This window comes from Streptococcus sp. 2021WUSS109 (genome assembly GCF_044427305.1).
GTDB lineage: Bacteria > Bacillota > Bacilli > Lactobacillales > Streptococcaceae > Streptococcus > Streptococcus suis.
This window is the reverse complement of the sequence record NZ_JAOTGF010000004.1, coordinates 1-115,343: the sequence shown is the minus strand read 5'-3', so window position 1 is coordinate 115,343 and position 115,343 is coordinate 1. Positions and strand designations below refer to the sequence as shown.

The 115,343-nt window shown below is 42.5% G+C and carries 99 protein-coding genes, 1 tRNA gene and 2 other RNA genes; 76 read left to right on the top strand and 26 right to left on the bottom strand.

Annotation, left to right across the window (positions count from 1 at the left end; translation table 11 throughout):
• Positions 1 to 53 precede the first annotated feature (53 nt).
• The 4 genes from ODU37_RS02620 to ODU37_RS02605 all read left to right on the top strand — a co-directional run bounded on the left by ODU37_RS02620 (position 54) and on the right by ODU37_RS02605 (position 4,539).
• Complete coding sequence (locus ODU37_RS02620; RefSeq protein ID WP_024400800.1) at positions 54 to 464, top strand: DUF1492 domain-containing protein; 411 nt, start codon at positions 54 to 56, stop codon at positions 462 to 464.
• Between the two features lie 361 nt (positions 465 to 825).
• Positions 826 to 1,275 (top strand): thiol reductase thioredoxin, encoded by a 450-nt coding sequence (locus tag ODU37_RS02615; RefSeq protein WP_002936148.1) that lies wholly within the window; start codon positions 826 to 828, stop codon positions 1,273 to 1,275.
• Positions 1,276 to 1,407: 132 nt separating this feature from the next.
• A complete protein-coding gene (locus ODU37_RS02610; protein ID WP_105159070.1) occupies positions 1,408 to 2,925 on the top strand; it encodes a flavocytochrome c in 1,518 nt (505 codons plus the stop codon).
• Positions 2,926 to 3,192: 267 nt separating this feature from the next.
• Positions 3,193 to 4,539 carry a metallophosphoesterase gene (locus tag ODU37_RS02605; protein WP_398580413.1) on the top strand — a complete coding sequence of 449 codons (1,347 nt, stop codon included), beginning with the start codon at positions 3,193 to 3,195 and terminating at the stop codon, positions 4,537 to 4,539.
• A 38-nt stretch (positions 4,540 to 4,577) separates the two neighbouring features.
• On the opposite strand, the gene ODU37_RS02600 is transcribed toward ODU37_RS02605, so the two are convergent.
• Together ODU37_RS02600 and ODU37_RS02595 are read right to left on the bottom strand one after the other, a co-directional pair.
• Positions 4,578 to 5,885 (bottom strand): sensor histidine kinase, encoded by a 1,308-nt coding sequence (locus ODU37_RS02600; RefSeq protein ID WP_105159068.1) that lies wholly within the window; start codon positions 5,883 to 5,885, stop codon positions 4,578 to 4,580.
• Positions 5,882 to 6,595 (bottom strand): LytTR family DNA-binding domain-containing protein, encoded by a 714-nt coding sequence (locus ODU37_RS02595; RefSeq protein ID WP_105159067.1) that lies wholly within the window; start codon positions 6,593 to 6,595, stop codon positions 5,882 to 5,884. Before ODU37_RS02595 ends, ODU37_RS02600 begins: the two co-directional genes overlap by 4 nt.
• Positions 6,596 to 6,833: 238 nt before the next feature.
• Here ODU37_RS02595 and ODU37_RS02590 point away from each other — a divergent pair, with 238 nt between their 5' ends.
• From ODU37_RS02590 to nrdI, 9 genes are all read left to right on the top strand, one after another.
• On the top strand, positions 6,834 to 9,725 hold the full coding sequence (locus ODU37_RS02590) for a glycoside hydrolase family 3 protein (RefSeq protein WP_105159066.1): 2,892 nt from the start codon (positions 6,834 to 6,836) through the stop codon (positions 9,723 to 9,725).
• A 55-nt stretch (positions 9,726 to 9,780) separates the two neighbouring features.
• On the top strand, positions 9,781 to 10,260 hold the full coding sequence (locus tag ODU37_RS02585; protein WP_249562315.1) for a GtrA family protein: 480 nt from the start codon (positions 9,781 to 9,783) through the stop codon (positions 10,258 to 10,260).
• 362 nt (positions 10,261 to 10,622) lie between these two features.
• Positions 10,623 to 13,022: a glycoside hydrolase family 3 C-terminal domain-containing protein gene (locus tag ODU37_RS02580; RefSeq protein WP_105159065.1), complete on the top strand. Its 2,400-nt coding sequence runs from the start codon at positions 10,623 to 10,625 to the stop codon at positions 13,020 to 13,022.
• A 44-nt stretch (positions 13,023 to 13,066) separates the two neighbouring features.
• Positions 13,067 to 14,080: a glycosyltransferase family 2 protein gene (locus ODU37_RS02575; RefSeq protein ID WP_029173768.1), complete on the top strand. Its 1,014-nt coding sequence runs from the start codon at positions 13,067 to 13,069 to the stop codon at positions 14,078 to 14,080.
• A gap of 69 nt (positions 14,081 to 14,149) precedes the next feature.
• The gene (locus tag ODU37_RS02570; protein WP_105202044.1) at positions 14,150 to 15,061 is read left to right on the top strand and encodes an aldo/keto reductase family oxidoreductase; all 912 of its coding nucleotides are present in this window, start codon (positions 14,150 to 14,152) and stop codon (positions 15,059 to 15,061) included.
• 9 nt (positions 15,062 to 15,070) lie between these two features.
• Positions 15,071 to 15,523: a GNAT family N-acetyltransferase gene (locus ODU37_RS02565; protein WP_105159063.1), complete on the top strand. Its 453-nt coding sequence runs from the start codon at positions 15,071 to 15,073 to the stop codon at positions 15,521 to 15,523.
• A gap of 94 nt (positions 15,524 to 15,617) precedes the next feature.
• The gene (aspS, locus tag ODU37_RS02560; RefSeq protein ID WP_249562314.1) at positions 15,618 to 17,369 is read left to right on the top strand and encodes an aspartate--tRNA ligase; all 1,752 of its coding nucleotides are present in this window, start codon (positions 15,618 to 15,620) and stop codon (positions 17,367 to 17,369) included.
• Complete coding sequence (locus tag ODU37_RS02555) at positions 17,356 to 18,294, top strand: YitT family protein (RefSeq protein WP_079396488.1); 939 nt, start codon at positions 17,356 to 17,358, stop codon at positions 18,292 to 18,294. The genes aspS and ODU37_RS02555 overlap by 14 nt, the downstream gene beginning before the upstream one ends.
• 75 nt (positions 18,295 to 18,369) lie before the next feature.
• Complete coding sequence (gene nrdI / locus ODU37_RS02550) at positions 18,370 to 18,822, top strand: class Ib ribonucleoside-diphosphate reductase assembly flavoprotein NrdI (protein ID WP_024407725.1); 453 nt, start codon at positions 18,370 to 18,372, stop codon at positions 18,820 to 18,822.
• Positions 18,823 to 18,973: 151 nt separating this feature from the next.
• Here nrdI and pulA read toward each other — a convergent pair whose 3' ends face one another.
• The 6 genes from pulA to ODU37_RS02520 form a co-directional block, all read right to left on the bottom strand.
• Positions 18,974 to 21,025: a type I pullulanase gene (gene pulA / locus ODU37_RS02545; protein ID WP_249562313.1), complete on the bottom strand. Its 2,052-nt coding sequence runs from the start codon at positions 21,023 to 21,025 to the stop codon at positions 18,974 to 18,976.
• Between the two features lie 23 nt (positions 21,026 to 21,048).
• Positions 21,049 to 22,032 (bottom strand): LacI family DNA-binding transcriptional regulator, encoded by a 984-nt coding sequence (locus tag ODU37_RS02540; RefSeq protein WP_002936122.1) that lies wholly within the window; start codon positions 22,030 to 22,032, stop codon positions 21,049 to 21,051.
• Between the two features lie 9 nt (positions 22,033 to 22,041).
• Positions 22,042 to 22,773 carry a hypothetical protein gene (locus ODU37_RS02535; RefSeq protein ID WP_249562312.1) on the bottom strand — a complete coding sequence of 244 codons (732 nt, stop codon included), beginning with the start codon at positions 22,771 to 22,773 and terminating at the stop codon, positions 22,042 to 22,044.
• A gap of 110 nt (positions 22,774 to 22,883) precedes the next feature.
• Positions 22,884 to 23,726: a sugar ABC transporter permease gene (locus ODU37_RS02530; protein ID WP_024407722.1), complete on the bottom strand. Its 843-nt coding sequence runs from the start codon at positions 23,724 to 23,726 to the stop codon at positions 22,884 to 22,886.
• A gap of 1 nt (position 23,727) precedes the next feature.
• Entirely contained in the window at positions 23,728 to 25,023 is a 1,296-nt protein-coding gene (locus ODU37_RS02525) for a sugar ABC transporter permease (protein ID WP_024376014.1), read from the bottom strand.
• Between the two features lie 212 nt (positions 25,024 to 25,235).
• The gene (locus ODU37_RS02520; RefSeq protein WP_105159059.1) at positions 25,236 to 26,495 is read right to left on the bottom strand and encodes an extracellular solute-binding protein; all 1,260 of its coding nucleotides are present in this window, start codon (positions 26,493 to 26,495) and stop codon (positions 25,236 to 25,238) included.
• Positions 26,496 to 26,797: 302 nt separating this feature from the next.
• Between ODU37_RS02520 and malQ the strand changes: the two genes are divergently transcribed.
• Entirely contained in the window at positions 26,798 to 28,315 is a 1,518-nt protein-coding gene (gene malQ, locus ODU37_RS02515; protein WP_105147620.1) for a 4-alpha-glucanotransferase, read from the top strand.
• A gap of 42 nt (positions 28,316 to 28,357) precedes the next feature.
• Here malQ and ODU37_RS02510 read toward each other — a convergent pair whose 3' ends face one another.
• On the bottom strand, positions 28,358 to 28,540 hold the full coding sequence (locus tag ODU37_RS02510; RefSeq protein WP_002937045.1) for a hypothetical protein: 183 nt from the start codon (positions 28,538 to 28,540) through the stop codon (positions 28,358 to 28,360).
• Positions 28,541 to 28,651: 111 nt separating this feature from the next.
• Here ODU37_RS02510 and ODU37_RS02505 point away from each other — a divergent pair, with 111 nt between their 5' ends.
• Entirely contained in the window at positions 28,652 to 29,176 is a 525-nt protein-coding gene (locus ODU37_RS02505) for a hypothetical protein (RefSeq protein ID WP_024381249.1), read from the top strand.
• 53 nt (positions 29,177 to 29,229) lie between these two features.
• On the opposite strand, the gene ODU37_RS02500 is transcribed toward ODU37_RS02505, so the two are convergent.
• Together ODU37_RS02500 and argS are read right to left on the bottom strand one after the other, a co-directional pair.
• Positions 29,230 to 30,144: an SH3 domain-containing protein gene (locus tag ODU37_RS02500; RefSeq protein WP_249562311.1), complete on the bottom strand. Its 915-nt coding sequence runs from the start codon at positions 30,142 to 30,144 to the stop codon at positions 29,230 to 29,232.
• A 179-nt stretch (positions 30,145 to 30,323) separates the two neighbouring features.
• A complete protein-coding gene (argS, locus tag ODU37_RS02495; RefSeq protein WP_249562310.1) occupies positions 30,324 to 32,012 on the bottom strand; it encodes an arginine--tRNA ligase in 1,689 nt (562 codons plus the stop codon).
• A gap of 106 nt (positions 32,013 to 32,118) precedes the next feature.
• Between argS and argR the strand changes: the two genes are divergently transcribed.
• The 11 genes from argR to nrdG all read left to right on the top strand — a co-directional run bounded on the left by argR (position 32,119) and on the right by nrdG (position 40,469).
• Positions 32,119 to 32,559 (top strand): arginine repressor, encoded by a 441-nt coding sequence (argR, locus tag ODU37_RS02490; protein ID WP_002937036.1) that lies wholly within the window; start codon positions 32,119 to 32,121, stop codon positions 32,557 to 32,559.
• Positions 32,560 to 32,573: 14 nt separating this feature from the next.
• Positions 32,574 to 35,114, top strand: coding sequence for a DNA mismatch repair protein MutS (gene mutS / locus ODU37_RS02485; protein WP_249562309.1), 2,541 nt, complete (start codon positions 32,574 to 32,576; stop codon positions 35,112 to 35,114).
• A 133-nt stretch (positions 35,115 to 35,247) separates the two neighbouring features.
• Entirely contained in the window at positions 35,248 to 35,691 is a 444-nt protein-coding gene (locus ODU37_RS02480) for a LytTR family DNA-binding domain-containing protein (protein ID WP_172026862.1), read from the top strand.
• Complete coding sequence (locus ODU37_RS02475; RefSeq protein WP_172030094.1) at positions 35,688 to 36,128, top strand: DUF3021 domain-containing protein; 441 nt, start codon at positions 35,688 to 35,690, stop codon at positions 36,126 to 36,128. Before ODU37_RS02480 ends, ODU37_RS02475 begins: the two co-directional genes overlap by 4 nt.
• A 33-nt stretch (positions 36,129 to 36,161) precedes the next feature.
• A complete protein-coding gene (locus ODU37_RS02470) occupies positions 36,162 to 36,335 on the top strand; it encodes a hypothetical protein (protein ID WP_169051013.1) in 174 nt (57 codons plus the stop codon).
• A 140-nt stretch (positions 36,336 to 36,475) separates the two neighbouring features.
• The gene (gene nrdD, locus ODU37_RS02465; RefSeq protein ID WP_044758467.1) at positions 36,476 to 38,647 is read left to right on the top strand and encodes an anaerobic ribonucleoside-triphosphate reductase; all 2,172 of its coding nucleotides are present in this window, start codon (positions 36,476 to 36,478) and stop codon (positions 38,645 to 38,647) included.
• 91 nt (positions 38,648 to 38,738) lie between these two features.
• Positions 38,739 to 38,873: a hypothetical protein gene (locus ODU37_RS02460; RefSeq protein ID WP_002939130.1), complete on the top strand. Its 135-nt coding sequence runs from the start codon at positions 38,739 to 38,741 to the stop codon at positions 38,871 to 38,873.
• 1 nt (position 38,874) lies between these two features.
• Complete coding sequence (locus ODU37_RS02455) at positions 38,875 to 39,048, top strand: hypothetical protein (RefSeq protein ID WP_153308821.1); 174 nt, start codon at positions 38,875 to 38,877, stop codon at positions 39,046 to 39,048.
• Positions 39,026 to 39,229 carry a hypothetical protein gene (locus tag ODU37_RS02450; protein WP_029752793.1) on the top strand — a complete coding sequence of 68 codons (204 nt, stop codon included), beginning with the start codon at positions 39,026 to 39,028 and terminating at the stop codon, positions 39,227 to 39,229. The genes ODU37_RS02455 and ODU37_RS02450 overlap by 23 nt, the downstream gene beginning before the upstream one ends.
• Before the next feature lies 1 nt (position 39,230).
• Entirely contained in the window at positions 39,231 to 39,725 is a 495-nt protein-coding gene (locus tag ODU37_RS02445) for a GNAT family N-acetyltransferase (RefSeq protein ID WP_029752794.1), read from the top strand.
• 186 nt (positions 39,726 to 39,911) lie between these two features.
• On the top strand, positions 39,912 to 40,469 hold the full coding sequence (nrdG, locus tag ODU37_RS02440) for an anaerobic ribonucleoside-triphosphate reductase activating protein (RefSeq protein ID WP_203200664.1): 558 nt from the start codon (positions 39,912 to 39,914) through the stop codon (positions 40,467 to 40,469).
• A gap of 104 nt (positions 40,470 to 40,573) precedes the next feature.
• On the opposite strand, the gene ODU37_RS02435 is transcribed toward nrdG, so the two are convergent.
• The 3 genes from ODU37_RS02435 to ODU37_RS02425 all read right to left on the bottom strand — a co-directional run bounded on the left by ODU37_RS02435 (position 40,574) and on the right by ODU37_RS02425 (position 42,236).
• Positions 40,574 to 40,646, bottom strand: a tRNA-Lys gene (locus tag ODU37_RS02435).
• A gap of 8 nt (positions 40,647 to 40,654) precedes the next feature.
• Positions 40,655 to 40,848, bottom strand: a non-coding RNA gene (gene ssrS, locus ODU37_RS02430) — 6S RNA.
• A gap of 101 nt (positions 40,849 to 40,949) precedes the next feature.
• A complete protein-coding gene (locus ODU37_RS02425) occupies positions 40,950 to 42,236 on the bottom strand; it encodes a replication-associated recombination protein A (protein ID WP_105159055.1) in 1,287 nt (428 codons plus the stop codon).
• Positions 42,237 to 42,305: 69 nt separating this feature from the next.
• Here ODU37_RS02425 and ODU37_RS02420 point away from each other — a divergent pair, with 69 nt between their 5' ends.
• Genes ODU37_RS02420 through ODU37_RS02410 form a run of 3 tightly spaced genes read left to right on the top strand, consistent with a single transcriptional unit; the run spans position 42,306 to position 43,468 of the window.
• Positions 42,306 to 42,641, top strand: coding sequence for a MazG nucleotide pyrophosphohydrolase domain-containing protein (locus tag ODU37_RS02420; protein ID WP_105159054.1), 336 nt, complete (start codon positions 42,306 to 42,308; stop codon positions 42,639 to 42,641).
• Position 42,642: 1 nt separating this feature from the next.
• Positions 42,643 to 43,113: a DUF3013 family protein gene (locus ODU37_RS02415; protein ID WP_044759244.1), complete on the top strand. Its 471-nt coding sequence runs from the start codon at positions 42,643 to 42,645 to the stop codon at positions 43,111 to 43,113.
• A 1-nt stretch (position 43,114) separates the two neighbouring features.
• A complete protein-coding gene (locus tag ODU37_RS02410; protein WP_044759240.1) occupies positions 43,115 to 43,468 on the top strand; it encodes an ASCH domain-containing protein in 354 nt (117 codons plus the stop codon).
• 152 nt (positions 43,469 to 43,620) lie between these two features.
• On the opposite strand, the gene ODU37_RS02405 is transcribed toward ODU37_RS02410, so the two are convergent.
• On the bottom strand, positions 43,621 to 43,725 hold the full coding sequence (locus ODU37_RS02405; protein WP_221737275.1) for a putative holin-like toxin: 105 nt from the start codon (positions 43,723 to 43,725) through the stop codon (positions 43,621 to 43,623).
• Between the two features lie 212 nt (positions 43,726 to 43,937).
• Here ODU37_RS02405 and prmA point away from each other — a divergent pair, with 212 nt between their 5' ends.
• The 9 genes from prmA (at position 43,938) to ODU37_RS02360 (ending at position 60,074) form a co-directional block, all read left to right on the top strand.
• Entirely contained in the window at positions 43,938 to 44,891 is a 954-nt protein-coding gene (gene prmA, locus ODU37_RS02400) for a 50S ribosomal protein L11 methyltransferase (protein ID WP_249562308.1), read from the top strand.
• A 1-nt stretch (position 44,892) separates the two neighbouring features.
• Positions 44,893 to 45,639: a 16S rRNA (uracil(1498)-N(3))-methyltransferase gene (locus tag ODU37_RS02395; protein WP_249562307.1), complete on the top strand. Its 747-nt coding sequence runs from the start codon at positions 44,893 to 44,895 to the stop codon at positions 45,637 to 45,639.
• A 3-nt stretch (positions 45,640 to 45,642) separates the two neighbouring features.
• Positions 45,643 to 45,765: a membrane protein gene (locus tag ODU37_RS02390; protein ID WP_044678450.1), complete on the top strand. Its 123-nt coding sequence runs from the start codon at positions 45,643 to 45,645 to the stop codon at positions 45,763 to 45,765.
• 1,295 nt (positions 45,766 to 47,060) lie between these two features.
• Positions 47,061 to 54,395: a SpaA isopeptide-forming pilin-related protein gene (locus ODU37_RS02385; RefSeq protein WP_249562306.1), complete on the top strand. Its 7,335-nt coding sequence runs from the start codon at positions 47,061 to 47,063 to the stop codon at positions 54,393 to 54,395.
• 44 nt (positions 54,396 to 54,439) lie between these two features.
• Complete coding sequence (locus ODU37_RS02380) at positions 54,440 to 56,380, top strand: isopeptide-forming domain-containing fimbrial protein (RefSeq protein ID WP_193441372.1); 1,941 nt, start codon at positions 54,440 to 54,442, stop codon at positions 56,378 to 56,380.
• Between the two features lie 23 nt (positions 56,381 to 56,403).
• Positions 56,404 to 57,258, top strand: a complete 855-nt coding sequence (locus ODU37_RS02375) for a prealbumin-like fold domain-containing protein (RefSeq protein WP_105243026.1) — start codon at positions 56,404 to 56,406, stop codon at positions 57,256 to 57,258.
• A gap of 272 nt (positions 57,259 to 57,530) precedes the next feature.
• Complete coding sequence (locus tag ODU37_RS02370; RefSeq protein WP_249562305.1) at positions 57,531 to 58,418, top strand: class C sortase; 888 nt, start codon at positions 57,531 to 57,533, stop codon at positions 58,416 to 58,418.
• Entirely contained in the window at positions 58,396 to 59,253 is an 858-nt protein-coding gene (locus tag ODU37_RS02365) for a class C sortase (RefSeq protein WP_044671427.1), read from the top strand. The genes ODU37_RS02370 and ODU37_RS02365 overlap by 23 nt, the downstream gene beginning before the upstream one ends.
• Positions 59,250 to 60,074 (top strand): class C sortase, encoded by an 825-nt coding sequence (locus ODU37_RS02360; protein WP_024386688.1) that lies wholly within the window; start codon positions 59,250 to 59,252, stop codon positions 60,072 to 60,074. The genes ODU37_RS02365 and ODU37_RS02360 overlap by 4 nt, the downstream gene beginning before the upstream one ends.
• A 723-nt stretch (positions 60,075 to 60,797) precedes the next feature.
• Here the strand turns inward: ODU37_RS02360 and sntA are convergent.
• Complete coding sequence (sntA, locus tag ODU37_RS02355; RefSeq protein WP_249562304.1) at positions 60,798 to 63,239, bottom strand: heme-binding protein SntA; 2,442 nt, start codon at positions 63,237 to 63,239, stop codon at positions 60,798 to 60,800.
• Positions 63,240 to 63,495: 256 nt separating this feature from the next.
• Here sntA and ODU37_RS02350 point away from each other — a divergent pair, with 256 nt between their 5' ends.
• The 4 genes from ODU37_RS02350 (at position 63,496) to ODU37_RS02335 (ending at position 66,785) form a co-directional block, all read left to right on the top strand.
• A complete protein-coding gene (locus ODU37_RS02350) occupies positions 63,496 to 65,697 on the top strand; it encodes a bifunctional (p)ppGpp synthetase/guanosine-3',5'-bis(diphosphate) 3'-pyrophosphohydrolase (protein ID WP_024414546.1) in 2,202 nt (733 codons plus the stop codon).
• A gap of 1 nt (position 65,698) precedes the next feature.
• Entirely contained in the window at positions 65,699 to 66,142 is a 444-nt protein-coding gene (gene dtd / locus ODU37_RS02345; protein ID WP_044772759.1) for a D-aminoacyl-tRNA deacylase, read from the top strand.
• Between the two features lie 76 nt (positions 66,143 to 66,218).
• Positions 66,219 to 66,404, top strand: a complete 186-nt coding sequence (locus ODU37_RS02340; RefSeq protein ID WP_024384320.1) for a hypothetical protein — start codon at positions 66,219 to 66,221, stop codon at positions 66,402 to 66,404.
• A gap of 105 nt (positions 66,405 to 66,509) precedes the next feature.
• The gene (locus ODU37_RS02335; protein ID WP_248041018.1) at positions 66,510 to 66,785 is read left to right on the top strand and encodes a hypothetical protein; all 276 of its coding nucleotides are present in this window, start codon (positions 66,510 to 66,512) and stop codon (positions 66,783 to 66,785) included.
• 35 nt (positions 66,786 to 66,820) lie between these two features.
• Here ODU37_RS02335 and ODU37_RS02330 read toward each other — a convergent pair whose 3' ends face one another.
• Positions 66,821 to 67,480, bottom strand: coding sequence for a metal-dependent transcriptional regulator (locus ODU37_RS02330; protein ID WP_105105628.1), 660 nt, complete (start codon positions 67,478 to 67,480; stop codon positions 66,821 to 66,823).
• A 125-nt stretch (positions 67,481 to 67,605) separates the two neighbouring features.
• On the opposite strand from ODU37_RS02330, the gene ODU37_RS02325 reads away from it, so the two are divergent.
• Complete coding sequence (locus tag ODU37_RS02325; RefSeq protein ID WP_013730650.1) at positions 67,606 to 68,529, top strand: metal ABC transporter solute-binding protein, Zn/Mn family; 924 nt, start codon at positions 67,606 to 67,608, stop codon at positions 68,527 to 68,529.
• A 356-nt stretch (positions 68,530 to 68,885) separates the two neighbouring features.
• Here the strand turns inward: ODU37_RS02325 and ODU37_RS02320 are convergent, their stop codons facing one another.
• On the bottom strand, positions 68,886 to 69,038 hold the full coding sequence (locus tag ODU37_RS02320) for a hypothetical protein (RefSeq protein WP_238143170.1): 153 nt from the start codon (positions 69,036 to 69,038) through the stop codon (positions 68,886 to 68,888).
• 43 nt (positions 69,039 to 69,081) lie between these two features.
• Here ODU37_RS02320 and ODU37_RS02315 point away from each other — a divergent pair, with 43 nt between their 5' ends.
• The 30 genes from ODU37_RS02315 (at position 69,082) to ODU37_RS02170 (ending at position 105,020) form a co-directional block, all read left to right on the top strand.
• A complete protein-coding gene (locus ODU37_RS02315) occupies positions 69,082 to 69,852 on the top strand; it encodes a metal ABC transporter ATP-binding protein (protein WP_105159053.1) in 771 nt (256 codons plus the stop codon).
• On the top strand, positions 69,845 to 70,705 hold the full coding sequence (locus ODU37_RS02310) for a metal ABC transporter permease (protein WP_105159052.1): 861 nt from the start codon (positions 69,845 to 69,847) through the stop codon (positions 70,703 to 70,705). The genes ODU37_RS02315 and ODU37_RS02310 overlap by 8 nt, the downstream gene beginning before the upstream one ends.
• Positions 70,698 to 71,537 carry a metal ABC transporter permease gene (locus ODU37_RS02305; protein ID WP_202846618.1) on the top strand — a complete coding sequence of 280 codons (840 nt, stop codon included), beginning with the start codon at positions 70,698 to 70,700 and terminating at the stop codon, positions 71,535 to 71,537. The genes ODU37_RS02310 and ODU37_RS02305 overlap by 8 nt, the downstream gene beginning before the upstream one ends.
• Positions 71,538 to 71,592: 55 nt before the next feature.
• A complete protein-coding gene (locus tag ODU37_RS02300) occupies positions 71,593 to 73,485 on the top strand; it encodes a M13 family metallopeptidase (RefSeq protein WP_249562303.1) in 1,893 nt (630 codons plus the stop codon).
• A gap of 102 nt (positions 73,486 to 73,587) precedes the next feature.
• The gene (gene leuS / locus ODU37_RS02295) at positions 73,588 to 76,089 is read left to right on the top strand and encodes a leucine--tRNA ligase (RefSeq protein ID WP_249562302.1); all 2,502 of its coding nucleotides are present in this window, start codon (positions 73,588 to 73,590) and stop codon (positions 76,087 to 76,089) included.
• A 275-nt stretch (positions 76,090 to 76,364) separates the two neighbouring features.
• On the top strand, positions 76,365 to 76,973 hold the full coding sequence (locus tag ODU37_RS02290) for a CHAP domain-containing protein (RefSeq protein WP_249562301.1): 609 nt from the start codon (positions 76,365 to 76,367) through the stop codon (positions 76,971 to 76,973).
• A gap of 167 nt (positions 76,974 to 77,140) precedes the next feature.
• Complete coding sequence (locus ODU37_RS02285) at positions 77,141 to 77,929, top strand: amino acid ABC transporter substrate-binding protein (protein ID WP_023371758.1); 789 nt, start codon at positions 77,141 to 77,143, stop codon at positions 77,927 to 77,929.
• 12 nt (positions 77,930 to 77,941) lie between these two features.
• Positions 77,942 to 78,601: an amino acid ABC transporter permease gene (locus tag ODU37_RS02280; RefSeq protein ID WP_012027947.1), complete on the top strand. Its 660-nt coding sequence runs from the start codon at positions 77,942 to 77,944 to the stop codon at positions 78,599 to 78,601.
• 9 nt (positions 78,602 to 78,610) lie between these two features.
• Positions 78,611 to 79,357 carry an amino acid ABC transporter ATP-binding protein gene (locus ODU37_RS02275; RefSeq protein WP_024414562.1) on the top strand — a complete coding sequence of 249 codons (747 nt, stop codon included), beginning with the start codon at positions 78,611 to 78,613 and terminating at the stop codon, positions 79,355 to 79,357.
• 365 nt (positions 79,358 to 79,722) lie between these two features.
• Entirely contained in the window at positions 79,723 to 80,664 is a 942-nt protein-coding gene (locus ODU37_RS02270) for a LacI family DNA-binding transcriptional regulator (protein WP_249562300.1), read from the top strand.
• 180 nt (positions 80,665 to 80,844) lie between these two features.
• Positions 80,845 to 87,222, top strand: a complete 6,378-nt coding sequence (locus tag ODU37_RS02265) for a pullulanase (protein ID WP_398580412.1) — start codon at positions 80,845 to 80,847, stop codon at positions 87,220 to 87,222.
• Positions 87,223 to 87,566: 344 nt separating this feature from the next.
• Positions 87,567 to 89,015: a PTS ascorbate transporter subunit IIC gene (locus ODU37_RS02260; protein ID WP_024388503.1), complete on the top strand. Its 1,449-nt coding sequence runs from the start codon at positions 87,567 to 87,569 to the stop codon at positions 89,013 to 89,015.
• Positions 89,016 to 89,073: 58 nt separating this feature from the next.
• Positions 89,074 to 89,352 carry a PTS sugar transporter subunit IIB gene (locus ODU37_RS02255; RefSeq protein WP_009910950.1) on the top strand — a complete coding sequence of 93 codons (279 nt, stop codon included), beginning with the start codon at positions 89,074 to 89,076 and terminating at the stop codon, positions 89,350 to 89,352.
• A gap of 209 nt (positions 89,353 to 89,561) precedes the next feature.
• Complete coding sequence (locus ODU37_RS02250; protein ID WP_004194423.1) at positions 89,562 to 90,047, top strand: PTS sugar transporter subunit IIA; 486 nt, start codon at positions 89,562 to 89,564, stop codon at positions 90,045 to 90,047.
• 10 nt (positions 90,048 to 90,057) lie between these two features.
• A complete protein-coding gene (locus ODU37_RS02245; protein WP_024388504.1) occupies positions 90,058 to 90,720 on the top strand; it encodes a 3-keto-L-gulonate-6-phosphate decarboxylase UlaD in 663 nt (220 codons plus the stop codon).
• A gap of 5 nt (positions 90,721 to 90,725) precedes the next feature.
• Positions 90,726 to 91,589 (top strand): L-ribulose-5-phosphate 3-epimerase, encoded by an 864-nt coding sequence (locus tag ODU37_RS02240; protein WP_249562298.1) that lies wholly within the window; start codon positions 90,726 to 90,728, stop codon positions 91,587 to 91,589.
• Positions 91,589 to 92,305: an L-ribulose-5-phosphate 4-epimerase gene (locus tag ODU37_RS02235; RefSeq protein WP_029187127.1), complete on the top strand. Its 717-nt coding sequence runs from the start codon at positions 91,589 to 91,591 to the stop codon at positions 92,303 to 92,305. The genes ODU37_RS02240 and ODU37_RS02235 overlap by 1 nt, the downstream gene beginning before the upstream one ends.
• 85 nt (positions 92,306 to 92,390) lie before the next feature.
• Complete coding sequence (locus ODU37_RS02230) at positions 92,391 to 93,008, top strand: hypothetical protein (RefSeq protein WP_012775380.1); 618 nt, start codon at positions 92,391 to 92,393, stop codon at positions 93,006 to 93,008.
• Positions 93,009 to 93,132: 124 nt separating this feature from the next.
• Positions 93,133 to 94,821, top strand: a complete 1,689-nt coding sequence (locus ODU37_RS02225) for a transcription antiterminator (RefSeq protein WP_024405421.1) — start codon at positions 93,133 to 93,135, stop codon at positions 94,819 to 94,821.
• A 109-nt stretch (positions 94,822 to 94,930) separates the two neighbouring features.
• Positions 94,931 to 96,022, top strand: a complete 1,092-nt coding sequence (gene ulaG, locus ODU37_RS02220; protein ID WP_002938500.1) for an L-ascorbate 6-phosphate lactonase — start codon at positions 94,931 to 94,933, stop codon at positions 96,020 to 96,022.
• A gap of 211 nt (positions 96,023 to 96,233) precedes the next feature.
• Positions 96,234 to 98,204: a transketolase gene (gene tkt, locus ODU37_RS02215; protein WP_249562297.1), complete on the top strand. Its 1,971-nt coding sequence runs from the start codon at positions 96,234 to 96,236 to the stop codon at positions 98,202 to 98,204.
• A gap of 51 nt (positions 98,205 to 98,255) precedes the next feature.
• Positions 98,256 to 98,777: a tRNA adenosine(34) deaminase TadA gene (tadA, locus tag ODU37_RS02210; RefSeq protein WP_249562296.1), complete on the top strand. Its 522-nt coding sequence runs from the start codon at positions 98,256 to 98,258 to the stop codon at positions 98,775 to 98,777.
• 42 nt (positions 98,778 to 98,819) lie between these two features.
• Positions 98,820 to 98,909: signal recognition particle sRNA small type (ffs, locus tag ODU37_RS02205), an RNA gene on the top strand.
• Between the two features lie 138 nt (positions 98,910 to 99,047).
• The gene (locus ODU37_RS02200; protein ID WP_024417145.1) at positions 99,048 to 99,590 is read left to right on the top strand and encodes a hypothetical protein; all 543 of its coding nucleotides are present in this window, start codon (positions 99,048 to 99,050) and stop codon (positions 99,588 to 99,590) included.
• 81 nt (positions 99,591 to 99,671) lie between these two features.
• A complete protein-coding gene (locus ODU37_RS02195; RefSeq protein WP_002939907.1) occupies positions 99,672 to 101,021 on the top strand; it encodes a glucose-6-phosphate isomerase in 1,350 nt (449 codons plus the stop codon).
• Positions 101,022 to 101,086: 65 nt separating this feature from the next.
• Positions 101,087 to 101,827: a metallophosphoesterase family protein gene (locus ODU37_RS02190; protein ID WP_105106321.1), complete on the top strand. Its 741-nt coding sequence runs from the start codon at positions 101,087 to 101,089 to the stop codon at positions 101,825 to 101,827.
• A gap of 113 nt (positions 101,828 to 101,940) precedes the next feature.
• Positions 101,941 to 102,639: a 2,3,4,5-tetrahydropyridine-2,6-dicarboxylate N-acetyltransferase gene (gene dapD / locus ODU37_RS02185; RefSeq protein ID WP_105106320.1), complete on the top strand. Its 699-nt coding sequence runs from the start codon at positions 101,941 to 101,943 to the stop codon at positions 102,637 to 102,639.
• Between the two features lie 9 nt (positions 102,640 to 102,648).
• A complete protein-coding gene (locus ODU37_RS02180) occupies positions 102,649 to 103,776 on the top strand; it encodes an N-acetyldiaminopimelate deacetylase (RefSeq protein WP_249562295.1) in 1,128 nt (375 codons plus the stop codon).
• Between the two features lie 40 nt (positions 103,777 to 103,816).
• Positions 103,817 to 104,359, top strand: a complete 543-nt coding sequence (locus ODU37_RS02175) for a 5-formyltetrahydrofolate cyclo-ligase (RefSeq protein ID WP_249562294.1) — start codon at positions 103,817 to 103,819, stop codon at positions 104,357 to 104,359.
• Positions 104,343 to 105,020, top strand: a complete 678-nt coding sequence (locus ODU37_RS02170) for a rhomboid family intramembrane serine protease (protein ID WP_249562293.1) — start codon at positions 104,343 to 104,345, stop codon at positions 105,018 to 105,020. The genes ODU37_RS02175 and ODU37_RS02170 overlap by 17 nt, the downstream gene beginning before the upstream one ends.
• A gap of 17 nt (positions 105,021 to 105,037) precedes the next feature.
• On the opposite strand, the gene galU is transcribed toward ODU37_RS02170, so the two are convergent.
• Together galU and ODU37_RS02160 are read right to left on the bottom strand one after the other, a co-directional pair.
• Positions 105,038 to 105,940: a UTP--glucose-1-phosphate uridylyltransferase GalU gene (gene galU, locus ODU37_RS02165; protein ID WP_023371721.1), complete on the bottom strand. Its 903-nt coding sequence runs from the start codon at positions 105,938 to 105,940 to the stop codon at positions 105,038 to 105,040.
• A gap of 15 nt (positions 105,941 to 105,955) precedes the next feature.
• Complete coding sequence (locus ODU37_RS02160; RefSeq protein ID WP_105159042.1) at positions 105,956 to 106,972, bottom strand: NAD(P)H-dependent glycerol-3-phosphate dehydrogenase; 1,017 nt, start codon at positions 106,970 to 106,972, stop codon at positions 105,956 to 105,958.
• A gap of 221 nt (positions 106,973 to 107,193) precedes the next feature.
• On the opposite strand from ODU37_RS02160, the gene ODU37_RS02155 reads away from it, so the two are divergent.
• Genes ODU37_RS02155 through ODU37_RS02145 form a run of 3 tightly spaced genes read left to right on the top strand, consistent with a single transcriptional unit; the run spans position 107,194 to position 111,127 of the window.
• Positions 107,194 to 107,643, top strand: coding sequence for a MarR family winged helix-turn-helix transcriptional regulator (locus ODU37_RS02155; protein WP_105159041.1), 450 nt, complete (start codon positions 107,194 to 107,196; stop codon positions 107,641 to 107,643).
• Positions 107,636 to 109,342 carry an ABC transporter ATP-binding protein gene (locus ODU37_RS02150; RefSeq protein WP_105159040.1) on the top strand — a complete coding sequence of 569 codons (1,707 nt, stop codon included), beginning with the start codon at positions 107,636 to 107,638 and terminating at the stop codon, positions 109,340 to 109,342. Before ODU37_RS02155 ends, ODU37_RS02150 begins: the two co-directional genes overlap by 8 nt.
• Complete coding sequence (locus ODU37_RS02145) at positions 109,343 to 111,127, top strand: ABC transporter ATP-binding protein (protein ID WP_105159039.1); 1,785 nt, start codon at positions 109,343 to 109,345, stop codon at positions 111,125 to 111,127.
• An 858-nt stretch (positions 111,128 to 111,985) separates the two neighbouring features.
• Here ODU37_RS02145 and ODU37_RS02140 read toward each other — a convergent pair.
• From ODU37_RS02140 to ODU37_RS02115, 6 genes are all read right to left on the bottom strand, one after another.
• Positions 111,986 to 112,360 carry a DUF1492 domain-containing protein gene (locus tag ODU37_RS02140; RefSeq protein WP_249562291.1) on the bottom strand — a complete coding sequence of 125 codons (375 nt, stop codon included), beginning with the start codon at positions 112,358 to 112,360 and terminating at the stop codon, positions 111,986 to 111,988.
• A 658-nt stretch (positions 112,361 to 113,018) separates the two neighbouring features.
• A complete protein-coding gene (locus ODU37_RS02135) occupies positions 113,019 to 113,510 on the bottom strand; it encodes a hypothetical protein (protein ID WP_249562290.1) in 492 nt (163 codons plus the stop codon).
• A gap of 41 nt (positions 113,511 to 113,551) precedes the next feature.
• Positions 113,552 to 113,953, bottom strand: coding sequence for a hypothetical protein (locus tag ODU37_RS02130; RefSeq protein WP_172001138.1), 402 nt, complete (start codon positions 113,951 to 113,953; stop codon positions 113,552 to 113,554).
• Between the two features lie 64 nt (positions 113,954 to 114,017).
• Positions 114,018 to 114,542: a hypothetical protein gene (locus ODU37_RS02125; RefSeq protein ID WP_249562289.1), complete on the bottom strand. Its 525-nt coding sequence runs from the start codon at positions 114,540 to 114,542 to the stop codon at positions 114,018 to 114,020.
• 20 nt (positions 114,543 to 114,562) lie between these two features.
• Positions 114,563 to 114,736 carry a hypothetical protein gene (locus ODU37_RS02120; RefSeq protein WP_249562288.1) on the bottom strand — a complete coding sequence of 58 codons (174 nt, stop codon included), beginning with the start codon at positions 114,734 to 114,736 and terminating at the stop codon, positions 114,563 to 114,565.
• Positions 114,737 to 115,030: 294 nt separating this feature from the next.
• Positions 115,031 to 115,343, bottom strand: a 313-nt coding sequence (locus tag ODU37_RS02115) for a primase-like DNA-binding domain-containing protein (RefSeq protein WP_398580411.1), incomplete at its 5' end; no start/stop codon positions are given.

The window sequence follows — 115,343 nt, the reverse complement described above, 5'->3', positions numbered from 1 at the left end:
GACCCCGTTTGAAATAGAATTGTTATTTATATTATAACAAACGGAGGTAAATTATGGATGTAAAAGAGTTAAAAAGGCAACTGAAAAAAATCAGAGGTTTGGATTTTGAAATTAAGCAATTAAACTTTGAACTTCAATACATTGAGGAAGGTTTATTCCAGCGTTCAAGTTTCGCAAATACCAAGGTTCAAGTATCAAAAGTGAATAATATGGCTAACAATATTATTAATACAGTCGAACTTAAAGATGAGCTTACCAAGAAATTAAAAGCTAGAGTGGAGGAACGGAATAGATTAACTAAACTAATTGATATATTGGATGATCCAATGCAAAGAACGGCACTTCGTTGCTACTATGTATTACACTATGAAATTTATAAAATCAGTGATGAATTACAATGTTCAGAAAGTGCTTGTTATAGAATAATACGAACAGCTTTGGTAGAGTTGGCCAACCAATTGTGAAGATAACCGAATATAAGCCCGTGCTTTCATGGTATAATACACTTATCAGCAATCAAAAAAAGCGTAGCTGATCACTACGCTAGTCCTGCCTGCTGAACTCATAATTTGAACTGTTTGGGTTATTTTTTGGGGGTACTTTGGTAGCTTTTTTGCTCCCCTTTTGGCGAACTTTTAAGGAGTTTCAAAGACTGTAAAAAGTCATGCTATTTTTTATAAAACCTTATTATAACAAGCGTTTAGGAGCTTTAAAGACATATAAAGTTAAGCGGTTTTTACTATACAACAAAATGCTCTAAGATTTGTATCGATATTTTAAAAGCCCTATTTACAAGGGCTTTTTGTCTGTATTTGAGGAGGGATTATGTGGCGTAAGTATTTTTTACTAGTGCTATTAGCTATTTTGGTCGTAGGTGGGGCCTTCTTTCTATCTCAATCAGCGGCTACGCCAAATGAATCAGACTATGTGAAGGCTGTAAAGAGTTACCAGGCTATTTCGATAGATGAAGTGGAGCAAAAGGTCCAAGACGAGGAAGAATTTATATTATACATAGGTCGTGAGACATGCCCTTATTGTCGTGATTTTGTTCCGAAATTAACAGAGGCAGTAGAGCGATCACGTGCGACTATCTACTATTTGGATAGCGAGTCGGATCCGAATGGAAAAATACAACAATTTCGACAGAGTCAAGGTCTTGCTACGGTTCCTAGCTTAACCTACTATAAATCAGGTAAATTATCTGGAATACTCCGTAAAGGGAGCCAAGCAACGCTATCCGAAATAGAGAATTTTTTAGCTCTTCAAGGGCAGTAAATAGTTTTAAGAATGTATGAAGCGGATATCATACATTTTTTTGTTCATGTTTGTGAAAATATTTCAAAACAAATTGAAAAACATTTCACAATCTTGTATAATACTAATATCAGATAAAAATTGGAGGTTTATATGAAAAAGAAAGCTTGGTTAGGCTTGTTGATGAGTCTACTTGCTGTTTTGTTTTTAGTGGCGTGTGGAGGTAAGTCTGAAAAGACAGCTACGTCTTCATCATCTACGACTTCTTCTTCATCAGAAGAAGCTGTTTCAGGTGCATCTGAGAAAGTTTATACAGATCCATCTGAGTTGAAAGATAGCTATGATGTTATCGTAGTTGGTTCAGGTGGTGCAGGGATGTCGGCAGCTATATCAGCTAAAGATGCTGGCGCTAGTGTTGCTCTCTTGGAAAAAATGCCTGTTATCGGTGGTAATACGGCTAAATCATCAGCTGGTATGAATGCTTCACAGACTAAATTCCAAGAAGCGGAAGGTATTGCTGATACAAACGATAAGTTCTATGAAGAAACACTTAAAGGCGGTAAGGGAACAAATAGTCCTGAATTACTTCGTTATCTTGTAGATAACTCTGCTAGTGCAATTGACTGGTTGGATGGAATGGGAATTACTCTTAGCAACCTTACTACAACTGGTGGTATGAGTGAGAAACGTACCCACCGTCCAGCAGATGGTTCAGCTGTTGGTGGCTACTTAGTAAATGGTCTTTACCACAATCTTGTTGAACGTAAAGTACCAATTTTTGTCAATGCAGATGTTAAAAAACTCCAAGACAAGGATGGGGCTGTGACAGGTGTTGAAGTGAAGATTGCTGGTGAAACTAAGAAAATCTCAGCTAAAGCAGTTGTATTGGCGACTGGTGGTTTCGGTGCTGATTTGGAAATGGTTGCTAAATTAAACCCAGCATTGAAAGGTTATGTTACAACTAACCAAGAAGGTTCAACAGGTGACGGTATTGCACTTGCTGAATCAGAAGGTGCAGCAACTGTTGATATGGAACAAATCCAAATTCACCCAAGTGTTGAGCAAGAAACTTCTTACTTGATTACAGAAGCAGTTCGTGGCGAAGGTGCTATCCTTGTCAACTCAAAAGGTGAGCGTTTTGTTAACGAATTGGAAACTCGTGATAAAGTTTCTGCGGCTATCAATAGTTTGGATCCAAACTATGCTTATGTTATCTTTGATGATGCCTTGAAAGATCGTGTGAAAGCTATTGCTCAATACGAAGAAAAAGGTCTTGTAAAAACGGGTGCTACACTTGCAGATTTGGCTAAAGAAATTGACCTACCTGCGGATACACTTCAAACAACGTTTGATACTTGGAACAAGGCTGTAGCAGATAAGAATGATGCGGCATTTGGTCGTACATCAGGTATGGACCATGCTTTGAATACTGGTTCTTACCACGCGATTAAAGTTGCACCTGGTGTTCACCATACAATGGGTGGTGTGAAAATCAATACCAATACTGAAGTATTGAAAACAGATGGTTCAGCAATTTCTGGTCTTTATGCTGCTGGTGAAGTAACTGGTGGTGTTCATGGTCAAAACCGTATTGGTGGTAATGCTGTAGCAGACATCATCGTATTTGGTCGTCAGGCTGGTGAACAAGCAGCTGGATTTGCTAAGAAATAAATTTTAATATGAGGGGTTGGCTACAGTCTAACTCCTCTTTTTGTATTGTCGTCATTCATCTAATACTCAATAAAAATCAAAAATAGCAAGTCTAAGCTACTTATAACATGTGAAACCTTAATTTATAAGTTTGAGTTGAGGATTGTGGATTTCAAGTAGCTGTTTTCTTCTAAAAAAATAACAAAATCGAAACGCTCCATATCCACTTTGAGTGGTAGGTGGATATTTTTGATTTTAAATGAGTATAAGATGATATACTTTTAAGGTATGAAGAAGAAAATAGTATTATTGTTAGGAGCTATTGCAGCCATTGTTTTGATTTGGTCTGCTATTACTGGCCAGCGTCAGCAATCCTATGTCGAGGCTGAATTAAGAGACCAAGATAAAATTTGGATTATCACAGATTTGCATTATTTATCACAGGATTTATTTGATGATGGAGAGGCTTTTTCTTATATCGAAAAAACAGCTGCTGGCAAGGATTTACGTTATGGAAAAGAGCGGATGGAGGCCTTGGTTGAGCAGGTTGAGCGTGAGCAACCATCCTTGTTACTAGTCAGTGGGGATTTGACTCTCAATGGTGAAAAGCAGAGCATGGTTGACTTGGCGCAGTATTTTACCCAGATTGAAGAAAAAGGAACGGAGGTTTTGGTCATTACTGGCAACCATGATATTGCCAGTGGCTGGGCTAGGGTCTTTAAGGGAGACCAGCAGATAGTGACGGATCAGGTCACCGCCCAGCAATTTTCAGATATATTTGACAATCATGGCTATCAACAAGCCAGCAGTCGTGATCAAGCCTCATTGAGCTATCTGGGCAAGCCATTTTCCAATGCTTGGTTTCTGATGATAGATAGCAACATCTACTCTGACGGCTACGGCAAAGGAGCTCCTCCAACCAATGGACGTATCAAAAAAGAGACCTTGGATTGGATAAATGTACAGCTTCAGGCAGCCAAGGAAGCTGGAGTGAGCTTGATACCTGTTGTCCATCACAATGTCTTGCAACAGCATGCCATGCTCTCAAAAGGCTATACTTTGGATAATGCTGCCGATTTGAAGGCCTTGTTCAATCAATATGGCATTCAATTTGGTTTTTCGGGACACACTCATTCTCAGAATATTGTTGAAGAAGACTTGGGGCAAGTCAGCTATACTGAAGTGGTCAATGGAGCATTTTCTATTTACCCAGCTGTTATCGGCCAATTGAGCCTTGATGATACAAGCATTCGCTATCAAAAAACTCAACTTGATATGGCTTCGTGGGCAGAAGAGCACCAACCTAGTGATCCAAATTTGCAGAATCACGTAAAGTACTTACAAACCGTCTTTGACAATATCAGTGACATCATGGTCCACAATGTGTTGAACGATGAACGGTGGTATGATGGCGAGACAGCGGATGCTATTTCACACTTTATCATGCCAGCCAATCGTGCTTATTTTTCAGGAGAAAAATTGAATCAGACTTGGCTTGATGAGACGGTATTTCCAAGCCAAGCCTATCAGACCTTGCAAGCGGCATCACCGAGAAGTTTCTTGGCTGATTATCTTGATGTGATTATAAAACGGAGTCAAAGTCGAGATGTGGAGCAAGTGACGGTTTCTAAATGACGAATAGAAAGAAAATCCCGCCTTTAAACGGGATTTTTCTATGCTTGTAAAGGGAGAATGATTTTTAGTTGAACCCAATTATCTTCCTTGCTAAGTGTGAGACTGCCACCGTATTTATTGGCAACATACTCCATACTCTTAAGACCGAATCCATGGTAGTCCTTGTTTGTTTTTGAGGTTTCAGGGAGCTGTCCTGTGGATAAGTCTAGTGAAGAAGTATCGTAGTTGTCTAATCGAATGATGAGAAATTGCTGATGGCTGGCAACCTTTAAAGTAATCAAGCGTTGTTCAGGGTTATCTATTTTTTCAACAGCCTCGATGGCATTGTCAATGGCATTTCCAAACAGAGCTGAAATATCCATTACATCCATAAAATGAAGGGGCTCTCCCTGAACAATACAGGTAAAGTTGATTCCATTTTGCAAACAGTAATAATTTTTCTGGCTGAGAATGGTATCTAGAACGGGATTTCCTGTTTCAATCTTGGCATCAAGGGTCTGGATCACCTCGCTCATTTCCTCCAGGTATTGCTCCTTTTTTGTTTTATCCGATTCTTGCTGAATGATGGTCAGTTGATGCTTTAAATCATGGACCTTACGGTCAAGAATCTCACTGTTTTCACGATAGGCTTGATATTGCTTGTATTGAAGTTGGAACATATTATTGATAGAAGTCAATTCCTGTCGTAAATAGCGATCGTATTGTTGAGATTCTTGGGTGAATAGGAGCAGAAGACCAGAGAGATTGACGGTTGTCCTAAGAATGAAAATGCTGGTCGAGTCTTGAAATTGGCGCGTGCCTGAGAGGATAAAACCAATATTACTAAGAACAAATATAGATAAGGTTGTAAAGACGGCTACCGTCACATCTCGCTGCTCAATGAATTTATCCAATTCTTCTAAGTGAACCTTTTTATCTTGTAGATAGATGAGCCAGTAAGAAAGTAGAGAAGTTATCAACAGAAATAACCCCTGTGTCCACAAGTTATCCACAGGCTGGTGATAAATCGTCAAACAGTAGAGATGCCAAGTAATGGAGGCTACTAATTCGGCAATGATAAAGGCTTTTGCTGTCAAATAGAGACTAGTCCTCTTGTGGATAACTCCAAGAAATCGAATGGAAACAAGCATCCAAGCGATATTGATGCCCATTCCCACAGTCCAAAAGAGCAAGGGGAGTTTGCCAGCCGCTAGTTGAAGTAAGATTTGTATGAGGAAAATCAGGAGGATGCGGAACTGTTTGCGTGACCATTTTTCAGACAAAACAAGTGAGGAACATACCAGTAGGCAGGCCAAGCTTTCTGTTAGTGCAGTATAGAAACGTGGAATATCAGGGAAATTGATCATAGTAGGCTATCTCCGATGAAGTTGGTTAGAGCTGTCATAAATTCTTTTTTCCTTGGGCGGCTAATCGGCAAGGCTGTATTTGTGACGTAAACTAGGCTACCTTCCACTTTTTGAACGTGGGAAAGATTGATGATATAAGCTGAATGGGCTCGTACAAACACTTTACTGTCTAACATGGCTTCGAGATTCTTGAGACTATTATGGGTAATCGTTAGGCCACCGTCAACTGTGTAGATGTAAACCTGATGTCCTTGACTTTCTAGGTAAACAATATCTTCTTGATAGAGTTTTACGGTGGACTGCTTGCTTTTAATATATAAACTTTGTTTCTCTTCGCTATCGGGTAATTTTCTAAGAATTTTTTTAAAATGTTCCTCAAAGACAAAAGAACTCAGTGGCTTGAGCAGAAAATCAATAGCTTCAACTGAATACCCTTGAATCGCTACGTGAGAATGATTGGTCACAAATACTAATAGAACCTCTTTGTCCACAGACCGAATTTTTTGAGCGGTGGTCATCCCGTCCATAATTTCCATCTCAACATCTAGGTAAATCAGGTCAAATTGTTTTTGATAGTCACTAGTGATATGGAGACCGTCATTAAAACAGCTGATTTCCACTGCAATCCCAGCTTTTTGGCAGTAGGTTTTGATGTAGTTGGACAATCTATCTTGCTCAATTTTTTGATCTTCTACAATCGCGATTTTCATAAAGCACCCCTTTTATTTTCTATCAGTATATCAAAATTAAAATGAAATTGTTAGCTATATTTTAGAAAATCAAACGATAAAATAGCAAGAGTAGGATTATTCTTGTCAATTTACAAATTATGAAGGTTAAATGACAGATTATGAAGAAAGGGTTTTCATTAAGTATGTTAATTGATATAGTGGACTCAAGAAAAAGAAAAGGCTTACATGAAAGCCGAAACGTTTAGGAGGAAGTCTTATGAAGACTTGGAAAAAGAAAGGGGCTCTCTTGAGCCTAGCAGGAGCTCTGCTATCAGGAAAAATAGTCTATGCAGATAGCTATCCAAGTAGCTATCAATCATGGGATGCGGTCGGGATTGCAAAAACAGTATTTATCTGTTCTGCTGTAGTTGTCCTTGGCTTATTGGGATTTGCGATTTATCGCGTAGTGAAGGAAAAATCCCTCTCTAGCAAGAAGAAAAAGTTGGGCTTTGGCCTCTTGGCTCTCTTGAGTATCATTATCGTTGGAGCTAACTATGCTGTCAATATGTTTGTCAATGTGATCGACACCTATTTTGCGCCGTCTTATGCAGATGCTGCTAAAATTGCTGATGCAGAAGAAGTTTCTAAGTCCTTGGTAACGACCATTCAAGAAGAAGGCACTGTCTTGCTTGAAAACAAGAATAAGACCCTACCACTTGAAAAATCATCCAAGGTCAATGTCTTTGGCATTTCTTCTGTAGCCATTACTTACGGAGGATCTGGTTCAGGTGCTGCAGATGAGTCCAAAAACATCAATCTGCAACAAGGTCTTGAAAATGCAGGTTTTGAAGTCAACAGCGAACTGACGGATTTCTACACAGAAAACCTTCCAGAAAAAGAAGGGACGAATATTTTCTCTCTCAATGGTGGAGATTACAATATCTACGAGCCAACTCAAGACAAATACTCAGAGGAACTGCTAACAAACGCGAAGAACTTTTCAGATACAGCCTTGGTAGTCATTTCTCGTAATGGTGGTGAAGGTGCAGACCTTCCACAAAACATGGCAGAATACCAACAAGGTGACAAGGACAAGCACTACCTTGAACTTCAAGAAGTTGAAAAAGCCATGTTGAAAACTGTAACCGAAAACTTTGATAAGGTTGTTGTCTTAGTCAACTCTTCAAATGCTATGGAGCTTGGATTTTTGGAAGATGCAGGTGTCGATGCAGCTCTATGGATTGGTGGTCCTGGCTCAACCGGCTTGACTGGTGTAGCCAATATCTTGGCAGGGGAGGTCAACCCATCTGGTCGCTTGGTCGATACCTACGCCTACGACTTGGAAAGCAACCCAACCTACTGGAATACAGGTGACTTCTCTTATTCCAATATCACCTATGAAAAAACTCCATGGGGAGCAAAAGAGCCACAAATCTTCAATTACAAATTCGTCAACTACCAAGAAGGCATTTACTTGGGCTACCGCTATTATGAAACACGTTTTGTTGACAATGCGACTGGTCAAGTGGATGAATCGGCCTATGACAAGGTTGTTCAATACCCATTTGGTTACGGTTTGAGCTATACTAACTTTGACCAAGAAATCACTAGCATGAAAGAAAAGGGTGACAAGATTGAGGTCAATGTCAAGGTAACCAACACTGGAGATGTGGCTGGTAAAGAAGTAGCACAAATCTATTACACAGCTCCATATACGGAAGGTGGTGTTGAAAAATCTCACGTGGTCTTGGCTGGTTTTGATAAGACAGAAGTGCTTGAACCAGGTAAGAGCGAAGAATTAACCATTTCCTTCGACCGTGATGATATGGCATCTTACGACGAAAAGACAGAAAAAGCCTATGTCTTGGATAAAGGTGACTATGAAATCAAACTCATGAACAATGCGCATGATGTCTTGGATTCAGAAACCTACACAGTTGATAGCAAAGAAGTCTTGAAACAACGTTCATCTGATAAGGCTGAAGTAACCAACGCCTTTGAATATGCTGTGGGCGATATCAACTATGTAACCCGTGCGGATTGGGACGGTACTTTGCCAACCGAACGCACAAAAGACAAAGAAGCAAGTGAGCAAATTGCTACAGAAATTAACAACGCAAACTTCCGCATTGACGAATCATCTGAAACACCAATTGACACTGTGACAACAGAAGGCAATGGACTTCGTTTGGTTGATTTGATTGGTGCAGACTATGATGATGAGCGTTGGGAACAACTAGTTGCTCAAATGTCTGTTGATGAAATGGTCAACTTGGTTGGCTTTGGTGGTTATGCAACAGGAGCAGTCAAATCAATCGATAAACCAGCTGTTGTTGACTTGGACGGACCTGCTGGTATCAACGGTATCTTCCAAGGTATCAAAGGTATTCAATACAACTCAGAGGTTGTCGTTGCTTCTACTTGGAACACAGACTTGGCAGAAGAAATGGGTGATGCTTTTGCTAAAGAGGCATTGGCACACGGTATTGTTGGTCTATATGCCCCTGCAGTGAACATCCACCGCTCACCATTCTCAGGCCGTAACTTCGAGTACTATTCAGAAGACCCACTGATTTCAGGTAAAATGGCAAGCTCACTGGTAGCAAAAGCTCTTGAAAATGGTGTCTATACTTTTACCAAACACTTTGCCCTCAATGACCAAGAAGATAACCGAGAAGGTGTTGCAACATGGTCAAATGAACAAGCAATACGTGAAATCTATCTGAAAGCCTTTGAAATTCCTGTCAAAGAAGGTGGAGCGACTGCTATTATGTCATCCTTTAACCGTATCGGCACCCTTTGGGCAGGCGGTAACGGAGACCTCTTGAATACAGTTCTTCGTGACGAGTGGGGCTTCCGCGGTATGGTTATCACAGACTATGATGGTCAAGACTACATGAGTCCAGACCAAGCTATCCGTAACGGTGGCGACCTCATGTTGACACCAGTAGGGGATGTACCAACAGCATCCTCAACAGGTACTGAAGAAGGTGTTGCAGCACTTCGTCAAGCAAGTAAGAACATCTTGTACACCGTTGCTCATTCTGCAGCCTTTGACATCTACAAACCAAAAACTAAATGGTGGATTGTTGTATTGGTAGCAAGTAATATTGCCCTTATCGGCTTGACAGGTCTTGGACTCGTTAAGTTGACAGGTAAGAAAAAATAAGAAAAAGAAGTAGCATAACAAGGGGGCTTTTCCCATTGTCTTTCAAGGAGACCGTATGCAAGAATGGATTGTCAAACACCCAGATTTGTGGGAGTTTATCAAGTTTAATGTGTTATCAAACATTGCAACCATTACAAACTTCTGTGTCCTTTGGTTGTCAACTAATTTCCTCTTTACAGCCCTGTCAAGTCAGCCATTTGATTGGTTTATCTTTCATTATTCCGTAGAAAATGGCGGTTTGAACGGCTTTCTCTCCTTCCTCTTGGCTTATATAGCAGCGCAGGTTGTCAACTATATCGTCCAAAGGAAGTTGGTCTTTGGAGCAGAAAATGATATTTCCAAAACCCTCCATTGGTATATCTTGACTGTTGTCGTTGCAGGAATTTTGTCCATCGTGCTGCCGCCTTACACCACTCAACTCTTTACATCTTGGGGCTTGAGCTTGGGCTGGGCACAGACAGCGGCCAACTGGGTCAATATTTTCGTTCAAGTGGCTGTCAACTATCCAATGATGAAGTTTGTAATCATGAAATAATACTCTTCGAAAATCAAACTCAGCCGTTGTTGACTTGATTTGATGAGTGGAAAGCTCCAGTGGAGGTTTCCAGCCTGTCGCTTGACAATAATAAAGCGACAGAGTTCTATCTGCTCATATCGAAACGAACTAGGTTCGTCCTATCTCCCACCTCCAACAGCCTATTCTCAGACTGTTGGAGCTAGCCTGATTTTGATTTTCATTGAGTATAAGAAGTAATAGGAGCAATCTCCCTAGTATTTTCTGGGGAGATGTTTTCATAGCAGATTATGTCCAAAATCATACAGATTATGAAGAAAGCGTTTTAATTGCTTGTGTAGTCTGATATGATAGTGATAAAGAAATAGAATGAGGAAAAGATGATGAAGCATCAGGAGATTATTAATCGTTTAACGTTGGAAGAAAAAGCTGCACTCATGTCTGGAAAATCTGTTTGGGAAACTAAGGATTACCCTGAAAAAGGAATTCCATCTATCTTTTTGTCTGATGGACCACATGGTATTCGCAAGCAAGAAGGCGAAGGAGATCACTTAGGGCTGAACGCTTCTGTTCCTGCCACCTGCTTCCCGACAGCTGCTACCTTAGCAAATTCTTGGGATGTGGAACTGGTTGAACGGGTCGGACAAGGTCTTGGCGCAGAAGCAAATAGCTTGGGTGTCAATGTCATTTTGGGGCCGGGGCTTAATATTAAGCGCAGTCCCTTATGTGGTCGAAACTTTGAGTATTATTCAGAAGATCCATATCAAGCGGGAAAACTGGCGGCCGCAATGATTCGGGGGATGCAGTCGCAAGGTGTTGCGGCAACGCCTAAGCATTTAGCTGTAAACAGTCAGGAATTGCGCCGTATGGCTTCAGACTCCATTGTAGATGAGCGTACACTGAGAGAGCTATATCTGACAGGATTTGAGATTGCGGTGCGTGAAGGAAATCCAAAGGCAATCATGTCTGCCTATAACAAAATAAACGGCGTCTATGCTAATGAAGACAAGCGCCTCTTGCGTGACATTCTACGTGATGAATGGGGCTTTACAGGTTTTGTCGTATCGGATTGGGGAGGTTCTAATGACCATGTTCTCGGTGTTGAAAATGGTAGTCATTTGGAAATGCCAGGTACTAAAAAGGTCGGTCAAAAGGAAATTATTGACGCTATTCAGTCAGGTCGTCTGTCCGAGCAGGTATTGAATGAGCGCGTGGATGAGCTGATTGATGTAGTTTTAGAGTTAGCTCATGCTGAAAAACGATCTGTAGATTATTCTGAACAACATGAATTGGCCCGTCAGGCTGCCACTGAGAGCATTGTGCTATTAAAAAATAAGGATCAGATCTTGCCCTTATCTAGTGAGACAAAAATAGCTCTCATCGGAGAATTTGCCCAAAATCCTCGCTATCAGGGAGCAGGTTCTTCTTTAATCAATACAAGACAATTAGATAAAACAGTGGATTGCATCGCAGATTATCCATTAAATGTCATTGGTTACGAACAAGGCTATCAACGTGTAGATAAAGAAGACAGGGTGTTAGTTGACAGGGCTGTCAATCTTGCAAACCAAGCGGAACTTGTTCTTTACTATATGGGGCTAGATGAAATGAGTGAAAGTGAGGGCTTGGATCGTCATCATATAAGTCTCCCTAAAAACCAGTTATCCTTACTGAATGCCTTGGTAGGGACAGGTAAAAAAATCGTTGTTGTCCTATCAGCAGGCTCAGTTGTGGATATGAATTGGGATGTGGATGTAGATGCGGTTCTTCACGGCTATCTATCAGGAGAAGCTGGTGCCAGAGCCATGTTAGATACCTTGACAGGACGTGTCAATCCATCAGGAAAACTAAGCGAAACCTATCTTATTAATCTTGCAGATGTTCCATCTTCGGATGACTATCCAGCGGAAGGCGATTTTGCCCTCTATAAGGAAGCTCTCTATGTAGGCTACCGTTACTTTACAAGCCTTGACAAGGCTGTCAAGTATCCCTTTGGTTATGGATTGTCCTACACAGACTTTTCTTACAGTCAATTGGATGTGACCGAATTAGGAGTCACAGTCACTATTACAAATACTGGTCTGGTTGATGGTGCTGAAATTGTCCAATTGTACGTAGGCAAAGAAGATAGTCAGATTTACCGCCCTGCAAAGGAGTTAAAAGGCTTTAAAAAAGTATATGTAAAAGCAGGCGAGTCCAAACAGATTTTTATTCCTTTTGAGGACTATACGTTCCGTTATTTTAATAAAGAGACAGGCCAATTTGAAGTAGAGGCTGGAAATTATCTCTTGTATGTAGGTGCAAGTAGTCAGGATATTCGCTTAGTTGGCGAGATTACCCGAGAAGGCACTGTAGACCAATTTCCTGCTTCAGAACAGATTCCGACTTATCTGACAGCCCAAGTGCAGGCTGTCTCATCGCAGGATTTTGAACAATTGCTTGGACGTCCAGTTCCAGAAGAAGCCTGGAAAATTGGTCAAGAACTGAGCCTGAACGACCCAGTTTTGAAACTCCAATTTGCGAAGAGTGGGTTGGCACGTGGCGTGCATAAACTATTGGCTGGCTTACTGAAAAAAGCAGAGCAGAAAGGGACTCCTGATTTGAACCTGTTATTCCTTTATAATATGCCATTTAGGGCTATAGCTAAGATGACAGGAGACATGCTCGATTTACCGATGGTGGAAGGGATTCTAATCATTGTCAATGGTCATTTTTTCAAGGGCTTAGGCCAACTATGGAGAGCCTATCAAGCAAAAAGAAAATATCAAAAGCAACTTTCCTGAAAATGTGATAAAATAGTAACAAATTGTGTCAAATGGAGAGAAAGATGACCTTACTAAGCATTGCCATACCGAGCTATAATTCGGAAGCCTACCTTCATTACTGTGTTCATTCCCTTGTAATGGGTGGGGACAAGGTTGAAATTCTGATTATTAACGATGGTTCGACTGATCGGACTCAGGAAATTGCAGAGGAACTTGCTAATCAATTTTCGAATGTACGAGCTATTTATCAAGAGAATAAGGGTCATGGCGGAGCGGTTAATACAGGGATACGTGAGGCTAAGGGTAAGTACTTTAAAGTTGTAGATTCAGATGACTGGGTCGATACTAGGGCCTATTTGAAGATCCTAGAGAGTTTGCAGGCTTTAGAAGATGAAAATACGCCAGTTGATGCCTTTATCTCCAACTTTGTTTATGAAAAAGAGGGGCAATCTCGTAAAAAATCCATGTCTTATCAGGATGTTTTACCAGAAAATCGGATTTTTGGCTGGGAGGATGTAGGTGCCTTTTCTAAGGGTCAATACATGATGATGCATTCCTTGATTTACAGGACAGATTTGTTAAGGGAGGTTGGTCTCGTTCTACCAGAGCATACTTTTTATGTGGATAATATTTTCGTATTTACTCCTTTGCAGGCTGTGAAAACTATGTTCTATCTGCCAGTAGATTTTTATCGTTACTTTATTGGGCGAAATGACCAGTCTGTCAATGAATCCGTCATGATTAAGCGCATTGACCAGCAGTTAAAAGTCAATCGAATCTTGGTAGATAATTTAGACTTGGAGGCCATTGACAATCCTGATTTACGAAGTTATTTGCTCAACCATGTGGAGATTACGACCATTATCTCCTGTGCTCTTCTCAATCGTGCTGGAACAGCTGAACACATGATGAAAAAGCAGGAACTCTGGCACTATATTCGGGATAATAATCCAGCTCTATTTAAAATCGTTCGAAAAGGGTTACTCGGGCAATTAACCAACCTTTACGGTTACCCAGGTCGAAAAATTTCCAATGCCGTCTATAAAATCGCGAAAAGAATTTATGGTTTTAACTAAAACTCAGTTTCGGCTGAGTTTTTCTGTTATAATAAGGAATATGAAAAGCGTTTACAAGGGAGAAAATAAATGCAAAGATTAGGACAAACAGGTCTAGAAGCTTCACGAATTGCTTTAGGCTGTATGCGAATGGCAAGTTTGAGTGGGCAGGAAACAGCTAAAGTGTTAGATACAGTTGTTGGACAGGGAATTAACTTTTTTGATCATGCGGATATTTATGGTGGTGGTGAGTCAGAAATCCGTTTTGCTCAGGGGGCAAAATTGGCGGGATTGAAACGTGAGGACCTGCTTCTCCAATCAAAATGTGGCATTCGTAAAGGTTATTTTGATTTCTCAAAAGAGTATATTTTGGAATCTGTGGATGGGATTTTGAAGCGCTTGGATACGGAATATTTAGATGTTCTCGCCTTACACCGTCCGGATGCTCTCATGGAAGCAGAGGAAGTGGCAGAAGCCTTTTATCTCTTGAAAAAAGCAGGGAAGGTTCATCATTTTGGCGTCAGCAACCAAAACATTTACCAAATGGAGTTATTACAATCCTATCTCGATCAACCGCTTGCAGTTAATCAATTACAGCTATCTCCTGCTCATACGCCTTTGATTGATGCTGGATTACATGTCAATATGAAAGATGCTGCTGCGACTATGCGTGATGGTGGGCTGATTGATTATTGCCAGCTTAAAAAAATCACTATCCAAGCCTGGTCTCCTTTCTTGATTGATTTGCAACGAGGTATTTTTGCCAACCATCCTGACTATGCTCTTTTAAATCAGACCATTGGGGAAATAGCAGAGCGATACAATGTTTCACATGAAACAATTGTCGTAGCTTGGATTTTGCGTCATCCAGCAAAGATTCAAACGATTGTGGGTTCTATGAATCCAGAACGCTTGACAAAGATTGCTCAAGCGAGCCAGATTACCTTAACCAGACCAGAATGGTACGAGATTTACAAAAGTGCAGGCAACATTCTGCCCTAGGAGGAATGTATGAAGTGGGAAATAAAAACATTTGAACAACTTAGTTTACATGAACTTTACAATAGCTTGACACTTCGGACCGATGTCTTTGTTGTAGAACAAGCTTGCCCCTATCCAGAAATAGATGGAAAGGATCCAAACTGTCTTCATCTTTTAGGAACAGACAATGGGGAGTTAGTGGCTTATTTGAGAATATTGCCGGCTGGTCTAAGTTATGATGAAGTTTCCATCGGACGTGTGGTCATCAAGCCAAGTCATCGTGGCAAAGGTTTAGGTAGGCCAATGATGGAGCAGGCTATCCATTACATTACAACCGAATGGGAGGAAAGTCAGATTAAAATCGGGGCCCAAGCCTATTTGGAAAAATTCTATCAATCGCTTGGCTTCGAACCTATTTCTGAAGTATATTTGGAGGATGATATCCCACATTTGGATATGTTATACCGTAAACCAGTCAACTAGGGCTGGTTTTTCGATTTTTCTCGGCAATTTCCCCCAAAAATCAGCCAGTTTATGGTAGAATGAATAGGTATAAAATCAGTAAAAGAGGAAGAAAATGAAACGTTCTATGTACGCTGGACGTGTTCGTAAGGAACATGTCGGACAGGAAATTACTTTGAAAGGCTGGGTTGGCCGTCGTCGTGACTTGGGGGGTCTGATTTTCATTGACTTGCGTGACCGTGAAGGCATTATGCAATTGGTGATTAACCCTGAGTCAGTTGAAGCTGAAGTGATGGCAAAAGCGGAGAGTCTTCGTTCCGAGTTTGTTATCGAAGTAACAGGAACGGTTGTGGAGCGTGAACAAGCTAACGACAATATCCCGACAGGAGCTGTTGAACTGCAAGTAACCAGCTTGACAGTGTTGAACACGGCTAAGACAACTCCGTTTGAGATCAAGGACGGCATTGAAGCCAGTGATGATACCCGTCTTCGTTACCGTTATTTGGATCTTCGCCGTCCAGAAATGCTCAACAACTTCAAATTACGTGCAGCTGTAACCCACAGCATTCGCAATTATCTGGATGACTTGGAATTTATTGATGTGGAGACACCAATGTTGACTAAGTCAACACCAGAAGGTGCACGCGACTACTTGGTACCATCTCGTGTGTCAAAAGGTCATTTCTATGCCCTGCCACAAAGTCCACAGATTACTAAGCAGCTGTTAATGAACGCTGGTTTTGACCGTTACTACCAAATCGTTAAGTGTTTCCGTGATGAGGACTTGCGTGGGGACCGTCAACCTGAGTTTACACAGGTGGATTTAGAAACCTCATTCTTGAATGAAGTTGAAATCCAAGACATCGTAGAAGGCTTGATTGCTAAGGTCTTGAAAGATACCAAAGGAATCGATGTGACCTTGCCATTCCCTCGTATGGCCTATGACCATGCTATGAACTTCTATGGTTCAGATAAACCAGATACTCGTTTTGAGATGCTTTTGCAAGACTTGACAGAACTTGTCAAGGAAGTTGACTTCAAAGTCTTCTCAGAAGCACCAGTTGTCAAAGCCATTGTGGTCAAGGGTGCGGCGGATAGCTACTCACGTAAAGACATTGACAAATTAACAGAATACGCCAAACAATTTGGTGCCAAAGGACTTGCTTGGGTGAAAGTTGATACGGGAGAATTAGCGGGCCCAGTTGCTAAGTTCTTGACAAGTATTACAGATAAGTTGACAGCAAGTTTACAACTTGAGGACAAGGACCTGGTCCTCTTTGTGGCGGATGAATTGGAAGTAGCCAACAATACCCTGGGAGCTTTGCGTAACCGCTTAGCAAAAGAGCAAGGTTTGATTGACGAAAGCAAATTCAACTTCCTCTGGATTGTAGACTGGCCAATGTTTGAGTGGTCGGAAGAAGAAGGCCGCTACATGAGTGCCCATCACCCATTCACCTTGCCGACAGAAGAAACAGCTCATCATTTGGATGGTGATTTGGCAGAGGTATGTGCAGTTGCCTACGATATTGTTTTGAATGGTTATGAATTGGGTGGCGGTAGCCTTCGTATCAACCAAAAAGACATGCAAGAACGGATGTTCAAGGCTCTTGGTTTCTCAGCTGAAGATGCGCATGAGCAGTTTGGTTTCTTGCTTGAAGCTATGGACTACGGCTTCCCACCACATGGTGGATTGGCTATCGGTTTGGACCGCTTTGTCATGTTATTGGCTGGTGAGGATAACATTCGTGAAGTTATCGCCTTTCCGAAGAATAACAAGGCATCTGATCCGATGACGCAGGCACCAAGTACGGTTGCCTCAGCACAATTAGAGGAATTGGCTTTAGACATTACACTTGAAAATGAATAAATTTTTCAGAAAACAGCGTGTACGCTTTTTAAGAAAGGCCAGAAAGAATAAGTTTTGGTCGGTCATTTTGGGAATTTCTCAGGAAAAATATGCTGAACGGATATCGGGGTCCATTATTTATGGACTCCTATCTAGTATTGCAGTCAATTTTTTCTTTAGACCAGGGAATGTCTATTCGTCTGGAGTTACTGGTCTTGCACAGATTGTTTCTGCTCTGGCAGCTTCTTACACTGGTTGGAATGTACCGATTGCGGTGGTCTACTACGGTCTGAACATCCCCTTACTTATCTTAGCTTGGTATAAAATTGGTTATAAATTTACTATCTTTACCTTTATTACAGTATCCTTCAGTTCTTTCTTTATCCAATTTATGCCGCCAGTTACCCTGACGACGGATCCGTTAGTCAATGCTATTTTCGGTGGTCTCATGCTGGGAACTGGGATTGGCTTTGCGCTTAGGAACAATGTATCCAGTGGTGGTACTGATATTGTCTCTATTATTATTCGCAAGAAGACGGGACGTCAAGTTGGCTCCATTTCCTTGATTGTCAACATTATGATTATGTTGATTGCAGGGATGACCTTTGGCTGGCAATATGCCCTGTATTCAATGGTTGCGCTGTTTATCTCCAGTCGCATGACAGATGCGATTTTCGTGAAACAAAAACGGATGCAGGCCATGATTATCACCAATCATCCTGAACGAGTCATTAAGAAAATCCATAAGAAGCTCAATCGCGGTGTGACCATTATCAACGGTGCTGAGGGTGCTTATAACCATGAGCAAAAGACGATTCTCATTACCATCATCACTCGTGCAGAGTTCAATGATTTCAAGCATATTATGAAAAAGGCAGACCCCAAAGCCTTTGTATCGGTAGCTGACAACGTTAATATTATTGGTCGGTTTGTGGAAAGTGACTGATTGACAAACACTACATGTAGGAGTAAAATAGTATTTACAGTCTACATGTAGTGTTTTTATATAAAGAGGAAATGTATGAAGAAGAAAATATATTTGGTTTACATCAGTTTGAGTGGCAATACAGAAAGTTTTGTGAAACGCCTAAAGTCCTTTTTCCAATTTCAAACTGACTGGGAGGTTGAACTGGTCCATGTCAAAGATTTGGTCAAGCAGGATATTCCTTTCTATCAGCTAGATGCACCCTTTGTCGCCTTTTTACCAACCTACTTAGAAGGTGGAAATGGAGTGGACAACGGAGATGTGGAAATTCTGACCAATCCTCTCGGAGATTTTATCGCTTTGGGGACCAATGCAGAGCTCTGTCTGGGTGTCGTTGGCTCAGGCAATCGAAATTTCAACAACCAATATTGTCTGACTGCTAAGCAATATGCTGAGCGATTTAATTTTCCTGTTATAGACACCTTTGAACTTAGAGGGATGCAGAATGACATTGAACGCATTGGTCGGAAGATAATGGAATTGATGTAAAGAGCCTCAACTCAGTTTTATGCTGGGTTGTTTTTTTGACACACAAAAAAACTCACCAGTGTGACTAGTGAGTTTTAAGGAGATTATGAAAAATATTTAGGATTGACTATAGTATACCTCAGACTATATCGTGTTTCATCGGTCTAAAGTCCTATTTGTCTTCTAAAATGCAAATACTCTGTCCTGCAATCGTGATTTCTTGCTGATCACGCTCTTCGACTGGAGGATAGTTGTAGAGAACTGTCTTATCTTTTTCACGTTCATAGGTAAAGTCGCTATCCGCAAAGTTGATGATAAATTGAATGGTCTTTTCTTCACTTGTCACTTGATAGCGAAGAACATATTCAGTTAACCAGTAGAAATCACAAGTTTCTTGGATACTTTCGTAGTTATCCTGGCTGAGTATTGGATTATTTTTGCGGAAGGTAATTAATTCCTGAATGAATTCGATATGTTCCTTATAGCGAATAGCTCGTGTCCAGTCCAGACGGTTGATACGGTCAGGGACATTGTAAGTATTATCTATTTCATCTTTTGTACGGAAAAATTCCTGTCCGCTGTGAATGAAGGCCATACCCTGAGAGATTAAGATGAGCTGGAGACCAAAACTTGCAGCACGTTTCTGCTGTTGAGGTGTCCAGTTTGGATTCTCAATATGGAAATAGTCAAATGCTGTAGCATTATCATGGCATTCGATGTAGTTGAGGGACTGTTGAGGCGTTAAGAAATGGCTTAATCGGCTACCAGTCAGGAGATGTTGTACTTTTTCGTGCAATTGCTTATCTACTAGACGGTTTGGATTGAGCAAGAGTTTCTTAAAGGTATCACGGTAATCGTCATTGAAGAAGCTGATTTCAGGTAACTGCTCTGCATTGTACTGATGAGCCAGCTTTTCAAATTCGAGGCCTGTTGCCATTTTCCATCCTTCACCATAGAGGTAGACATTTGGGTGAATGGCAGATAATTCAGTTTGAATCTGATTGATTGTTTCGCTATCTAAAATACCCATAAGGTCGAAACGGAAGCCATCAAAACCATAGAGTTCTAGCCATTGGCGAAGGGATTGTTTGATGTAGTTGCGGACCATACTGCGCTCGCTGGCAACGTCGTTACCGCAGAATGTCCCGTCTGTTCGCATGCCGTGGTCATCATAGCGATAGAAGTAGCCTGGAACGATGAGCTCAAATGCGTACTTTTCAGCATGATAGACGTGGTTGTAAACAACGTCCATAATAACGGAAATATCTGCATCATGGTAGGCCTGAATAGCTTCTTGTAGCTCTAGAATACGTGCGTAAGGATCATTTGGTTGGCTAGAATAGGAACCTTCTGGCAGATTGTATTGCATAGGGTCGTAGCCCCAGTTGTAAACAGCTTGGGGTTTATTTTCATCCACACTGCCAAAATCATAAACAGGCAATAATTGAATATGGGTAACGCCTAGTTCTCTGATGTAATCCATTCCTAGCTTCATTCCATCCATGGTAGGAGACTCTGTCAATCCGAGAAATTGACTGCGATGCTTGAAACCAGCTTCTTTTTGCCATGAGAAATCACGGACGCTCATTTCATAGATAATGGCCTGAGAGATAGGTCGTTGGGTCTTAGCACGACGGATTTTATGAAGTTTATCTGGATTGATAACGTAGCTGTCACCTGAGTTGGCTGTGGAAGACAGGGCGTAGGGATCGTGAACGGAAATCCATTCACCGTTTACTTTGTGGAGATAGTGATAGCTGTGGGCTTCTAGGTCTCCTTCAACAGTAATTTCCCAAACTCCTTTTGCTCCCTTAGTCATTGCACGTGGGTTTCCTTCTAGAACAAGAAAAACTTGCTTAGAAATAGGTGCCCATAACTTAAAGGTTGTTGCCTCTGGTCGATAGGTTGCTCCCAAGTCTTGCCCATTGTATGTATAACTTTGTTCAAAAAGTGTAGAGCGAACGATATGACCATAGCCGAGTTCAGCTTTATTACGGTCCTGGTCGTAGATGGTATAGTCCTTGTCCAATGTCAATGCATGGAGGCTGGTTAGATAATAGATAACGAGATTGTCTACTTCTAGACAGGAATGGATAAAAAGTTGAGACGTAGCATCATTTGATTCGAGTGAAAAGCTCATATGTTCGGAGTCGAATCGTTTTTCCATGACCAAGCGAATAGTTGCTACATCATCAAGGAATGCTTGGAATTGTCGTAATGCCATGAGCCAAAAGGCTCCTTTCTAAGTTAGAGTTCGGTAATGGTATGTGGAATGACACGTCGGTAGCAGACTTGCTTGTCTTCCTTGTTGTCATTGATGATTTGGTGGAGGGTGTTGAATGCGACACGTCCTAGTTTAATAGCGTGGACGTCAACGTAGGCTTCAATATCTAGTTTTGGCTTGACGGAGTCGAAAGAAATGATAGGAAGTTTGACTCCGACTTCGTTGAGATATTTGACAACACCTTCGGCAACGGAAGTGTCGGTTGTGACGATTGCATCCAGGTCTTGTTTGAGTAATTTCTTAGAAATTTTATAGGCACTGTCTTCGAGAAGGAAGCCAGACACAAACTTGACCTTGTTTTCATCCAGGGGAATATTATGCGATTTAAGGGCGTTCTTGTAACCTGTATAACGGTCTTGAGATACGACCAACTCTTTGTTACCAGCGACGAAGGCAATGTTTTTGTAACCTTTATTGATGAAGTAGTTGGTAGCTTCAAAGCCGGCCTGGATATTATCATTATCAACTAGTGATATGAATGGAGAATCCGCCTTACCAAGAATGAGGAAGGGGAATTTGTGTTGGATAGCCAATTGTACCAATGGATCGTCGGGCTTGGAATAGAGGAAGATGAGGCCGTCCACTCGTTTGCCGTAGACCATCTGAGAAATCGCTTCTAGACGTTGTTCTTCATTCTTTCCTGTTGAGATTTGGATGGCATAATTATGATCTGCCGCAACTTGAGAAATTCCACGTAAGGCAGTAGGGAAGAAGGGGTTTTGATAGAAAACATCCGAGTCATCTGGCAAAACCAGTCCGATAACCTGTGTATAGCTAGAAACTAGGCTTCGAGCATTGAGGTTTGGATGGTAGTTGAGATCCGCCATGGCTTTCCGCACCAAGTCTTTCGTTTTTTGGCTAATGGCAGAGCTATTTTGAATGACACGAGTAACTGTAGATGGCGAGACACCAGCTAATTTGGCCACATCTTTGATGGTAGCACGCATATAGACCTCCTAGATTTCATCTCTGAATTTTGTTTTGAAAAATACCCATAACAAGCATAGTACAAATAGGATATTTTGTATGGTTAGAAGGGTAGTCACAGGTTGACCAAATAGTCCGATTAGACAGGCTATAAGAGTAGGCAGCCCCAGACAGTTGAGAGCAAAATTATAGCACTCTGCAAACGTTTCAAAATGGAAGAAACGAGACTTTTTAGTCAAAAAGAGGAAGAAGCTGGCTCCTAGTAGGATGAAGAGTAGGTTTGTTGTTAAAATAAAGGTCGAAATAAGAGTGATGGACAGTCCGACAGCTGCTCGGTTGGCTTGATACCATTTTTTAGAGATGGTTGTAGTCAAGGTGTCCTTACTAGCAAAATCGTCAGTATTCAAACCTTCATAAGTCAATTCGCTTAGAATATCACTTCCTTTACGAATAGTCAGAGACTGATTGGCGAATTGATAAGTAAAGTCAGAACTAGAGCTAACGGTATCACCAAATGTCACTTGCTCCCAGTTAGTATTTCCAGTATAGGTTAGGTGGTTGTTTTCGATGACTGCATGTTGACGGAGGTCATCTACGACCTGATCTGTCAGAGGTGCATAGATACCTTCTACGAAATTTTCTAAAGGATAGGTTTCGAGATTGACAGTCTGTAGGGAGCTCGGAATGAGCAAGAGCGCCACTAAAAAAAGCGTTGTAAACAACCGTTGCCAAAGGTTCGTTAGTCTACGATTGGCAAACATATTTCTTGGAGAGAAGATACTAGAAAAATAGGAAAAAGGATATGGGAGCATTCGTTGGACCTTTCATAAATATCAATGTTTCCCCTAAAAAGGGAAAAGGTGGGACAGGGTTATCCCTTGTCGCCACCGCTTGTTAAACCAGATACAAAGTTCTTTTGTAGGAAGAAGAATAGGATACTGATAGGGAGGGCAATAAGAATGGCACCTGCCGCAAAGTAGGCAATCTTCATATTTTTCACATCACTGATGAAGGTTTGAAGTCCGACAGCTACAGTATAGAATTCTTTTTCACGAAGCAAGAATTTGGATAGGATGTAATCTCCAAAAGGTCCCATGAAGGCCCAGAGCGCTTGTACAGCAATCATTGGACGAACGAGTGGGAGGACGATTTGCCAGAAACGTCTGAAGTGACCGGCACCGTCTAGTTTTGCAGATTCATCAAGTGAGATTGGCACCGTATCGAAGTAGCCTTTCATGAGCCAAGCGTTCATTGGGATACCACCACCGACATAAAGGAAGATGAGGAACCAGCTTTGGTTGAGCGCATTGAGCATGAGGGCCATAACGAAGAAGGCGGTAAGAGCAGCCATGGTTGGTACCATTTGGATAATCAAGAAGAAGACCAAACTCTGCTTACGAGCGATGAAGTTATAGCGACTATAAGCGTAACCCGCTAGTACCACTATACTTGTTTGAATAACCATTGTCAAGAGAGCAATGATAAGCGTATTGAGGTACCAGGTTCCGTATAGAGTCTCGCTAAAGAGCTTGCTGAAATTGTCTAGTGTAAAGTTGATATTGCTATCCAATTTGAAGGCAACCACGTTACCAGACTTGAAGGCAGACATGATTGTAATCAAGAGAGGATAGATGATGATAACAGACAGAACAATCAGATAGAGATAGGTTAAGGTCTGATTGATTCTACGTCTAAATTTTACAGATAATTTCATCTTATACATCCTCCATTTCAAAAGCATTTAGTTTTTTGAAGGCAATCATGGAAATACTGATGACAATCATTGAGATAATCAATGTAACTGCTGCCGCCATTGAGTATTGAGGTGATGTACCTGTGGTTAATTTATAAATCCATGAAATCAAGATGTCAGTTGAACCTGCTCCACCACCGACGCTACCAGGACCACCATTGTTGAAGAGGTAGATGATAGAGAAGTTGTTGAAGTTGAAGGTGTATTGGCTGATTAGTGTTGGAGCTGCTACTGCTAAAATCATCGGAAGGGTGATGTTACGGAATTTTTGAATGGCACTTGCACCATCAATGTAAGCAGCTTCATACAAGTCGTTTGGAATGGATTGCAAAATACCTAAGGTCAAAACATAGATATAAGGGAAACCAAGCCAAGCCTGCATCATAATGAGGGCAACTTTAGTCCAGAATGGGTCGGTCTTCCAAGGGATAAGGAAATTATCGATGAATGGTAGGAATTTGCTCAAGAATGGCAATACCTGTGTGTTAATAGCGCCGACACTATCGTTGAACATGTTACTAAAAGTCAAGATAGTTACGAAGGCAGGAACAGCCCATGGGAGCAAGAAGATAACACCGAAGATACGTTTTCCTTTGATGAATGGTTGATTTGCGATGATGGCTGTCAAGATACCGATAACAATTTGAGCTGTTGAAGCGCAGAGTGCCCAGATAATTGTCCAGCCAAGTACAGAACCAAATGCGGTACGGAATGTGCTTAGTTTCCAGATGTTTGTAAAGTTGGTAATACCAATCCAATCCAACAATGCGCCTGGTGGCAGGTGTTTGAAGTCGTAGTTTGTAAAGGCGATAAACAATGTAACGACAACTGGGAAGATGATAGCAAAGGTCATCGCAATATATGATGGGATAATCAAGAGATATGGGAAACCATTCTCATAGATACCTTTTACCATTTCTTTTAATGTGGTAGCCACTGGCATCCCTGAATTCCATCGTTTCGCAGTATCACGTGCGTCTTTTAGGTTGAGTGCATAGAAAGCGAGATAGACAACTGTGATAATTAAGTGGAAAGAACCACGAATCAGCATGAATAGCGAATTATCTTGTCCACGAACACTACCGAGGGTAATCAAGTTGCCTAATTCACCAGCTGCAATAGCAATAAAATAAACAAGGAAGGCAAGCGTAACACCTAAAAAGATGTATCCTTTGGCTTTTTGTTTATTGTAGATTTGTCCGAGACCAGGGATCAGGGACAAAAGGAGTGCCTTACCTGGATTTTGTTTCATAGTCATAGTCTCCTTATATAGCTTCTGAATAGATGGTGGATGTTATCGTCATTTAGTTTTTCTTTTATTACTTCATTAACTCGCCTTGCCTAACTTCAGTTATGCCTGCGGCTCATTGCCTCGTACTAAAAGTAAACTAAAAGACTATATCTATTCAGTTTATCGTTAAGTAATAAAGTAGACTGGGAAGAGAACTCCCAGTCCAACTTTAAACTTGACTAGTTGCTGTGTTTTTGAGCAATTTCGTCTGCAATAGCTTTCACAGCGTCTGTTGCAGCAGTCTTAGCGTCTTTTGAACCACTTGCAGCTTCGAAGAGCATGTTACCAGCTGGTGTCCAAACTGAACCCATTTCTGAGATGTTTGGCATTGGTTGAGCTGAAGCAAACTGGTTGATAACTGCAGTTGTCAATTCGTCTTTTTTGCTTACAGCATATTCACGAGCTTCAGTGTTAGCTGGAACTTCGTTTGTAGCGTCGTAAAGTGCTTTTTGTTGGTCTGTAGCAGTCAAGAAGTCAACAAACTTTTGAGCCATTTCTTGGTTTTTAGCACCTGCTGGAACAACCCATGCTTTACCACCACCGAATGCTGAGTAGTTTTTGCCGTTTACAAGAGTTGGTATTGTTGCTACACCATAGTTTACACCAGCTTCTTTATATGAAGCTGCTTTCCAAGGACCTTCGATGATAGCAGCTGCTTTACCGTCTGTAAATTGAGTGTTAATCAAGTTGTTTGCAGCAGTACCGTCTTGAAGACCTTGAGGCCATTTTTCGTACCAAGTTTTAGCGTATTCAATTGCTTTGATGGCGCCTTCATTAGCAAGTCCGATGTCTTTTGGATTTGTACCATTTTCACCGAATACATAGCCGCCGTAACCAGAAAGAAGTCCGTATGTATAGTAGAAATTCGTCCAGTCAGCTAGGAATGCTGAAGTTTTACCCTCTTCACCAGCAAATGCGTATTTACTGTCTTTAGCAAGTGTTTCAAGTTCTGCAAATGTTTTAGGAGCTTCAGTCAACAAGTCTTTGTTGTAGTAAAGAACAAGTGTTTCGATAACCGCAGGTGAACCGTAAACTTTACCACCGTTTGTTACAAGAGCAGTTGTTGTGTCATCTGCTTTGCTATCATCTGCAAGAGTCAATTCAGATAGTTGACCTTCAGAACCAAGGCTACCTACACGGTCGTATGGTGCCATCATAACGTCTGGGGCTGAACCTGATTGGTTATCCAATGATAAGTTATCCAAACCAGTTAAAGCATCACCAGTTTTAACGGTAACAGATACACCATTTTCTTTTTCGAAGCCAGCTTTGACATCGTTGATGTAAGATTCATAACCTTGGTCAACGTAGACAGTCAATTCTTTGCTACCTTCAGCAGACTTAGATACCTCTGTTGATGAACCTGAGTTTGAGCATGCAGCTAAAACAGCAGTTGATGCAGCAAGAAGAGCAACGCTCTTAAGGAGATTGTGTTTCATTTTCTTCCCTCCGAAGATAAATAGTTTTGTGTGACGCTTGCTTTGCGCAAACGTTTTCCTAAGTTGACTTCATTATACACTAGATTGAATCCGTTTGCAAGCGTTTTTATAAAAATTTTAAAAAATTTTTTTGAGTGTAAAAAAATATAAGAATTTTTTTGCACATATTAATGAAAAGAAATATGGAATGGCATGTGAACTAATAGAATTAAATGGAAATTCCTTGATTTGTTACCGTTTTCAGTATATAATAAAAAAGAGAAAACGTTTGCGTTATGCAAGCGGATTAGATAGGAGAACTTATGAAAGTAAGACAGAGTGGTGTGCTGATGCACATTTCATCATTACCAGGGAAATATGGAATTGGTTCCATGGGACAATCGGCTTATGAATTTGTTGATTTTTTGGTAAGAACTAAGCAACGCTATTGGCAAATCTTACCTTTGGGAACAACCAGTTATGGAGATTCTCCTTACCAGTCATTTTCAGCTTTTGCAGGGAATACTCATTTTATTGATTTCGATATATTGATTGATAAAGGCTGGCTAGCAGCAGAGGATTTACACGGTGTTGACTTTGGGCAGAATCCTACAGAGGTAGATTACGCAGCCATTTTTTATGCTCGCCGTCCATTACTGGAGAAGGTAGTTGCCAACATGAAGGCACAAGGCTTGCCAGAAGATTACTGGATGTTCTTAGGGGAGAATGACTTTTGGATTCATACCTTTGCGGAGTATATGGCTATAAAAGAGCATTTTGACCTCAAACCTTGGACAGAGTGGGAAGATCAAGGGGCGCGCTTACGTTACCACGATACCTTGGAATATTATCGTCACTTGTTGGCAGATCGAATTGATTATCACCGCATTACACAATATTTATTCTTTTCACAATGGAAGGCCTTAAAGGCTTATGCCAATGCCAAAGGTGTTGAGTTTGTTGGGGATATGCCGATTTATATCGCGGCTGATTCTGCCGATATGTGGGCTAATCCACATTTCTTTAAAACGGATGAAGAAGGCAAGCCGAGTGTGGTTGCAGGATGCCCACCAGATGCCTTTTCGGAAATTGGTCAGCTTTGGGGCAATCCGATTTATGATTGGGAAGCGATGAAGCATGATGGATTTACTTGGTGGGTTGCTCGTTTACGTGAATCATTTAAGATATACGATATGGTACGTATCGACCACTTTATCGGCTTTGCCTCCTTCTGGGAAATTCCAGCGGGTGAAGAAACAGCTGTAAATGGCTATCGTGTCGAAGCACCAGGTTTTGAATTATTTGATACAATCAAACGTGAACTCGGAGACTTAAATATCATAGCTGAGGATTTGGGCTCTGTGACAGACAAGGTCATCCAATTACGTGATACAACAGGTTTTCCTGGTATGAAAGTCTTGCAATTTGCCTTTGATCCTGAGGGCGACAGCATTGAAATGCCACATAACCATCCTAATAATGTGGTGGCATATACGGGAACCCATGACAATGATACGATTCTTGGCTGGTACGAAAATGAAACAACGAAAGAATCGCGTGCATTCTTAGATAAGTACAGCAATCGTCATGAGGGCGAAACGGTCAGTCATGCTCTTTTCCGCTTGCTCTTTGGTTCACCTGCCTTTATGGCGGTGGCTACTATGCAGGACCTACTTGGTTTGGATGGTTCAGCTCGCATGAACTTGCCAAATACGCTTGGTGGTAACTGGACTTGGAGAATGACGGCGGATCAATTGACACCAGAGATTGAAGCGGAATTGCTAGACCTTACAGAAACCTATCGTCGGGTTAATGTGCATTTGGTTGATGAAAAGTCATAATAAAATGAACTCCTCTAAGCAGCTAACTTAGAGGAGTCTTTGTTATCTCTGTTGTCGGACATAGAGCCAGTAGCGAATCCAGTAGTAGATGGTGTAGAGTAGGCAGGCTACGATAGTCCAAATGAAAAATGTATTCAGCACTTTAGCAAGACTTGGCAATAACCAGTTAATCAGTAGAGTGACTACAAAAATAATCACTCCGATATAGGTGGGCAATTTCTTCATGAGTTTTCCTCCTTTGAACTTAGTATAACAAAATTATATTTGCAGTCAAATGAAATATATGATTGACAATATAAAAATATGAGTATAAAATATAGAAAAAAGGAGGCTATTATGAAAAGACCAATTCATTTGTATATCTTTGTTGTGCTGTCATCTATTGCGAGCGTATTGCGTGTCTTTAATGTGTTTTTTGCGAAGTACGATGAGGCAGCTGTGCGTCAATTGTTGCAGAATTTTAATGTAGAGGGGCTTGATGAGGTATATTTTACCTATATGAGAGAGTCTGTCAATTTCCAAACGAATCTTGTCAATAAGGCATTTGCAGTTGTGTTATTACTTGCTGTGATTGCGACGATTGTACTGCTTTTCCTCAAGAAAAATGAGCAGGCTTCTTATACCTACCTGGGTTATCTTTTTGTAACTCTCTTATTTTCGACCTATGCTTTTATTGGTGAGAAAGGGTTGAGTCAAATTTATACTGATTCAGTTATGCGTCAGTCAGTAGAGGCGCAGGCAATGATGAATTATATTATTCGAGTTGTCCTATTTGCTATCTATTTTGGGGTAACTATTTTCTTCCATCTGCGTAAACCGAAAGAAAAACCGAGCACAGCTATTAATTCGACAGATATTTAATGAAAAAGCACAGTCTAAAAAGATTGTGCTTTTAAATATTGTCTTTTTTGTGATCAGGAGATGGCGATGTAGCGTCGGGCACCTGAGTAACTGATATAGCTAATCCATGTGCGACCTTCGGCAGTAATAACTTTATCATAGCGAACGACTGAGCCAGCTCCGTAGAAGGTGATTTCAGGACTGGACAGACTTGGATTGTTGCGGACACTAGAGTAGGACTGGATGGTGTAGCTTCCTGATGCTGGTAGGCTATTGTTTATAGATTGAGTAATGGTAGGTTGGATAGCGATATAGCGCCGAGCTCCAGAATAGCTGATATAGCTAATCCATTGTTGTCCGTCGGCTTCAAGAACCTTGTCGTAGCGGACGCTTTCGCCAGCATAATAGTAATCGAGGGTAGGGCTAGATAGACTAGCTTGAGATTTGATGGCCAGTTGGCTGGTAAAAGTATAGGTGCCGCTTGGGGCTAAGGCGGGTTGAGAGTTGGTTGTTCCCGCTCCGAGGTCTTTAAAATGAATGTAGCCGCTAACGGCATTTTTGGGGATAACTCGCCTTCCGTAGGTATAGCGAACGCCGTAGTTGTATTCCTCAATCTCTACGGTATCTCCATTTACTGCAGAAACCCATGCGACATGCATGGGAGTTTCCCACCAGGCAACGGCGCCGACAGTAGGTGTCATGTTAACTTGATAACCTTCTTGTTTGGCACGATGGCCCCAAACATTGGCATCACCATAGGCAGGTGGTAATGTAAAACCGTTAACAGTGCTAAGTCGAAAGGCTACAAAGGAGGTGCACTGGCGTGTGTAGAGTCTCCATGGATCGACTGCATCAACTGCTGTGTAGGGATAGTCATCTCCTCGTGCATTGGCTGAGGCTGAAGGTGGGGATTGTAAATTGATACCGACAATGAAAATGGCAGCTAGAAGCTGACAGGCGATTTCTTTTCTTCTCAAGAATGTTTTCATTATTTCTCCTTGTGTAATAGATGTAGAGGCATCACTTGTGCCTCCCATCTATGTATTCGTAATTGAAATGAATCTTTTTGATTTTCATTTGGGATAAGGAGTTGTTGTGATAAGGAATCGGAAACGAGAGTAGGCAATGTGGTAGAAAAAAAGCCTCGGCTGATGGCCGAGGGCTTTGATTACATTTTTTCTGGTGCTTTTACGCCGAGAAGACGTAGAGCTTCTTTGAGGACAAGTCCTGTTGCGTAGGCAAGTGCTAGACGGCTGTCACGCTCTGGGCTTTTATCCAAGATACGAGTGTGTGCGTAGTACTTGTTGAAGGCTTGCGCCAGGTTGATAGCATATTTAGCAATGAGGGATGGGTCAAATTTGTCACCAGCACGTTCGACAACGTTTGAGAAGTTTTGGATGTGCTTGATGATGTCCCAGCTTTCTGCATCAGCCAGTTTGTAGTCATTCTCTGCGCTTGGTACAAAGTTTGCCTTGCGTAGGATAGATTGGATGCGGGCGTATGCGTATTGTACATAAGGACCTGTTTCACCCTCGAAGGAAACCATAGCTTCTAGGTCGAAGTCGTAGCCGTTGTCACGGTCGGTTTTGAGGTCGTAGAACTTCACAGCGCCGACCCCAACTGCGTGTGCTACTTCTTCCTTGTTTTCAAGGTCAGGGTTTTTAGCTTCGATTTGAGTAAGGGCGCGTGAAATAGCTTCATCTAGAGTTGGCTCGAGTAGGATGATATTTCCTTTACGAGTGGATAGCTTTTTCTTGTCCTTGGTAACCAGACCGAAGGTGATATGGGTCATATCGTCGCTCCAGTCGAAATCCATTTCTTTCAAGACAGCCTTGAGTTGTTTGAAGTGGTTGATTTGCTCCTGACCAACGACATAGATGCTTTTCACAAAGTCGTAAGTGCGTTTGCGGTACATAGCTGTTGCCATGTCACGTGTGATATAAAGTGTTGCACCGTCTGTTTTCATGATGAGGGCTGGTGGAAGATTGTAGCTTTCAAGGTCAACGATTCTCGCACCTTTAGATTCTTGAAGAAGTCCTTTTTCTTCTAAGATTTGGATGCCTTCGTCCATCTTATCGTTGTAGAAAGCTTCGCCATTATAGCTGTCGAAAGTTACATCGAGTTTGTCGTAAATGCGGTTGAATTCGACCAAGCTTTCATCACGGAACCATTGCCATAGCTCGTGTGCTTCTGGATCGCCATCTTCCAATTTTTTGAACCATTGACGTGCTTCGTCGTCCAACTCAGGCTTTTCTTCCGCTTCAGCGTTGATACGCACATAGAGTTTGAGGAGTTCTGAAATTGGGTCTGCTTCGACCGCAGCCTTGTCACCCCAAAGTTTGTAGGCAACAATCAACATACCAAATTGTTTACCCCAGTCACCCAAGTGGTTGATGCGGATTGGCTTGTAGCCAAGCTTTTCGTGGATGTTAGCAAGGGCATCACCGATAACGGTTGAGCGCAAATGTCCAACTGAGAATGGTTTAGCAATGTTTGGGCTAGACATGTCGATGGTTACATTGCGTCCTTGACCAATGTTGAGTTTACCGTATTGGTCTTTTTCAGTAATAACATCTGTCAAGACTTGGTGGGAAATCGCAGCCTTGTCCAAGAAGAAGTTGACGTAAGGACCAGTTGCAACAACGTTCTCAAAGCCAGTTGTATCGAGTTTTTCAACGATGTCCGTTGCGATAGCCTGTGGAGCCTTGCGTTCCACTTTAGCGAGTGAGAAGGCTGGGAAGGCAATATCGCCCATTTCTGATGATTTTGGTTTTTCTAGCAGATTGTAGATAGCTTCCACTTCCAAACTCGGAAGGATGGCAGCCAATCTTTCTGCAATCACTTGTTTTTGATTCATATAGGATTTCCTCCAAAGTTATTGATTCTATTTTAACACATTTCTAGGCTAATAGCGGGGAAAAGTGTTATAATATTTCTATAAATATACATTTTGAGGTAAAATGATGAATAAAGCAGGACGACATGATTTAATAAAGGCCATGATTCGTCAAGAAAAAATAGGGCGACAAACGGATATTCAGCAAGGTTTAGAGGCTCGAGGGGTAGTGGTAACCCAGACAACCTTGTCTCGTGATTTACGTGAGTTGGGAGTGATAAAAATTCATGAAAATGGGCGTTCATTTTATTCTTTGGCTATCGAAGAAGAGCGCGTGAATTTTATCCAATTATTGGCACAATATGCGTATAAAGTAGATCGGGCTAGTTTTATTCTGGTCCTTCATTCAGAACTGGGAGAAGCGGCCTTGATGGCCAATATCATTGATGCAGAAAAGCCAGAGACTATTTTGGGAACGCTGGCGGGAGCTAATACACTTTTAGTTATTTGTCGAGATGATGTAGCGGCTCAGCAAGTTGAAGCGGAGATTAACTACTATTTGAATTAGAACAGGGAGAGATGATGGCAACAGAAAAAATTTCTCCGGGAATGCAGCAGTATCTGGATATAAAAGCACAGTATCCAGATGCTTTTTTGCTTTTCCGTATGGGAGACTTTTATGAGTTATTTTATGAAGATGCGGTAGAAGCGGCACAGATTTTGGAATTGTCCTTGACCAGTCGGAATAAGAATGCGGAGAATCCGATTCCTATGGCGGGGGTACCGTATCACGCGGCACAACAGTATATCGACACACTTGTTGAACTGGGGTATAAGGTCGCTATTGCTGAGCAGATGGAAGATCCTAAGCAGGCAGTCGGCGTGGTCAAGCGGGAAGTAGTGCAGGTCATTACTCCTGGTACGGTAACAGATTCGTCCAAAATGGGAGCCGACAGTAACTATTTGGTTGCGATTGACCGTCAGGGAGTGCAGTTCGCACTTTCTTATATGGATGTGTCAACAGGTCAGTTTTTTGTGACTAGTCTAGATGATTTTACCAGTCTTTGCGGTGAAATCCGCAATTTACGGGCACGTGAATTGGTCATCGGCTATGCTCTGTCGGAGGAAGAGGAGCAGGTTTTCTCGAATCAGATGAACTTGTTGCTGTCTTTTGAGGATGAGGTGACGGAGGATGTTCAGCTGATTGACAACTCGCTGACGGATTTGGAAAAGGCTGCGGCAGGTAAACTCCTCAGCTACCTTCATCGGACTCAGATGCGAGATCTGAGCCACTTGCAAAAGGTGGTCCATTATGAAATCAAGGACTATCTGCAAATGGACTATGCAACCAAGTCCAGTCTAGACCTGCTTGAAAACGGTCGGACAGGCAAGAAGCATGGTAGTTTGTACTGGTTGCTAGACGAAACCAAGACAGCCATGGGTATGCGACTATTGCGGACATGGATTGATCGTCCCTTGATTGACCTTGAGCGAATTGAGAATCGTCAGGCTGTCGTTCAGGTTTTTCTGGATTACTTCTTTGAACGGAGTGACTTGGTCGAGGCTTTAAAAGGTGTTTATGACATCGAACGCTTGGCCAGTCGGGTGTCTTTTGGAAAAACCATGCCCAAGGATCTCTTGCAACTCTCCCAGACTTTGGGAAATATCCCAGCAATCAAGAATATCTTGCTACAAATCAATGAGCCTGCTCTAGGAAATCTAGTAGCTGGATTGGACCCAATTCCAGAACTGCATGCTCTCATCAGCTCTGCTATTGACCCAGAAGCCCAAGGGACCATCACAGATGGAAACATCATCCGTACGGGTTTTGACGAAACGCTGGATCAGTACCGCCTGGTCATGCGTGAGGGAGCGGGTTGGATTGCGGAGATTGAGGCCAAGGAGCGTGAAGCGTCTGGTATCAACAATCTTAAGATTGATTATAATAAAAAAGACGGCTACTATTTTCATGTGACCAATTCCAATCTGGGCAATGTGCCGGACCATTTTTTCCGCAAGGCGACTTTGAAAAATTCGGAACGCTATGGTACGGAAGAACTGGCTAAAATTGAAGGGCAGATGTTGGAGGCGCGTGATAAGTCGGCTAACCTAGAGTACGAGATTTTTATGCGGATTCGTCAGGAGGTTGAAAAGTACATCAGCCGCTTGCAGAAGTTAGCTCGGACCATTGCAACCATTGATGTTTTGCAGGCCTTTGCAGTTGTGGCGGAGCAGCAACATTTGGTTTGTCCACGCTTTACAGATCAAAGAGAATTGACCATTGACCGTGGACGTCATGCGGTGGTGGAGAAGGTCATGGGCAAGCAGACCTACATTCCTAACTCTATTCACCTGAATACCGATACGCATATGCAACTAATTACAGGTCCAAACATGAGTGGTAAGTCTACCTATATGCGACAGTTGGCGGTTATCGTCATCATGGCACAGATGGGTTCCTATGTGCCTGCGGATCAGGCTGAATTACCGATTTTCGATGCTATTTTCACCCGAATTGGGGCGGCAGACGACTTGGTTAGTGGTCAATCGACCTTCATGGTCGAAATGATGGAGGCCAATAAGGCAGTCCGTCTGGCGACAGATCGTTCGCTCATCCTCTTTGATGAGTTGGGACGGGGAACGGCCACCTATGACGGTATGGCCCTGGCTCAGTCTATCATCGAGTACATCCATGACAAGATTGGTGCCAAGACTCTTTTTGCCACCCACTACCATGAGTTGACAGACCTTAGCCAGACCTTGGAACACTTAGAGAATGTCCATGTATCGACCTTGGAGAAGGACGGCCAAGTCACCTTCCTCCACAAGATTGCCCAAGGTCCAGCTGACAAGTCCTACGGGATTCATGTGGCTAAGATTGCAGGAATGCCAGAGGAGTTATTGGAGCGAGCGGATAGGATTTTGCAGACACTTGAAAACCAAGCCCCTACTGCACCAGCTACCCCAGCTCCGTCAGTAGTGGAAGAGCCGTCTGGTCAAATCGACCTCTTCGCAGACACGCCTTCTCACCCAGTCCTCGATGAACTGGAAAAACTAGACATCTACAATATGACCCCAATGGAAGTCATGATGGCAGTTGCGGAGTTGAAGAAGAAATTATAAGACAATGAAAGTCAGGACAGCTGTTCTGGCTTTTTTTGCCGTTTAGTGCGGGAAAATGACCACATAGTCAAAAGCCCTTGAAACCAGTAAAGAAATGGTGTTTAATAGGGTCAGAAAGAAAAAAGGAGAAAAGATGAAAGTAAAACTAGCGATTTCACCAGATATTTTGGAAGACTTAGTGACCATTGAGGCTCAAGCTATGTCTGAGCAGATTACACAGTTGGTGGCCTATGTTCAAAATCTAGACAAGCAGACATCTAGGCTGACAGTCAAAAAAGGAGAGCAGGTCTATCTTTTGGAACATGATGAGATTGTCAGGCTCTACTTGGAAGACAAGGTTTTACAGGTGGAAACGGTGGGAGATTCCTTTACTTCCAACCTACGCTTGTATCAGGTTAAGGAGGAACTGCCTGCTAACTTTTTGCAGATTTCCCAGTCGGAAATCATTCACATCAAGCAATTGGAACACCTCAAGTTGACAGCCAATGGTCTGGTCAAACTAGTCATGAAAAATGGCTCTGTCACCTACTCGTCCCGTCGTTATCTCAAAGTTATCAAAGAAAGGTTAGGATTATGAAAAAATACATCTTATCAGCCAGTTTAGGCGTTACAATCGGCAGTTTGATTTCAATCGTCATGGCGGGTTTCTTTAGCGAAGGCTATTATTTGCCAGTTAATCCACATTCAACCATGGGGGCTTATTACCTAAGCAATTTTAATCAGGTAACCGTCATGCTTATCTGTGTACTGATTTGGGCAGCAATCGGTTTCTTGTTTCAGCTGGCAGACAAGATTTTTGAACAGGATTGGAGCCTTTTGAGAATGACGGCAACGCATTTTTGCATCACAGCTTTAGGCTTCACACCGCTGAGCATTTTGGCTGGCTGGTTTCCCGTGAAACTAGGTACCCTCCTCTTCTTCTGGTTTATCTTTGTCTTGGTCTATGCTTCTCTCTTTTTCCTAAACTATCGGAAAATGGAGCGGCAGATTCAGGACATCAACGGTCGTTTGTAGTATAATAGCACTATCATTTAATTGGAGTGTCTTATGAAAATTATTTTGACGATTGTCTATAGTTTAGGGGTAGTGTGGAATACTCTCTATATTGCCTATAATGTCGGTAAACTTCCTTTGTTAAGTTTGCTTTGGCCTGCTGTGATTTTAGTGGCCTGTGCTATTAACCTGTACTTTTTATGGACTAGAAAACAAGAGTCAGAATAGGCTCTTGTTTTTAGTTATTTTAGAATATGAACTATATATTGTGTAAAAAAAAGAAAATTAACTTTTTGTATACTAGATATTGATTTTTATTTTGTGAAGTGCTACACTAATAGAAGTGAAGAATTTTGGAGGTTTGTCAGATGAATGTGCAAGAAAATGTCTTACCGAGTATAGAATTATTGGTTTTGAAACGTGATGGACGGACAGTATCCTTTGATCAGGATAAGATTTTTTCTGCTCTTCGGCGGGCAAACCAAGAATTAGAACATCCTGTTTCAGAGGCAGGGTTAAAAATTGTATTAGAAGCTGTTTTGGCTGAAATTGGTCGCCGATTTGAGAAAGATGTTCAAATTTACGAAATTCAAACGGTCGTTGAACAGGAATTGTTAAAGGCTCATTTATATGATTTGGCGGAGCTTTATATTCAATACCGAACACGCCGTGATTTTCGCCGTCATCAGGCTACCGATATTAATTTTGAGATCCATAAGCTGTTGAGCAAGGATCAGTCTGTGGTCAATGAAAATGCCAATAAAGATGCGGATGTGTTCAACACTCAACGGGACCTGACAGCAGGAATTGTCGGTAAGTCAATCGGTCTCAAATTATTGCCAGCTCATGTGGCTAATGCCCATCAAAAGGGGGACATCCATTATCACGACTTGGATTACAGCCCTTATACACCAATGACGAACTGTTGTTTGATTGATTTTAAAGGGATGTTAGCACAAGGCTTCAAGATAGGAAATGCGGATGTAGAAAGTCCAAAATCAATTCAAACAGCTACGGCTCAGATTTCACAAATCATTGCCAATGTGGCCTCTAGTCAATATGGTGGTTGCTCAGCTGACCGTATCGATGAAGTTTTGGCGCCCTATGCGGAACTCAATTACCAAAAGCATTTGAAAGACGCCAAGGATTGGGTGTTAGCAGACAAGCAAGAAGAATATGCGCGTGCTAAAACGCAAAAAGACATCTATGACGCTATGCAGTCTTTGGAGTATGAAATCAATACCCTTTTTACTTCCAATGGACAAACCCCCTTTACCTCACTCGGTTTCGGGCTAGGGACATCGTGGTTTGAGAGAGAAATTCAAAAAGCGATTTTGAACATTCGTATCAAGGGTCTGGGGCGCGAAGGTCGGACAGCTATCTTTCCTAAGCTGATTTTCACAGTTAAGCGTGGCTTGAACTTGGAGCCAGATTCTCCAAACTATGACATCAAACAATTAGCGATTGAATGTGCAACCAAGCGTATGTATCCAGATATGCTTTCTTATGACAAGATCGTTGAGTTGACAGGTTCCTTCAAGGTGCCAATGGGCTGTCGCTCCTTCCTTCAAGGTTGGAAGGATGAAAATGGCCAAGATGTGACATCTGGTCGTATGAACCTCGGTGTCGTAACCGTCAACTTGCCACGGATTGCCATGGAGTCTGCTGGAGACAAGGATAAGTTCTGGGAAATCTTTGCAGAACGCATGGCCATTGCCAAGGATGCTCTAGTCTATCGTGTGGAACGAGTGAAGGAAGCAACCCCGGCCAATGCTCCAATTCTCTATCAATATGGGGCATTCGGCAAACGCTTGGCTAAGACAGACGCTGTAGATGAAGTCTTTAAAAATCGTCGAGCAACCGTATCTTTGGGCTACATTGGTTTGTATGAAGTCGCAACAGTATTTTACGGTGGTCAATGGGAGACCAACCCAGAGGCAAAAGATTTCACGGTGGATATTATCAAGAAAATGAAAAACTTGGTTGAAGATTGGTCGGATGAATATGGTTATCATTTCTCAGTTTATTCGACACCATCTGAAAGCCTGACAGACCGCTTCTGCCGTATGGATACAGAGAAATTTGGCATTGTTAAGGACATTACGGATAAAGAGTATTACACTAACAGTTTCCATTATGATGTACGCAAAAATCCAACACCGTTTGAAAAATTGGATTTTGAGAAAATTTATCCTGCTGTAGGTGCTAGTGGTGGCTTTATCCATTACTGTGAATACCCTGTACTGCAACAAAATCCAAAGGCCTTGGAGGCTGTTTGGGACTATGCCTATGACCGTGTGGGCTATCTGGGGACCAATACTCCGATTGACCATTGTTACGCTTGCGATTTTGAGGGCGATTTTGAGCCTACGGAGCGTGGCTTCAAGTGTCCAAGTTGCGGGAATAGTGATCCTAAATTGGTAGATGTGGTTAAACGAACTTGTGGTTATCTAGGCAATCCACAGGCCCGTCCGATGGTAAAAGGACGTCACAAGGAAATTTCGGCGCGTGTGAAACACATGAATGGGTCGAGCTTATAAGTAATAAACAGACTATGTAGAGCTTCCACAGTTCCAGTTAGCTGTGGAAGTTTATTATAAACGAACAAGAGATAAAAAAGAGGAGAAAACAATGGGAAAATACCAATTAGACGATAAGGGGAAGGCCCTGGTGACACGCTATCATGAGAAGAATTCTAATGTGAAGCAGGATAAAAAAGCGCGTGTGCAGGAATTGCTCAAACAAGCAAAAAACAAGAAAAAATAGTATGGACTATACAGATATTAGTATTCTCCATACCAATGATATGTATTCCTACATGGGGAATTTTCCTAAGAAGGCACAGCTGATTGCGGATATTCGGGATGGTAATGAGAAAAAGGGGATTCTGAGCTATAGACAGGTCTCCACCCTCAGATGTGGGCATTACCCCAGGCGGTGAGGGTTTTATGGTCAATGGCAGAGCAGTCAAGCTAGACAAGGTTTATCAGATTGTAACTAATTCTTTTGTCTGGAGCGGCAAGGACAACTATGATGATTTCCACAAGGCAGAAATTATACAGGACTTGGGACTGGATATTGACATCATCAGCGAATTTTTCAAGAGACAATATGGAGGCTAGAATGGAATTAAGAAGACCAACTGTGGTGGATAAGAAAACGATTTTGGATATGTTGGCAGAGTTTGAAGCAGCAGGTTCTGCTATGGATGGAGGTTTTATCTCTAGGGATGTAAACTTTGAGGAGTGGTTAGAGAAGCTAAAACTGGCTGAGCTAGGGATTGGAGTGTCAGAAGGATTTGTTCCGTATGTTCAGTATGTATCGTTTGACCCGACAGGTCGAGCTATCGGCTTTCTTAATCTACGCCTCCGACTCAACGATTTCCTGCTCAATAAAGGCGGTCACATCGGATATTCCATTCGTCCGACCGAGCGTGGGAAGGGTTACGCCAAGGAGCAACTGCGACTTGGTTTGCAGGAAGCCGCAACCAAAAATATTTCCCAGGTCCTTGTGACCTGCTCGGCAGACAATCAAGCCAGTCGCCGCACGATTGTGGCTTGTGGTGGCGTTTTGGAAGATGTTCGAGATGGGGTAGAAAGATACTGGATTGAGGATTAATGGGAGTGACAAACTACTGAATCAAAACAGGAAAGGAATTGAGATTGGTTCCGCACTAAGCTTGCTGGGATCAATCCGAGCTAAAGCATTGGAAGTACCATTTATGGACAAAAACAGTCTGTGTACTGGTAAAACAGAATTCATCCAAACGATCAGATTTCATTTGCTTATGCTCAGGTATTTGAAATGAATAATCCTAAACCACAAGAATGGAAGAGCGAGGAACTTAGCCAAGGGCGAATAATGGACTACAAAGCCTTTAACTTTGTGGATGGAGAAGGAGTCCGTTGCTCTCTATATGTTAGTGGCTGTCTGTTTCACTGCGAGGGCTGCTACAATGTTGCAACCTGGTCTTTTAAAGCTGGGATTCCCTATACCAAGGAGCTTGAAGACCGCATTTTAGCAGACTTGGGCCAGCCCTATGTGCAGGGCCTAACCCTCTTGGGTGGCGAGCCTTTTCTGAACACAGGCACGGTCCTCCCACTCGTAAAGCGAATTCGGAAAGAACTGCCAGAAAAGGACATTTGGTCTTGGACAGGCTACACATGGGAAGAAATGATGTTAGAAACTCCGGATAAGTTAGAGTTACTATCCTATTTAGATATTCTAGTTGACGGTCGCTATGACCGTACCAAGCGCAATCTTATGCTGCAATTTCGAGGCTCATCGAATCAACGCATCATCAATGTACAGAAATCATTGCAGGAAAAACGAGTTGTCCTGTGGGATAAGTTAAAAAAATAGCCCTTCACAATGTGAAAGGGTTCTTTTTGACCAAATTTTGACCAAATTCACTCAAAAAACGAGAAAAAGCCTTGATAAATCAAGACTTTCCTCATATCAACCAATCCTCCCTGTAGGGATCGAACCTACGACCCACGGATTAAGAGTCCGCTGCTCTGCCAGCTGAGCTAAGGAAGGTAAAAAATAAAAATGCTGTATTGGTACCGGTTATCCATGGATTGTATTGATCCCGCACGCTAAAAGCAGGTGGGTGACGCGTTTCTAACTTAGTTGCTTCTGGGTGTGCCAGCTTGCATACTGTCAGAGGATCTTTGTCTCCCTAGTAATACAAAAATAGTCGGTCAACACATAGGTATGAATTCGTATACCACAGCAGTTCTTATTTATGATTTAATAATACCACTTTTTTTTGAAAAATCAAGAGAAAAATGGTAAAAGTGTAAGCGGTATCAAATTGTGTGTGCCCAAAAACCAGTTCTATCAAGGATTTTGGCGTCTATTTTTTTTCAAATTTTTTATCTTTTCTTGGGTCATACCCAAGGCACGCTCGTATTTACCGGTGTCGTTGGCGGTAAAGTAGTCCGCATGAAGTAACTTATCGGGCAGGTATTGTTGGTCCACCCATTTTTCAGGATAGGCATGCGGATACTGGTAGCCAATAGCATTTCCCAGCTCCTTACTACCAGCATAATGGCCGTCACGCAGGTGATTTGGAATAGGCAGATGACCATTTTTCTGCAAATCAGCTAGAGCTGCATCCATAGCCTGATAGGCAGAATTGGACTTGGGCGAGAGAGCCAAATCGACTACTACATTGGCAATCAAAATCCGTGCTTCTGGAAAACCAATTTTCTGAGCCGCTTCAAGGGCAGTCACCGTATGAATCTGTGCCTCTGGATTGGCCAAGCCGATGTCTTCATAGGCAATGACCGTCAAGCGACGAGCCAGACTAGGCAGGTCTTCCGCCTCAATCAAACGGGCGGCGTAGTGGAGGCTGGCATTGACGTCGCTGCCCCGAATGGATTTTTGCAGGGCTGAGAGAATGTCGTAGTGGGCATCGCCGTTCTTGTCCATGCTGATGTAGGACTTTTGCAGGCTATTTTCCACGGCGTCTAGATCAATGTGGCGGCTACCGTCGTCGCTTTCCTTGGTCGAAAGCACAGCCAGTTCTAGCGAATTATAGGCGGCACGCAGGTCACCGTTGGTAGCATTGGCTAGAAAGTCCAGAGCCTCAGGCTCAATGGTAATGGGGAAGTCAAAACCGCGTTCGCTGTCTGTCAGAGCCAGTTCCAAGGCCTGTCGGATGTGGCTGGTTTGCAAAGGATACAATTCAAAAATCTGCACCCGACTGCGAATGGCAGGCAGAATTGAGAAGAAGGGATTTTCCGTCGTTGCCCCAATCATGATGATATTTCCATTTTCCAAAAGAGGAAGCAGAAAGTCCTGTTTGGTCTTGTTGAGGCGGTGGATTTCATCGAGCATGAGGACCAGACCACCAGAAAACTTGGCTTCTTCAGCGATTTCCTGCAGGCGTTTTTGGTTGTCGGTCGTGGCATTAAAGGTCCGAAAGGCATACTTGGTCGTGCCAGCAATGGCGGACGCAATCGAGGTCTTGCCAATCCCCGGCGGACCGTAGAGAATCATGGACGACAGCATATTGGCATCAATCATGCGATGGATAATCTTTCCAGGACCGACCAGGTGTTCCTGACCGATGACATCATCAATGGATTTGGGCCGCATACGAAGGGCGAGATTGGCTGGCATAGGCTTCCTTTCAGTGCATTTATGGTATAATCATTATACTACAATTTTAGGATTTGGAGAAAAACGAAGATGACGGAGTTGACGGTGGGTGTTTTGGAAGAATACTTGCGTGACCACTATGGGACGACATTTCCAGAGCAAAGTCTCTTTATGAAATTAGTGGAAGAAATTGGTGAAGTGGCAGAGCTACCGAATCAGCGTGCAGGCCGCAAGATGATGGATGGCGAAGACGATAGCTCTGCTCGTCTAGCAGAAGAATTAGCTGATGTTATTCACTATGCTGTAGCCTTGGTAGCGGTGAATCAACTAGATTTAACCAAGTCCATTTTGGAGAAAGATAAGCAGGCCTCCGTCAAATATGGTCGAGAAATAAATTTATTGGAATTTATAGAAAAGAGGAAATAGAATGGCAAAACATGGCTTTTTAGATGTGCTGGAAGCGGCACTGGACAAACATTTTACTTACGATTATGAGCTTAACTGGGACAAGAAAAACCACGCAGTTGAGCTGGCTTTCATCTTGGAAGCACAAAATGCGGCTGGGATTGAAACGGTGGACGACGAAGGCAATGCCTCTGCGGAGGATATTTTCCTAGAGGAGTATGTCCTTTTCTACAACCAGGACAAGTCTCGCTTTGACGAGGAAGACTATCTGGTCGCTCTGCCATTTGACGCCAAGAAGGGCTTTTCAGCGGAGTTTCTGACCTATTTCGCAGGTTTTCTCAAGGACACCGCCGACCAAGGTCTAGATGACCTCATGGACTTTTTGGCGGACCCAGAAGCCCAAGAATTTGCGATTTCTTGGGACGGTGAGGCCTTTGAAAAAGGCAGAGCAGAATTGGTGGAGGGGGAGTTTTACCCATATCCGAGGTATTGAGATGGTTCATGAAATGTTACTGGCTCCAAAACCGTTTGAAATGATGAAGTCTGGTCAGAAGACCATTGAGCTACGACTTTACGATGAGAAGCGCAAGCATATACAAATTGGAGATCGCATCCGTTTTTATTGTACAGAGAATCAGACGCAAACGATCGAGGTGCAAGTATTAGATCTTCACATATTTGATAATTTTGCTCAGTTATACAAAGAACTGGATTTATTATCTTGTGGGTATACGCAAAGCAGTATCAGAGAGGCGAAACCAGAAGATATGGAAGTTTACTATTCGCGAGAACAGTTAGAACAGTACGGTGTAGTTGGTATAGAATTGCGGGTAATAGATTCTATTTGACATTCCGTTTTCTCTCTTGCTTGACTGTGGGTGAAACTTTTGCTATTATAAAAATAGAAAAGCGCTGAGTTCCAGCTCAACGCCCTGACAGGACCATAACGATGGTTCAGCTTTTGGACAAAATAGACCGCCAGCTTGAAATCTTGGGCGGTCTATTTTTTATCTAGCATGGTTACGATGATTGTAATGATCAAACCAAGCATATTTACAAGTAAGCTTGCAAAAGCTATGATGACCATTAGTTCATCTGCTGACAAATCAGGTTCTCCTTTCCGTTGGATTTTGTGTCTATTTGCATAGGCACCACCACCTTTCAGAAATCAGAACCACCGCTCAGATTTTCCTGTCATTTCATTTGTTCGAAAATTATTTTGATTTTACTTACCTAATAGCAGTAACTTGTAAAATAGGCTAGAAATCGGTACAATAATACAGTGATTGACGCATAGAAAAGAAAAGGAAAACAAACATGAACTCATGGCAAGAATTAACCATTCACGTGCATCGTGATGCAGAGGAAGCAGTTTCAAATCTGATGATTGAAACGGGCAGTCAGGGGGTGGCGATTAGCGACTCGGCTGACTATGTGGGACAGGAGGACCGTTTCGGCGAACTCTATCCCGAGGTGGAGCAGTCAGATATGATTGCGATTACGGCCTATTATCCCGATACTGTGGATATTGAGGAAGTTAAGGCAGACTTGGCGGCTCGCTTGGCGGATTTGACAGGCTTTGGCTTGGAAACGGGTCAGGTCAGCCTAGAAAGTCAGGAACTGGCGGAGGAAGACTGGGCGGACAACTGGAAGAAATACTATGAGCCAGCCCGCATTACCCACGATTTGACCATTGTGCCGTCTTGGACCGACTATGAGGCGACTGCTGGTGAGAAGATTATCCGCCTGGACCCAGGCATGGCTTTCGGGACGGGAACTCACCCGACGACCAAGATGAGCCTTTTTGCTCTTTCGCAGGTTCTGCGTGGTGGTGAAACGGTCATCGACGTTGGCACAGGCTCAGGCGTCCTCTCCATTGCCAGCTCCCTCCTAGGTGCCAAGGAGATTTACGCCTATGATTTGGACGAGGTGGCGGTGCGTGTAGCTCAGGAAAATATTGACCTTAACGCTAATACTAGCAATATTCATGTCGCGGCGGGCGATCTCCTTCGTGGCGTTGACATTAAAGCAGAAGTCATCGTTGCCAACATCTTGGCGGACATTCTCATCCATCTGACCGAGGATGCCTACCGTCTGGTCAAGGACGAGGGCTACCTAATTATGAGCGGCATCATCGCGGACAAGTGGGACATGGTGCGAGCATCTGCGGAGACGGCTGGCTTCTTCCTTGAGACTCACATGATGCAGGGCGAGTGGAATTGCTGCGTCTTCAAGAAAACCGCTGACCGCTCAGGTGTGATTGGAGGCTAGGATGCAGCAGTATTTTGTCAATGGCAGAGCACCGCAGGGCGTGTTCCCGATTAGCGATAAGGACACCGCCAAGCATATGTTTTCTGTCATGCGATTGCAGGCAGATGACCAGATTGTCCTCGTCTTTGACGATGGTATCAAACGCTTGGCGCGCGTGGTAGATAGCCAGAACCAATCTGTTGAAATCATCGAAGAACTGACAGATAATGTCGAATTACCTGTTTCCGTCACTATAGCCATGGGCTTTCCCAAGGGAGATAAGCTCGAATTTGTCGCCCAAAAGGCAACGGAATTAGGCATGGCAGCCCTCTGGGCCTTTCCAGCGGACTGGTCAGTGGTCAAATGGGACGGTAAAAAACTGGCAAAAAAAGCAGAAAAGTTAGAAAAAATTGCCCAAGGCGCAGCCGAGCAAAGCAAACGCAATCGCATTCCGGCTGTTCGCTTGTTTGAGAAAAAATCGGATTTCCTAGCTCAACTAGCAGGCTTTGACCAGATTATCTTAGCCTACGAAGAGGCTGCAAAAGAAGGTGAACAAGCCAATCTAGTGAAAATCTTGTCTGGCTTAGAAATCGGCCAATCAGTCCTTGTCATCGTCGGTCCAGAAGGTGGCGTGTCGCCTGAGGAAGTAGCTGCTTTCGAAGGAGCAGGAGCGGTCAAGACAGGCCTAGGTCCTCGCATTCTCCGGGCGGAAACAGCTCCGCTTTATGCTCTTTCGACCATTAGTTATGCGACGGAATTGTTGAGGTAGTCCATGTTTGCCTTAGGGACGATTATAAATACCTTGGCCATTGCCCTAGCAGGTTTGCTAGGATCTTGGTTTGGCCATTTACTGAAAGAACGGCATCGGTCGGGACTGACGATGGGGAATGTTTGAGTCTTTCTTGAACCTGTTAGAATCCTTTGATTATTGGGGTATAGATAGTTAAATGGTGATTGGTTTCAATAATGGAATTAAGAACCAGGCAAGGATGAGAAGACGACTATTCCTAGTAGAGTCCGTCTTCTCATTCTTACATAGCTGATTAGGGTAGATTTGGAGTGTATCGTTATTTAGTTTTTCTTTTATTACTTCGTTAACTCGCCTTGCCTAACTTCAGTTATGCCTGCGGCTCATTGCCTCGTACTAAAAGTAAATTAAAAGACTATAAAATACGAATTGCTGTGATTTTTTTTACAAATCCTATATCCAACTTTTTTACCTCACTTTTGATTTCTAGGGTCAGGCTGAAACAGTTTCTTGGGCTGTCTCGGCACAAACTTTGTTTGTTCAATTTCTAACCTCAAGCAATTCTCTCAGATTGCTAGAGCAATCAACTACTGCACTGAGATATTGACACTAACTTAAAGAAGTGGCGTTGTACTTTTTACCTAGCTGCGCTATTATTTGTGCTAGATTGCCCGTGAGTAATTTTTTCTTCATGCATATTAGGCTAAAAAGGTAAAAAGTCCTTTTTAAGTAGTTCGGGAATTCTTTATCAAGAAAAACAATTTAGGACAGACTTATATATAATAGCTCACAAATCCGAGTTTTTGGCAACAGAAATAGCGTCGCCGAAATATTTAAGCTACATCTTTTATTCAATCGAATCTAAAATTAGTCTATTAATGATTTTGAGAAAAATTAAAAATTTGTATATAAAAACGAACAAAATTAGTTTTAAGGTATCTAGAAACTAGTATTGTTCGTTTTTTGTTTTGTTTATCAATCGGTAGAATGACCAGATGAGGTATTTCAAAAAAACAAATCTTTTTGTCCTAGACTCATTAGAGAGTCAGTGTTTGAAATGTAATATGGTGTGATGCATATTTTTTGAAATATGGTCATTTTTATATTAAGGTGACTTTTGTCATTTCCAGATGTTCTTTTTCTATTTTTTCTGTGTTTATTGCTGAATGTCGCTTGATTTTAGAGGGAAATCAAGTAAGATTGTATATGGAAAAAATCTGTGTAAGTGTTATTGTAAAAAGTGAAAACTAGAGGAAGATTGCAGGGAACTTACGGCGATTGCTATTTATATTATAGTGCATTGAAATAATGGTATTTGAACTATCAATTTCATGTAAGCTTAATAAGTATTAAAGTTGATTTTGTTTATATTTAGAACCGAAAAAGATAATGTCCCTGTATCTCAACTTTAGCAGATTTAGACACAAACCAAGGAGTACGAGATGATAGAATTTAGAAAGAAAGCAGTTCAATTAGCTAGTTTAATGTCAGTTTTTTTTCTATGCACGTATAGTTTTACAGATGCGATGTATATCATGGCAGAAAGTTTGTCGACCGATGGTGCTTCAACAATAAGACGCACCTATATCGAAGACAAAAAGGAGGACAAAGATAGATTAAATATTGAGTTAGTAGAATCGTTGTCTAGTCCAAAGACTATAGGTCAAAAAATTACAATAGATAAGCAGAGTTTAGCTACACAGAATTTTAACGAAAAAGGTATAGTAGTTATCACTCAAAAAGGGCTAGAGTTAAAGAAAAATGATTTAGAAAAAGGTTGGAAACTAGATGAGTCATATAACGAGAAGGACCTAGCTATAACAAAGAGTGAGACAGAAAAACGCTCTCTTTCAAATGAATTAGATGTATTGTCAAAGACTGTAGAAGAACTTCCAGTGTATGGAGAAAACTACCATTCCTATAGACTGCTGCCAACAACAGAATTGGATTATTCGGCAGATAATGTAAGTCTGACTTTAAGTTTTACCAAGGTCAGTGAGGTTATTAAGGGGGAGTTAGTAGCGGTAGTAGATGCGGAACATATCGCATATTTTAAAGCTGAACCGAGTGTCTTTAAGGAGTATTCTCAAGTTAATGAAAAGCCTTCATCTACTGAGGATGTCAATGTAGTAAGTCCTTCTCAAGACCCACCTGTCTCTGAAACAAAAGAAAATGTACCTGACAATCCAGAATCACAAGGAAGTTCAACAGTTCCAGAGTCAGAGCAAGCGGTGGATGCTTTGGTCGAACAACGAGGAGTTATCTGTATCAAATTAACAAAATCTAGTTCTGAACAAGAAGAGGGCATTGAGGATGCTGAAAATGAAGCTATCGAAGGTGCTACATTTGAGGTGCGTAATGTAGAAAGTGAAAATCTTGTTTATACTGGTCATACAGATAAAGATGGTCTCCTAACGATTTCAAATCTTCCGTTGGGAAACTATGCGATAATTCAAAAATCTACCATAGATGGTTATGAGATTTCTGCCACAAAAGAAGTAGTGGAGTTAACAGTAGCTCAATCAAGACAAAATGTCTCAATTAGCAACTTCCCTAAAAATCCTTTAGAAGGACTTATGCTGAACTCAATATTGGATTCATCTTTGATGCCGCGTTCAGCGAGAGTAGCACGTTCGCTACTTGATACTTCATTATTTGATAATCCTACTGTGACAGGAAATGCAAATGCCACTACAACGACCACCGTATTCGGGAATAAAACAACAACCATCACGCGTGAAGAGTCAAACATAAAATACATTTTTAAACCTATTACAATTTCAATTCCAGGTGTTTATCAAAGCTATTCACAAGATGGTGTCTTGAAGAAGAAAGAGGTAGTGGTTGACCCAACTACCAATACCACAAAAATCATTTGGGAATACACTACTACGGTAGGCGGTGCCAATAGCAATATCACCTCCATTAGAAATGCCTTCTCAACAACAACTGACTCTGGTTTGGGTGAACCTAAAATTACTTCTATCATGAAGGATGGAGTTGCAATAACGCCCAATACGACTTACTACGGAAATTTCGACAATTTTAAGTCAGCTACCGATAATTTACCAGTTGGAAACGGAACGTATGTCTATACGATTGAGACTCCTGTGGTGATTCCAAGTGATAACTATAGTTTGGATTATCGGTCGGAAGTAACTGTTAATGCTCCAAAGGGTAGCAAGCTTACCTATAATGGCACATCAGTTACCTTAACTCAGACGGAAACACGTACCTTATCAACAGCAGACACCATTACGCTTCCAGCTAAAAATGATGGTGGTCCTCTAGGGGACTTAAAAGTAGATACGGTCAATACTTCCAATACCAATCGTACAATTGGTAAGTATCGTGATAATGACGATAAGGTCATCGAATGGACTAGTTCACAACTAAATGATACGTCGACAACCCAAAGTTTTACATTTGATGTTGCTTTGGACAATTCACAGGCAGTTCATAATTATACAGTTTACATTTATACGCCGACTACAACAGGTAGCTACACGGAAAGTTCTGCAACTATTGTATCACCGACAAATAATCAAATTACAGTTACGGATGTTCCGGCAGGTGCGGTCGCTTTGGTTAAGACAGTGACAAATGTGAAAGACGAAAAAGTTAATCACACCATTTCAGGAGCACAACTGGAGGCGTTGAAAGGTGATATAAAAATCCAGAAGAATTGGGTGAACGAAGCTACACCAGTGACTACTACCTTTAAAATAACTGGTGGAACAATCAATCAAACCCAAACACTGTCTGCAGATCAGTCAGCCATTACGGTAAATGATGTTCCTAAATTTTCAGGGACAGGTTCGACAGCGACGAAGAAGCGGATTCCTTACGAAGTAAATGAGGTTGTACCAGATGGTTACATCCTAACATCTGCTATATTTGATCTCGAAAGCCTGACTTATCTTTTTAATAACAAGAAAGACGAGTCTTCAACTATCCAGCCAGATTCCTCGGGGCTTCCTACCAATTATGGGATTACCTCTGTTGAGCCAATTGATATTAACTACATTAAGTACAGAAGTGGTAGTACTGTTTGGGGGGGATTTAGTGGATCGTTGAAACTTGGGTTTAAAATCCCACCTTTTGCTCAAGAAGGTGATAGCTTTACAGTTGAAATTCCAGAAGAACTAAAATTGGATCACCCAGCCAATCCAAATCGAGAGTGGACACCAGTCTATGATAAGAACGGTCGAGAGATTGCGAAGGTCTATCATACGAAGGAAAGAGAACTTAAGTTTGTCTTGACGAAGAATGCTTACTCTGTTTCAGAATATAGCGGTTGGTATACAATCGGAAGTCAACCAAGTAACATCATTCAAAAAAATAATGATACTTCTTTCAGAGGTCCTTATCTTATAGGTGCTAACCCTGTTTTGCCAAAGTGGTATGAGAGGGAAAATCTCCGCTCAACTATATTAAATAAGCAATTGACTTTTACAGGAAGTTATTCAGGCAGTTCTTTTTCTTATAGTGATAAGACAGTCACGACGACTGGTACGCTCAATGCTACAAATAATGGAACTCGTCAAGGAGATCTTCACCAATTTGATGGTGTAAACAAGTATGAGTACGAACAAGGGCAGGACTATATCAAGTGGGACTTGATTTATAATGCAGGTGGAAATCATACATCATCAGGTAGGAAGTTTTGGGATTTTATCCATCCACAGATGAGTTTATATACCTATGGGAATACTGACCAGAGTGTAGGGAAGGATATTGAGTTTTATGTTGCAGATGCGACCGCAGCAGCTTCCTACACTAATCCGGTGAAAATGACCTTTAAAGGAACTTCTACCAAAAACGGACATACTCAGTATCACTACGAAGTTCCAGGCACATCAATTGGTGTAGCAGTTTACATTAAGCAAGAGAGTACGTCTGATTTATCGTTTGATGGTTTTACTTCTACTCATACACTTGAGTTTTACTATGAAAATCTTCAAAATAAGGCACTTGTTGCCCGTATCAAGATGCGAAAAGGTAGCGCGACCAATGGTGGTTATTACTACAATGCTGCTCAAAAGGCATACTTTAGTGGAACTACGGGCTCTCAAAAGATTTACCGTCGTGCGGCAGAAACTACGGCACGTGGTGGCGCCTATCCGACAGACTGGTACAGTTTAAAGCTGAAAAAAGTTGCGTATGAAAATGGTCAAAAGAAAGCCCTTGAAGGTGCAGTTTTCACCATATACGATGCTAATAAGAGACCTTATCAAACAGTTCGAAGTAGTGCCAATGGTGAGTTCACCTTCTCAGAACTCTTAGCTGGTACTTACACCTTTAAAGAAACTAGTGCACCACCTGGCTATATCTTAGATCCGACAGAGCACACTATTGTTGTAACCGATAATCAAAATATTACCATTGATGGGAAAAAATACGATGTCAATAAGCCAACAGAAGTTGTTAATACTAAATCAACTACACTTCAAATCAATAAATTTGAATTTGGTGAAAGTAAGCCATTGAAAGGGGCTGTCTTTAGACTGCAGAGTAAAAATGGTGGAAATTATGATGTCACAATAGGAGATGTTCTTCCCGCAAGTCAGTTTATTTTCTCTAACCTCGCAAAAGGCATGTATACTTTGACGGAGACAAAAGCTCCTGCGGGTTATAAAACGATTCCTCCTCTTGATATTGAGGTTTATGAGGAAAATGGAGAGTTAAAAGTACGTAAATTAACAGACACTTCCAATACACAGACGGGAGCGGTAGAAGTTGTCAACGGAAACTTTAGTATAAATGTTGTTGACGAGGACTTTAGTACTGAGTTCACCAAGGTAAATGAGCAAGGTCAGCCACTCGCAGATGCAGTGTTTGAGCTTCGTCAGATAACCCAAACAGGCTACAAACGAGTTCTAACAGGCTTAACTTCAAATAGTCAAGGCAAGCTCCGTGTGGACCACTTGCAAGGTGGTATAACCTATGAACTTTGGGAAACTAGTGCGCCAGCAGGTTATAGTAAGTTAACAACAGTTGCGGCACGATTTATGGTATCTGAGACTGGAACTATCAGTTTTGAATCTGGTACTAGTGAGCGTATTATTAACCGCCCTCCAACTTATAAAGTTAAAGTGCAGAAAATTGATGCACTGACTGGACAGAAAGTAACTGTGCAGACACGTATTGGTATTACGGATAGCCAAGGGAATGTAATTGATGGGCAAATTGCAAACTTTGACAATGGAGAGTTCAGCTTCCCTAAAAACTTTGCCCCAGGAACTTACTATATCAAAGAAGAAAAAACTCCATCGGGTTATATCGGCTTATCAGGTTTGGTACCATTCACTATTCGGGCAGATGGTATAGTAGAAGTGAATAGTGATTATCTTGAAGGTATTGATGTGACGACAAGCTCGCCAGATACGATTACGATAAAAGTCAAGAACTATCCACTCGGTAAATTCAAAGTTAGCAAGCGTGTTAAAGGGATTAGTGATTTGACCAACCTTATCACTGGACAAATGACCTTTACTTTGACAAAGAATGACGATCCGACCATCACCATTGTCAAACAGCAAGCTGCAAACCAAGACTTTGTTTTTGAAAACCTCCAGCCTGGGGTCTATACTCTGACAGAAACACAAGCCCCATCTGGCTATATCAAATCGACAGAAAACTACACGATTTATGTTAATAGGGATGGCAGTGTCCGTTTCTACTCTGACTCGGATATAAGTAGTCACATAGCAAGTGGTTTGCATGTGATAAAATCTGCAGAGATTGCTATGGCCTCTACCTATGGCTATAGTACAGAAGATAAGGCGCTGGACAGTGATTTGACAACCGGTGCCTTGTACCAACTCTCAAGTTCGACTTTGAATGAAGGACAATGGTGGGGAGTGAACTTAGGTTCGTCTCAGCGCGTAACGCAAATTCGCTTTGCTCAAGGTAAAAATACCACAAACGGTAGTGACCATGACAAAATGGATAGCTATGCCCTTGAGTATTCACCGGATGGTATCACCTATCAATCAATTGGTAATTTCACCGAGACCGACCTTACTCAGACTGTAGATATCTATGCTCAATACATTCGTGTACGGAATCTACAGACGGGAATGAATAGATGGTTGGGAATCCGAGAATTGCAGGTAAGTGTTCGAGATGCTACCCAAACGATTGAAGCAGGTAGAAGTGATGCTGCCGCTAATGTTATTAAAATCGGTAACATCGAAAATCCAGAGTTCAAAATCGAGAAAGTAGATGCGAATAACAAGCAAATCTCAAAACCTGTTACCTTTAAGCTCTATAAAGTTGACGATAGTACAACAGAGGCAACTGTATCAAGTACCTCTCTTGACGATACCAATCTCGTACAAACCTTAACATTTACAGGTCAAAGCAGTTTGACACGATTAACTGCGACAGCGCTTGGCAAATATGTTCTTGTAGAGACACAAGCACCAGAAGGTTATGACGGTTTGAGTGCACCGGTATTGTTGGAGTTATACGAAACAACGCAAGCTTATGCGGTAACGCAACAGAAAGCTGTGACACGTTTTAGAGTTTTAAGTCAAACTAATTCGGTTAGTGTAACAGATTTACCTGGTGTTAGTGGTGCTCTTGCAAATGCGATTAGCATTAAAGTGAAAAATAACGAGCGTAGGTACAATCTTAAAATCAAAAAACGTGATTATCACCATCCGACTCTTGGTTTAAATGCGCACTTTGAACTTGTTACAGAGGCTGGTCATCCAGTTGTAATTGATGGTGTTAATATGAAGGGGGATACAAATAGCGCTGACAACAGTATCACCTTCTCGAACTTGCCAGTTGGCGTCTATATTTTGAAAGAGACAGTTGTTCCTACGGGAGGCTATCGCCCTGTTAATCAATTACAAGATACCAAATTTGAAATCCGACCAGATGGTAGCTTACAAATTTTAGAGTCAGATTCGAATATGGTGACAGTTGATACGTCACAAGGTGCTACCTTTGAGATCACCATCAAGAACTTCAAGCAATTTAAGTTCAGACTCCAAAAAACAGATAATCGTGACGAGAATCACCTTCTAAATGGTGCAACATTTAAAATTTACAGCGATCCAAACAACGATGGTGTTGAGGATACCGAAGTTGCTAGTGGTGTGACGAAAAATGGTCTCTTTGAAACATCTTTGAGTTTTGGTTACTACATTTTGGAAGAAACTGTTGCGCCAACGGGATATCAATTAAATCCTAAGAAATACCGTTTCCAGATAAACCATGATGGAACGACCAAACTTCATAATGGAGATAATCAGGTTACCTTAGCTGAAAGGGTAGATGGTGACAATGTTATTCTCTTTAACATGAAGAATACAAAACAAACAACCCACATCAAACTTGCTAAACGGTCTTATAGCGATCCTACGCAACGTCTTGTAGCAACGTTTGAACTAAGAGAAAGTGACAATCCTCAAGCGACAGCAGTTGTAAAAACAACGACTACAACAGGGGATGAAGTCCTCTTTGACAATTTAGCAGTAGGGAAAACCTATATCTTGAAAGAGATAGTAGCCCCTGACGGTTATCAAAAGATTGAGAAAGAATTCCATATTAATATTGGTGCAGATGGGGCTATCTCTATCCAAGATGGAGAGGACCTCGTCAGTCTAGACAATATGGACAATCACCTGATTATTGTGAAAAACCTCCGCAAAGGAGAATATCCGAAAACAGGTGGTATGGGTATCATTCCATATATTGCATTAGGGGGGGTGATGATGTTCATTGCTTTTGCCGTTGAGCAACGTCGGAAATATACTAGATAGTTCCTAATGTAAATAAAATAAGAAACAAAAAATAGGAGTATACAATGAAAAAATTGACGAAATTATTTTCAGTGTTTACTGTGTTCCTAACGGTGCTCGGTTCACTGATAAATATTAAACACTTAGTCCATGCCGAAGATACGGCTAGCACAACCGTTATTGTTCACAAAATCGTAATGAATAATGACGATTTCAATAAATTTACTTATGAAGAAAATTTATCCAAATATAATGGTAATTCAATCGGAGATTTGAAGAATTATTTTGGTAATTCTGCTGTGGAAGTTGCGGGAGTAAACTTCAAAGTATGGCAAAAAGTCGAGACAAAATCCGATGGTACTAAGACAGGTGTTGAACTTGGTATTGCTGGTGATAATGATAACTACAAACTTGCTACAAACTATTCTAACGGTGTTGAAACAACAGCTAATGGTGCAACATTCACTCTAGCTAATGGGATTTATATCTTCACTGAAGATAAAGAAAAGTCACCATACTACAACCAAAATGGTAGTGAATTAACTGGTATGAAGGCTGTACCATTCAAGCTTGAATTGCCACAGGCTAAAACAGATGGTTCTGGATACTTTGATACCAAAACTCCTCTTCATGTGTATCCAAAGAATACTGAAAACAAACCTGAAATCACAAAAGCGTTCACTGATAAGGCAAATATTGGAGATAATGGTGTAAAAAATGTTGAAATCGGTCAAGAAATTGGTTACACTATTACAACAAAAGTTCCTAAGGACGCAGCATATAAGACATTTGCTTGGGAAGATACCATGCTTAAAGGTCTTGACTTCAAGCTAGACTCATTACAAATCGCAGATGATAAAGGTCTTAACCTTCAAAAAATTACAGACTACACTTTGACACAAACTGTACGTGGGTTCATGGTGCAATTGAATCCTGATGGCCTTGCGAGATTGGAAGAAAAAGCAAAGGAAGGTGAAGTGAACTTTACCTTGACTTACAAGGCTACTTTAAATGACTCAGCTAAAGTTGATTCTGGAATCCCTAACAAGGTTAAATTGATCTACGGTAACCGTCCAAGCGAGTTCTCTGAACCAAAATCAACAACACCAAAAGATGGCGAAATCACTGTTGAAAAAACTTGGGAAGGCATAAATAAAACGAAAGTTATATTCGGTGTCTATGAAGAAGATACTGGTGTACGTGTTGGTCAAATTGAGCTTACAGAAAATGTTACCTCAGGGAAATTAGGTAATCTTGATAATAATAAAAAATATATCGTTGTCGAGGAAACAAGTGTTTTAGGTTCACTTCCTATTTATGAAAATGGAGTTGCTGGAACTATTAATGTAAAAAATAAGAAAAACCCGAACCCAACTCCGCTTGAGCCAGAAGAGCCAAAAGTTATCACATATGGTAAGCGTTTTGTGAAGACTGATGATAAGGAATTGAATGCTAGTACGAAACTGCTCGGCGCAGAGTTTATTGTTCGTAAAGAGGGCGAAGAGAAATACCTTGCTTTGAAAGCGACTGCTACAAAAGATGCAGAAGTTTCAGATTATACCCAAAAAGAAGCTGCCTATATTGCAGCCGTCAAAGAAAAAGCTACTGATATTGATCAGAAAAAAGCTTTGCGCGATGCAGCGTACGAAGCAATGAACATGCAATGGACTTGGGTAGATAGTAAAGATGGTGCTTTTAAATTCGTATCATCAACAGATGGTAAGTTTGAAGTCAAAGGTCTTGTGGCTGGTCAATATGAACTTATTGAAACAAAAGCCCCAGAAGGATATGCGCTTCTTACTACAACTGTGAAATTTATTGTAGGTCCAAATACATGGGGGCAAACAGATGATATTACTGCTCAAAACTTCCAACAAGTGAAAAACAAAAAAGTAACCATTCCACAAACGGGTGGTATCGGTACACTTGTTTTCACAATTGTAGGTTTGAGTACTATGGTATTTGCCTTTATCGCGATGAAAAAGCGTCAATCTGAAGAAGCTTAATTATTACTAGAAAGGAGGGGCAGATGAAAACAGTAAGACAAATAATATGTTGCCTTGTCGCTATAATGTGTGTATTATCATTGCCCTCGCTTTCACTCCAAGCACAAGATTCTTTTGATGTTCAGGTTCATATTCCTTTCCCTAATGGAATAGATGCCAGTCAAGTTTCGACGGGTTTGGAGGCTTGGTACATCGCTTCAGAAGAACCCGTTTCTTCTGAACAGTTGGCAGATTCTTTATACCAAAAAAGTCGGTCTGAGTTGACCAGTCTCTATGGTGAGCCAATTTCTTCTCAAGCTCTTTCTCCAGAAGGTCAAGTCACTTTTCGAGGATTGACCAAGGGATGGTATTATGTTCGGCAAGTAGGAAAGCCTACGAGTCTAGAAGTTATCCCATTCTTGATGAATGTAGGTAGAGGTGTTACAAAGATTGAGGCTAAGGTTAGGAGACCTAGCGAAGAAAAGGGTAGTAAGCCATTTTTAAAGGTATCAACCAGCACCGCCCCTTTATCTGGGGCAGAATTTGCGGTTCTTGAGGAAGTAGGCGGAGAATTGAAGGAAGTGATAGTCGACGGCAATTCTTATCACGTCACTTCAAGTTCGAATGGTCAGTTTGTGGTAGGTCCTCTTCCTTATGGTACTTACTACTTAAAAGAGGTCAAGGCCCCTACTGGCTACATTTTATCTCAAGATACGATTCCTTTTGAAATAACCTCGGATTCACATGTGTCCGAGATCATTAAGATTAAGAATAAACCTGTTACACCTCCTGGAATTGAAATTCCATATACAGGAAATGTGGTGGTGATTGCAGTTTTATCTACCGGTATTTTGCTCTTCTTGCTAGGTTATCGCTTGGTAACTTATACTAAGCGATAACGTTTGACAGACTAGAATAGAGGGAAAATCCCATTGTCAGGTTGAATCTGGGGCAATGGGATTTTTCGTTTTAAAGTTGGATTATGGTATAATAAAAGCAAGAATGTAGGGGATTCTATACTCTTCGAAAATCAAAATTATCCGTTGTCAACTAGCCTTGATGAACTCTAGTTCTGTTTTCGGCTTCGTTTCTCAGGCTACTTTTGGTTTTCATTGAGTATTAGCTTTGCAATGCAGTAGAAAGACAATGGAAGAATAATGAAGTTCGGATTATGATACAGAAAAAATCGGGAAAAACTACAAAGAAAAAAAAGAAAAGTAATATCCCCTTTTACTTGGTATTTTTGATTGGATTTGGGATTTTACTTTATCCTCATGTTTCTAATTTTTATTATCGATATGAATCGGATCAGCTGACTAATTCTTTCGACCAAGAAAAGAAGACCTTAGCTTCTGAGGAGGTTAAGGAACGAATGGATTTGGCTCAAGCTTTTAATGAGAGTTTGAATAATGTGGTTTCGGAGGATCCGTATATCAAATCACGACATGAAGCTGGACGGGTAGAGTATGCACGGATGCTGGAATTGCATGAAAAGATAGGTTATGTTGAAATTCCAAAAATTGAGGTCAAGCTTCCTGTTTATGCAGGAACTTCTGAGACCGTTCTTCAAAAAGGTGTAGGGCATTTGGAAGGAACATCCTTACCGATTGGGGGGAGCGATACCCATACTGTCTTAACGGCTCATACAGGTTTACCCAAAGCTCGATTATTCACAGACTTAACGAAGGTAAAAATCGGTGATACTTTCTACATTCACAATATCGTAGAAACATTAGCGTATGAAGTAGATCAAATAGTGGTTGCTGAACCAACTCAATTTGAGGAATTGCTGGTCAAGCCTGGGCAGGACTATGCAACCTTGCTAACCTGTACGCCTTACATGGTGAATACGCACCGTTTATTGGTACGCGGTCATCGTATTCCTTATGTTGCAGAAGAGCATCTCAAAGCGTCTGAAAATGCAGAGAAGCGTATTCTTATTCGTTATCTTCTTTATGCGCTCGGAATGTTTGTCGGTATTTTACTGATTTTCTTATTAACAAAAAGACGGAAAAATAAAAAGAAAGTGACGAGTAATGATGAAACGTTCACAACTTAGAAAGGGAATATCTAAACAGTCCATACTCTTGAAGCTTTTATTTCTCTTTGGTTTTGTAGTGACGCTGTATCCGTGGATTTCTCAATATTATTATCGTTATGACTCTGATTATAAAATCCAATCATTTTATGAACAAGCACAACAGTTACCGAGTGAAGAAGTTCTGAAAAGGTTGGAGCATGCTAGGGCCTACAACCAGACCTTGGAACCTCACAAATTGCAAGATCCTTACACAGAAGAAGAGAAGGCTGGGGTAGTGGAATACGCTCGTATGCTTGAGGTGAAGGAGAAAATTGGTTTTGTAGAAATTCCGAAAATCAACGAGAGAATTCCTATATACGCTGGGACAACTGAGGAAGTATTACAAAAAGGAGCGGGGCATTTGGAAGGTTCCTCCTTGCCAGTTGGTGGAGAAAGTACTCATACTGTGATTACGGCGCATCGTGGTCTTCCTAATGCTTCGCTATTTACCAACCTCGATCATTTAAAAGTCGGGGATCAATTCTACATTCATAATATAGCTGAGGTATTGGCTTATGAGGTGGACCAGATTTTAGTTGTTGAACCGAATAATTTTGATCCTGTTATAGTTCAAAACGGAAAAGACTATGCAACCTTGCTAACCTGTACTCCTTATATGATTAACAGCCATCGTTTGTTGGTACGTGGACATCGCGTTCCTTATGAGCCGAAAGTTGCCATCAAGCAAAAACCGGCATTCTTTTTGGATATGCTAACGCTATCCTACTTGGTAGCCCTATTAATCATAGTAGTGATTGTTATTATCCTCTATCTTCTCCGTAGGAAGAAGTATCAAAAGGGGGAAATGAAATGATGAAAAGAATAGGATATATTTTCATGTTGGTTGGTTTGTTGCTTCCTTTAGTGTTACTGACAAATATGTCAGTGCAGGAGTTTCAAGTTTTCCAACAGTATCAGTCTTATCGTAGGAATTCTAAATTCTTTTCGACAGAGCAACTCGAAGAAATTAAGGCTTATGGGGAACAGGTTAGTGGTGGTGACTTACCCACAGTTGATCCCTTTGCAGAGAAAAATGATTCAAATAGTACCGATGTGTTATTTTCTGAATTAATGGATGAGGCAATTGGTTATTTGAGTATTCCAAAAATTGAAATTCGACAACCTATTTATGTTGGAGCAACCAGTGAACATTTAAATGATGGAGTTGCTTCTGTTATAGGAACAGCTTTACCTATAGGTGGAATAGGTCGACGAAGTGTCATTGCCGGTCACCGTAGTTGGTACAATGATCTCAGATTTTTCCGATTGTCAGAGTTGAGAGAAGGCGATAAGATTTTTATTGAGGTTGGTGGGAGGACGCTGACGTATTTGGTAAAAAATACAGAAGTGATAAAAGCAACAGATTGGCAAAAGTTATTACCTGTTGAGAGTCAAGATATGATAACCTTGTTGACATGTGATCCACTAGTTCCTCCTTTTGATTATCGCTTGTTAGTCAACGCTTATCGCGAATCAGATGTAATAGAGGAAGCTGATGAAGTGAGCCAGACCAGTCAACGTGAAATAAAGCAGTTTCAGCAATATTCATTCAGTCTTGTATTTTACCTGACGATATTTGGTTGGGTCTTGTTGCTTTATATCCTTTACCGTTTTATTAGAACCTGTATTTGGTAGGATGAAGGGTGTTTTTGGCGTACGCAGAGGTCAAAAGGGGATTGAAACAAAGATAGGATTCCTCCTAGTGAGGCTGGGCAGAAAGTCCAGCCTCGCTTCTCAGAGTTCGTGTCAACATCTCAGCGCAGTGGTTGATTGGCAGATTTGTTCGTGTTTCACACTCCAAATCTGACCTAATCAACTGTGCGGGGGTGGGAAGACGAACTCTTTTTAAACTGGTCGAGTTCTTTCCCACTCCCTTCGAAAATCAAAAGCAGACGTTGTTAACTTGATTTGATGAACTTCAGTTCTATCTGCATCTGCGTCGCCTAGTCTGATTTTTATTTTCATTGAGTATTAACGAAAATTGGTTAAGAAATTAGTCCAAAACAATGGGAGCAAAAGAAAAACACAGACAGCTTAGCTGGATTTCATCAAAATCAGCTTGAGTCTATCTGTGTTTTTTTATTGAATGCAAAAGGGTATTGGTATAGTGGCAAGTCGTACGAACGCCTCTTTATACTCTTCGAAAATCAAAATTATCCGTTGTCAAGAGCCTTGATGAGTGAAAAGCTCCAGTGGAGGTTTTCAGCCTGTTACCTTGAAATAAGATAGTAACAGAGTTCTATCTTCGACTTCGTTTCCTAGGCTACTTTTGATTTTCATTGAGTATTAAGAGGTTCGTGACGAGTCAAAAGCAATGAGGCTTGAACAAGGACTAGTTTTTGCTCAGTCTCGTCTATTTTAATGTTCTTTTTTCTTAGTCCATGCGCCGACAAAACCAATCAAAGTGAGACCAAGCAGACTAAGCATAGAGGTAGCTTCTCCTGTTGCAGGGAGTGTCTTGGTGCTCGCTTGTGAATGTGGACTAGCCAATTTATGTTGTGGAGCAGGAGCTGGTGGATTTACCGCTGGAAGAGTAATTCGTTGACCAGATTCGAGTACAATATCTTGACCTGTATTACCTTGATCTGACTGCTGTTCATCTGGAGTCACTACTTTAGGTTCAGTGTAGACGAATTTGAATTCACCGAACCCTTCGCTGGAAGTTGAAGCCTGTAGGTAGACAATACCTTCTTGGTCAGCAACTAGAGCTTTCGCACGATCTGCTGTCAAGAAGCGGAGGTCGAGTCCCTTGATACTATCTGTAAAGGTCCAGTTATTGTCTGCTGTAGGATTAATAACTTTTTCAGCGATAATATAATTGATGATGGCTTGGCGGTTTTCCAGGTTCAATAAGCGGTTGATAGAAGCTTCGCGAACCCCAGGGAAAGTACCGTTTGCACGGTAGTTGTTGGTCACAACGATGAATTCTTGATCAGCTGTCACATCTCGTCCATTGTATTGCAGATTCCGAACTCTGCTGGCAGTTTCGTTGACTACCTTACCATCACGATCGTATTTATTTGGTTGCGTAATATCGTACTGATAGGTTACTCCATCAATAACGTCAAAATTGTAAGTGCGGAAATCTGTGTTGACTAGATTTTGTGGCTCTGTTGAGCTAGGGTCAACTTGCTTGAATTGACCTGCGGACATTTCCAACCATTCTTTGAGTTGGGCACCGTTGACTTTCAAGATGGCTACAACGTTGTCGTAGAGGTAAAGGTCTGCTACGTTCTTGATGGCGATTGGGCCAGCAGGAATGTCTGTATAGGCTGAAGCATCGCCTCGAGTACCAGCCTTAAATGGTGCAGCCGCAGATAGGATTGGTAGATTAGCTTCTGGAGTCCCCACCAACTGTTGTTTTGCATACCAAATCTGTGCATTGTTAACAATCTGTACAGAAGGATCATCTTGAACAAGGGCAAAGAAGCTGTTGATAGGAGCAGTTGTTTCACCGACTTGTTGACGAACATATTTGATGGTTTCGTTATGAGCTTCTTTAGCAAGGTCGATGATGCGACCATCTGCTACAGATGATTTTGTATCAATTTTACGAATAGCCGCTTTGCTAGAAGTAGTTGTCCATTTGCCATCTTTAAAGACCAGATTGAGGTCGATGACGCCGAGGTGATCACCGTATTTACCCGCCATGGTGACAGGAGTACCGTTGATTTTACCATTTGTATCATCCACGCCAGAATATTTAGCGTAGAAGCTTGGTTTTTCGGCAGTTCCTGGGAATTCTGCGTGGGAGTGACCTGTGATAACCGCATCAACTCCTTTTAGGCTGGCGATTTGGTAACCGACATTTTCCTCGCCGACTTCATATTGGTCATCGCCGATACCTGAGTGGGAAAGGACCAGAACGATGTCTGCGCCATTTTCTCGCATGGTTGGGATAATATCGCGAACGGCTTCAACTGCATCACGGACAAACACTTTTCCTTCTAGATAAGCTTTGTCCCAGTTGAGAATTTGAGGGGGAACAATCCCTGTAACACCGACATTTAGTGTAACCTTTTTACCCTCGGTGTCTGTGAATGTCTTTTTCACAATGGTATAAGGGGTGTAGAGAAAGTCTTTTGTAGTCGGATCGAGGACATTGGCATTGACTAGAGGCATGTTGGCTGTACGAATTACTTTTTCGAGGTAGGCAAGGCCGTAGTTAAATTCGTGGTTGCCAAGTGTGCCGACGTCAAATCCCAGCGTCTCTAAGGCGGCGTACATAGGATGTTGTTCGCCTTCTTCAATAGGATCAACGATAGACTTGTAATTTCCAAGAGGAGTACCTTGAATGGTGTCTCCATTATCTACCAATACAACATTTGGATTTTCTTTTTTTGCCTCTTCGATAAGAACAGCTGTTTTTGCCAGACCCAGCGTTTCCACTGGTTTATCTTGGTAATAGTCATAGTTGACCAAGTTCGTATGGAGGTCAGTTGTTGCGAGAATGCGAACATCAACAGTTTGTCCTTCAACAGGCTGACTGGTTTCAGTTGCAGCAGGAGTGACCGTGCGTGCTTCTGAAGCAGTTGTGTCAGTTGTCTCGCTCGTAGGATCACTAGTTTCAGCTGTCTCGGAAGAGCTTGGATTTTCAGCTTCGGTAGTGGCTGGAGCAGGAGATTCTGTATTATCAGCTTTCTCTGTGGTGTCAGTTTCAACTGGTACAGCCTGACTTGCTTCTGTTGAAGAAGCTGGAGTTGTATTGAGAATCTCTTCGGCTTGAGCTAATTTTGGATTGCTTGCAGCTAAGAGAGCTAGTGTGAGTGCTACGGCACACTTACTGAAACGAAAATTCATAAGAATCCTCCATTTTCTTTTTTATAATAATCTTCTACAATCATTATACAGCTAAGAAATATAAAATTCAAGACTAATTCTGAACGTTTGATTGAAAAATAAGTGAAAATAGTAAGAAAAACAATGAAAAAAGGAACGTTCGTTGAATCTGAGTCTGGGTTAGATTGTTTGTAATTAGTAGTCTTATGTTAGATTCCTTTTTCTTTTTTCGTGAAAATGGTAGAATAGTAGGAAATATAAGAGGAAGAGTAGAGATATGAAAGAAATTAACTACACTGGGGAGGAAGTGGTTGCCTTGACAGCCACCTATTTACCGGAAGAAGATGTTATATTTGTCAAGAAAGCTTTAGATTTTGCGACAGAGGCACACAAGTCCCAATTTCGTAAATCGGGCGAGCCCTATATTGTACACCCGATCCAGGTAGCAGGTATTTTAGCAGGACTCAAGCTGGATGCTGTGACGGTTGCCTGTGGTTTCTTACATGATGTGGTTGAAGATACGGATGTAACCTTGGATGATATGGAGGCTGAATTTGGTCCAGAGGTTCGCCATATTGTCGGCGGTGTTACCAAACTGGGTAAGGTTGAGTATAAGTCTCATGAGGAGCAGTTGGCTGAAAACCACCGAAATATGCTGATTGCTATGTCTCAAGATATGCGGGTAATTCTGGTCAAATTAGCCGACCGTTTGCACAACATGCGGACTCTTAAGCACTTGCGCAAGGACAAGCAGGAACGTATTTCACGTGAAACAATGGAAATCTATGCACCACTTGCCCACCGTCTAGGTATTTCTTCAATCAAGTGGGAATTGGAAGACATGTCTTTCCGCTATCTCAATGAAGTTGAGTTCTACAAGATTACGCGCATGATGAATGAGAAGCGCCGTGAACGGGAAGAGTTGGTCAATGAAGTTGTTGATAAGCTAAGAGAGTATACCGAGGAGCGCCATCTACATGGTCAGATTTACGGTAGACCCAAGCACATTTACTCTATCTATCGCAAAATGCACGATAAGAAAAAGCGGTTTGATCAACTCTATGACTTGATTGCCATTCGTTGTATCATGGATACTCCGAGCGATGTCTATGCTATGTTAGGGTATATTCATGAATTGTGGAAACCTATGCCAGGTCGCTTCAAGGACTACATTGCCAACCAAAAAGCTAACGGCTACCAGTCTATTCATACCACGGTTTACGGACCGAGAGGTCCAATCGAGTTCCAAATTCGGACCATGGAAATGCATCAGGTGGCGGAATACGGGGTGGCAGCTCACTGGGCTTACAAGCGTGGTGGCAAGGCAACTGCCAGCGAAAAAGAGTTGCGCTGGATTAACAACTTGATTGAACTCCAAGAAGGAGCTGGGGATGCGCAAACCTTTGTAAATTCTGTCAAGGACGATATTTTTACAGAGCGTATTTACGTTTTCACGCCAGATGGTGCTGTGCGTGAACTGCCTAAGGACTCCGTACCGATTGACTTCGCCTATGAAATTCATACCAAGGTCGGCGAGCGGGCGACAGGTGCCAAGGTCAACGGCCGTATGGTTCCTCTGACGACCAAGCTTAAGACAGGCGATCAGGTGGAAATCATCACCTCTGCCAACTCTTTCGGTCCAAGTCGTGACTGGGTCAACTTGGTTAAAACTCACAAGGCTCGCAATAAAATCAAGCAGTTCTTCAAGAATCAGGACAAGGAATTGTCTGTTTCAAAAGGGCGTGAGATGCTTCAGAACCTACTCCAAGAAAACGGCTACGTTCCCAACCAATACCTGGACCGTCGCCACATGGATGAGGTCCTGCAAAAGACCAGCTATAAGACCGATGAATCCCTTTTTGCGGCAGTTGGTTTTGGAGAAGTTTCTGCTATATCAATCTTTAACCGTCTGACAGAAAAAGAGCGTCGCGAAGCTGAGCGGGCTAAGGCCAAAGCTGTCGCGGATGAATTGGTCAACGGTGGCGAAGTCAAACACGACAACAAAGATAGTCTGAAAATCCGTCACGAAGGTGGTGTGGTCATTGAGGGGGCGTCAGGCTTGCTGATACGGATTGCCAAATGTTGTAATCCAGTACCTGGCGATGAAATTGTCGGCTACATCACCAAGGGGCGTGGGGTGGCTGTTCACCGTGTGGACTGTATGAACCTCAAGAGTCAGGAAAACTATGATGTCCGCCTGATTGATGTGGACTGGGAGGATGAGAATTCGACCAAGGAATACATGGCAAACATTGACATCTACGGTCTCAACCGCTCAGGTCTTCTCAACGATGTTCTCAAGGTTTTGACCAATGCCAGCAAGAACATTTCTTCGGTCAATGCCCAGCCAACAAAGGATATGAAGTTTGCGACCATCCATGTTTCCTTTGGTATTTCCAACCTGGCAACCTTGACCAGTCTGGTGGACAAGATCAAGTCGGTGCCAGAAGTTTACTCAGTGAAAAGGACCAACGGATAAGATGAAAATTGTATTACAACGTGTATCACAGGCCAGTGTGACCATCGACGGAAGTATCCATGGGCAAATTGAACAAGGGCTCTTGCTCCTAGTCGGTGTGGGACCAGATGACAGCCAGGAAGACCTGGACTATGCTGTTCGAAAAATCGTCAATATGCGGATTTTTTCAGATGAGGCAGGTAAGATGAACAAGTCCGTTCAAGATATAGGGGGCAAGATTTTATCCATTTCCCAGTTTACCCTTTTTGCGGACACCAAAAAGGGCAATCGCCCTGCTTTTACAGGAGCGGCAGCTCCTGCCCTAGCCAGCCAACTCTATGATGCCTTTAACCAAGCCCTGTCAGCCTTTGTGCCTGTTGAAGTGGGCGTTTTTGGGGCGGATATGGCGGTCAGTCTGGTCAATGATGGGCCGGTGACCATTGTTTTGGATACGAAAAATAAGTAAAACTTTTGGCAATGGTATGTACTCTAGTTGTGTATTTTGATATACTAATATTGAAAAAATAGGTATGGAGGCTGCTATGAAAAAATTGCTCAAAAATCATTTCTTTTATTTGACGACTGCGTTTCTTTTGATTTTAGTGATTTACTTTAGTGGAATAGATAAACGTTGGATTATTTTGGCAAGTTTTCTTTATTTCATTCCATCGCAGATTTTATACCGTCGTCGCCTAAAAGAGCGACTCCAAGAAAACCAGCCCAAGTAGGTTGGTTTTTTCGACAGTATTGGTTATTTGAAAACAATGTGCTATAATAATATTGTCACAAAGTGGTAGTTTATGCTTTGAAGTTAGGATGAGGTGAGCGAGAATATGAGAAAAATTTTTCAAGACCTTAATCAAGAGTATCTGGAAACCAGAAGTTCAGTTGGAGAAGATTGGCTGGAGTGGATTATCCAGAGAAAGATGACCTGGGGTATGCGGTGGGGGTTGGTAGGGATTCTCATGTTTGTCTTGCAGCCTTTAACCTATAACCCTCATTTTCTATTGGGCTGTTTTTATATAGGTTTCCTACTTGGGTTAGTGTATGTATGTGGGCAACTATTTTTTGCAGCCAGATCTATTTTCCGTAATTTGAAAAAGAGGTAACTATTAATTTTAGAAGAAAAAATCGCTCAGCTTGTTTAGGCTGGGCGATTGCTTTTTTCGATGAATAATTGTTGAGCGATGGCTGTTGGGACGGCGAGCTCTTTGTCCTTGTACTGGATGGTGATGGTTTGGGCAAAGTGGTCGAAGTCTGTGACGGTTAGTAAATCACCGACAGCTAATTCATGTTGTTCCAAGTACTGAAGGAGTTGATAGAAGTCATGGATGCGGACAAGCCGGTAGTTCCCTGTCTCAGTTAGCTGTGACAGCCGTGTCTGGTAGCGTTCGATGAGCGGTTGTCCTGCTTGAGGAATGCTTCCCCCGTGAGGACAAGTTTGGGGCTGTTCCAGTAGCAGGTCTAGGCGATTGATAAAGTGATCTGAAACGGTGTGTTCTAAAATTTCAGCCTCTTCATGTACTTCTTCTGGGGAGTAGCCAAGTTGCTCAACTAAGAATACTTCAATCAAGCGGTGTTTGCGATAGAGGCTAGCTACCATTTCGAGGGCGGTTTGGCTGAGGAGATAACCTGCCTTGGCATCCTTAAAAATGAGTTCTTCGGCTACCATTTTTTTGAGCATTTCAGAAACGGCTGGTGCGGAGAAGGCCATCTTCTCTGCAATGAGTTTATTGGTAATTTTTTGGTCTAATTGACCCAGTTCATAAATACATTTTAGGTAATCTTCTTTGTTTGGTGTCATGAGAACTCGCTTTCTACTGAGACTATTATATCAAAAAATTTAAAAATCAGTTGACAAAATGATTTTTTTAGATTAATCTAATTATAAAGTTAGGTATGCTTAATAAAAATAAAAGGAGAACCTATATGAAGAAAATATTGTTCAGTTTTGCTCTGCTATTGTCCCTAATAGGACTAGGAGCTTGTCGTCCATCGCAAACCACAGAAGGCTCTAGTAAGCCAAGGGTGGCTGTGACTACTTCCTTCCTCAATGACATGGTCTATCAGTTGGCGGGCGATGAGGTGGAACGTGATTTGCTGATTCCAGCAGGAGAAGACCCTCATTTGTACGTAGCCAAATCTAGTGATTTATCAAAATTACAAAAGGCTGACCTTGTTCTCTACCACGGTTTGCACTTTGAAGGTAAAATGGTTGAAGCTTTGGAGAAGACCGGAGTAGCTGTTTCTAAAAACTTTAATGCAAAAGACTTGAATACGATGGATGAGGATGGAGAAGAGATTGTCGATCCGCACTTCTGGTTTTCAATTCCCTTGTACAAGTCAGCTGTAGCTGTAGCTTCAGAGGAACTACAAAAACTCTTACCTGCTAAAGCTGAGATGATTCAGAAAAATGCAGAAAAATACCAAGCGCAGCTAGATGATTTGCATGCCTGGGTAGAAAAAGAATTAAGTGTGATTCCAAAAGAAAGTCGCTATTTGGTAACACCACATGATGCCTTTAATTACTTTGCTGCTAGTTATGACTTCACTCTTTATGCTCCTCAAGGCGTGAGCACCGACTCAGAAGTGGCTAACAGTGACATGATTGAGACAGTTAACCTAATCATCGACCATAATATCAAGGCTATCTTTACAGAGTCTACAACCAATCCAGAACGCATGAAGAAATTGCAAGAGGCAGTAAAAGCCAAAGGTGGTCAGGTTGAAGTTGTTACTGGCGAAGGTAAGGAGTTGTTCTCAGATTCCTTGGCACCAGAAGGCGAGGAAGGGGATACCTTTATCGACATGTACAAACATAATGTTAAACTGATGGTTAAATATCTGAAATAGTACAGGTCGAACGGACTTGCTATTCAATGAAGACTAGAGATATTACCAAAGATAGAGTTGATAGGTACAATATGAGGGACAATCAATTGTTTCGAGCACAAGCGGTATAGGGCTCTTTCTATTGGAGGTGGTAACGCTTGGGGGAGGATAGGCGTTAGTAGCAAATCACACCAGTTATTGAGGTCCTTGACTAGAAATACCGCTTGTAGACCTCGATGATCTTGGTTCACAGCGGGACTTTATATATCAGTAGTCTGTGCGTGAATAGAGATTTCAAATGAGTAGTAAAAAGGACTCGGTCTAGGTCGAGTTCTTTCCGTTTTTGGACCATTTTTAACAGATTTATAAACATACGATTAAAGGAAGCATTGGTGCTCTGCGAAAATCAAATTCATGTACTGATGTGTTGAAATAAGCGATGTATAGGGTTTGCCAGCAATTTGTTGGTACGGTATCTTAATCTTATCGACTTTCTCAGCTTGGTAGGTTGGTCTGGTTTTGATTTTCATTGAGTATGAATGAGGCATATCATTTTTAAAAATAGGAGGAAATATGTCAGCAATCATTGAATTAAAAGATGTCAATTTAGCATATTCAGCCAGCCAGACCATGGCTTTAGAAGATGTCAATTTGGTGATTCCCAGAGGGAGTCGGACGGCTATTGTTGGGCCGAATGGTGCTGGGAAGTCCAGTCTATTCAAGGTCATTTTGGGGTTGGAAAAACCTATCACAGGACAGGTTCGCTTGCTTGGTCAGGAGGCAGGTCTAGAGAGGTTGATTGCTCAAAAAGTAGCCTATATTCCCCAATCCAGTCAAGTAAACTGGCAATTTCCTGCAACAGTTTTTGAAATTGTTCTGATGGGACGCTTCGCTCATAGTAAGGGGATGTTTAGAAGACCGACTAAGGCTGATAGACAGATTGTTGAGCAGGCTCTAGAGCGGTTAAAAATTGCGGATTTACGCCATCGTCAGATTGATCAGCTTTCAGGTGGGCAGCGTCAGCGGGTATTTTTAGCCAGAGCCCTGGCACAGGAAGCAGAATTGTATCTTATGGATGAGCCTCTGGCAGGGATTGATCAGGCAACAGAAATCATGATCATGGATATGCTCAAGGAGTTCCAATGTGAAGGGAAAACTTCCATTGTCATTCATCATGACTTAACGACGCTGGATGCCTACTTTGATCACCTTGTCTGGCTTCATAAGCATGTGATTGATTTTGGTCCGATGGATGAGACTTTGACAAGCGAGAATTATCAGGCGACCTACGGTATAGGAAATGGGCTGTTTCTAGGAAATGCCAAAGGAGGCAGTCATGTTTGAGGTTTTCAAAGAGTATTCTTTCTGGACAGTTGCTTTAGGGACCGTTAGCCTAGCTGTGGCAGCCAGTACTATCGGAAGTATATCTGTTCTTACTAAACAGAGTTTGCTTGGGGATGCTCTTGGGCATGCTTCTTATCCTGGAGTGATTGTCTCTTTCATGGTTTTTCAGTCGCGACATCCTCTCTACTTGCTGTTAGGAGCAGTGTTGTCAGGCTACCTTTCTTATGCACTTGTCCATTGGCTGTGTCGAAAAGGTGGTCACAGTCTAGTCAATGCCCTTTCATTGGTGTCTGCTTCTTTCTTTGGTTTGGGAATGGTCTTGAAAAATGCTATTCAGGGAAATGAAGCCTTTGCAGGGTCTTCCCAGGCTGGATTGCAAACCTATCTATTTGGACAGGCAGCCTTTATTCAGCTGGATGATGTGATACTCATCGGAATTATTTCTCTATTGGCTTTGGCATTGTTTACTTTCTTTTATCAAGACTATAAGCTGTATCTGTTTGATCAAACTTTTGCAAGGGTTATTGGTGTTCGTGTAAAGTACTTACAGCAGTTGACGATGTTTTTGATGATTTGCCTAATTGCAGTAGGATTAAAGTTAGTCGGAGCTATTTTGATGAGTAGTTTTTTGATTGCGCCAGCTGTCTTTGGCTTGATGCTGGGAAAATCGTATCACAAGAGTCTGTTACTGGCAGGAATCGTTGCAATTGGGTCGGCTTTTGTAGGGACCTGGATTAGCTCTAGTGTATCTGGCTTGTCGACCGGACCGACTATTATCGTCTGTCTGACAGGTCTGACCCTATCTGCATTTGTGTATGTTACCTATGTCAGAAAGGAGAATGGTCGTGTTTGAAGTATTACTCATTTTGATGGTTATTGCTAGTTCTTGTGGCTTGCTCGGCTCGATACTGGTTGTAAAAAATCAATCGATGTTGGCAGATGCGCTATCGCATTCTGTCTTGCTTGGGATTGTTCTGGGATTTTTTATTAGTCATAGTTTGGATTCGCCGTTGCTAATAGTTGGTGCCAGTCTGTTTGGGTTATTATCGGTTCTTGCCATTGACCGTCTGCATAGTCGAAAGATAGCGCATGATGCCGCAACAGGTCTAGTTTTTTCTTTCTTTTTTGCGGTGGCGGTTTTACTTATTTCTCTTTTTGCTCGCAATGTTCATTTGGATGTGGATCTGGTTTTGCAGGGGGAAGTACTTTTTGCTCCGCTCCATCGTATGGATGTTCTAGCCTGGTCACTCCCTGTTAGTCTGGTCAAGTCGAGTTTGGCTTGGTTGGTTATTGTTCTATTTTTTGCGTGGGCTTACCATCGTTTACAAGTGTACCTATTTGACAGCAACCATGCTCGTTTGTCTGGCTTACGAACAAGGATGTTAGAAATGGTTATTTTGATTCTAGTTTCCTTAACTACTGTTCTGGCCTTTGAAGCGATTGGCTCGATGACTGTTATTGTTTTCTTGGTGGCACCAAGTATGGCTGCCCTACGTTGGGTCAAATCCTTTTGGCAATTGCTTCTTTTAGGGCAAGGTATCGCTATTTTAACGGTTGTGCTAGGTTTTTTAGTGGCCAATCAACTGGATTTAACCATGTCAGGGACCTGTGCCGTTGTCAGCCTTCTTGTGGTTTGCTCGAGTATTATTTTAAAAAATACTTGGTCACGGTCATCTGATAAGTGAAATTATCAGAATTTTTTGTTATTATAGTCATTAAGAAAGCCAAAGGAGAAAATCAATGACACGTTTACAAGATGATTTTTACGAATACGTCAATGGTGAATGGGCAAAAACAGCCGTGATTCCAGATGACAAGCCAAGAACAGGTGGTTTCTCAGACCTGGCGGACGAGATTGAAAAGCTCATGATTGACACGACCAATGCTTGGTTGGCGGGAGAAAACGTCCCAGAAGATAGCGTTTTGCAAAACTTTGTGGCCTTTCACAAACAAGTAGCCGACTATGCAACCCGTGACCGTTTGGGAGCAGAACCAGCACAAGCCTTAATTGCAGAGTACAAGGCTCTCAACTCTTTCGAAGAATTTACCAGCAAGCTGGCAGAATATGAGTTGGCAGGCAAGCCAAACCTCATGCCTTTTGGTGTGGCACCTGACTTTATGGATGCCCAAACCAATGTTCTGTGGGCTTATGGCATAGCGACCATCTTACCAGATACGACCTACTATGAAGAAGGTCATGAAAAAGGAGCAGAATTACTCAAGACTTGGCGGGAGTGTCAGGAGACTCTCTTGCCTAAATTTGGCTTTAGCGATGAGGAAATTGCAGAGCTCTTGGACAAGGTTTTGGCCTTGGATGCAATTGTTGCTAAGTATGTTCTGTCCAATGAAGAGGGGTCAGAGTATGCCAAACTCTATCATCCTTACCAATGGGAAGACTTTGCAGCCTTGGCACCAAACTTGCCACTGACTGCTTTCTTTGAGGAGATTTTAGGACAGGTGCCAGACAAGATTATTGTGCCTGAGGAACGCTTCTGGCAGGCTGCTAAGGAAATTTACAGTGCGGATAATTGGGAGCTTTTGAAGGCGACCTTGATTTTGAAAGCGGCAGGAGCCTATACAGCCTTCCTGTCGGATGAAATCCGTATTCTAGCAGGAGCCTACAGCCGTGCCCTTTCTGGTACACCGCAGGCTCAAAACCAAGAAAAAGCAGCCTACAACTTGGCACAAGGCTACTTTAACCAAGCTCTCGGTCTTTGGTATGCTGGCGAAAAATTCTCACCAGAAGCCAAGGCCGATGTGGAAGCCAAAGTTGCCAAGATGATTGAGGTCTACAAATCTCGTTTGGAAACGGCAGGCTGGTTGGCTCAGGAAACGCGTGACAAGGCCATTGTCAAACTCAATGTTATCAAGCCTTACATTGGTTACCCAGATGCCTTGCCAGAGCGTTATTATAAGAAGATTGTTGACCCAAGCAAGTCCTTGGTGGAAAATGCTGTTGAATTGATTAAGGTGGATATTCGCTATACTTGGAGCAAGTGGAACAAGCCTGTGGACGTTAAGGAATGGGGCATGCCAGCTCACATGGTCAACGCCTACTACAATCCACAGAAGAACTTGATTGTCTTCCCAGCGGCCATTTTGCAGGCGCCTTTCTACTCTCTGGAGCAGTCTTCATCAGCTAACTACGGCGGTATCGGTGCGGTTATTGCCCACGAGATTTCCCATGCCTTTGACTCAAACGGTGCTTCCTTTGATGAGCATGGTAGCCTTAATAACTGGTGGACAGAAGAAGACTATGCAGCTTTTGAAGCTCGTACTCAGCAGGTTATCGACCAGTTTGAAGGTCAGGATTCTTACGGTGCCAAAATCAATGGTAAGTTGACCGTGTCAGAAAACATTGCTGACCTTGGTGGGATTGCAGCGGCCTTGGAAGCAGCCAAGTCAGAAGATGACTTCTCCGCAGAGGAATTCTTCACTAACTTTGCTCGCATCTGGCGAATGAAGGCCCGTCCTGAGTTCATGCAGATGTTGGCTAGTGTCGATGTCCATGCACCAGGTCACCTACGCACCAACATCCAGTTGCCAAACTTCGATGAATTCCATGAAACATTTGGCGTTCAAGAAGGCGACGGCATGTGGCGTGCAAAAGAAGACCGCGTGATTATTTGGTAAAAATGCGAAAACAGCTAGTGAAAACTGGCTGTTTTTGTCTTTCCCAATTCCCCCAAAACGTGATATAATAGTAAAGATAATTTATTGACATGGAGAAATGACATGAGCTTCTACAATCACAAGGAAATCGAGCCCAAATGGCAGGAATTTTGGGCAAAAAATCATACTTTTAAGACGGGAACAGATGCGGACAAGCCAAACTTTTATGCCCTAGATATGTTCCCTTATCCGTCTGGTGCGGGCTTGCACGTTGGTCACCCTGAGGGCTATACGGCGACGGACATTCTCAGCCGTTACAAGCGTGCCCAAGGCTACAATGTTCTTCACCCAATGGGTTGGGATGCCTTTGGTCTGCCAGCTGAGCAATACGCTATGGACACGGGAAATGACCCAGCTGACTTTACGGCGGAAAATATTGCCAACTTCAAACGTCAGATTAACGCCCTTGGCTTTTCTTACGACTGGGACCGCGAGGTTAATACGACTGACCCTAACTACTACAAGTGGACCCAGTGGATTTTCACCAAGTTGTATGAAAAAGGCCTAGCCTATGAGGCAGAAGTGCCTGTTAACTGGGTAGAGGAATTAGGAACAGCTATCGCCAACGAAGAGGTCCTTCCTGACGGAACGTCTGAACGTGGTGGTTATCCAGTTGTCCGCAAGCCAATGCGCCAATGGATGTTGAAAATCACGGCCTATGCAGAGCGTTTGCTTAATGACTTAGAAGAAGTTGATTGGCCAGAGTCTATCAAAGACATGCAACGCAACTGGATTGGTAAGTCAACTGGTGCCAATGTGACTTTCAAGATTAAGGACACAGACAAGGACTTCACAGTTTTTACTACCCGTCCAGATACTCTTTTTGGTGCGACCTACGCAGTCCTTGCCCCTGAGCATGACTTGGTAGATAGTATCACATCAGCTGAACAAGCAGAAGCTGTTGCAGAATACAAACGCCAAGCCTCTCTCAAATCAGACCTGGCTCGTACTGACCTGGCTAAAGACAAGACCGGTGTTTGGACTGGTGCCTACGCCATTAACCCTGTAAACGGCAAAGAAATCCCAATCTGGATTTCAGACTACGTGCTGGTTAGCTACGGAACAGGTGCTATCATGGCTGTTCCTGCCCATGATGAGCGTGACTGGGAATTTGCCAAGCAGTTTAACTTGGACATCATTCCTGTGCTGGAAGGTGGCAATGTAGAAGAAGCTCCTTACACAGAAGACGGTGCCCACATTAACTCGGATTTCCTAGATGGTCTTAACAAGGAAGAAGCTATTGCCAAAATGGTGGCTTGGTTGGAAGAAAATGGTTTCGGTCAGGAGAAAATTTCTTACCGCCTCCGTGACTGGCTCTTCAGCCGTCAGCGTTATTGGGGTGAGCCAATTCCAATCATCCACTGGGAAGACGGCACTTCCACAGCAGTACCAGAAAATGAGTTACCTCTGGTATTGCCAAAAACCTCAGACATCAAGCCTTCAGGTACAGGGGAGTCACCTCTTGCTAACTTGACAGACTGGTTGGAAGTGGTGCGGGAAGACGGCGTTAAAGGTCGCCGTGAAACCAACACTATGCCACAATGGGCGGGTTCTAGCTGGTACTACCTCCGCTATATCGACCCGCACAATGATGAGAAGTTGGCAGACGAGGATCTTCTCAAAGCTTGGTTGCCAGTGGACATCTACATCGGTGGTGCCGAGCACGCAGTCCTTCACTTGCTTTATGCTCGCTTCTGGCACAAGTTCCTCTATGACCTTGGCGTTGTGCCGACTAAAGAGCCTTTCCAAAAACTATTTAACCAGGGTATGATTTTGGGAACTAGCTACCGTGACAGCCGTGGTGCCCTTGTTGCGACAGATAAAGTTGAAAAACGTGATGGTTCTTTCTTCAACATCGAAACTGGTGAGGAGTTGGAGCAGGCACCTGCTAAGATGTCCAAGTCCCTTAAAAACGTGGTCAATCCAGACGATGTGGTCGAGCAGTTCGGTGCGGATACCCTCCGTGTTTACGAGATGTTCATGGGCCCACTTGATGCGTCAATCGCCTGGTCAGAAGAAGGTCTCGAGGGCAGCCGTAAGTTCCTTGACCGTGTTTATCGCCTCTTGACGACCAAGGAGCTTGCGGCGGAAAATAGCGGAGCGCTTGATAAAGTTTACAATGAAACTGTGAAGACGGTGACAGAGCATATTGAAGACCTGAAATTCAACACGGCTATCGCCCAGCTCATGATTTTTGTCAACGCAGCCAACAAAGAAGACAAGCTCTATGTCGAATACGCCAAAGGCTTTGTCCAATTGATTGCCCCATTTGCGCCACACTTGGCAGAAGAACTCTGGCAAGGTCTGACAAATACAGGTCAGTCAATCAGCTATGTCGCATGGCCAACATATGACGAAAGCAAGCTGGTAGAAAGCGAAGTGGAAATCGTTGTCCAAATCAAGGGCAAGGTAAAAGCCCGCTTGACCGTAGCCAAAGACCTAGCACCAGCAGAGCTTGAAAAAGTTGCCCTTGCGGACGAAAAAGTCCAAGCTGAAATTGCTGGGCAGACAGTGGTGAAGGTGATTACGGTTCCAAACAAACTTGTCAATATCGTTACCAAGTAACGATTGCCTCGTTTGTTTGTCTATTTCCAACCTCCAACAGTCTATCCGCAGACTGTTGGAGCCAACTAAACTTGTTAATATTGTTGTGAAATAAATGTAAATAATAAGAAGACGACTTCCGTATTGGAGGTCGTTTTTTTGACAAAAAGTCCGAACACTGTGATTGTTAAGAGATTGCAAGTTATCTGTAATATTTGTTACATTTCTTTAAGCTCTCTGCAAGGATTATCCCTTAGGATAGATAGGGCAGAAAAAACACGAAGGAATCAAATATTATGAGTTATCAAATGATAAAAAAACAATTCAAATTGGGACTGTTTACAGCCCTCATAGGAAATCTTTTATGGTTGGGAATGGTGAATGTCAGTGCAGATGACACAGTTATAAGCGATAGTCCGACAGTATCAGCGTTAACAAAAAAGGTTGAAGCTGCAAAAATAGTAGCCAAAGCTGCTGCAGAAAAAATTGTGGCTGAGAAAGCTGCTGCCGCTGCAAAGGCTGCTTTGGCTACCAATATGGTGTCAGAGGTTGCTGTGGAATATACGGCTAATACCTATCCAGCTGGTCAGTGTACTTGGGGTGCCAAAGAAATGGCTCCTTGGGTTGGAAACTATTGGGGTAATGGTGGAGATTGGGCAGCTAGTGCGGCAGCGCTTGGATATGAAGTGGGAACTACTCCAAAAGTTGGCGCTATTGCTGTATGGACAGATGGAGGCTACGGTCATGTTGCCTATGTAACAGATGTGGCAGCTAACGGTCACATTCAAGTTAAGGAATCAAACTATGGTGGAGTATACTACCCAAGTAATGTCCGAGGTTTCTTTGATCCAACAACAACTAGTGAAGGAACAGTCAGCTATATTTACCCACCAGCTGGAGTATAATTAATATGAGATATAAAGACCGAGTAGGTCTTTTTTTTATGCTCCGATACTTGATTAAAATTTTTAATGTCCTTGATAGAAAAAATATATTGGCTGGAAATTGTTATTCATGATACTATTGTAAAATCTGAAAAAGAAAGTGTGTTTTAATTATGAAGAAAATAGCTATGTTTACAAGTTTATTGTTTGCGGGTATCGTGTTAGCAGCCTGCAATTCATCTGCAGGTACATCGAATAGTACAGACCAAACCCTCTTGGCACAAATTAAGGAAGAAGGCGTTATTCAAATCGGTACTGAAGGTGCCTATGCTCCTTACTCTTACCACGATGAGAGCGGAAAATTGGTCGGTTATGATGTAGAAGTAGCCGAAGCCGTTGCTGAGAAATTGGGTGTTAAGGTGGAATTTGTTGAAACAGAATGGGATTCCATGATTGCAGGTTTGGATGCGGCCCGTTTTGATACCATCGCTAACCAAGTCGGTATTACAGATGAGCGTAAGGCAAAATACGATTTTTCAACACCATATACATACATCTATGGAGCCTTGGTAACACAGAAGGATAATACTGACATTACAAGCTTTGCAGATTTATCTGGTAAAAAATCTGCCAACAGCTTGACAAGTAACTGGGCAGATTTGGCGCGTGAAAATGGTGCAGAAGTTGTAGGTGTGGATGGATTCTCTCAGGCAGTTGAATTGTTGAACACAGGGCGTGTGGATGCTACCATCAATGACAACTTGGTGTACTTGGATTATGTGAAACAACATGCTGATGCACCGATTAAGGTTGTGACCTTGACGGATGACGTATCGACAACAGCCTTCCCAGTTGCAAAAGGAAATGAAGATCTTGTGAAAGAGATTGATGCAGCCTTGGCAGAATTGGCTAGTGAAGGAAAATTAGCTGAAATTTCAAACAAATACTTTGGTGAAGACGTATCAAAAGCTAAGTAATCAGGAGAAACAATGACAGAAAGAGTATGGCAACTATTGCTTGATTCATTTTCACAAATACTTGTTCCAGGATTGTTGGTGACTATCCCACTGACAATCCTGTCTTTTACCTTTGGCTTGTTAATTGCTATTGGGACGGCCTTGGTGCAAATTGCTCAGATTCCCATTCTCAAACAAGTGGCTCGTTTCTATATTTGGGTTGTTCGAGGAACACCACTCTTGGTTCAACTCTATGTGATATTCTTTGGGCTACCAAGTCTAGGAATTGTCTTGGATGCCTTTCCGTCGGCGGTTTTGGTTTTTTCTGTCAATACAGGTGCCTACGCTGCGGAAACCATACGGGCTTCTATCGAGTCCGTGCCTAAGGGGCAGTTGGAGGCTGGCTATTCTGTCGGGATGAGTTTTGCCCAGACCATGCGTCGGATTATTCTCCCGCAGGCCTTTCGAGTGGCCTTCCCGCCCTTGTCCAATACCTTGATTGGATTGGTCAAGGATACATCGCTGGCTGCCAATATTACCGTCTTGGAGATGTTTATGGCAACTCAGCAGATTGCAGCAAGGACCTACGAACCTTTTGCCCTCTATTGTGAGGTGGCCCTTGTTTATCTATTCTTTTCAACTATTTTGACCAAGCTTCAAGCCTATGGTGAGAAGAAGTTGGCAGTCTATTAGGAGGTTCAGATGATTCAAGCAAATGGAGTAAAGCTGACCTTCGGTGGTCAGCAGGTGTTAAAAGGAATTGATGTAGAGGTTAATCCAGGTGAGGTGGTCGTCATTTTAGGTCCGTCTGGATCAGGAAAAACGACTCTTCTTCGTTCTTTAAACTTTTTGGAAAAAGCTGACGCGGGTCACTTAGTCTTCGGTGAGGACAGCTATGACTTGGCTAAGATTAGCCACAAGGAAATTGCAGGCATTCGCAAGCGCACAGCCTTCGTTTTTCAAAACTATAATCTCTTTGCCAACAAGACTGCCTTACAAAATGTGACGGAAGGTCTGATTGTGGCTCGGAAAGTACCCAAACAAGAGGCTGAAAGAATCGGTAAAGCAGCCTTGGACAAGGTGGGACTATCTGATAAATATGGTTTCTATCCAAGCCAGCTATCAGGAGGTCAGCAGCAACGGGTCGGCATTGCCAGAGCCATTGCGACCAATCCCGAGGTCATCTATTTTGATGAACCAACCTCGGCTTTGGATCCTGAGTTAATCGGAGAGGTTCTGACTGTCATGATGCAGTTGGCTAAAGAAGGCATGACCATGGTGGTTGTGACTCATGAAATGGGCTTTGCGCGTGCGGTAGCTGATCGAGTCATATTTATGGATGGTGGTCGGATTATCGAAGAAGGTCGACCAGAAGACATTTTTGACCGTCCACAAGAAGAACGTACTAAGCAATTCTTAGCTCGCATTCAAAAGGTAGATGTTGAGTAAGCTAAGCAAATTAATTTATCTTATTCATTTCCATAATCGTACAGAAAATGGACAGAATTTGACAAAGATACTTCAATTGTTAGACATTGATTGGTCTAGCGGTTGGAGTATTTTTTGTTTAGAGGGAATGGGTATTCTTATATAGTACTTTTAGCACGAGGCGATGAGCCGCAGGCATAGATGAAGTTAGGCAAGGTGAGCTAAGGAAGTAATAGAAGGAAAACTAAATGACGATAAATGTATTCGAAAGGTCTTTACTTTTTAGTAATAAATAGTATATAATAACCTAAAGAAAACGTTTGCACAATTTTGACTGTTTGCTTGCTAAAAGATAAGCAACAGAAATAGAATTAGGGAGGAGTTCTATGACGACATTAGCCGATGTGGCTAGGTTAGCCAATGTATCAAAGATGACTGTTTCGCGTGTCATCAACCATCCAGAACAAGTTACACAAGAGCTGCGGACGCTCGTAACAGCTGCGATGGAAGAATTAAACTATAAGCCAAATGTGGCGGCCAAGGCCTTGGCCCAGCAACGGACACTGATTGTTCAGGCTGTCATTCTCGAAAAGATGGATGTGGTAGAGCCGTACTATATCGACCTTCTTGCAGGAATCGCTGATGAGCTCAATCATCGAAATTATACCTTGCAGTTGGTGACCAATCCAAGTCAGATTACTGATCAATGTGATGGTTACATTGTGACTGGTGCTCGAAAGACTGACTACCCCTGGTTGAAAGGGCTGCGGAAGCCATTGATTTTATTTGGGGAGAATCAAGAAGGCCTTCCTTTTGTAGATTCAGATAATCGTTTGGCGACTAGGTCCGCAACCCAGTTTGCTTTATCAAAAGGTTATGAGAGGATTGTTTTTGTAGGGATTGACTTGCCAGAAGCCTTTGAAAAAGGGAGAGAAGAAGGCTACAAAGATGCGATGCAGGGCCGAGAAACTCATCTCTATCGATTGGAAAATCGTTCTCGTGTTGCGGAAGAATTTGTGAAAAATCTTGATTATTTACCAGAAAACACCTGCTTTATCTGCGCATCGGATCGTCTCGCTCTTGGGGTTACAAGAGGTTTACAAGCTCTAGGAAAGTCTATTCCGAATGACGTTGGGGTGATTGGTTTTGACGGCTTCTTTTTAGATAGGATGTCCAGACCAGCCTTGACGACGATGAAGCAGCCGATTCGTCAAATGGGGGCTCTTAGCGTCAAACATTTAATGACGATATTGGATGGCAAGCCTCTGGCTAGACAGGGGCATTACTGCCAGGCAACCTTAATTGAAAGGGAGACTACACCTCAGTAGTCTCTTTTTTGGTCAATGGGCGGTCTAGGAGCAAAAGAAGGGGGAGCTATTTATTCTATTTTTGTTAGAGAGTAGCTCAAAACTTGTTACCGCTAACATTTAAGAAAACGTTTGCAAAGACTCCTTGGAATTGTATATACTGGTAGTGTACAATTCAAACTTATTTATATGGAGGAGTCTATGAAAAAGAAATCCATTCGTGAGATGAAATCAAGTGGCATGTTTGAGAAAAAACAATTTTTTAGCATTCGTAAATTTAATATCGGAGTTGCATCCGTCGGTATTGCGACAGCCTTTTTGATGTCTGGGACAGGTCATATGGTCCATGCTGAAGAGGTGGTGGCGACTACTGTTACAAGTGTTTCAGAGCAACCGGTTGAAACAGCCAGGACTAGTGCTACTACACATCCTACTGGAGTATCTGAAACAGTTGAGGCTCCAGCAGTCACTGAGCTTGTTGAAACAACAACAGATACTGTAACAGCGAATCCACTGGCAACTACTAAAACACCTGTGGAAGAAAGAGCAGCCGTAGCAGATACGACAACTGCAACTGAAGTACCTATCGAAGAAGGCAGCATTCGTCTGCACTTTGAAAATGTAGATGAAACAGCACCAGAAAGTCAAGGACTTTGGACTTGGGGAGGAGTGGCAGAGCCGTCCGATGGTAATCAATGGCCAACGGATACAGCGAATTTTTCAAGCAGTCAGGTAGATCACTACGGCCATTACGTTGATATTAAAAAATCTGAGACACCAGGAACGATTGGTTATCTGGTTCTCAAGAATGGGGAAAAAATAACAGAATCGGACCAAAAAGTGGAGCTTCTTGTTCCGGAACAAAATGAGGCTTGGATTGCTAGTGATTATACTGTTTCTAGCTATGAGCCGCTTAAAGATGAAAATGTCCTCCGTATCAACTACACCCGTGAAGACAATAATTATGAAGGTTGGGGAGTTTGGACTTGGGGCGATACGACTGAAGCAAGTAGCGACTGGCCAACAGGTGCCGTTGATTTTAAACTTGGCAAATACGGCGCCTATGTTGACATTCCTCTATCGAATGGTTTAGATTCTAAGCTTGGATTTCTACTAATCAATCAGAATAATCCAGACCTAGCAGGCAATAAAACCATTGATTTAGCCTTTGCAGATCGTAAACGGCATAGCCAAATTTTCCTTCGAAACGGTGACGACAAAGTTTACACAAATCCATACTTTATCGAAGAAAAAGTAGAATTAGATACAAGCAAAGCTACTCCGGGAACAAAAAATGTAACCATTGAAGCAAGTATAAAAGCACCATTCAACTACAATGAAAGTGGCTTGGTATCTGTAACTGTCACCAACCCTGAAAATGCTGAGATTGTCAAAATGGAAGTCGATACAAGTGCCATCGGCGGAGGTCTTGTGCCAATCTCTACTGAGCTCAATCGTGTGACCATTAAAGCGACGTCTAGCACAGCGCCAGGGACCTATAGTCTTCCTGTAAAGGTCTATGACAAGGACAACGGTTACTACGAAACAAAATTGGATGTGACCATTACGGAGCGTATCAAGGCAGATGGTGAAAAAGACTGGGACGAGCAAGTCATCTACTTCATGATGACAGACCGTTTCTACAATGGAGACACCAGCAATGACAAGCTGGTGGAAGGAACGGCCTCCAACCCACGCGGTCTTTACCAAGGCGGTGACTTCAAAGGAGTGACAGCCAAGCTGGATTACTTGAAAGAATTGGGTGTGGATTCTATCTGGTTGACACCAATTGTGGAAAATATTCCACAGAATGTCGGTAGCGCAACAGATGGAGAGTACTATGCTTACCATGGTTATTGGGCATCCAATTTTGAGAAACTCAATCCGCATTTGGGAAGTTTAGCTGATTTCCACGAATTGATTGATGCCGCAGCCGAAAAAGGTATAAACATTGTTGTTGACGTGGTGCTTAACCATGCTGGCTATGGTACAGAAGAAACCTTTGCAGGTATGGTACGGACTAAGGAAGAAGACAAGCAGGGAGATGACCAATTAGGCTCATTATCTGGATTACCAGACTTCAAGACAGAAGAAGCAACTGTTCGCAATCAATTGGTTGCTTGGCAGGCATCTTGGTTGGAACGCTCAACAACTGCCAAGGGCAACTCTATCTATGCTTTCCGTGTCGATACAGTCAAACACGTTGATGATACTACATGGCAACATTTCAAAAATGAATTGGTGGATAGAGACCCTGACTTCCACTTGATTGGGGAAACTTGGGGAGCGAATTATAAGGATACCAAGGGTGACTTGGGAGTCGGTACTATGGACAGCTTGTTGGACTTTGGCTTCAAGGATATTGCCAAATATCTGGTCAATGGTCAACTAAAAGCAGCTGGAAAAGAGCTGGAAGAACGTAGCAAGGTTCTGACTAGTGCAGCTTCTCTGGGTCAATTCTTGGGCAGTCACGACGAAGATGGTTTCCTCTACAGTCTCGGTGGCGCAGAAAAAGAAGGAAATCTGGACAAACTGAAATTGGCTGCTAGTCTTTTGATTACTGCTAAAGGTCAGCCGGTTATCTACTACGGTGAAGAAGTGGGTCAATCTGGACAAAACAACTGGCCAGTTTATGACAACCGGTACGATTTCGATTGGAGCAAGGTAGAGACTAGCGACATCACAAACCACTATCAGAAATTATTGGCTTTCCGCAATGCCAATTCAACATTGCTCTCACGTGGTGATACAAGCACACTTGCTGGAAATGATAGCCAAGGTTGGCTTATCAGCAAACGTAGTTACCAAGATCAAGCTACCTATCTTGTCTTCTCAACCAATACCGAGAACAAGGAAATGGCGCTTGAAGTATCTGGGAAAGATGTGGTTGTAACAGATGCCTACACAGGAAAATCTTATCAAGCTATCGAGAAAGATGGTAAATGGGTTGTTCAAGTCGAACTTCCAACTATCGGTCAAGGTGGCACCATGCTCCTTCAGACAGAAGCAGGTGACATCGTCAATGCAAGTGTGCAAGGAGCGACTGAAGAACCAATTGAAGCAGGCTACTTCCGTGTTCACTTTAAAACTCTACCATCTGACAATCTATCTAGCCTAGGTTTATGGACATGGGATGATGTCGAAAAACCATCGTCAGATCTTGGTGCTTGGCCAACGGGTGCAACCAATTTCAGCACGGCTAAACAGGATGACTATGGCTATTATCTGGACATCAAGATGAAAGATGAAACAGCCAGCAAGATTAGTCTGTTGATTAATAACACTTCTGGTGATAACATCACAGGTGACAAGACCATTGAACGGATTAGCACCAAGATGAATGAAGCTTGGTTTGATGAAAACTATCAACTCAGCCTCTATCAACCGCTCAAAGAAGGCTACATCCGTATCAATTACTTCCGTACCGATGGCAATTATGACCAAAAAGGTCTCTGGATCTGGGGTGATGTGACTGACCTTACCTTGGGTGACTGGCCAAATGGTATTGATTTTGAAAACCAAGGCAAGTACGGTGCCTATATTGATGTCAAATTGACAGATTTACCAAGTTCCATTGGCTTCTTGCTATTGGATGAAAGCAAGTCAGGAGACGATGTGAAGATTCAACAGAAAGATTATAGCTTTAAAGATTTGAAAAATCAGACACAAATCTTCCTCAAAGATGATGATGCGACTATTTACACCAACCCTTATTTTGTCAATAATGTCCGTGTGACAGGTGTTTCTCACGTTAGCCTAACAGCCTTAGAAGCAGCCTTTACAACATTGGAAGGTGCTGATAAGGATAGCATCTTGGAGAAATTGTCTGTAACAGATAAGAATGGTCAGACAGTTGCTGTGACGGACCTTGTCTTGGACCTTACCAGCAACAAGGTGCGAGTCCTCGGGGATTTCAACCAAGAAAATGCGGGCTATACCCTCAAATATGGCAATGATAGCTTCACAACAACTATGAGCTGGCAGTTGAAGGATGAGCTCTATGCTTATGATGGAGAGCTTGGTGCGCGTGTGCGTCAGGCTGGTAGTGTCGTTGATATGACCCTATGGTCTCCAAGTGCAGACAGTGTGGCAGTCGTTCTTTACGATAAGGATGATCAATCTAAGGTGGTCGGTAAATTGGCCATGACCAAGGGGGATAAGGGACAATGGGACCTCGAATTGAACAGTCAATCAGGTCTTGGTATAGCGGACTATCGTGGTTACTACTACCATTATGAAATCACTCGCGGGGGTCAATCTGTTCTTGTTTTAGACCCATATGCTAAATCTTTAGCGGAGTGGAATAGTGATTTGGCAGATACAGATCCATCTTATCGTATTGCAAAAGCTGCGATTGTGGATCCATCAGAAGTTGGTCCAAGCGATTTGGACTATGCCACAATTCCTAACTTCAATCAGCGTGAAGATGCGATTATCTATGAAGCACATGTTCGTGACTTCACATCAGATCCTGCTATTTCTGATGAATTGACAGCTCAGTTCGGTACCTTCGCAGCCTTTGCAGAGCGTCTCAGCTACCTCAAGGAATTGGGTGTGACTCATATTCAACTGCTCCCAGTTATGAGCTACTATTTTGTCAATGAATTGAAAAATGCAGAGCGGATGAGTGAGTATGCTTCTAGCAACAGCAACTACAACTGGGGCTATGATCCACAGAGCTACTTTGCCTTTACAGGTATGTATTCTACAGATCCGACAGATCCAATGAAACGCATCGAGGAATTCAAAAACCTAGTTAATGAAATCCACAAACAAGGCATGGGTGTGATTTTGGATGTGGTCTATAACCACACTTCTAAGACCTTCTTATTTGAAGATTTAGAGCCAAACTATTATCACTTCATGGAGGCAGATGGTACGGCTAAATCAAGCTTTGGTGGTGGTCGTCTGGGAACCACTCACTACATGAGCCGTCGTGTCTTAGTTGATTCCATCAAGTATCTTGTGGATGAGTTTAAGGTAGATGGTTTCCGCTTCGATATGATGGGTGACCATGATGCCGAAGCAATTGAGCTGGCCTTTACTGAGGCTCAAAAACTCAATCCAAACATCATTATGCTTGGTGAAGGTTGGAGAACCTTTACAGGCGACGCCAATCAGCCTGTTCAGCCAGCGGACCAAGACTGGATGAGTTCAACAGATACGGTTGCGGTATTCTCAGATGAAATTCGCAATACACTTAAATCTGGTTATCCAAACGAAGGTCAGCCAGCCTTTATCACAGGCGGTGCCAAGAGTGTAGAATCTGTCTTCAATAACATCAAGGCACAACCAGGTAATTTCTTGGCAGATGATCCAGGTGATGTGATCCAGTATATTGCTGCGCATGATAACTTGACCCTCTTTGATATTATCGCTCAGTCCATCAAGAAGGATCCGTCAGTTGCTGAAAACTATACTGAAATTCACCAACGTCAACGCTTGGGTAATTTGCTAGTCTTGACTGCTCAAGGAACACCGTTTATCCATTCTGGTCAGGAGTATGGACGGACCAAACAGTTCCGCCATCCTGATTACAAGGAGCCAGTTACAGAGGACAAGGTACCAAACAAGGCGCATTTGTTGACCAATGCAGATGGAACGCCATTTGACTATCCATACTACATTCATGATTCTTACGATTCATCTGATGCAGTCAACAAGTTTGACTGGACCAAAGCGACAGATGAGGCGCTCTATCCAGAGAATACCCGTACTCAGGCCTTTACAAAAGGATTGATTGCCCTGCGCAAATCTACAGATGCCTTCCGTTTGGGAACAAAAGAAGAAGTTGAACAGAAGGTTAGCTTGATTTCAATTCCAGGTCAAAATGGTATTGCCAAAAATGATGTGGTCATTGCCTATCAAACCATTGCAAGCAATGGGGACCGCTATGCTGTCTTTGTTAACGCAGACAGCAAGGAGCGCAGTTTTGTTCTTTCTGATAGTTACAAAGAATTGCTGAAGGGTCAAGTACTGGTTGATGGTAAGCGGGCTGGAATAGCAGCGCTGACTGATTTGGTAGGTGTGACATTGACAGATGATGCAGTTGTGCTTGCACCATTGACTGCAACGGTGATTCGTTTGCCTTACATCACTACGGCAGTTCCAGATATAGCGCCTACTGCTGAAGAAAAACCAAGTCTAGACTTTACTACCAAGGAACGTACAGAAGAAAAAATTCTTCCTATCGTAGAGGAAATTCGCTATGATGCAAGTCTCTCTACCGATCAATCTCATGTCCTTCAAGAAGGCAAAACTGGTAAGAAAGTTCTGGTTTATCAGGATGTCTTGATTGATGGCATGGTGGTCGCTACTAACTTGTTATCAGAAACAGTTGTTGATAGCGAAACACGTATTGTTGTGAAAGGCAGTATGGAGGTTAAGAAAGAGGCTGAAAAACCGAGTCTTTCTACTACTGCTCAAGCATCTGGACAAGCGAAAAGTGCTGCAAGCAAGGCGAGTCTGCCGATTACGGGTGACCGACAAAGCGATTTGGCACTTCTAGGTCTCGGATTTGTTGGACTTGGATTGACAGTTGCTGCGCAAGGAAGAAATAAAAAATCGGCAGAGTCATAATATTTGGTTCTCCAGAGGAGCACTACTCAAAACCTTGTAAATCTCTTATAAATACAAGGATTGAGAGTATCACTTCCCTCTAGAAGAGGTTGGTTTTAAACCAACCTCTTCTTTTATGTTTTTTTGAAGTTCTTCTAATTTTTTAGATAAAATAACATCTATTTATTGATTATTAGAATAAATGGGCTGGTGAACTATAGGGAGGAATTCTGATTAAATCAGCCATTAAAGTTCGGAAATAGTCCAATAGTGAACACAAGCCTGTGTTTTATTTGGTCTTTTTGTTTCCGCTTACATAAATTATAATTAAACCATAAAAATCATTTCAAAAAGGAGAATGAAAAATGGATTTCCTTCAAACCCCATTAAACTGGTTCTCACAGAATATCCTGCAGAATCCAGCCTTCTTCGTAGGTCTTTTAGTATTGGTGGGCTATGCTCTCCTAAAGAAAAAACCTCATGATGTTTTTGCAGGGTTTATCAAAGCGACAGTTGGCTATATGATTTTGAACGTAGCAGCCGGTGGTTTAGTAACAACCTTTCGTCCTATTTTGGCGGCTTTGAACTATAAGTTCCAAATTGATGCGGCAGTTATTGACCCTTACTTCGGTCTTGCAGCAGCAAATGGGAAAATTGCTGAGGAGTTCCCTGATTTCGTATCAGCAGCCACTACAGCACTCTTGATTGGTTTCGGTGTCAACATCCTCTTGGTGGCATTACGTAAGGTCACAAAAGTACGTACTCTGTTCATCACTGGACACATCATGGTACAACAAGCGGCAACAGTCTCATTGATGGTGCTCTTCCTCATTCCAGCTCTTCGTAACCAATTCGGTACAGCAGCGATTGGTATCATCTGTGGTATTTACTGGGCAGTCAGCTCAAATATGACAGTTGAACCAACCCAACGATTGACAGGTGGCGGTGGATTTGCCATCGGTCATCAACAACAATTCGCTATCTGGTTTGTCGACAAGATTGCACCAAAACTTGGTAAAAAAGAAGAAAATTTGGATAACTTGAAGTTGCCTAGCTTCCTCAACATCTTCCACGATACAGTTGTTGCTTCAGCAACCTTGATGCTTGTGTTCTTCGGTGTGATTTTGTTCATCTTGGGTCCAGAAATCATGGCAAATCCAGAAGTTATCACTTCAGGTGCTCCATACAACCCAGCTAAACAAGATTTCTTCATGTATGTTTTACAAACAGCCTTCACCTTCTCAGTATATCTTTTCATTTTGATGCAAGGTGTCCGCATGTTCGTAGCAGAATTGACAAATGCCTTCCAGGGTATCTCAAGCAAATTGCTTCCTGGTTCATTCCCAGCGGTGGACGTTGCAGCTTCTTACGGCTTCGGTTCATCTAACGCAGTTCTTTCAGGTTTTGCTTTCGGTTTAATCGGTCAGTTGATTACAATCGTTCTCTTGATTGTCTTCAAGAGTCCAATCCTCATCATCACCGGTTTCGTACCAGTATTCTTTGACAATGCCGCTATCGCAGTGTACGCTGACAAACGTGGTGGTTGGAAAGCCGCAGCTATCCTTTCCTTCATCTCAGGTGTCCTTCAAGTTGCTCTTGGTGCAGTCTGCGTTGGCTTGCTTGAATTGAGCGGTGGTTACCACGGAAACATTGACTTCGAAGTGCCATGGTTACCATTTGGATTTGCATTTAAGTACCTCGGTATTGCTGGTTATGTTCTTGTCTGCCTCTTCTTATTGGCTATTCCGCAACTTCAATTTGCGAAAGCAAAAGATAAGGAAGCATACTATCGTGGCGAGGCACAAGCAGAATAGTATCCTTGGTCTGTAAAATCAGAACATAATGTATTAAAAATAAAATAGGAGTGAAATTATGGTTAAAGTTTTAACAGCCTGCGGAAATGGCATGGGTTCATCTATGGTCATCAAGATGAAGGTAGAAAATGCCCTTCGTCAACTCGGCGTAACAGATTTTCAATCAGCTTCCTGCTCAGTTGGTGAAGCAAAAGGTTTAGCGGCAGGATATGATATTGTCGTAGCCTCTAACCACTTGATTTCTGAGTTGGAAGGTCGCACGAAAGGTCACTTGGTTGGTCTTGACAACCTCATGGACGACAACGAAATCAAAACAAAATTACAAGCAGTGCTATAAATAGCCGTTAGGGAGTGGGAAAGAACTCGACCAGTCTAAAAAGAGTTCGTCTTCCCACCCCCGCACAGTTGATTAGGTCAGATTTGGAGTGTGAAACACGAACAAATCTGCCAATCAACCACTGCGCTGAGATGTTGACACGAACTCTGAGAAGCGAGGTTGGACTTTCTGCCCAGCCTCTTTCATATAGCGTGTAGAAGGGAAAAACTATGAATTTACAAAAATCATTTACAGAAAATAATTCCATTCGTTTGGGATTGACAGCGGAAACCTGGCAGGAGGCTGTTCACAAGGCTGTTGAACCGCTGATTGACAGTGGTGCTGCGACAGAAGAATACTATGATGCCATCATTGCCTCGACAGAAGAATATGGTCCCTACTATGTGCTCATGCCTGGTATGGCTATGCCTCACGCCCAAGCAGGTGTTGGCGTCTTGAAGGATTCCTTTGCTTTGATTACCTTGACAAAACCAGTCGTCTTCTCAGATGGGAAAGAAGTGTCTGTTCTGCTCACTCTTGCAGCTACCGATCCAAAGATTCATACATCCGTAGCTATTCCACAAATTATTGCCCTCTTTGAATTGGAAAATTCCATTGAGCGTTTGATTGCTTGTCAAACTCCTGAGGAAGTCTTGGCAATGGTGGAAGAGTCCAAAACCAGTCCTTACCTAGAAGGTTTAGATTTAGAAAGTTAGGAGAAAAAACATGAAACATATTCCAAATTTACAAGTTGCCCTTGACCATTCAGACTTGCAGGGAGCGATTAAAGCAGCTGTCTCCGTTGGTCATGAAGTGGATGTTATCGAGGCGGGTACCGTTTGTTTGCTTCAAGTTGGTAGCGAGTTGGTAGAAGTGCTTCGCAGCCTCTTCCCAGACAAAATTATCGTTGCAGATACCAAGTGTGCGGATGCGGGTGGTACGGTTGCCAAAAACAATGCCGTTCGTGGTGCGGACTGGATGACTTGTATCTGTTCAGCAACTATTCCAACTATGGAAGCTGCTTTGAAGGCTATCAAGGAAGTTCGTGGCGACAAGGGGGAAATCCAAATCGAACTCTATGGTGACTGGACTTATGAACAGGCTCAGCTTTGGTTGGACGCAGGTATTTCCCAAGCGATTTACCACCAATCGCGTGACGCCCTTCTTGCTGGCGAAACTTGGGGCGAAAAAGACCTCAATAAAGTGAAAAAATTGGTTGAAATGGGCTTCCGCGTTTCTGTGACAGGTGGTCTTGATGTGGATACCCTCAAACTCTTCGAGGGTGTAGATGTCTTCACCTTTATCGCAGGTCGCGGTATCACAGAAGCAGCCGACCCAGCAGCAGCGGCGCGTGAATTCAAAGACGAAATCCGTCGTATCTGGGGGTAAGGCCTATGGCACGACCAATCGGAATATATGAAAAGGCAACGCCCAAACACTTCATATGGAAGGAACGCTTGGAGTTTGCCAAAGAATTAGGTTTCGACTTTGTGGAAATGTCGGTGGATGAGAGCGACGCTCGTTTGGCTCGTTTGGAGTGGACTAAGGAAGAGCGTTTAGACTTGGTCAAAGCAATTTATGAAACAGGTGTCCGCATTCCGACCATTTGTTTCTCAGGTCACCGTCGCTACCCGCTTGGCTCCAATGACCCTGCTCTTGAAGCCAAGTCCTTAGAAACCATGAAACAGTGTATCGAACTGGCTCAGGATTTGGGCGTACGTGTCATCCAGTTGGCTGGCTACGACGTTTACTATGAAGAAAAATCGGCTGAAACTAGAGAGCGTTTCATCAAGAATCTCCGTCAGGCTTGCGACTGGGCAGAACAGGCTCAGGTCATGTTGGCCATTGAAATTATGGATGATCCATTTATCAACTCCATTGAAAAATACCTAGCCGTTGAAAAAGAAATCGACTCGCCTTATCTCTTTGTCTATCCAGATACTGGAAACGTGTCTGCTTGGCACAATGACATTTACAGCGAATTTTATCTGGGACACCGTTCTATCGCAGCCCTTCACCTCAAGGATACCTATGCGGTAACTGAAAATTCCAAAGGTCAATTCCGTGATGTCCCATTCGGTCAGGGCTGTGTGGACTGGGACAATATGTTTGCAGTCTTGAAAAAGACCAACTACCAAGGTCCATTCTTGATTGAGATGTGGTCAGAAAACTGTGAGACGGTTGAGGAAACACGAGCAGCTATCAAGGAAGCACAGGATTTCCTCTATCCATTGATTGAGAAAGCGGGGTTAAACTAATGCCAAAAGATTTACAGGAAATGCGTCAGCGGGTCTATGAAGCCAATATCGCTCTACCTGCCCACGGACTTGTCAAGTTTACCTGGGGCAACGTATCAGAAGTCTGCCGTGAACTTGGTCGTATCGTCATCAAGCCCTCTGGTGTGGATTATGAAAAATTGTCACCAGAAAACATGGTGGTGACGGACTTGGATGGAAATGTGGTAGAAGGCGATCTCAACCCGTCGTCTGACTTGGCGACTCACGTTGCCCTCTACAAGGCTTGGCCAAACGTACATGCTGTCGTGCATACCCATTCGACAGAAGCAGTGGGTTGGGCTCAGGCTGGTCGTGACATTCCATTTTATGGGACAACTCATGCGGACTATTTCTACGGTCCAGTACCGTGTGCCCGTTCCTTGACAGCTGAGGAAGTGAACTCGGCCTATGAAAAAGAAACAGGAGCAGTCATCATCGAGGAATTTGAACGCCGAGGCATTGATCCAGTGGCCGTTCCAGGCATTGTTGTCCGTAACCATGGACCATTTACCTGGGGCAAGGATCCTGCTCAGGCAGTTTACCATAGTGTTGTCCTTGAGGAAGTGGCTCGGATGAACCGCTACACCGAACAAATCAATCCACGGGTGGAGCCAGCGCCAAGCTATATCATGGACAAGCACTACCTCCGTAAACATGGTCCCAATGCCTACTATGGACAAAAGGGTGATGCACATTAAGTTCTTGTGTGAGAAAAAACAGTAGGGAAAAGTAGCAGACTCCCCAAAAAGGAGAACTGCTTTTTCCCTTTTGATGAGGAGAAAGATGAGGAAATTTTTACAGGATAGTCTGACAGAGACAGCCTACTATTTAGAATTGATTTTATCTGCCATACTTGGCTTAGCACTTTTAGCCTTGTCAACGCTTCTTTTTGCAGACCTACTCAGCTCATTAGCTGGTGATATTCAAGCGGATACGTTTATTCAAAATTTTCTGAGTCGTGCAATGACCTTGGCGGTCGGAGTCGAATTTATCAAAATGCTTTGCAAACAGTCACCTAGCACCGTGATTGAGGTACTCCTGGTTGCCATTGCTCGCCAACTGATTGTAGAGCATGGTTCTAGTAGTGATTACCTGATTGGAATTATTTCGGTCGCCATCCTATTTGCAGTTAGAAAATACCTCTTCACTCAGTTTGATGATTCCAATAATATTATCATGCGCGCCAGCCAGAAAGTAAAAGTGGCTAATATCATCGCACGAGTAAAAATTCCAAGTGAAGGTAGCGAGACTTTGAGAGATTTTGTGACACGAAAACTCAATGAAGAAGAGAAAACCATTGCTATTGGTGCCTGTGTATATTTGAAAAATGTTGCCCTTCGGATAGATAACATGCACGGAGAACTGATTACCCGGGTAGAAATTATTAAAAGCATCTATTAATTCTAACTACAAATATTTATGCAATATAAAACAAGTAATAATCAGATGAATTTTAATAATTATTAGAATATCCCAGATAATTATGTTAAGATAGTAACGGGACGGGGGAAAGAGGAGGAGAATCTTGTTATTAGATAAGAGTAGTTGCGCTCTACTGAGGTACCTGATTGGTCTACAGGAACCTGAGACAATCATGGCTATTTCCAAGGGTTTGCAACAATCACGTCGAAAAATCTATTACCATCTAGAAAAAATCAATGATGCCCTACCAACAACTGTAGAGAGTATTGAAAGTTTACCTCGCCTCGGTATTCGACTTACCGAAGCGCAAAAACTAGCCTGTCGAGATCTTCTCGATTCCATTGATTCGTACACTTACGTCATGAGCATGCCTGAGCGCATTCAGCTGATGTTGGTATATATCTGTATCACACCAGAAAGAGTGACCATTGAACGGCTAATGGAGTTGACAGAAGTCTCTCGTAACACGGTCTTAAATGATTTGAATGAAATTCGAACCCAGTTGGCTCAAGAACAATACAAGATGACCCTCTATGTGTCTAAGAGTCAGGGCTATAGTCTGGTTTGTCACCCTTTAAATAAAATCCAATATGTCCACTCGCTTCTCTATACCATCTTCTTGGACGCCAATAAAGGTTTTTTGCAGGTTCTAGAAGATAAGTTATTTGAGTTGGTGGGGTGTCAGTTGCTCTTCTCAGAAGAAATGGCACAATTTTTACAGGGACAAGTATCGCAGTTAGAAAAGAAACTGGGCAAGAAAATCAATCGCTACGAAATCGAGTTTATGCTCAAAGTATTGCCTTTCTTGCTCCTTAGCTATCGCAATATGGAGCTGGATGACTTGGAAGAACGAGCCATTCTCAAAGAATTTGAACAAGTTCGAGAGCGTATCGAGTACCGAGTTGCTCAGGAATTGAAAGATGCCTTGTTGCAAACCTTTGATTTGAAATTGGATGAAATAGAAATCTCCCTGATTGCCATTTTACTTCTATCCTATCGAAAGGATAGCGATGTTCATGTATTCAGTCAAGATTTCATTGACTTGAAGCGTGTGGTAGAGCGATTTATTCATCATTTTGAGATACATTCACCATTTGAATTGGAAAATCCTGACGAATTAGCCAAACATCTCTTGGCACATTGCAAGGCTCTGTTGTTCAGAAAAACTTACGGCATCCTATCTAAAAATCCAATGGTCCAACAAATCCAAGATAAATACGGCACCCTGTTTGCTATGACACGGGTTTCTGGAAAGATTTTGGAGGAGGAGTGGCAGATTGAGTTATCCGATGGAGATATTGCCTATTTGACGATTCATCTAGGAGGTGCTATTCGACGTAGTGGGACGCGCAAGGCACAGACACAGATTGTCTATTTAATCTGTGATGAAGGGGTGTCAGTCCAACGCTTACTTTATAAACAATGCCAGCATCATTTGCCAGATAAGAAGATTGGAGCCGTCTTTACCACTGAACAATTCAAGAGTGTCGAAGACTTACTAGAGGTTGATTTCTTGATTACAACCAGCGATGGGTTGGAAACGGATTTCCCTTTGGTGCAGGTTCACCCCATTTTAGATTTTGATGATGTGCTAAACATGACTCATTTTGCAAAATATCGTAGTTTGGCAGATGAAAAACAAGTTTTTGCAGTAGAACTAGACAAGCTTCTATCGGGATATATCGCAGACGGAAGGACCGCTCGAGAACTCAAACAACGGCTACAAAAACTGATTACCAATGAATTATTAACCAATTTATCCAGTCAAGATATTGAAACAGATCTGTATTAGGGTAAAGTCCAAGTGTGAACACAAGCCTGTGTTTTATTTGGTCTTTTTTTTGTTGCCTTTGGAGCATATACTAGAAGCATAGAAACGTACCTTATAGGAGGAATGGAAAATGGCTAAAGTTCAAGATATTACAAGAGAATCCTGGATTCTTTCAACCTTCCCAGAATGGGGAACTTGGCTCAATGAAGAAATTGAAGAAGAAGTAGTGCCAGAAGGCAACTTTGCTATGTGGTGGCTTGGAAACTGTGGTGTCTGGATTAAAACACCAGGTGGAGCTAACGTGGTCATGGACCTCTGGTCATCACGTGGGAAATCCACTAAAAAAGTGAAAGATATGGTTTGGGGACACCAGATGGCTAACATGGCCGGTGTGCGCAAATTGCAACCAAACTTGCGTGTGCAGCCAATGGTTATCGACCCATTTGCCATCAATGAATTGGACTACTACCTAGTATCGCACGTCCACAGTGACCACATGGACATCAGCACAGCCGCTGCCATCATCAACAATCCAAAGTTGGATCACGTCAAATTTGTCGGTCCAGTTGAAAGTGGCGACATCTGGGAAAAATGGGGCGTTCCAGCTGACCGTATCATCCGTATCGCACCAGGCGATAGCTTTGAATTCAAAGACATCAAGGTCCACGCAGTTGAGTCCTTCGACCGTACTTGCTTGGTGACCTTACCAATCGAAGGTTATGACGAAAATGGTGGTAAATTAGCAGGACTTCCTGTGACAGATGAACTCATGGCTCGCAAGGCAGTCAACTATGTCTTTGAAACGCCTGGCGGAACCATCTACCACGGTGCAGACTCCCACTTCTCAAACTACTTTGCAAAACACGGTCGTGACTTCAACATCGACGTTGCTATCAACAACTACGGAGACAACCCAATCGGTATCCAAGACAAGATGACCTCAATCGACCTTCTCCGTATGGCAGAAAACTTGCGTGCTAAGGTAATCATCCCTGTTCACTATGACATCTGGTCTAACTTTATGGCATCAACAGATGAAATCTTGCAACTCTGGAAAATGCGTAAGGAACGCTTGCAATACGATTTCCATCCATTCATCTGGGAAGTTGGTGGCAAGTATACTTATCCGATGGACAAGGACCGTATCGAATATCACCACCCACGTGGCTTTGATGATTGCTTCTTAGAAGACTCAAATATTCAATTTAAGGCTTTATTATAAGATTTAGAACTCTCTTGCCCCATAGAGACGAGGAGAGGCACTATAAACTCTGATAAAGTATGAAATGTGCGAATTACTACTGTTCACTCCAAGGGCGGGACGAAAGTCCTGCCTCTTTTCTACGGACAATTTATTTCTCGCTTCATTTCAAACAGACATAGAAAACGCTTTATGGTATAATAAATTCATGACTTTAAAAAAGGAGAAAAACATGTCAAATCTTTCAGTCAATGCGCTTCGTTTCCTTGGTATTGATGCCATCGAAAAATCAAAATCAGGTCACCCAGGTGTCGTCATGGGTGCGGCTCCAATGGCCTACAGCCTTTTTACTAAAGAACTTCGTATCAACCCAGCTCAGCCAAACTGGGTGAACCGTGACCGCTTTATCTTATCAGCAGGTCATGGGTCAATGCTCCTCTACGGACTTCTTCATTTGTCAGGATTTGAAGATGTCACTATGGATGAAATCAAGAACTTCCGTCAATGGGGTTCAAAAACACCAGGTCACCCAGAATTTGGTCACACAGCTGGTGTAGATGCAACAACAGGTCCTCTTGGACAAGGTATCTCAACTGCGACAGGTTTTGCGCAAGCAGAGCGTTTCCTTGCAGCTAAGTACAACCGCGATGGTTTCCCAATCTTTGACCACTATACTTATGTAATCTGTGGTGATGGCGACTTGATGGAGGGTGTTTCAGCAGAAGCGGCTTCTTACGCAGGTCTTCAAAAATTAGAAAAACTCATCGTTCTTTACGATTCAAATGACATCAACTTGGATGGTGAAACAAAAGACTCCTTCACAGAAGATGTACGTGCCCGTTACAATGCTTATGGCTGGCATACAGACCTCGTAACAGACGGTACAGATGTAGATGCCATCTTTGCTGCTATTGAAAAGGCAAAAGTAGCTGGTAAGCCATCTCTTATCGAAATCAAGACTGTTATCGGTCACGGTTCACCAAACAAACAAGGTACAAACGCAGTCCATGGTGCGCCGCTTGGACCAGAGGAAGCAGAAGCAACTCGTAAGGCACTTGACTGGAACTATGCACCATTTGAAATCCCAGCAGAAGTCTATGCGGACTTCAAAGCTAATGTAGCTGATCGCGGTGCAGCAGCCTACGATGCTTGGGTGAAATTGGTAGAAGACTACAAGCAAGCTCATCCAGAATTAGCTGCAGAAGTAACAGCCATCTTGGAAGGTCGTGATGTAGTTGAAATCAAGCCAGAAGACTTCCCGGTTTACGAAAATGGTTTCTCACAAGCAACTCGTAACTCATCACAAGATGCCCTCAACGCAGCGGCTAAAGTATTGCCAACTTTCTTAGGTGGTTCAGCTGACTTGGCTCACTCAAACATGACCTATATCAAGGAAGATGGTTTGCAAGATTCAGTAAATCCACTCAACCGCAATATTCAGTTCGGTGTGCGTGAATTTGCCATGGGAACTATCTTGAATGGTATGGCAGCCCACGGCGGACTTCGTGTCTATGGTGGTACCTTCTTCGTCTTCTCAGACTATGTAAAAGCAGCAGTTCGTTTGTCAGCTCTTCAAGGACTTCCTGTGACTTATGTCTTCACTCATGACTCAATCGCAGTTGGTGAAGATGGTCCAACTCATGAGCCAATCGAGCACTTGGCAGGACTTCGTGCTATGCCAAACCTCAATGTCTTCCGTCCAGCAGATGCACGTGAAACTCAAGCTGCTTGGTACTTGTCGTTGACTAGCAAGTCAACTCCATCAGCACTTGTCCTCACTCGTCAAAACTTGACAGTTGAAGAAGGAACAGACTTTGACAAGGTTGCTAAAGGTGCTTATGTGGTTTATGAAGCAGCAGGCTTTGACACTATCCTTCTTGCATCTGGTTCAGAAGTGAACTTGGCTGTTAAAGCTGCCAAAGAACTAGAAGCAGCAGGCACTAAGGTTCGTGTGGTTTCTGTGCCATCAACTGAGCTCTTCGATGCTCAAGACGCAGCTTACAAAGAAGAAATTCTTCCAAATGCCATCCGTCGTCGTTTGGCAATCGAAATGGGCGCAACTCAAAGCTGGTACAAGTATGTCGGTCTTGACGGTAAAGTTCTCGGTATTGACACATTTGGTGCATCAGCTCCAGCACAAACAGTTATTGACAACTATGGCTTCACAGTAGAAAACGTCGTGAAATTGGTTGGAGAATTATAATAGAAACTTTACAGACAGCCCTTCGGGGCTGTTTTCTGTTATAATAATCCTATGAACTATACCTTAGAAGAAAAAGAATATTTTATGTCTCAGGCCTTGGTAGAGGCTGAAAAATCACTGGACAAGGATGAAATTCCTATCGGCTGTGTCATTGTTAAGGATGGACAGATTATTGGTCGTGGGCACAATGCCCGTGAGGAACTCAATCAGGCCATCATGCATGCCGAAGTCATGGCCATCCAAGAAGCCAATCGAGTGGAAGGGAATTGGCGACTGCTGGACACGACCCTCTTTGTCACCATTGAACCCTGTGTCATGTGTAGCGGAGCTATTGGCCTAGCACGCATTCCGCAGGTCATCTATGGAGCAACCAACAAAAAGTTTGGAGCTGCAGGTAGCCTCTATGACATTCTGACAGATGAGCGGCTCAACCATCGTGTCAAGGTAGAAACAGGTATTTTAGAAGCGGAATGTGCCAATATCATGCAAGATTTTTTCAGACAACGCAGAGAAAGTCAGAAGGCTGCTAAACTTATCATGAAGACGCAAGAGGAAGCAACTTCGGATAGCTAGTTAATATTCCAAACTTGCACTCTGGCCAAATTGTGTTATAATATTAAACGGAGCAACATTCGTGCGTGAAGCGGGTCAGGGGAGGAATCCAGCAGCCCTAAGCGAGGTCGAGTGTGTGCTCTTTTTGCATATAATCTAAAAACCCTTTGAAATCAGGATTTCAGAGGGTTTTCTTTTGCTTATTTTTAGAAATGAGGGGCAAAATAGGGGTAACTTAAGAAAACTTTTTGGATGCTCTGCTATTCTACTGAGGAATAAGGAGGAAAGCCTATGTTTTTATTTGCCTTTCCAGGTATGGGAAAAACGACACTTGCTAAGAAATATACAGATGTTGTGGACTTAGAAATGTCTGACATTAAGTACGATAATAGCAGTGTTCGCCATTTAACGAAAGAGGAGCGAAAATCCACCAAACGCCCACTGAAGGATAAACGCTATAAAACAATCTATGTCAATAAGGCCTACACTCTTCATAGACAAGGAAAGACAGTCCTAGTAGCGCTGAATTTTCTGATGAGAATGTTGCTGGCCATGTCTATACGCGGTGGTGTACCATTTCATATCTATATTCCCCACCCTTCTCTCAAAGAAGAATACCGCCAACGTTACATTTCAAGGGGCAACAACGACCGGTTCATCTTTGAAGTCATGTTCATTTGGTATCCTGCCCTCATTCCGCTTTACCTACTATCTAAGATTCTCCCGAAATGGATTACAGTAACCCAGTCGGGAGAGACTTTGGAGGGTTATTACAAACGCGAAAATTTCGTTAGATTTTCACAAAAATTAAGATTTATACAACATATTTCATGAAAATAAATGAAAATTGATAAATTTCTTGAAAAAAATATGATAAAGCGTTATCATATTATGGTACATAAATGGAGGAAAAACATGACACATATTACATTTGATTATTCAAAAGTCTTGGGCCAATTCGTTGGAGCTCAAGAAGTAGAATACATGCAACCACAAGTTACCCTTGCAGACCAAATGCTCCGTCAAGGAACAGGTCCTGGTAGCGACTTTATCGGCTGGTTGGATTTGCCAGAAAACTACGACAAAGAAGAGTTTGCTCGTATCAAGGAAGCTGCAGCTAAAATCCAAAATGAAAGTGAAGTTTTGGTAGTTATCGGTATCGGTGGTTCTTACCTTGGTGCTAAAGCAGCTATTGATTTCTTGAGCAATGCCTTTGTAAACTTGCAAACACGTGAAGAGCGCAAAGCTCCACAAATCCTTTACGCTGGAAACTCTATCTCATCAAGCTATCTTGCTGACTTGGTGGATTATGTTGCTGATAAGGATTTCTCAGTTAACGTGATTTCAAAATCCGGTACAACAACTGAACCTGCTATTGCCTTCCGCGTCTTCAAAGAATTACTTGTCAAGAAATACGGTCAAGAAGAAGCTAACAAGCGTATCTATGCGACAACTGACAAGGCAAAAGGTGCTGTTAAGGTTGAAGCGGACGCAAATGGTTGGGAAACCTTTGTTGTTCCAGATGATGTCGGTGGCCGTTTCTCAGTCTTGACTGCAGTTGGTCTTTTGCCAATCGCGGCAGCTGGTGCAGACATTGATGCCCTTATGGAAGGTGCAAACGCAGCCCGCACGACATTTACATCTGATAAGATTGCTGAAAACCAAGCATACCAATATGCAGCTGTCCGTAACATCCTTTACAGAAAAGGCTATGTAACAGAAATCTTGGCTAACTACGAGCCATCACTTCAATACTTCAGCGAGTGGTGGAAACAATTGGCGGGCGAGTCAGAAGGTAAGGACCAAAAAGGTATCAACCCAACATCTGCTAACTTCTCAACAGACTTGCACTCACTTGGACAATTTATCCAAGAAGGAAACCGCAACATCTTTGAGACAGTGGTTCGTGTTGACAAACCAAGAAAAAATATCCTCATTCCTGACATGGCAGAGGACCTTGACGGTCTTGGCTACTTGCAAGGTAAGGACGTTGACTTTGTAAACAAAAAAGCAACGGATGGCGTACTTCTTGCCCACACAGATGGTGGCGTACCAAACATGTTTGTGACCCTTCCACAACAAGATGAGTTCACACTTGGTTACACCTTCTACTTCTTCGAGTTGGCGATTGCTATCTCTGGTTACCTCAATGCGATTAACCCATTTGACCAACCAGGTGTAGAAGCCTACAAGAAAAATATGTTCGCTCTTCTTGGCAAACCAGGATTTGAAGAACTCGGTGCAGAATTGAACGCACGTTTGTAATAAAACCAAACTGATCGGAAACGGTCAGTTTTTCTTTGCTTATTAAATATGGTAGAATAGAGTCTATGAAAAAAGATTTTTTTGTAATCGGCGATGTCCATGGAAAGTTTGAACTGCTACTCGATATTTTGAAGAAATGTAATGAAGAACGACAACAACTGATTTTTCTAGGCGATTTGATTGATCGCGGGGAAAATTCCAAAGCTTGTTTGGAGTTGGTCTGGAGCTTGGTGCGGGAAAAGGGTGCGATTTGTTTAACGGGCAATCATGAACGGATGTTTCTAGCTTGGTTACGCGATCCAGTTGATCGCTACGACCACTATCGGAGAAATGGTGGAGATACGACCATCAATTCCTTACTGGGGCGTCCCTTGGACGCACCGGTAGATGGTCTGGTGGATGCCAATGCAGTGATGGAACAATATGAGGAATTGATTGATTTTGTCAAATCTTGTCCCTATCATCTGGAAACCGAACACTATATTTTTGTCCATGCTGGTGTGGACTTGACTTTGCCAGATTGGCGAAAAACTAGTAATCATGATAAGGTTTGGTTACGCACCCCTTTCCATGAGGCTGAAAATACCACAGGAAAAATGATTGTCTTTGGACATACACCTGTGTATAACCTCTTTCAAACTCAACTTCGCATTAGTCAAATCTGGACCAGTCCAGATGGGAAAATGGGGATTGACGGAGGAGCTGTTTACGGCGGAGTTTTACATGGGATTGTGCTGGGTGACACAGGTTTAGTTCAAGATTATATCGTTGGGGCTGTTAATCCCAGAAAAGAAATTGAAGATTAAGATAATACATGAAAATTAGGAGGTAAAACTTCTAATTTTTTTGTTTTTCATCATCAAATTTTCAGAAAATTTTGATATAATAGTAAAAATATTATTTTTAGATTGGAAACATTATGACTGCACAAAAAATGACTGCACAAGAAATCATTGCTTTTATCGGTAATGCTGTGAAAAAGACGACTGTTAAAGTGACCTTTGAAGGTGAATTGGCTGGGTCTGTTCCTTCGGAGGTGACAAAGCTTGGCAATGTCCTCTTCGGTGACTGGAAGGACGTCGAGCCACTCTTGGCAAACTTGACTGAAAATGTGGACTACGTTGTAGAACAAGACGGTCGTAATTCAGCTGTGCCCTTGCTTGACAAGCGTAACATCAACGCCCGTATCGAGCCAGGTGCCATTATCCGTGACCAAGTGACCATCGGTGATAATGCCGTTATCATGATGGGAGCGGTGATTAACATCGGTGCGGAAATCGGCCCAGGCACCATGATTGACATGGGTGCTATTTTGGGCGGTCGTGCGACTGTTGGGAAAAACAGCCACATCGGTGCAGGTGCAGTCCTTGCAGGTGTTATCGAGCCAGCTTCGGCTGAACCAGTGCGTGTTGGTGACAATGTCTTGGTCGGTGCCAATGCCGTTGTCATCGAAGGTGTACAAATCGGTAGCGGCTCTGTTGTCGCGGCGGGTGCTATTGTGACCCAAGACGTTCCTGAAAACGTAGTGGTGGCAGGTGTACCAGCTCGCATTATCAAGGAAATCGACGCTCAAACCCAACAAAAAACAGCCTTGGAAGAGGCTTTGCGGACACTCTAAGAGGTAGCTATGCTAGATTTAATCGCGACACGCCGGTCCCTCCACCAGATTCCAGAGCTGGGTATGGAGGAGTTCGAGACCCACGCCTTTCTTATGGAAACTATTGAAGGTTTACTTCAAGACTGCTCTTTTGCCCAAGTCCGCACTTGGAAGACAGGGATTTTGGTCTATCTTACAGGCTCTGCTCCAGAGAAAACGATTGGCTGGCGGGCGGATATTGACGGCCTGCCGATTGTGGAGGAAACGGGCTTGGACTTCAAGTCCCTCCACCCAGACAGGATGCACGCCTGCGGACATGATTTCCACATGACCATTGCCTTGGGGCTTTTGGAGAAAATGGCAGAGCAGCAACCGAGAAACAATCTGCTCTTCCTCTTTCAGCCTGCGGAGGAAAATCTAGCAGGTGGCATGCTTATGTATGAGGCAGGAGCATTTGGAGATTGGTTACCAGATGAATTTTATGGGCTCCATGTCCGACCAGACCTCAAAGTCGGTCAAATGGCCACCAACCGTGCGACCCTCTTTGCTGGGACCTGTGAAGTCAAGATACGGTTTACAGGAAAAGGTGGTCACGCAGCATTTCCCCATACCGCCAATGACGCCTTGCTGGCAGCCAGCTACTTTGTGACTCAGGTGCAGTCGGTGGTCAGCCGTAACGTTGATCCGATTGAGGGGGCTGTGGTCACCTTCGGCTCCATGCACGCGGGTACGACCAATAATGTCATTGCGGAAACGGCCTTTTTGCACGGCACCATTCGGGCTTTGACCCAGAGTATGAGCCTCTTGGTGCAAAAGCGGGTGCGGGAAGTGGCAGAAGGGATTGCTCTGTCCTTTGGAGTGGATCTGGACATCGAGCTCAATCCAAGTGGTTATCTGCCTGTGGAGAACAATCCCCAGCTGGCTGATGAGTTGATGACTTATTTTGAACAGGTTGACGGTGTGGAAATGATTGATTGTCCACCTGCCATGACGGGAGAGGACTTTGGCTACCTGCTCAACAAGGTGCCGGGTGTTATGTTCTGGCTGGGTGTGGATACGCCTTATCCCCTCCACAATCCTCGCCTTAGTCCCAAAGAGGAAGTGCTTCCCTTTGCTGTGGATAAGTTGAGTGATTTTTTGAAAATGAAAGCAAACTAGACTGGTTTTCCAGTCTTTTTCTGAAAAGAAAGGAGTTTCTGTGGATAAAAAGAGCATTCGGCAAGAGGTCTTGCAGAGTTTGAAAGATCTGACTAGTAGTCAGCGAGCAAGATGGAGCCAGCAGCTAACGGAACGCCTCCTTGCTTCTGATACTTATCAGGGCGCAAAGTCGCTTGGGACCTACCTTTCCATGCCTCATGAGTTCGACACTTCTTACCTGATTGAGCAGGCTCAAAAGGATGGAAAATACATTTTCATTCCTAAGACCTATTCACAAGGACGCATGGATTTTGTAGAATATAATCCTGATGATTTGGTAAAATCTAGGTTTGGAGTTTGGGAACCTGGGACTTATTCACAACCTGTGGATAAGTCTGTGGTTAAGTTGATCCATGTCCCTGGTTTAGCTTGGAATCAAGCGGGTTTTCGAGTGGGCTATGGAGGTGGTTTTTATGATCGCTACCTAGCAGATTATAAGGGGGAGACGGTATCGACCTTGGCAGACTTTCAAGTCTATGATTTCGAACCAGATGTATTTGATATTCCAGTAAAGGAGTTGTTGATTTTTGAAGAACTTTTTTGATAAGCGCTACCCTGTGACCAATGGCTTGTTGGCAGTCACGGCTCTTGTTTTTCTTTTGATACAAGTATTTCGATTTGGGCAGACCACTACAGCCTATACGATTTTTGAATTCGGTGGCATGTATGGTCAAGTAGTGCGTTATGATTCGACTCAGTTGTGGCGCTTGATTTCCCCTATCTTTGTCCACATTGGTTGGGAACATTTTATCTTTAACAGCATTACCTTGCTTGGTTTGGGTTATCAATTAGAAGAACTGTTTGGCTCAAGGCGCTTCTTTCTCCTCTATCTCTTGTCTGGGATAATGGGCAATCTTTTTGTTCTCTTTTTTACACCAGATGTAGTTGGTGCAGGTGCATCGACCTCGCTCTTTGGTCTTTTTGCGGCTATGGCACTTTTGAGGAAATTTAGTCGCAGCCCTTATCTACAGGTTCTTGGTCAACGCTACATGGTCCTTTTGGGATTGAACTTGGTCTTGGGACTTTTTAATCCAACCATTAGTATGGCAGGACATATTGGAGGAGCTGTTGGAGGTTGCTTGGTCGTGATGTTCCTTCCACCTCTTGTGGAAAAAGATCTCTTTACAGGAAAACAGATCTTCTACAGTTTCATTGGTTATCTGGGTCTGATCGCCCTATTATTAGGGATATTTTATGTGACATAAGAAAAAACTAGCGCTTGCTAGTTTTTCTTTGTATCTAATTTTTTACCAAGATCAATCAAGTATTGTTTCAAATCATCTTTTACTTGAGGGTGTTGGAGGGCGTAGTCGATAGAAGTTTTCATGAAACCGAACTTATCCCCAACATCGTAACGGTTGCCTTTGAATTCACGAGCAAACACGCGTTGCGTTTTATTGAGGGTATCGATAGCATCTGTTAATTGAATCTCGTTCCCAGCACCTGGTTTTTGATTTTCTAAAATCTCAAAGATTTCAGGAGTAAGTAAGTAGCGTCCGATAATAGCAAGGTCAGAAGGAGCATCTTCTGGTTTTGGTTTTTCCACAAAGGTTTCCACACTATAGAGACCGTTGACACCTTCACCTTGTGGAGCGATAACACCGTATGCAGAAACTTCTTCATGAGGAACGGGCATAACAGCAATGGTTGAAGCATGTGTTTTTTCATAGTCGTTCATGAGTTGCTTAGTCAATGGGACAGCTTTTGTATCTGTGATGTCCATGAGGTCATCGCCCAGCATGACAACAAATGGCTCGTTCCCGACAAATGCTTTAGCTTGAAGAACGGCATCACCAAGTCCACGTGGATGGCTTTGACGAATGAAGTGTAGTCGAATGCCTGTTGTCTCATCAACAAGTTTCAACAAATCATTTTTGCCTTTTTCTTTGAGGTTGTATTCCAATTCAAAGTTTGAATCAAAGTGGTCTTCGATGGAACGCTTTGATTTACCAGTGACCACCAAAATATCTTCGATACCAGAGCGAAGAGCTTCTTCAACGATAAATTGAATAGTTGGTTTATCAACAATCGGCAACATTTCTTTGGCAAGAGCCTTAGTAGCAGGCAAGAAACGTGTTCCCAAACCTGCTGCAGGGATAACGGCTTTTCTAACTTTTTTTGTCATTGTATCTCCTTTTTATTAAGACCATTCATTCTCATGGCGGAATTCACCCGTCATGATTTCTTTGATGGCATCTTCAATACCTGCACCTTGGTAGATGACCTTGTAGATGGCTTGAGTAATAGGCATGTAAACATCTAATTCCTGTGCCAATTCATAGGCTGCTTTAGTTGTTGAAATACCTTCAATCACCATGCCCATATTGCGTTCTACATCTTCGAGTTTTTCACCGCGACCGAGCTGATGTCCAGCTCTCCAGTTGCGGGAGTGGACAGATGTACCGGTAACAATCAAATCACCAACACCAGAAAGACCGCTGTAAGTCAGAGGATTTGCGCCCATAGCAACACCTAGACGTGTGATTTCTGTCAAACCGCGAGCGATAATAGCTGCCTTGGCATTATCACCATAACCAAGTCCGTGTAAAGCGCCGGCACCGACAGCAATAATATTTTTAAGGGCACCTGCTGTTTCTACACCGATGACATCATTGTTTGTGTAAAGTCGGAAGTAGTGGTTGCTGAAAAGATTTTGGACGTAGCTGGCTGTTTCCAAGTCTTTTGAAGCTGCAGAAATCAAGGTCAAATCACGGACGATAGTCTCTTCTGCATGACTTGGCCCTGAAACCACGACGATTTCAGAACGGAGTTCAGCAGGAATCTCTTCTTCCAAGACCTCTGACAAGCGCTTGTGACTATCAGGCTCTAAGCCTTTTGAAGCGTGCATGACAACTACCTTGTGTTTGAGAGCTTGTGCGACTTGCTTGGCAACTAGGCGTGTTACCTTGGTTGGCACAACGAAAAGAACCGCATCAACACCGTCCAAGGCTTCACTCAAATCCTTATATCCTTTGATGTTTTCATCTAGGATAACATCCTTGAAATAGCGCTTATTTGTATGTTCTTTATTGATTTCGTCGATTTGTTCGGGGACATTTCCCCAAATACGGACAGTATGACCGTTGTCGTTGAGAACTTGTCCTAGGGCGGTGCCCCATGAACCAGGTCCCAAGATGGCAATGGTTTGTTTGGTCATAAAAAATCCTTTCTAGTTGGTGTAATTTAGATATATTATACCATAATTGATACATAAAATCTTATATAAGTTATACAGTATATATATTATAGTTTTTGAGTAAGTAATGGTGATGAAATAACAAAATATTTTCAGAAAAGAGCAAACGAAATAATTGACAATAGTTCCTAAGAGAACTATAATAGTTCTCATGGTAATTATTTTCGTGGAAAGGAGCTATCATGGGACATACTATTGCAGATTTTCGGAATCTATTAAATCAGATTGAACAAATCAGTGAAACCATTGCAAAGGAATATGATGTGGAGCACCTAGCTGGACCACAGGGATGGGCCCTGCGTTTCATAGCAGAACGGTCTGAAGTTGAAACCTTTGTCAAAGACATTGAAGCGGAGTTGAAGATTTCCAAATCCGTTGCCAGCAATCTAGTTAAGCGAATGGAGAAAAATGACTTTATTCAGGTTTTACCTTCTCAGTTTGACAGACGCTACAAGCAGTTGGTCTTGACAGAGAAAGGTCGGAGCAAGATTTGTCACCTAAAATCCTTCCATGAGGAGATGCACCATTCTCTCTTTCGAGGTATTCAAAAGGAAGAATTTGATTTGATCAGACAGGTAGCCGATCAATTAAAAGAAAATATTCAACACTATAAGGAGAAGAAACATGTTTAAAGAAGCCATTTTACGCTATAAATGGTACGCCTTAGCATCGGTCTTGCTGACGTCGATTGTCGTAGCAACGACCTTGATGCAACCTAGTTATCTGCAGGATGTCTTGACAGCAGTCTTGGCCAATGACAAGGATGAAATTGTTCGTGTGGGCAAATTACTGCTAATTATTGCTGGAATTGGTCTTTTGGCAGGGCTTGTCAATACCATTGCTGCAGCTAAGATTTCACAAGGGGTATCTGCAGATATTCGTGAGAAGACCTTTCGGAAGATCCAAAGCTTTTCTTATGCCAATATCGAAGAGTTTAACGCAGGGAACTTGGTTGTTCGGATGACTAACGACGTCAATCAAATCCAGAACCTTGTCATGATGCTCTTTACAGTGTTGATGCGGGTTCCATTGTTGTTTGTTGGAGCCTTTATCATGGCGGTGCGAACCATGCCAGAACTCTGGTGGATGATTATTCTCATGGTGGTCTTGATTATGGCCATTATGGCAGTTGTCATGGGGCAGATGGGACCACGTTTTGGGAAGTTCCAGTCCCTCATGGACAAGATGAATAGCATTGCCAAGGAAAATCTCCGTGGGATTCGTGTGGTCAAATCCTTTGTTCAGGAGAAAAATCAATATGCAAAATTCAAGGAAGTATCTAATGAATTGCTAGATTTGAACCTCTTTATCGGCTATGGTTTTGCTATCTTGCAACCCTTGATGATGTTTATCTCTTATATGGCAATTTTTGCATCGCTCTACTTGGTGTCCGGGATGTTGGAAACCAATATGGAAGCAGTTGGTGGCTTTACTTCCTTTATGAGCTACCTCATGCAAATCATGTTTGCCATTATCATGACTAGCTTCATGGGTATGCAGGCTTCTCGTGCTGCCATTTCTATTAAGCGGATCAGCGAGGTGTTGGATACAGAGCCTGCAATGACCTTCAAGGATGTGGCGGATGAAGAATTGACTGGTAAGATTGTCTTTGACAATGTTAGCTTTACCTACCCACATGATACGGAGCCGACTTTGAAAAATATCTCATTTGAGATTGAACCAGGGCAAATGGTCGGTGTGGTTGGTGCAACAGGTGCGGGTAAATCCACTCTCGCCCAGCTGATTCCGCGTTTGTTTGACCCGCAAGAAGGAACGGTATCCATCGGTGGTCGGGACTTGAAAGAAGTCAGCAAGAACACTCTGCGTGATACGGTATCGATTGTCTTGCAAAAGGCTATTCTCTTTTCGGGAACCATTGCAGACAACCTGCGTCAAGGGGCACCTGGTGCTGATTTGCAACGTTTGGAGCGGGCCGCAGGTATTGCCCAAGCCAAAGAATTTATCGACCGTTTGGATGATACCTATGAGAGCCAAGTGGAAGAACGTGGAAATAACTTCTCTGGTGGTCAGAAGCAGCGGATGTCCATTGCTCGTGGGGTGATTGGTGAGCCTAAGGTTTTGGTCTTGGATGACTCGACTTCTGCCCTGGATGCCAAGTCTGAGAAACTAGTTCAAGAGGCTCTTAACCATGATTTGAAGGGGACAACCACTGTCATCGTTGCCCAGAAGATTTCTTCTGTTGTCAAAGCTGATAAGATTTTGGTACTTGATGAAGGTCGTCTGATCGGCCAAGGTACCCACGCCGAGCTGGTAGCGACAAATGACGTTTACCGTGAAATCTACGAAACACAGAAAGGGAGGGAGGAATAGATGAAAACACTTAGATTTTTCTGGTTTTATTTTAAACGCTATAAACTGTCCTTTGCTGTGATTTTTCTAGCCATTGTGACAGCGACCTACTTGCAGGTTAAGACACCTGTTTTCCTTGGAAATGCCATTGCGGAAATGGGGAAAATCGGGCAGGCTTACTTCATGGCCAATCAAGCTGGTCAGTCAGATTTCAAACCTGACCTGTCTGATTTTAATGGGGTTATGCTCAACCTTTTCTTCGCTTATGCGGCGACGGTTGTGGCAACCTTGATTTACACCCTTCTCTTCACGCGTATCGTGGCTCATTCGACCAACCGTATGCGGAAGGGCTTGTTTGGCAAGCTGGAACGTTTGACAGTTGCCTTCTTTGATAGCCACAAGGACGGGGATATTCTTTCTCGTTTTACCAGTGATTTGGACAATATCCAAAACGCTTTTAACCAGTCCTTGACCCAAGTGGTGACCAACATCGCTCTTTATGTTGGTATGGTCATCATGATGTTCCGTCAGGATACTCGCTTGGCCTTGGTGACCATTGCTTCTACGCCAGTGGCTTTGATTGCCCTAGTGATTATCATTCGCCTGTCACGGAAATATACGGATAAGCAACAGGCTGCGGTGTCTAAGCTCAATGCCTACATGGACGAGAAAATTTCAGGACAAAAAGCGATTATTGTACAGGGTGTGCAGGAAGAGACGATTGATGGTTTCTTGGAACTCAATGAAGAAGTTCGCCGTACGACCTTCAAGGGTCGCTTGTTTGGTGGGATTCTCTTCCCATTTATGAATGGGATGAGTTTGGTCAATACGGCCATTGTTATCTTTGCAGGCTCCAGCATTGTTCTCAACGATAGCTCGCTGGAAACAGCTGCCGCACTTGGTTTGGTGGTGACTTTTGTTCAGTATTCGCAACAGTATTACCAGCCAATCATGCAGGTTGCTGCCAGCTGGGCAGAATTGCAGTTAGCTTTCACAGGAGCTCATCGTATTCAGGAAATGTTTGATGAGCCTGAGGAAGTTCGTCCTCAAAACGCTCCGCTATTTACCGAATTAAAAGAAGGTGTTGAAATCAAGGACATCGACTTTGGCTACCTACCAGGTCAGAAGGTCTTGGACAAGGTGTCTATCTCTGCTCCTAAGGGCAAAATGGTGGCGGTCGTTGGTCCGACGGGATCTGGTAAGACTACCATTATGAACTTGATTAACCGCTTCTATGATGTCAATGGCGGTAGCGTAGCCTTTGACGGTCGCGATATTCGGGAGTACGATCTGGACAGCTTGCGGGATAAGGTCGGCATTGTTTTGCAGGAGTCAGTGCTATTCTCGGGAACTATTGCGGATAATATTCGCTTTGGCGATGAGAGCATTTCGCAGGAAATGGTGGAAACCGCAGCCCGTGCCACCCATATCCATGACTTTATCATGAGCTTGCCAGAGGGTTATGAAACTTTTGTGACCGATGATGAGAATGTCTTCTCAACAGGTCAGAAACAGTTGATTTCCATTGCCCGTACGCTCTTGACAGATCCTCAAGTCTTGATTTTGGACGAAGCAACGTCCAACGTTGATACCGTAACAGAAGCCAAAATTCAAAAGGCCATGGAGGCTATTATCGCAGGACGGACCAGCTTCGTCATTGCCCACCGCCTCAAAACTATTCTCAATGCGGATGAAATTATCGTCCTCAAGGATGGAAAAGTGATTGAGCAAGGCAACCATAGCCAGCTCCTCAAGCTCAACGGCTTCTACGCCGAACTCTACCACAACCAGTTTGTGTTTGAATAAAGTTGAAAACCCCAGCCACTAGGTTGGAGTTTTGCTTTTAGCCTGCGAATAAATTATAATAGAGAGCGTATTATGCATGAAGAAATTGAAGGGAAACTACTATGAAAATCCGTGGAATTGAAATTTGGCTAACGTTTGAGAGTGTCATAACTCCCAAACTCTTGATTTTACTGGGTTTTTAAAAAATCGTATCTCTTTAGATTTCCTTAGAACACCTCCAAAGGCGAACAAGAAGGTGAACAAATTTTACAATGAAAAAAGGTTATCAAATTAACGTTTGACAACCTAAAAATTTTAATGAGTTCAGCAGGCAAGTACTAGCGTAGTAATCAGCTACGCTTTTTTTGATTGCTGATAAGTGTATTATATCATGTTTTTACTGTATCCTACTGTGTTTTACTGTATCCGCTAGTATTGTGTGACTAATCCTAATACCATGTTTTTACAAAATCGCTTGCTGTTCGCATTATACGCTTTTGCTGTTCGCATTATACGCTCTTTGAAACTAGCCAAAACGTAACGCTTTTTGTTAGGATTAACCCCATTTTGTTAGGATTGTGTTACCATTTGGGAGACTTACAACCCTCTAAAAACTCAATAATACCAATGGTTTTAGCTGTTTTTACCCCCTTTAGAATTTTTGGCGTGAGAAAAAATGTACAATGACGGCGTGAAGGTCGGACGTGTACCCATGGTAGGTTAGTACCCCCGCATTCTAAAAGGCCTCTAGCTCCGTTTCTAAAGGCCTGATTTATTCCCTGGTTTATTTATCGGACAAGCTCAAATACGCGCCAAAACATGGCTATTTTTCTTTCTCTGCATGAGTTATCAAGTCAGCTAGCTCAGTAAGTGCTAATTTTAAATATCTAAAAATGTTGTCTTACTAACATTCATTATCTCCCCTGCCTCCAACTCCACTTTTTGTTGGATATAGTAAAGGTTTAAAGCTAGACGGTACTTAGGATTTCTTAGTGTGTCAATCATCCTAATCAGCTCCAGGCGCTCCTTAGTTAGCTTGTCAATTCTGTTTGTTATGTCCTCTTTAATTGCTAGCTGGGAAACTAACTGACTTTCAGAACTGTTTACCCTGCTAGTCTGTACCCTGGCCTGCGTTATTGTTGTCTGCTTGAATAGTCCGGTCTCTAAATATTGAAGTTCCAGGTAAAGCGAACAGATCTCTTTGTCAATCCACCTAATACCCTCTAGCCTCTGTTTTAACTCCTCTATGGTCATTGTTGCTCCTCCTATGGTAAAATAAGCTGGTTGAAACTTCTTACCCTGCGTGTGTCTCGTGGGGCTTTTTTATGCCTAAAATTCTGTAACTACCCGCGCGTGTTCTTTTGTTCGTCCATGGTTCAATGGGCTGTTTTATCTTTGTTCACTCTCTGTTCAATCACGCGCCACCTTTGTAAAACCTTAGTACTTTTTAAGGTGTCCAATTTGTCCGATTATCCTTTTTTTAGGGCTTCGGCTATTCCATTTTATTACCTAGCTAGTATTCTTCAGGCGGTCCAAACATATCATCAGGAAAGCCACAAACTAATACAAGATACTGACAAGCTGTGTAATCTATCAATAGCTCCCCAGTTTCCAGTCTCTGAAAGTACTTACTCGGTAATGTCCCAAGATATAGACCTCCTTTGTAAATGGATAGGCCACCCGTTCGGCTTGGTAACAACCCTGTATAGCGTTGACGTAACCCATGCTTTAAAGCATTCGTATTGCCATATTTAGGCTTTCTGTTGCCTCTATTCCATTTTGCTACCTGGTTCCCTGGTAAAAACCTACCTCGACTATCACGCTCCATATAGCACCCCTTTACCGTGTTCGTTTGGCAAATAGTTCCAAAAAAATTGTAACGTTCATATACTCGCATTCACTCCATACTTCCCTACCTCAACCATAAGCTATTACCTTTATCCCAGTACTTCATAAACCGCTTATAGTGTCTCCAGTACCTGGTGTGTCTCATTCTTTTGGGGCGACTTGGGAAACTCTCAAACATATACTCGCCACGCTTAGGGGTCCAACCTGGCTCTACCTTCCTAGCCTCTCTTAATGCACATTCCCAATAATACTGGCAATCTGTCTTACTACGGTTTAGTGTCTGCTTATGGATCTGCTGACACGTCCCACAACTAAAATATAGACACCGCTTATATAGTTTCCTGCAACGCCTACCACAATCGGGGCAAAGAAAGAAATACCTATAACCGCCTTTTGTTCCTGGTATTCTGGCCAATTCAAAACGATCTCTACCCATAACAATAAAAAGGTTGTCTAAGTCAATAGTCAAGGGGTAACCGTCTAATTCAGCCTTACCCTGGGTTATTCCTTTCTTTTTCATAGCTCTGGTAAATGTCTCTATATACAATAATTCCATTCAAAAATACCCCTATACTGTAAAAACCCAAAACTATTGGTTTATCCTTCATCTTCAGCAATCAATGCCCGTAATTCCTCTACGGTTAAATCTTCAAATGGATTGTGAGGCGATACAGACACATTGCCATCATGTTCTAGTTTTGTCTTGGTTTTAAATTCATCATCTTTCCGCTCAAGGTACCATTTGGAAATAACCACGTCTCCGTCCTCTATGGCGTTAGATATGTTCAACTTTGCGCGTGTTTTTAGCCGTTGTTTCAGTAGTTCTTTTCGGTCAGAAAACTGTGGGTTTTTCCTGCAATAATCGTATAGTGTCGGCTTTGAGATGTTCGCATATAAACAGGCTTCTTCATCACTTAACCCTCTAAGAAAAGCCTCTTCCAGTTTCTTAATCGTCCCCTGTGTCATTTTCGTAGGTCTGCCACCTTTATTTTTAGCCATACTGCTATTTTCCTTTCTTTGCTGATATAGCACAAAAAGAGGCGCGTTGCCTCTCTTATCATTTTTAACGGCTTGCATATTGCCATAGGGCCTTATAGTCATTTTCCTTGTCTAAACTCTTCAGCAACTTCATAGCCTCGTCATCTACGGCCTTCAGGTTGCCATGTACGCCATTTACTGCCATATCAGGATAATCATCATCTAACACGCTATCAGCCAACTCCATAAGCTCCAGCTCACAAGCTACCAGCTTATCTAGCAAGCTATCAAAGTCTTCTGACTGTTTGAGTTGTTGCACGCGCTCCAGTTTGTAATCTTCTTTGATTTCATTTTCTTGCCCCGGGTGCGTGTAATAATCTTTGAACCCGTCACAAATCCTCTTGAAGATCTTACTTAGCTTCTTATCTTCTGCATACTCCAGCACTAGCTGACCTTTGCCCTTAATCGTTGCCTCAATTACTGGCGCGTGATAAGTCCCAAACATATAACCAAGGACAGCATTACTTGCCACTTTGGCGGTGTCAATGTCTTCAAAGTCATAAGTAAAAGTAAAGGTTTGTGGTTTGTCAGAAATAGTTTTTAGTGTCATGTTGTTTGCCTCTTATTCTGTTATTTATATAGGACCAATAGCCCTAGTTCTGTTGTCATTGCCTCATAGTCGCCACTAGTTGCCTCTGTATATTTCACGTCAACAACTTCAACGCCTGCCATAAAGTCGTTTATCTGGTTTTCAAATTCCTCCAGGATTTGCTTATGTTTCTGATAAAATAGCTTGATTTTCATTTTTAAGCTCCTTTTTTATACGCTTCTTGAAAATTTTATACACTTGTTTTTGAAAGTGTATAAAAAATAAATCCAGTAGTACAAAGGGTTTTGCTATTGTTTTATACACTTTATACGCTTTATACATTAAAATAAAAATATATATAGGAATAATAGGGATCTTATTTTTAAATCATAATATAAGGGAATTTTTTTATTTCCGTGTTTTTCGTATAAAGTGTATAAAACCCTTGATATGACAATATTTTGAAGTGTGTAAAATTTTTGCCCTACTGTATAAAGTGTATAAAATCCTTAATTCCTTTTTCTTCTCTTTTTGTACTCTGGCCAATGGTTGTAATACCCGCGTTCATTCTTTGGTTTTTTCTGCTTTTCGGGTGTCGCCCTGCCGTTAGAATAGGCTAGGCTGGCAAACGGCGGTAGGTCTTCCTTAGGATAAAAACCTTTATGGATCTGTTGCCCTGCGGGGATAACCTTCTGACCAACTACGAAACCTTCTGGCAAGTTGCTTTTGATTTCTCGGTGTAACCCCATTTCTGATCTGTTTTCTTTAATACCATAGTATTCTAAGAAACCTTTCCAAACATGATAGACAAAGCTATTAGGA

Excerpts from the sequence above, each read along its gene's own strand:
- ODU37_RS02140 (WP_249562291.1), bottom strand. The coding sequence starts at position 112,360 with ATGACCATAGAGGAGTTAAAACAGAGGCTAGAGGGTATTAGGTGGATT.
- ODU37_RS02300 (WP_249562303.1), top strand. The coding sequence starts at position 71,593 with ATGACACGTTTACAAGATGATTTTTACGAATACGTCAATGGTGAATGG.
- ODU37_RS02595 (WP_105159067.1), bottom strand. The coding sequence starts at position 6,595 with ATGAAAATCGCGATTGTAGAAGATCAAAAAATTGAGCAAGATAGATTG.
- ODU37_RS02180 (WP_249562295.1), top strand. The coding sequence starts at position 102,649 with ATGCTAGATTTAATCGCGACACGCCGGTCCCTCCACCAGATTCCAGAG.
- ODU37_RS02360 (WP_024386688.1), top strand. The coding sequence starts at position 59,250 with ATGATGAAAAGAATAGGATATATTTTCATGTTGGTTGGTTTGTTGCTT.
- ODU37_RS02565 (WP_105159063.1), top strand. The coding sequence starts at position 15,071 with ATGAAGTGGGAAATAAAAACATTTGAACAACTTAGTTTACATGAACTT.
- ODU37_RS02130 (WP_172001138.1), bottom strand. The coding sequence starts at position 113,953 with ATGGCTAAAAATAAAGGTGGCAGACCTACGAAAATGACACAGGGGACG.
- ODU37_RS02615 (WP_002936148.1), top strand. The coding sequence starts at position 826 with ATGTGGCGTAAGTATTTTTTACTAGTGCTATTAGCTATTTTGGTCGTA.
- ODU37_RS02605 (WP_398580413.1), top strand. The coding sequence starts at position 3,193 with ATGAAGAAGAAAATAGTATTATTGTTAGGAGCTATTGCAGCCATTGTT.
- ODU37_RS02575 (WP_029173768.1), top strand. The coding sequence starts at position 13,067 with ATGACCTTACTAAGCATTGCCATACCGAGCTATAATTCGGAAGCCTAC.
- ODU37_RS02245 (WP_024388504.1), top strand. The coding sequence starts at position 90,058 with ATGAAACATATTCCAAATTTACAAGTTGCCCTTGACCATTCAGACTTG.
- argS (WP_249562310.1), bottom strand. The coding sequence starts at position 32,012 with ATGAATCAAAAACAAGTGATTGCAGAAAGATTGGCTGCCATCCTTCCG.
- ODU37_RS02520 (WP_105159059.1), bottom strand. The coding sequence starts at position 26,495 with ATGAAACACAATCTCCTTAAGAGCGTTGCTCTTCTTGCTGCATCAACT.
- ODU37_RS02125 (WP_249562289.1), bottom strand. The coding sequence starts at position 114,542 with ATGACACTAAAAACTATTTCTGACAAACCACAAACCTTTACTTTTACT.
- mutS (WP_249562309.1), top strand. The coding sequence starts at position 32,574 with ATGGCAACAGAAAAAATTTCTCCGGGAATGCAGCAGTATCTGGATATA.
- ODU37_RS02290 (WP_249562301.1), top strand. The coding sequence starts at position 76,365 with ATGAGTTATCAAATGATAAAAAAACAATTCAAATTGGGACTGTTTACA.
- ODU37_RS02150 (WP_105159040.1), top strand. The coding sequence starts at position 107,636 with ATGTTTAAAGAAGCCATTTTACGCTATAAATGGTACGCCTTAGCATCG.
- dapD (WP_105106320.1), top strand. The coding sequence starts at position 101,941 with ATGACTGCACAAAAAATGACTGCACAAGAAATCATTGCTTTTATCGGT.
- ODU37_RS02590 (WP_105159066.1), top strand. The coding sequence starts at position 6,834 with ATGAAGACTTGGAAAAAGAAAGGGGCTCTCTTGAGCCTAGCAGGAGCT.
- ODU37_RS02160 (WP_105159042.1), bottom strand. The coding sequence starts at position 106,972 with ATGACCAAACAAACCATTGCCATCTTGGGACCTGGTTCATGGGGCACC.
- ODU37_RS02425 (WP_105159055.1), bottom strand. The coding sequence starts at position 42,236 with ATGCCAGCCAATCTCGCCCTTCGTATGCGGCCCAAATCCATTGATGAT.
- ODU37_RS02540 (WP_002936122.1), bottom strand. The coding sequence starts at position 22,032 with ATGCGTGCTACCATCAAAGATGTGGCCAAATTAGCTGGTGTCTCGCCA.
- ODU37_RS02310 (WP_105159052.1), top strand. The coding sequence starts at position 69,845 with ATGTTTGAGGTTTTCAAAGAGTATTCTTTCTGGACAGTTGCTTTAGGG.
- ODU37_RS02480 (WP_172026862.1), top strand. The coding sequence starts at position 35,248 with ATGAAAGTAAAACTAGCGATTTCACCAGATATTTTGGAAGACTTAGTG.
- ODU37_RS02470 (WP_169051013.1), top strand. The coding sequence starts at position 36,162 with ATGAAAATTATTTTGACGATTGTCTATAGTTTAGGGGTAGTGTGGAAT.
- tkt (WP_249562297.1), top strand. The coding sequence starts at position 96,234 with ATGTCAAATCTTTCAGTCAATGCGCTTCGTTTCCTTGGTATTGATGCC.
- ODU37_RS02525 (WP_024376014.1), bottom strand. The coding sequence starts at position 25,023 with ATGACTATGAAACAAAATCCAGGTAAGGCACTCCTTTTGTCCCTGATC.
- ODU37_RS02260 (WP_024388503.1), top strand. The coding sequence starts at position 87,567 with ATGGATTTCCTTCAAACCCCATTAAACTGGTTCTCACAGAATATCCTG.
- ODU37_RS02610 (WP_105159070.1), top strand. The coding sequence starts at position 1,408 with ATGAAAAAGAAAGCTTGGTTAGGCTTGTTGATGAGTCTACTTGCTGTT.
- ODU37_RS02135 (WP_249562290.1), bottom strand. The coding sequence starts at position 113,510 with ATGGAATTATTGTATATAGAGACATTTACCAGAGCTATGAAAAAGAAA.
- ODU37_RS02390 (WP_044678450.1), top strand. The coding sequence starts at position 45,643 with ATGTTTGCCTTAGGGACGATTATAAATACCTTGGCCATTGCCCTAGCA.
- ODU37_RS02570 (WP_105202044.1), top strand. The coding sequence starts at position 14,150 with ATGCAAAGATTAGGACAAACAGGTCTAGAAGCTTCACGAATTGCTTTA.
- ODU37_RS02200 (WP_024417145.1), top strand. The coding sequence starts at position 99,048 with ATGTTTTTATTTGCCTTTCCAGGTATGGGAAAAACGACACTTGCTAAG.
- galU (WP_023371721.1), bottom strand. The coding sequence starts at position 105,940 with ATGACAAAAAAAGTTAGAAAAGCCGTTATCCCTGCAGCAGGTTTGGGA.
- ODU37_RS02230 (WP_012775380.1), top strand. The coding sequence starts at position 92,391 with ATGAGGAAATTTTTACAGGATAGTCTGACAGAGACAGCCTACTATTTA.
- ODU37_RS02120 (WP_249562288.1), bottom strand. The coding sequence starts at position 114,736 with ATGAAAATCAAGCTATTTTATCAGAAACATAAGCAAATCCTGGAGGAA.
- ODU37_RS02380 (WP_193441372.1), top strand. The coding sequence starts at position 54,440 with ATGAAAAAATTGACGAAATTATTTTCAGTGTTTACTGTGTTCCTAACG.
- ODU37_RS02235 (WP_029187127.1), top strand. The coding sequence starts at position 91,589 with ATGCCAAAAGATTTACAGGAAATGCGTCAGCGGGTCTATGAAGCCAAT.
- ulaG (WP_002938500.1), top strand. The coding sequence starts at position 94,931 with ATGGCTAAAGTTCAAGATATTACAAGAGAATCCTGGATTCTTTCAACC.
- ODU37_RS02510 (WP_002937045.1), bottom strand. The coding sequence starts at position 28,540 with ATGAAGAAATTGCCCACCTATATCGGAGTGATTATTTTTGTAGTCACT.
- ODU37_RS02365 (WP_044671427.1), top strand. The coding sequence starts at position 58,396 with ATGATGAAACGTTCACAACTTAGAAAGGGAATATCTAAACAGTCCATA.
- malQ (WP_105147620.1), top strand. The coding sequence starts at position 26,798 with ATGAAAGTAAGACAGAGTGGTGTGCTGATGCACATTTCATCATTACCA.
- ODU37_RS02250 (WP_004194423.1), top strand. The coding sequence starts at position 89,562 with ATGAATTTACAAAAATCATTTACAGAAAATAATTCCATTCGTTTGGGA.
- ODU37_RS02385 (WP_249562306.1), top strand. The coding sequence starts at position 47,061 with ATGATAGAATTTAGAAAGAAAGCAGTTCAATTAGCTAGTTTAATGTCA.
- ODU37_RS02420 (WP_105159054.1), top strand. The coding sequence starts at position 42,306 with ATGACGGAGTTGACGGTGGGTGTTTTGGAAGAATACTTGCGTGACCAC.
- ODU37_RS02410 (WP_044759240.1), top strand. The coding sequence starts at position 43,115 with ATGGTTCATGAAATGTTACTGGCTCCAAAACCGTTTGAAATGATGAAG.
- ODU37_RS02620 (WP_024400800.1), top strand. The coding sequence starts at position 54 with ATGGATGTAAAAGAGTTAAAAAGGCAACTGAAAAAAATCAGAGGTTTG.
- ODU37_RS02475 (WP_172030094.1), top strand. The coding sequence starts at position 35,688 with ATGAAAAAATACATCTTATCAGCCAGTTTAGGCGTTACAATCGGCAGT.
- ODU37_RS02535 (WP_249562312.1), bottom strand. The coding sequence starts at position 22,773 with ATGTTTGCCAATCGTAGACTAACGAACCTTTGGCAACGGTTGTTTACA.
- ODU37_RS02580 (WP_105159065.1), top strand. The coding sequence starts at position 10,623 with ATGAAGCATCAGGAGATTATTAATCGTTTAACGTTGGAAGAAAAAGCT.
- ODU37_RS02320 (WP_238143170.1), bottom strand. The coding sequence starts at position 69,038 with ATGAAAATCAAAACCAGACCAACCTACCAAGCTGAGAAAGTCGATAAG.
- ODU37_RS02395 (WP_249562307.1), top strand. The coding sequence starts at position 44,893 with ATGCAGCAGTATTTTGTCAATGGCAGAGCACCGCAGGGCGTGTTCCCG.
- ODU37_RS02460 (WP_002939130.1), top strand. The coding sequence starts at position 38,739 with ATGGGAAAATACCAATTAGACGATAAGGGGAAGGCCCTGGTGACACGC.
- nrdD (WP_044758467.1), top strand. The coding sequence starts at position 36,476 with ATGAATGTGCAAGAAAATGTCTTACCGAGTATAGAATTATTGGTTTTG.
- ODU37_RS02600 (WP_105159068.1), bottom strand. The coding sequence starts at position 5,885 with ATGATCAATTTCCCTGATATTCCACGTTTCTATACTGCACTAACAGAA.
- ODU37_RS02530 (WP_024407722.1), bottom strand. The coding sequence starts at position 23,726 with ATGAAATTATCTGTAAAATTTAGACGTAGAATCAATCAGACCTTAACC.
- ODU37_RS02285 (WP_023371758.1), top strand. The coding sequence starts at position 77,141 with ATGTTTACAAGTTTATTGTTTGCGGGTATCGTGTTAGCAGCCTGCAAT.
- tadA (WP_249562296.1), top strand. The coding sequence starts at position 98,256 with ATGAACTATACCTTAGAAGAAAAAGAATATTTTATGTCTCAGGCCTTG.
- ODU37_RS02145 (WP_105159039.1), top strand. The coding sequence starts at position 109,343 with ATGAAAACACTTAGATTTTTCTGGTTTTATTTTAAACGCTATAAACTG.
- argR (WP_002937036.1), top strand. The coding sequence starts at position 32,119 with ATGAATAAAGCAGGACGACATGATTTAATAAAGGCCATGATTCGTCAA.
- ODU37_RS02265 (WP_398580412.1), top strand. The coding sequence starts at position 80,845 with ATGAAAAAGAAATCCATTCGTGAGATGAAATCAAGTGGCATGTTTGAG.
- ODU37_RS02325 (WP_013730650.1), top strand. The coding sequence starts at position 67,606 with ATGAAGAAAATATTGTTCAGTTTTGCTCTGCTATTGTCCCTAATAGGA.
- ODU37_RS02275 (WP_024414562.1), top strand. The coding sequence starts at position 78,611 with ATGATTCAAGCAAATGGAGTAAAGCTGACCTTCGGTGGTCAGCAGGTG.
- ODU37_RS02335 (WP_248041018.1), top strand. The coding sequence starts at position 66,510 with ATGAGAAAAATTTTTCAAGACCTTAATCAAGAGTATCTGGAAACCAGA.
- ODU37_RS02370 (WP_249562305.1), top strand. The coding sequence starts at position 57,531 with ATGATACAGAAAAAATCGGGAAAAACTACAAAGAAAAAAAAGAAAAGT.
- sntA (WP_249562304.1), bottom strand. The coding sequence starts at position 63,239 with ATGAATTTTCGTTTCAGTAAGTGTGCCGTAGCACTCACACTAGCTCTC.
- leuS (WP_249562302.1), top strand. The coding sequence starts at position 73,588 with ATGAGCTTCTACAATCACAAGGAAATCGAGCCCAAATGGCAGGAATTT.
- ODU37_RS02155 (WP_105159041.1), top strand. The coding sequence starts at position 107,194 with ATGGGACATACTATTGCAGATTTTCGGAATCTATTAAATCAGATTGAA.
- ODU37_RS02585 (WP_249562315.1), top strand. The coding sequence starts at position 9,781 with ATGCAAGAATGGATTGTCAAACACCCAGATTTGTGGGAGTTTATCAAG.
- ODU37_RS02270 (WP_249562300.1), top strand. The coding sequence starts at position 79,723 with ATGACGACATTAGCCGATGTGGCTAGGTTAGCCAATGTATCAAAGATG.
- ODU37_RS02280 (WP_012027947.1), top strand. The coding sequence starts at position 77,942 with ATGACAGAAAGAGTATGGCAACTATTGCTTGATTCATTTTCACAAATA.
- ODU37_RS02350 (WP_024414546.1), top strand. The coding sequence starts at position 63,496 with ATGAAAGAAATTAACTACACTGGGGAGGAAGTGGTTGCCTTGACAGCC.
- ODU37_RS02240 (WP_249562298.1), top strand. The coding sequence starts at position 90,726 with ATGGCACGACCAATCGGAATATATGAAAAGGCAACGCCCAAACACTTC.
- ODU37_RS02315 (WP_105159053.1), top strand. The coding sequence starts at position 69,082 with ATGTCAGCAATCATTGAATTAAAAGATGTCAATTTAGCATATTCAGCC.
- dtd (WP_044772759.1), top strand. The coding sequence starts at position 65,699 with ATGAAAATTGTATTACAACGTGTATCACAGGCCAGTGTGACCATCGAC.
- ODU37_RS02455 (WP_153308821.1), top strand. The coding sequence starts at position 38,875 with ATGGACTATACAGATATTAGTATTCTCCATACCAATGATATGTATTCC.
- ODU37_RS02500 (WP_249562311.1), bottom strand. The coding sequence starts at position 30,144 with ATGAAAACATTCTTGAGAAGAAAAGAAATCGCCTGTCAGCTTCTAGCT.
- ODU37_RS02190 (WP_105106321.1), top strand. The coding sequence starts at position 101,087 with ATGAAAAAAGATTTTTTTGTAATCGGCGATGTCCATGGAAAGTTTGAA.
- ODU37_RS02415 (WP_044759244.1), top strand. The coding sequence starts at position 42,643 with ATGGCAAAACATGGCTTTTTAGATGTGCTGGAAGCGGCACTGGACAAA.
- ODU37_RS02445 (WP_029752794.1), top strand. The coding sequence starts at position 39,231 with ATGGAATTAAGAAGACCAACTGTGGTGGATAAGAAAACGATTTTGGAT.
- ODU37_RS02330 (WP_105105628.1), bottom strand. The coding sequence starts at position 67,480 with ATGACACCAAACAAAGAAGATTACCTAAAATGTATTTATGAACTGGGT.
- ODU37_RS02375 (WP_105243026.1), top strand. The coding sequence starts at position 56,404 with ATGAAAACAGTAAGACAAATAATATGTTGCCTTGTCGCTATAATGTGT.
- aspS (WP_249562314.1), top strand. The coding sequence starts at position 15,618 with ATGAAACGTTCTATGTACGCTGGACGTGTTCGTAAGGAACATGTCGGA.
- ODU37_RS02255 (WP_009910950.1), top strand. The coding sequence starts at position 89,074 with ATGGTTAAAGTTTTAACAGCCTGCGGAAATGGCATGGGTTCATCTATG.
- ODU37_RS02195 (WP_002939907.1), top strand. The coding sequence starts at position 99,672 with ATGACACATATTACATTTGATTATTCAAAAGTCTTGGGCCAATTCGTT.
- ODU37_RS02505 (WP_024381249.1), top strand. The coding sequence starts at position 28,652 with ATGAAAAGACCAATTCATTTGTATATCTTTGTTGTGCTGTCATCTATT.
- nrdI (WP_024407725.1), top strand. The coding sequence starts at position 18,370 with ATGAAGAAGAAAATATATTTGGTTTACATCAGTTTGAGTGGCAATACA.
- ODU37_RS02340 (WP_024384320.1), top strand. The coding sequence starts at position 66,219 with ATGAAAAAATTGCTCAAAAATCATTTCTTTTATTTGACGACTGCGTTT.
- prmA (WP_249562308.1), top strand. The coding sequence starts at position 43,938 with ATGAACTCATGGCAAGAATTAACCATTCACGTGCATCGTGATGCAGAG.
- nrdG (WP_203200664.1), top strand. The coding sequence starts at position 39,912 with ATGAATAATCCTAAACCACAAGAATGGAAGAGCGAGGAACTTAGCCAA.
- pulA (WP_249562313.1), bottom strand. The coding sequence starts at position 21,025 with ATGGCATTACGACAATTCCAAGCATTCCTTGATGATGTAGCAACTATT.